General features: G+C 64.3%; 119 protein-coding genes, 1 tRNA gene, 1 pseudogene and 1 riboswitch (2 of these 122 cut by a window edge). Of the genes and pseudogenes, 51 read left to right on the top strand and 70 right to left on the bottom strand.

Annotated elements, in window-relative coordinates:
• The 3 genes from pdeM to A6F65_RS04930 all read left to right on the top strand — a co-directional run.
• Window positions 1-629: the 3' portion of a ligase-associated DNA damage response endonuclease PdeM gene (gene pdeM / locus A6F65_RS04940; RefSeq protein ID WP_067786471.1), read on the top strand. It extends 79 nt beyond the left edge of the window; only the last 629 of its 708 coding nucleotides appear in the window; its start codon lies beyond the left edge, outside the window; the stop codon is at window positions 627-629.
• A 452-nt stretch (window positions 630-1,081) separates the two neighbouring features.
• On the top strand, window positions 1,082-1,600 hold the full coding sequence (gene infC / locus A6F65_RS04935; protein WP_083989236.1) for a translation initiation factor IF-3: 519 nt from the start codon (window positions 1,082-1,084) through the stop codon (window positions 1,598-1,600).
• A gap of 387 nt (window positions 1,601-1,987) precedes the next feature.
• The gene (locus A6F65_RS04930; protein WP_067786469.1) at window positions 1,988-2,239 is read left to right on the top strand and encodes a hypothetical protein; all 252 of its coding nucleotides are present in this window, start codon (window positions 1,988-1,990) and stop codon (window positions 2,237-2,239) included.
• Window positions 2,240-2,243: 4 nt separating this feature from the next.
• Here A6F65_RS04930 and A6F65_RS04925 read toward each other — a convergent pair whose 3' ends face one another.
• Complete coding sequence (locus tag A6F65_RS04925; RefSeq protein ID WP_067786467.1) at window positions 2,244-2,516, bottom strand: hypothetical protein; 273 nt, start codon at window positions 2,514-2,516, stop codon at window positions 2,244-2,246.
• A gap of 57 nt (window positions 2,517-2,573) precedes the next feature.
• Between A6F65_RS04925 and A6F65_RS04920 the strand changes: the two genes are divergently transcribed.
• A complete protein-coding gene (locus A6F65_RS04920; RefSeq protein WP_067786465.1) occupies window positions 2,574-4,094 on the top strand; it encodes an SLC13 family permease in 1,521 nt (506 codons plus the stop codon).
• 38 nt (window positions 4,095-4,132) lie between these two features.
• On the opposite strand, the gene A6F65_RS04915 is transcribed toward A6F65_RS04920, so the two are convergent.
• Both A6F65_RS04915 and A6F65_RS04910 read right to left on the bottom strand, forming a co-directional pair.
• Complete coding sequence (locus A6F65_RS04915) at window positions 4,133-4,708, bottom strand: histidine phosphatase family protein (protein ID WP_067786463.1); 576 nt, start codon at window positions 4,706-4,708, stop codon at window positions 4,133-4,135.
• Entirely contained in the window at window positions 4,701-5,114 is a 414-nt protein-coding gene (locus A6F65_RS04910; protein WP_067790081.1) for a VOC family protein, read from the bottom strand. The genes A6F65_RS04915 and A6F65_RS04910 overlap by 8 nt, the downstream gene beginning before the upstream one ends.
• A gap of 347 nt (window positions 5,115-5,461) precedes the next feature.
• Between A6F65_RS04910 and A6F65_RS04905 the strand changes: the two genes are divergently transcribed.
• Window positions 5,462-6,790 carry a cystathionine gamma-synthase family protein gene (locus A6F65_RS04905; protein WP_067786461.1) on the top strand — a complete coding sequence of 443 codons (1,329 nt, stop codon included), beginning with the start codon at window positions 5,462-5,464 and terminating at the stop codon, window positions 6,788-6,790.
• A gap of 47 nt (window positions 6,791-6,837) precedes the next feature.
• Here A6F65_RS04905 and A6F65_RS04900 read toward each other — a convergent pair whose 3' ends face one another.
• Together A6F65_RS04900 and A6F65_RS04895 are read right to left on the bottom strand one after the other, a co-directional pair.
• Window positions 6,838-7,734, bottom strand: coding sequence for a TonB family protein (locus A6F65_RS04900; protein WP_067786459.1), 897 nt, complete (start codon window positions 7,732-7,734; stop codon window positions 6,838-6,840).
• A 76-nt stretch (window positions 7,735-7,810) separates the two neighbouring features.
• On the bottom strand, window positions 7,811-8,344 hold the full coding sequence (locus A6F65_RS04895; RefSeq protein WP_067786457.1) for a J domain-containing protein: 534 nt from the start codon (window positions 8,342-8,344) through the stop codon (window positions 7,811-7,813).
• A gap of 164 nt (window positions 8,345-8,508) precedes the next feature.
• Between A6F65_RS04895 and A6F65_RS04890 the strand changes: the two genes are divergently transcribed.
• Window positions 8,509-8,688 carry a hypothetical protein gene (locus tag A6F65_RS04890; protein WP_067786455.1) on the top strand — a complete coding sequence of 60 codons (180 nt, stop codon included), beginning with the start codon at window positions 8,509-8,511 and terminating at the stop codon, window positions 8,686-8,688.
• On the opposite strand, the gene pal is transcribed toward A6F65_RS04890, so the two are convergent.
• The 15 genes from pal to hisB form a co-directional block, all read right to left on the bottom strand.
• Window positions 8,689-9,201, bottom strand: coding sequence for a peptidoglycan-associated lipoprotein Pal (gene pal / locus A6F65_RS04885; protein ID WP_237164888.1), 513 nt, complete (start codon window positions 9,199-9,201; stop codon window positions 8,689-8,691).
• Between the two features lie 62 nt (window positions 9,202-9,263).
• Window positions 9,264-10,607, bottom strand: coding sequence for a Tol-Pal system beta propeller repeat protein TolB (gene tolB / locus A6F65_RS04880; RefSeq protein ID WP_067786451.1), 1,344 nt, complete (start codon window positions 10,605-10,607; stop codon window positions 9,264-9,266).
• A 3-nt stretch (window positions 10,608-10,610) separates the two neighbouring features.
• The gene (locus A6F65_RS04875) at window positions 10,611-11,423 is read right to left on the bottom strand and encodes a cell envelope integrity TolA family protein (RefSeq protein WP_067786449.1); all 813 of its coding nucleotides are present in this window, start codon (window positions 11,421-11,423) and stop codon (window positions 10,611-10,613) included.
• A gap of 10 nt (window positions 11,424-11,433) precedes the next feature.
• Window positions 11,434-11,883, bottom strand: a complete 450-nt coding sequence (locus A6F65_RS04870) for an ExbD/TolR family protein (protein WP_083989234.1) — start codon at window positions 11,881-11,883, stop codon at window positions 11,434-11,436.
• A 3-nt stretch (window positions 11,884-11,886) separates the two neighbouring features.
• Window positions 11,887-12,585: a protein TolQ gene (tolQ, locus tag A6F65_RS04865; RefSeq protein ID WP_067786445.1), complete on the bottom strand. Its 699-nt coding sequence runs from the start codon at window positions 12,583-12,585 to the stop codon at window positions 11,887-11,889.
• A complete protein-coding gene (locus A6F65_RS04860) occupies window positions 12,582-13,037 on the bottom strand; it encodes a YbgC/FadM family acyl-CoA thioesterase (protein ID WP_067786442.1) in 456 nt (151 codons plus the stop codon). The genes tolQ and A6F65_RS04860 overlap by 4 nt, the downstream gene beginning before the upstream one ends.
• Window positions 13,038-13,147: 110 nt before the next feature.
• Entirely contained in the window at window positions 13,148-13,525 is a 378-nt protein-coding gene (locus A6F65_RS04855) for a histidine triad nucleotide-binding protein (protein ID WP_067790078.1), read from the bottom strand.
• Window positions 13,526-13,527: 2 nt separating this feature from the next.
• Window positions 13,528-13,851 carry a cupin domain-containing protein gene (locus A6F65_RS04850; RefSeq protein ID WP_067786440.1) on the bottom strand — a complete coding sequence of 108 codons (324 nt, stop codon included), beginning with the start codon at window positions 13,849-13,851 and terminating at the stop codon, window positions 13,528-13,530.
• Window positions 13,848-14,162 (bottom strand): phosphoribosyl-ATP diphosphatase, encoded by a 315-nt coding sequence (locus tag A6F65_RS04845; RefSeq protein ID WP_067790075.1) that lies wholly within the window; start codon window positions 14,160-14,162, stop codon window positions 13,848-13,850. The genes A6F65_RS04850 and A6F65_RS04845 overlap by 4 nt, the downstream gene beginning before the upstream one ends.
• A gap of 32 nt (window positions 14,163-14,194) precedes the next feature.
• Window positions 14,195-14,368: a PEP-CTERM sorting domain-containing protein gene (locus tag A6F65_RS12860; RefSeq protein ID WP_157093058.1), complete on the bottom strand. Its 174-nt coding sequence runs from the start codon at window positions 14,366-14,368 to the stop codon at window positions 14,195-14,197.
• A gap of 69 nt (window positions 14,369-14,437) precedes the next feature.
• Complete coding sequence (hisF, locus tag A6F65_RS04840; RefSeq protein WP_067786438.1) at window positions 14,438-15,199, bottom strand: imidazole glycerol phosphate synthase subunit HisF; 762 nt, start codon at window positions 15,197-15,199, stop codon at window positions 14,438-14,440.
• Entirely contained in the window at window positions 15,196-15,402 is a 207-nt protein-coding gene (locus A6F65_RS13035) for a hypothetical protein (protein WP_169817004.1), read from the bottom strand. Before A6F65_RS13035 ends, hisF begins: the two co-directional genes overlap by 4 nt.
• The gene (gene hisA / locus A6F65_RS04835; protein ID WP_067790071.1) at window positions 15,399-16,124 is read right to left on the bottom strand and encodes a 1-(5-phosphoribosyl)-5-[(5-phosphoribosylamino)methylideneamino]imidazole-4-carboxamide isomerase; all 726 of its coding nucleotides are present in this window, start codon (window positions 16,122-16,124) and stop codon (window positions 15,399-15,401) included. Before hisA ends, A6F65_RS13035 begins: the two co-directional genes overlap by 4 nt.
• A gap of 115 nt (window positions 16,125-16,239) precedes the next feature.
• Window positions 16,240-16,869: an imidazole glycerol phosphate synthase subunit HisH gene (gene hisH, locus A6F65_RS04830; RefSeq protein WP_067786436.1), complete on the bottom strand. Its 630-nt coding sequence runs from the start codon at window positions 16,867-16,869 to the stop codon at window positions 16,240-16,242.
• Window positions 16,870-17,003: 134 nt separating this feature from the next.
• Window positions 17,004-17,597, bottom strand: a complete 594-nt coding sequence (hisB, locus tag A6F65_RS04825; RefSeq protein ID WP_067786434.1) for an imidazoleglycerol-phosphate dehydratase HisB — start codon at window positions 17,595-17,597, stop codon at window positions 17,004-17,006.
• Window positions 17,598-17,692: 95 nt separating this feature from the next.
• Between hisB and A6F65_RS04820 the strand changes: the two genes are divergently transcribed.
• The 3 genes from A6F65_RS04820 to gmk are packed head-to-tail and all read left to right on the top strand — an operon-like array spanning window position 17,693 to window position 19,365.
• Entirely contained in the window at window positions 17,693-18,214 is a 522-nt protein-coding gene (locus A6F65_RS04820) for an SspB family protein (protein WP_067790067.1), read from the top strand.
• Between the two features lie 35 nt (window positions 18,215-18,249).
• Entirely contained in the window at window positions 18,250-18,669 is a 420-nt protein-coding gene (locus A6F65_RS04815; protein ID WP_067786432.1) for a hypothetical protein, read from the top strand.
• A 42-nt stretch (window positions 18,670-18,711) separates the two neighbouring features.
• Entirely contained in the window at window positions 18,712-19,365 is a 654-nt protein-coding gene (gene gmk, locus A6F65_RS04810) for a guanylate kinase (protein WP_067786430.1), read from the top strand.
• A gap of 63 nt (window positions 19,366-19,428) precedes the next feature.
• Here the strand turns inward: gmk and A6F65_RS13030 are convergent, their stop codons facing one another.
• Both A6F65_RS13030 and A6F65_RS12855 read right to left on the bottom strand, forming a co-directional pair.
• Entirely contained in the window at window positions 19,429-21,564 is a 2,136-nt protein-coding gene (locus A6F65_RS13030) for a S8 family peptidase (protein WP_169817003.1), read from the bottom strand.
• Window positions 21,554-21,997, bottom strand: coding sequence for a hypothetical protein (locus tag A6F65_RS12855; protein ID WP_067786426.1), 444 nt, complete (start codon window positions 21,995-21,997; stop codon window positions 21,554-21,556). The genes A6F65_RS13030 and A6F65_RS12855 overlap by 11 nt, the downstream gene beginning before the upstream one ends.
• Before the next feature lie 269 nt (window positions 21,998-22,266).
• Between A6F65_RS12855 and dapD the strand changes: the two genes are divergently transcribed.
• The 5 genes from dapD (at window position 22,267) to A6F65_RS04775 (ending at window position 24,344) form a co-directional block, all read left to right on the top strand.
• Window positions 22,267-23,112 (top strand): 2,3,4,5-tetrahydropyridine-2,6-dicarboxylate N-succinyltransferase, encoded by an 846-nt coding sequence (gene dapD / locus A6F65_RS04795; RefSeq protein WP_067790063.1) that lies wholly within the window; start codon window positions 22,267-22,269, stop codon window positions 23,110-23,112.
• A 74-nt stretch (window positions 23,113-23,186) separates the two neighbouring features.
• Complete coding sequence (locus tag A6F65_RS04790) at window positions 23,187-23,489, top strand: hypothetical protein (RefSeq protein ID WP_067786425.1); 303 nt, start codon at window positions 23,187-23,189, stop codon at window positions 23,487-23,489.
• Between the two features lie 9 nt (window positions 23,490-23,498).
• The gene (locus A6F65_RS04785) at window positions 23,499-23,732 is read left to right on the top strand and encodes a hypervirulence associated TUDOR domain-containing protein (RefSeq protein ID WP_067786423.1); all 234 of its coding nucleotides are present in this window, start codon (window positions 23,499-23,501) and stop codon (window positions 23,730-23,732) included.
• Between the two features lie 11 nt (window positions 23,733-23,743).
• A complete protein-coding gene (locus tag A6F65_RS04780; RefSeq protein ID WP_067786421.1) occupies window positions 23,744-23,935 on the top strand; it encodes a DUF3008 family protein in 192 nt (63 codons plus the stop codon).
• Window positions 23,936-24,011: 76 nt separating this feature from the next.
• Window positions 24,012-24,344 (top strand): DUF3140 domain-containing protein, encoded by a 333-nt coding sequence (locus A6F65_RS04775; protein ID WP_067790060.1) that lies wholly within the window; start codon window positions 24,012-24,014, stop codon window positions 24,342-24,344.
• A 7-nt stretch (window positions 24,345-24,351) separates the two neighbouring features.
• Here the strand turns inward: A6F65_RS04775 and A6F65_RS04770 are convergent, their stop codons facing one another.
• Complete coding sequence (locus A6F65_RS04770; protein ID WP_067786419.1) at window positions 24,352-25,620, bottom strand: dipeptidase; 1,269 nt, start codon at window positions 25,618-25,620, stop codon at window positions 24,352-24,354.
• A gap of 132 nt (window positions 25,621-25,752) precedes the next feature.
• Between A6F65_RS04770 and A6F65_RS04765 the strand changes: the two genes are divergently transcribed.
• A complete protein-coding gene (locus A6F65_RS04765) occupies window positions 25,753-26,043 on the top strand; it encodes a DUF427 domain-containing protein (RefSeq protein ID WP_067786417.1) in 291 nt (96 codons plus the stop codon).
• A gap of 17 nt (window positions 26,044-26,060) precedes the next feature.
• Window positions 26,061-26,471 (top strand): DoxX family protein, encoded by a 411-nt coding sequence (locus A6F65_RS04760; RefSeq protein ID WP_237164887.1) that lies wholly within the window; start codon window positions 26,061-26,063, stop codon window positions 26,469-26,471.
• Window positions 26,472-26,545: 74 nt separating this feature from the next.
• Here the strand turns inward: A6F65_RS04760 and A6F65_RS04755 are convergent, their stop codons facing one another.
• The 3 genes from A6F65_RS04755 to A6F65_RS04745 all read right to left on the bottom strand — a co-directional run bounded on the left by A6F65_RS04755 (window position 26,546) and on the right by A6F65_RS04745 (window position 28,082).
• The gene (locus A6F65_RS04755; RefSeq protein WP_067786415.1) at window positions 26,546-26,797 is read right to left on the bottom strand and encodes an SWIB/MDM2 domain-containing protein; all 252 of its coding nucleotides are present in this window, start codon (window positions 26,795-26,797) and stop codon (window positions 26,546-26,548) included.
• A gap of 41 nt (window positions 26,798-26,838) precedes the next feature.
• Window positions 26,839-27,450 carry a YbhB/YbcL family Raf kinase inhibitor-like protein gene (locus A6F65_RS04750; protein ID WP_067786413.1) on the bottom strand — a complete coding sequence of 204 codons (612 nt, stop codon included), beginning with the start codon at window positions 27,448-27,450 and terminating at the stop codon, window positions 26,839-26,841.
• Window positions 27,451-27,647: 197 nt separating this feature from the next.
• Window positions 27,648-28,082: a COG3650 family protein gene (locus A6F65_RS04745; protein WP_067786411.1), complete on the bottom strand. Its 435-nt coding sequence runs from the start codon at window positions 28,080-28,082 to the stop codon at window positions 27,648-27,650.
• Window positions 28,083-28,164: 82 nt separating this feature from the next.
• Here A6F65_RS04745 and A6F65_RS04740 point away from each other — a divergent pair, with 82 nt between their 5' ends.
• On the top strand, window positions 28,165-28,647 hold the full coding sequence (locus tag A6F65_RS04740; protein WP_157093057.1) for a hypothetical protein: 483 nt from the start codon (window positions 28,165-28,167) through the stop codon (window positions 28,645-28,647).
• A gap of 12 nt (window positions 28,648-28,659) precedes the next feature.
• Here A6F65_RS04740 and A6F65_RS04735 read toward each other — a convergent pair whose 3' ends face one another.
• The 4 genes from A6F65_RS04735 to A6F65_RS04720 all read right to left on the bottom strand — a co-directional run bounded on the left by A6F65_RS04735 (window position 28,660) and on the right by A6F65_RS04720 (window position 30,415).
• On the bottom strand, window positions 28,660-29,109 hold the full coding sequence (locus A6F65_RS04735; protein ID WP_067786407.1) for a DUF3429 domain-containing protein: 450 nt from the start codon (window positions 29,107-29,109) through the stop codon (window positions 28,660-28,662).
• Between the two features lie 76 nt (window positions 29,110-29,185).
• On the bottom strand, window positions 29,186-29,764 hold the full coding sequence (locus A6F65_RS04730; protein ID WP_067786405.1) for a fasciclin domain-containing protein: 579 nt from the start codon (window positions 29,762-29,764) through the stop codon (window positions 29,186-29,188).
• A 128-nt stretch (window positions 29,765-29,892) separates the two neighbouring features.
• Window positions 29,893-30,123, bottom strand: a complete 231-nt coding sequence (locus A6F65_RS04725; protein ID WP_067786403.1) for a hypothetical protein — start codon at window positions 30,121-30,123, stop codon at window positions 29,893-29,895.
• Between the two features lie 79 nt (window positions 30,124-30,202).
• Entirely contained in the window at window positions 30,203-30,415 is a 213-nt protein-coding gene (locus tag A6F65_RS04720) for a cold-shock protein (RefSeq protein WP_067790055.1), read from the bottom strand.
• 237 nt (window positions 30,416-30,652) lie between these two features.
• Between A6F65_RS04720 and A6F65_RS04715 the strand changes: the two genes are divergently transcribed.
• Complete coding sequence (locus tag A6F65_RS04715; RefSeq protein WP_067786401.1) at window positions 30,653-31,009, top strand: Mpo1-like protein; 357 nt, start codon at window positions 30,653-30,655, stop codon at window positions 31,007-31,009.
• A 13-nt stretch (window positions 31,010-31,022) separates the two neighbouring features.
• On the opposite strand, the gene A6F65_RS04710 is transcribed toward A6F65_RS04715, so the two are convergent.
• The 3 genes from A6F65_RS04710 to A6F65_RS04700 all read right to left on the bottom strand — a co-directional run bounded on the left by A6F65_RS04710 (window position 31,023) and on the right by A6F65_RS04700 (window position 32,441).
• Window positions 31,023-31,367 carry an HPF/RaiA family ribosome-associated protein gene (locus A6F65_RS04710; RefSeq protein ID WP_067786399.1) on the bottom strand — a complete coding sequence of 115 codons (345 nt, stop codon included), beginning with the start codon at window positions 31,365-31,367 and terminating at the stop codon, window positions 31,023-31,025.
• Window positions 31,368-31,466: 99 nt separating this feature from the next.
• Window positions 31,467-32,027, bottom strand: coding sequence for a fasciclin domain-containing protein (locus A6F65_RS04705; protein WP_067786397.1), 561 nt, complete (start codon window positions 32,025-32,027; stop codon window positions 31,467-31,469).
• A gap of 120 nt (window positions 32,028-32,147) precedes the next feature.
• Window positions 32,148-32,441, bottom strand: coding sequence for a hypothetical protein (locus tag A6F65_RS04700; RefSeq protein ID WP_205631901.1), 294 nt, complete (start codon window positions 32,439-32,441; stop codon window positions 32,148-32,150).
• A 178-nt stretch (window positions 32,442-32,619) separates the two neighbouring features.
• Here A6F65_RS04700 and A6F65_RS13210 point away from each other — a divergent pair, with 178 nt between their 5' ends.
• Window positions 32,620-32,751 carry a hypothetical protein gene (locus A6F65_RS13210; RefSeq protein WP_257784265.1) on the top strand — a complete coding sequence of 44 codons (132 nt, stop codon included), beginning with the start codon at window positions 32,620-32,622 and terminating at the stop codon, window positions 32,749-32,751.
• 63 nt (window positions 32,752-32,814) lie between these two features.
• Window positions 32,815-33,297 carry a YaiI/YqxD family protein gene (locus A6F65_RS04695; RefSeq protein ID WP_067786395.1) on the top strand — a complete coding sequence of 161 codons (483 nt, stop codon included), beginning with the start codon at window positions 32,815-32,817 and terminating at the stop codon, window positions 33,295-33,297.
• A gap of 21 nt (window positions 33,298-33,318) precedes the next feature.
• On the opposite strand, the gene A6F65_RS13025 is transcribed toward A6F65_RS04695, so the two are convergent.
• Complete coding sequence (locus A6F65_RS13025) at window positions 33,319-33,480, bottom strand: hypothetical protein (RefSeq protein WP_169817002.1); 162 nt, start codon at window positions 33,478-33,480, stop codon at window positions 33,319-33,321.
• 57 nt (window positions 33,481-33,537) lie between these two features.
• Here A6F65_RS13025 and A6F65_RS04690 point away from each other — a divergent pair, with 57 nt between their 5' ends.
• A complete protein-coding gene (locus A6F65_RS04690; protein ID WP_067790048.1) occupies window positions 33,538-34,104 on the top strand; it encodes a lipocalin family protein in 567 nt (188 codons plus the stop codon).
• Window positions 34,104-34,250, top strand: a pseudogene (locus A6F65_RS12685) (DUF188 domain-containing protein); the annotation flags it as partial. The gene A6F65_RS04690 and the pseudogene A6F65_RS12685, both read left to right, overlap by 1 nt.
• Here the strand turns inward: A6F65_RS12685 and A6F65_RS04685 are convergent.
• From A6F65_RS04685 to A6F65_RS04665, 6 genes are all read right to left on the bottom strand, one after another.
• Complete coding sequence (locus A6F65_RS04685) at window positions 34,247-35,941, bottom strand: RNA-directed DNA polymerase (protein WP_067786393.1); 1,695 nt, start codon at window positions 35,939-35,941, stop codon at window positions 34,247-34,249. The pseudogene A6F65_RS12685 and the gene A6F65_RS04685 overlap by 4 nt on opposite strands.
• Window positions 35,942-36,010: 69 nt before the next feature.
• Window positions 36,011-36,160 carry a hypothetical protein gene (locus A6F65_RS12850; RefSeq protein ID WP_169817001.1) on the bottom strand — a complete coding sequence of 50 codons (150 nt, stop codon included), beginning with the start codon at window positions 36,158-36,160 and terminating at the stop codon, window positions 36,011-36,013.
• Between the two features lie 7 nt (window positions 36,161-36,167).
• Window positions 36,168-36,743 (bottom strand): DUF2199 domain-containing protein, encoded by a 576-nt coding sequence (locus A6F65_RS04680; RefSeq protein WP_067786391.1) that lies wholly within the window; start codon window positions 36,741-36,743, stop codon window positions 36,168-36,170.
• Window positions 36,743-38,626 (bottom strand): phosphomethylpyrimidine synthase ThiC, encoded by a 1,884-nt coding sequence (thiC, locus tag A6F65_RS04675; RefSeq protein WP_067786389.1) that lies wholly within the window; start codon window positions 38,624-38,626, stop codon window positions 36,743-36,745. The genes A6F65_RS04680 and thiC overlap by 1 nt, the downstream gene beginning before the upstream one ends.
• A 40-nt stretch (window positions 38,627-38,666) precedes the next feature.
• A riboswitch (TPP riboswitch) is annotated at window positions 38,667-38,774 on the bottom strand.
• Between the two features lie 113 nt (window positions 38,775-38,887).
• The gene (locus A6F65_RS04670; protein ID WP_067786387.1) at window positions 38,888-39,388 is read right to left on the bottom strand and encodes a DUF6404 family protein; all 501 of its coding nucleotides are present in this window, start codon (window positions 39,386-39,388) and stop codon (window positions 38,888-38,890) included.
• Between the two features lie 21 nt (window positions 39,389-39,409).
• Entirely contained in the window at window positions 39,410-39,763 is a 354-nt protein-coding gene (locus A6F65_RS04665) for an SHOCT domain-containing protein (RefSeq protein ID WP_067786385.1), read from the bottom strand.
• A 176-nt stretch (window positions 39,764-39,939) separates the two neighbouring features.
• Between A6F65_RS04665 and A6F65_RS04660 the strand changes: the two genes are divergently transcribed.
• Window positions 39,940-41,538 carry an AbgT family transporter gene (locus tag A6F65_RS04660; protein ID WP_067786383.1) on the top strand — a complete coding sequence of 533 codons (1,599 nt, stop codon included), beginning with the start codon at window positions 39,940-39,942 and terminating at the stop codon, window positions 41,536-41,538.
• Between the two features lie 13 nt (window positions 41,539-41,551).
• Here the strand turns inward: A6F65_RS04660 and A6F65_RS04655 are convergent, their stop codons facing one another.
• Window positions 41,552-42,274: a helix-turn-helix transcriptional regulator gene (locus A6F65_RS04655; protein ID WP_067786381.1), complete on the bottom strand. Its 723-nt coding sequence runs from the start codon at window positions 42,272-42,274 to the stop codon at window positions 41,552-41,554.
• Window positions 42,275-42,384: 110 nt separating this feature from the next.
• Between A6F65_RS04655 and A6F65_RS12680 the strand changes: the two genes are divergently transcribed.
• The 5 genes from A6F65_RS12680 to A6F65_RS04630 all read left to right on the top strand — a co-directional run bounded on the left by A6F65_RS12680 (window position 42,385) and on the right by A6F65_RS04630 (window position 49,771).
• Complete coding sequence (locus A6F65_RS12680; RefSeq protein WP_083989230.1) at window positions 42,385-45,633, top strand: hypothetical protein; 3,249 nt, start codon at window positions 42,385-42,387, stop codon at window positions 45,631-45,633.
• Window positions 45,634-45,702: 69 nt separating this feature from the next.
• Window positions 45,703-46,968 (top strand): hypothetical protein, encoded by a 1,266-nt coding sequence (locus A6F65_RS04645; protein ID WP_067786377.1) that lies wholly within the window; start codon window positions 45,703-45,705, stop codon window positions 46,966-46,968.
• A complete protein-coding gene (locus A6F65_RS04640; RefSeq protein ID WP_067786375.1) occupies window positions 46,965-47,648 on the top strand; it encodes a DUF6445 family protein in 684 nt (227 codons plus the stop codon). The genes A6F65_RS04645 and A6F65_RS04640 overlap by 4 nt, the downstream gene beginning before the upstream one ends.
• 105 nt (window positions 47,649-47,753) lie before the next feature.
• Entirely contained in the window at window positions 47,754-48,389 is a 636-nt protein-coding gene (locus tag A6F65_RS04635; RefSeq protein WP_067786374.1) for an ATP-binding cassette domain-containing protein, read from the top strand.
• Window positions 48,386-49,771 carry a hypothetical protein gene (locus tag A6F65_RS04630; protein WP_067786372.1) on the top strand — a complete coding sequence of 462 codons (1,386 nt, stop codon included), beginning with the start codon at window positions 48,386-48,388 and terminating at the stop codon, window positions 49,769-49,771. Before A6F65_RS04635 ends, A6F65_RS04630 begins: the two co-directional genes overlap by 4 nt.
• Here the strand turns inward: A6F65_RS04630 and A6F65_RS04625 are convergent.
• Window positions 49,768-50,181: a hypothetical protein gene (locus tag A6F65_RS04625; RefSeq protein WP_067790045.1), complete on the bottom strand. Its 414-nt coding sequence runs from the start codon at window positions 50,179-50,181 to the stop codon at window positions 49,768-49,770. The two genes, A6F65_RS04630 and A6F65_RS04625, sit on opposite strands and share 4 nt — an antisense overlap.
• 270 nt (window positions 50,182-50,451) lie before the next feature.
• On the opposite strand from A6F65_RS04625, the gene A6F65_RS04620 reads away from it, so the two are divergent.
• From A6F65_RS04620 to A6F65_RS04605, 4 genes are all read left to right on the top strand, one after another.
• Entirely contained in the window at window positions 50,452-52,419 is a 1,968-nt protein-coding gene (locus tag A6F65_RS04620; protein WP_237164885.1) for a S9 family peptidase, read from the top strand.
• A 14-nt stretch (window positions 52,420-52,433) separates the two neighbouring features.
• Window positions 52,434-53,033: a hypothetical protein gene (locus A6F65_RS04615; protein ID WP_157093055.1), complete on the top strand. Its 600-nt coding sequence runs from the start codon at window positions 52,434-52,436 to the stop codon at window positions 53,031-53,033.
• On the top strand, window positions 53,030-53,341 hold the full coding sequence (locus A6F65_RS04610) for a transcriptional regulator (RefSeq protein ID WP_067786367.1): 312 nt from the start codon (window positions 53,030-53,032) through the stop codon (window positions 53,339-53,341). The genes A6F65_RS04615 and A6F65_RS04610 overlap by 4 nt, the downstream gene beginning before the upstream one ends.
• 78 nt (window positions 53,342-53,419) lie before the next feature.
• Window positions 53,420-53,983 carry a hypothetical protein gene (locus A6F65_RS04605; protein ID WP_067786365.1) on the top strand — a complete coding sequence of 188 codons (564 nt, stop codon included), beginning with the start codon at window positions 53,420-53,422 and terminating at the stop codon, window positions 53,981-53,983.
• 4 nt (window positions 53,984-53,987) lie between these two features.
• Here the strand turns inward: A6F65_RS04605 and A6F65_RS04600 are convergent, their stop codons facing one another.
• On the bottom strand, window positions 53,988-54,860 hold the full coding sequence (locus A6F65_RS04600) for a MipA/OmpV family protein (protein WP_067786363.1): 873 nt from the start codon (window positions 54,858-54,860) through the stop codon (window positions 53,988-53,990).
• 114 nt (window positions 54,861-54,974) lie between these two features.
• Between A6F65_RS04600 and A6F65_RS04595 the strand changes: the two genes are divergently transcribed.
• The 7 genes from A6F65_RS04595 (at window position 54,975) to A6F65_RS04565 (ending at window position 63,314) form a co-directional block, all read left to right on the top strand.
• Window positions 54,975-55,736: a hypothetical protein gene (locus tag A6F65_RS04595; RefSeq protein ID WP_157093054.1), complete on the top strand. Its 762-nt coding sequence runs from the start codon at window positions 54,975-54,977 to the stop codon at window positions 55,734-55,736.
• Window positions 55,737-55,800: 64 nt separating this feature from the next.
• The gene (gene crtY, locus A6F65_RS04590; protein WP_067786359.1) at window positions 55,801-57,009 is read left to right on the top strand and encodes a lycopene beta-cyclase CrtY; all 1,209 of its coding nucleotides are present in this window, start codon (window positions 55,801-55,803) and stop codon (window positions 57,007-57,009) included.
• Window positions 57,006-58,532, top strand: coding sequence for a phytoene desaturase (locus A6F65_RS04585; RefSeq protein WP_067786357.1), 1,527 nt, complete (start codon window positions 57,006-57,008; stop codon window positions 58,530-58,532). The genes crtY and A6F65_RS04585 overlap by 4 nt, the downstream gene beginning before the upstream one ends.
• A complete protein-coding gene (locus tag A6F65_RS04580; protein WP_067786355.1) occupies window positions 58,532-59,137 on the top strand; it encodes an LOG family protein in 606 nt (201 codons plus the stop codon). The genes A6F65_RS04585 and A6F65_RS04580 overlap by 1 nt, the downstream gene beginning before the upstream one ends.
• A 44-nt stretch (window positions 59,138-59,181) precedes the next feature.
• Window positions 59,182-60,216, top strand: a complete 1,035-nt coding sequence (locus A6F65_RS04575) for a phytoene/squalene synthase family protein (protein ID WP_067790041.1) — start codon at window positions 59,182-59,184, stop codon at window positions 60,214-60,216.
• A 141-nt stretch (window positions 60,217-60,357) separates the two neighbouring features.
• The gene (locus tag A6F65_RS04570; RefSeq protein WP_067786353.1) at window positions 60,358-62,265 is read left to right on the top strand and encodes an acetyl/propionyl/methylcrotonyl-CoA carboxylase subunit alpha; all 1,908 of its coding nucleotides are present in this window, start codon (window positions 60,358-60,360) and stop codon (window positions 62,263-62,265) included.
• A 146-nt stretch (window positions 62,266-62,411) separates the two neighbouring features.
• Complete coding sequence (locus tag A6F65_RS04565) at window positions 62,412-63,314, top strand: aldo/keto reductase (protein WP_067786351.1); 903 nt, start codon at window positions 62,412-62,414, stop codon at window positions 63,312-63,314.
• Between the two features lie 9 nt (window positions 63,315-63,323).
• On the opposite strand, the gene A6F65_RS04560 is transcribed toward A6F65_RS04565, so the two are convergent.
• Window positions 63,324-64,610 carry a multidrug effflux MFS transporter gene (locus tag A6F65_RS04560; RefSeq protein ID WP_083989228.1) on the bottom strand — a complete coding sequence of 429 codons (1,287 nt, stop codon included), beginning with the start codon at window positions 64,608-64,610 and terminating at the stop codon, window positions 63,324-63,326.
• Window positions 64,611-64,697: 87 nt separating this feature from the next.
• Between A6F65_RS04560 and dinB the strand changes: the two genes are divergently transcribed.
• Window positions 64,698-65,834, top strand: a complete 1,137-nt coding sequence (gene dinB / locus A6F65_RS04555) for a DNA polymerase IV (RefSeq protein WP_067790031.1) — start codon at window positions 64,698-64,700, stop codon at window positions 65,832-65,834.
• Here dinB and A6F65_RS04550 read toward each other — a convergent pair.
• The 4 genes from A6F65_RS04550 to A6F65_RS04535 form a co-directional block, all read right to left on the bottom strand.
• A complete protein-coding gene (locus tag A6F65_RS04550; protein ID WP_067786349.1) occupies window positions 65,821-66,294 on the bottom strand; it encodes an NUDIX domain-containing protein in 474 nt (157 codons plus the stop codon). The genes dinB and A6F65_RS04550 overlap by 14 nt on opposite strands.
• 4 nt (window positions 66,295-66,298) lie before the next feature.
• Entirely contained in the window at window positions 66,299-66,919 is a 621-nt protein-coding gene (locus A6F65_RS04545; protein ID WP_067786347.1) for a 6-phosphogluconolactonase, read from the bottom strand.
• Window positions 66,920-66,995: 76 nt separating this feature from the next.
• Window positions 66,996-67,460 carry a Dps family protein gene (locus A6F65_RS04540; RefSeq protein WP_067786345.1) on the bottom strand — a complete coding sequence of 155 codons (465 nt, stop codon included), beginning with the start codon at window positions 67,458-67,460 and terminating at the stop codon, window positions 66,996-66,998.
• Between the two features lie 85 nt (window positions 67,461-67,545).
• Window positions 67,546-68,106, bottom strand: coding sequence for a TMEM165/GDT1 family protein (locus tag A6F65_RS04535; protein ID WP_067786343.1), 561 nt, complete (start codon window positions 68,104-68,106; stop codon window positions 67,546-67,548).
• 304 nt (window positions 68,107-68,410) lie between these two features.
• On the opposite strand from A6F65_RS04535, the gene A6F65_RS04530 reads away from it, so the two are divergent.
• Entirely contained in the window at window positions 68,411-69,091 is a 681-nt protein-coding gene (locus A6F65_RS04530; RefSeq protein ID WP_335645337.1) for a DUF5681 domain-containing protein, read from the top strand.
• A 99-nt stretch (window positions 69,092-69,190) separates the two neighbouring features.
• Here A6F65_RS04530 and A6F65_RS04525 read toward each other — a convergent pair whose 3' ends face one another.
• From A6F65_RS04525 to A6F65_RS04500, 6 genes are all read right to left on the bottom strand, one after another.
• Window positions 69,191-70,318 carry an endo-1,4-beta-xylanase gene (locus tag A6F65_RS04525; RefSeq protein ID WP_067786339.1) on the bottom strand — a complete coding sequence of 376 codons (1,128 nt, stop codon included), beginning with the start codon at window positions 70,316-70,318 and terminating at the stop codon, window positions 69,191-69,193.
• On the bottom strand, window positions 70,318-71,322 hold the full coding sequence (locus A6F65_RS04520; protein ID WP_083989226.1) for a formylglycine-generating enzyme family protein: 1,005 nt from the start codon (window positions 71,320-71,322) through the stop codon (window positions 70,318-70,320). The genes A6F65_RS04525 and A6F65_RS04520 overlap by 1 nt, the downstream gene beginning before the upstream one ends.
• A 64-nt stretch (window positions 71,323-71,386) precedes the next feature.
• Entirely contained in the window at window positions 71,387-72,787 is a 1,401-nt protein-coding gene (locus tag A6F65_RS04515; RefSeq protein WP_067786337.1) for a sulfatase family protein, read from the bottom strand.
• The gene (locus tag A6F65_RS04510) at window positions 72,787-76,350 is read right to left on the bottom strand and encodes an autotransporter domain-containing protein (protein ID WP_067786335.1); all 3,564 of its coding nucleotides are present in this window, start codon (window positions 76,348-76,350) and stop codon (window positions 72,787-72,789) included. The genes A6F65_RS04515 and A6F65_RS04510 overlap by 1 nt, the downstream gene beginning before the upstream one ends.
• A 171-nt stretch (window positions 76,351-76,521) precedes the next feature.
• A complete protein-coding gene (locus A6F65_RS04505) occupies window positions 76,522-76,830 on the bottom strand; it encodes an EF-hand domain-containing protein (RefSeq protein ID WP_157093052.1) in 309 nt (102 codons plus the stop codon).
• 76 nt (window positions 76,831-76,906) lie between these two features.
• Window positions 76,907-78,388: a sulfatase gene (locus A6F65_RS04500; RefSeq protein WP_067786331.1), complete on the bottom strand. Its 1,482-nt coding sequence runs from the start codon at window positions 78,386-78,388 to the stop codon at window positions 76,907-76,909.
• 303 nt (window positions 78,389-78,691) lie between these two features.
• Here A6F65_RS04500 and A6F65_RS04495 point away from each other — a divergent pair, with 303 nt between their 5' ends.
• The 3 genes from A6F65_RS04495 to A6F65_RS04485 all read left to right on the top strand — a co-directional run bounded on the left by A6F65_RS04495 (window position 78,692) and on the right by A6F65_RS04485 (window position 84,963).
• Complete coding sequence (locus tag A6F65_RS04495) at window positions 78,692-81,589, top strand: TonB-dependent receptor (RefSeq protein ID WP_067786329.1); 2,898 nt, start codon at window positions 78,692-78,694, stop codon at window positions 81,587-81,589.
• An 84-nt stretch (window positions 81,590-81,673) separates the two neighbouring features.
• On the top strand, window positions 81,674-83,263 hold the full coding sequence (locus A6F65_RS04490) for a sulfatase family protein (protein WP_067786327.1): 1,590 nt from the start codon (window positions 81,674-81,676) through the stop codon (window positions 83,261-83,263).
• A gap of 62 nt (window positions 83,264-83,325) precedes the next feature.
• Entirely contained in the window at window positions 83,326-84,963 is a 1,638-nt protein-coding gene (locus tag A6F65_RS04485; RefSeq protein ID WP_067786325.1) for a sulfatase family protein, read from the top strand.
• On the opposite strand, the gene A6F65_RS04480 is transcribed toward A6F65_RS04485, so the two are convergent.
• The 3 genes from A6F65_RS04480 to A6F65_RS04470 form a co-directional block, all read right to left on the bottom strand.
• Entirely contained in the window at window positions 84,941-86,146 is a 1,206-nt protein-coding gene (locus A6F65_RS04480) for an MFS transporter (RefSeq protein ID WP_067786323.1), read from the bottom strand. The genes A6F65_RS04485 and A6F65_RS04480 overlap by 23 nt on opposite strands.
• Window positions 86,146-87,144 carry a LacI family DNA-binding transcriptional regulator gene (locus A6F65_RS04475; protein WP_169816999.1) on the bottom strand — a complete coding sequence of 333 codons (999 nt, stop codon included), beginning with the start codon at window positions 87,142-87,144 and terminating at the stop codon, window positions 86,146-86,148. Before A6F65_RS04475 ends, A6F65_RS04480 begins: the two co-directional genes overlap by 1 nt.
• A gap of 79 nt (window positions 87,145-87,223) precedes the next feature.
• Window positions 87,224-89,800 carry a glycoside hydrolase family 3 protein gene (locus tag A6F65_RS04470; RefSeq protein WP_067786318.1) on the bottom strand — a complete coding sequence of 859 codons (2,577 nt, stop codon included), beginning with the start codon at window positions 89,798-89,800 and terminating at the stop codon, window positions 87,224-87,226.
• A 116-nt stretch (window positions 89,801-89,916) separates the two neighbouring features.
• On the opposite strand from A6F65_RS04470, the gene A6F65_RS04465 reads away from it, so the two are divergent.
• Window positions 89,917-91,425 (top strand): sulfatase, encoded by a 1,509-nt coding sequence (locus tag A6F65_RS04465; RefSeq protein ID WP_169816998.1) that lies wholly within the window; start codon window positions 89,917-89,919, stop codon window positions 91,423-91,425.
• Between the two features lie 184 nt (window positions 91,426-91,609).
• Here the strand turns inward: A6F65_RS04465 and A6F65_RS04460 are convergent.
• The 5 genes from A6F65_RS04460 to A6F65_RS04445 all read right to left on the bottom strand — a co-directional run bounded on the left by A6F65_RS04460 (window position 91,610) and on the right by A6F65_RS04445 (window position 94,414).
• Window positions 91,610-91,683 (bottom strand) — tRNA-Gly (locus A6F65_RS04460).
• A 55-nt stretch (window positions 91,684-91,738) separates the two neighbouring features.
• Window positions 91,739-92,113, bottom strand: a complete 375-nt coding sequence (locus A6F65_RS04455; RefSeq protein ID WP_157093051.1) for a hypothetical protein — start codon at window positions 92,111-92,113, stop codon at window positions 91,739-91,741.
• Window positions 92,114-92,125: 12 nt separating this feature from the next.
• Window positions 92,126-93,736 carry an AbgT family transporter gene (locus A6F65_RS04450; RefSeq protein WP_067786314.1) on the bottom strand — a complete coding sequence of 537 codons (1,611 nt, stop codon included), beginning with the start codon at window positions 93,734-93,736 and terminating at the stop codon, window positions 92,126-92,128.
• Between the two features lie 29 nt (window positions 93,737-93,765).
• Entirely contained in the window at window positions 93,766-93,897 is a 132-nt protein-coding gene (locus tag A6F65_RS12675) for an entericidin A/B family lipoprotein (protein WP_083989216.1), read from the bottom strand.
• Between the two features lie 58 nt (window positions 93,898-93,955).
• Window positions 93,956-94,414 (bottom strand): MaoC family dehydratase, encoded by a 459-nt coding sequence (locus A6F65_RS04445; RefSeq protein WP_067786312.1) that lies wholly within the window; start codon window positions 94,412-94,414, stop codon window positions 93,956-93,958.
• A gap of 75 nt (window positions 94,415-94,489) precedes the next feature.
• Here A6F65_RS04445 and A6F65_RS04440 point away from each other — a divergent pair, with 75 nt between their 5' ends.
• Complete coding sequence (locus A6F65_RS04440) at window positions 94,490-94,786, top strand: I78 family peptidase inhibitor (protein ID WP_067786311.1); 297 nt, start codon at window positions 94,490-94,492, stop codon at window positions 94,784-94,786.
• On the opposite strand, the gene A6F65_RS04435 is transcribed toward A6F65_RS04440, so the two are convergent.
• Window positions 94,773-95,144, bottom strand: a complete 372-nt coding sequence (locus A6F65_RS04435) for a hypothetical protein (protein WP_067786309.1) — start codon at window positions 95,142-95,144, stop codon at window positions 94,773-94,775. The two genes, A6F65_RS04440 and A6F65_RS04435, sit on opposite strands and share 14 nt — an antisense overlap.
• 47 nt (window positions 95,145-95,191) lie before the next feature.
• On the opposite strand from A6F65_RS04435, the gene A6F65_RS04430 reads away from it, so the two are divergent.
• Window positions 95,192-96,340: an acyl-CoA dehydrogenase family protein gene (locus A6F65_RS04430; RefSeq protein ID WP_067786307.1), complete on the top strand. Its 1,149-nt coding sequence runs from the start codon at window positions 95,192-95,194 to the stop codon at window positions 96,338-96,340.
• A 5-nt stretch (window positions 96,341-96,345) separates the two neighbouring features.
• Window positions 96,346-97,404, top strand: coding sequence for an enoyl-CoA hydratase/isomerase family protein (locus A6F65_RS04425; RefSeq protein ID WP_067786304.1), 1,059 nt, complete (start codon window positions 96,346-96,348; stop codon window positions 97,402-97,404).
• On the opposite strand, the gene A6F65_RS04420 is transcribed toward A6F65_RS04425, so the two are convergent.
• From A6F65_RS04420 to A6F65_RS04400, 5 genes are all read right to left on the bottom strand, one after another.
• Entirely contained in the window at window positions 97,401-98,240 is an 840-nt protein-coding gene (locus tag A6F65_RS04420; protein ID WP_237164884.1) for a fructosamine kinase family protein, read from the bottom strand. The genes A6F65_RS04425 and A6F65_RS04420 overlap by 4 nt on opposite strands.
• On the bottom strand, window positions 98,237-98,701 hold the full coding sequence (locus A6F65_RS04415) for a low molecular weight protein-tyrosine-phosphatase (RefSeq protein ID WP_067790018.1): 465 nt from the start codon (window positions 98,699-98,701) through the stop codon (window positions 98,237-98,239). The genes A6F65_RS04420 and A6F65_RS04415 overlap by 4 nt, the downstream gene beginning before the upstream one ends.
• Window positions 98,701-100,038, bottom strand: coding sequence for an alkaline phosphatase PhoX (locus tag A6F65_RS04410; protein WP_067786302.1), 1,338 nt, complete (start codon window positions 100,036-100,038; stop codon window positions 98,701-98,703). Before A6F65_RS04410 ends, A6F65_RS04415 begins: the two co-directional genes overlap by 1 nt.
• Before the next feature lie 84 nt (window positions 100,039-100,122).
• A complete protein-coding gene (locus A6F65_RS04405) occupies window positions 100,123-101,130 on the bottom strand; it encodes a LacI family DNA-binding transcriptional regulator (RefSeq protein ID WP_083989214.1) in 1,008 nt (335 codons plus the stop codon).
• 43 nt (window positions 101,131-101,173) lie between these two features.
• Window positions 101,174-102,220, bottom strand: coding sequence for a helix-turn-helix transcriptional regulator (locus A6F65_RS04400; RefSeq protein WP_067786300.1), 1,047 nt, complete (start codon window positions 102,218-102,220; stop codon window positions 101,174-101,176).
• A 38-nt stretch (window positions 102,221-102,258) separates the two neighbouring features.
• Between A6F65_RS04400 and cysD the strand changes: the two genes are divergently transcribed.
• From cysD to A6F65_RS04385, 3 genes are read left to right on the top strand one after another with little or no spacing between them, the layout of a single operon-like run.
• On the top strand, window positions 102,259-103,200 hold the full coding sequence (cysD, locus tag A6F65_RS04395) for a sulfate adenylyltransferase subunit CysD (RefSeq protein WP_257784268.1): 942 nt from the start codon (window positions 102,259-102,261) through the stop codon (window positions 103,198-103,200).
• The gene (gene cysN, locus A6F65_RS04390; RefSeq protein ID WP_067786296.1) at window positions 103,200-105,104 is read left to right on the top strand and encodes a sulfate adenylyltransferase subunit CysN; all 1,905 of its coding nucleotides are present in this window, start codon (window positions 103,200-103,202) and stop codon (window positions 105,102-105,104) included. Before cysD ends, cysN begins: the two co-directional genes overlap by 1 nt.
• Complete coding sequence (locus tag A6F65_RS04385; RefSeq protein WP_169816997.1) at window positions 105,101-105,847, top strand: 3'(2'),5'-bisphosphate nucleotidase CysQ; 747 nt, start codon at window positions 105,101-105,103, stop codon at window positions 105,845-105,847. The genes cysN and A6F65_RS04385 overlap by 4 nt, the downstream gene beginning before the upstream one ends.
• A 22-nt stretch (window positions 105,848-105,869) precedes the next feature.
• Here the strand turns inward: A6F65_RS04385 and A6F65_RS04380 are convergent, their stop codons facing one another.
• Together A6F65_RS04380 and A6F65_RS04375 are read right to left on the bottom strand one after the other, a co-directional pair.
• A complete protein-coding gene (locus A6F65_RS04380; RefSeq protein WP_067786294.1) occupies window positions 105,870-107,564 on the bottom strand; it encodes a BCCT family transporter in 1,695 nt (564 codons plus the stop codon).
• Window positions 107,565-107,731: 167 nt separating this feature from the next.
• Window positions 107,732-108,966: the 3' portion of a DEAD/DEAH box helicase gene (locus A6F65_RS04375; RefSeq protein WP_067786292.1), read on the bottom strand. 541 nt of this gene lie beyond the right edge of the window; only the last 1,235 of its 1,776 coding nucleotides appear in the window; its start codon lies off the right edge, out of view; it ends in the stop codon at window positions 107,732-107,734.

Raw genomic sequence — 108,966 nt, 5'->3', positions numbered from 1 at the left:
GCGAACGGGCATTGCTGGTGGCGGACCTTCACCTTGAAAAGGCGAGCTTCTTTGCGCGCCACGGGCAATTCGTGCCGCCCTACGACAGCCGCGAAACGCTGGAGCGGGTGGCAAATGCCATTCGCGAGACGGGCGCGCGGCGGGTCTATACGCTGGGCGACAATTTCCACGATTCCAGCGGCAGCACCCGGCTGGAACCGCACGCCGCGGGCATGCTGGCGGCGCTGACCCGCGCGGTGGACTGGGTGTGGATCACCGGCAACCACGATCCGCACATGGAAGCGGCCAATGGCGGCGAACTGGCGGAAGAGGTCGAGGTGAACGGCATGATCCTGCGGCACCGCGCGCAGAAGGGCGAAACGCGCCCCGAACTCTCCGGCCATTACCACCCGCGCGTCCAGCTGACGATCCACCGCCGCCACATCCGCCGCCCCTGCGCGGTGGTGAGCCACGGCGAGAACCAGACCTGCGGCCGCATGATTCTGCCCGCCTTCGGAGCATTGACTGGCGGAATGAACGCAGGCGACCCCGCGATCCTGAAAGCGCTGCAACCGGCGGACGAGATCGACGCGGTGGTGCCGACGAAGGAGCGGCTCGCGCGGTTTCCCTTGTGGCGGAGAGCTGCGTAATTTGTTTGCGCCCTCAAGCGCCGGGCGCAGGCCGTCCGGCCCGCTTGGCTACGGCCTAACCGGCCGGCGCGCGGTCGCGCTTGCGGTTCGTCCGTCGGCGAACCGGACTAGAGCTTGGAAATTAGCTTAGTCCTGACTCCGGATGAGATAACTTGCAAAGCTCCAGCCCGGTCCGCGACCAGCGGTCCGCAAGGGCGACCGCCCGCCCGCAGGTGCCCCGCAGCAAAGCGGAGGGAACAGCACCGAGGACGCGCCCACGGAGGTGGGCGCATGAGACAAACAATCATCCGAGCCACCACACATCCGAGCGACCGACAGGTCGCGCATGGACAACCACCGTCCCACACCGCAGGAAACTAGCTAGCAATTCCCCCTGTGCCGCCCTATATCGCACCCCGCACTTTTGGCAGAATCAAGGAGAATACCCCATAGCCCGTCCACCCCGGCGCAGCATGCAAATGCCCGTGAAAAGCGGCCCGCGCTACGATCAGATGATCCAATCGAACAAAGTCCGCGTAATCGACGACCAGGGTGAGAACCTTGGCGTCATGTACACGAAGGAAGCGACCGAGCAGGCCAACGAGCTGGGCCTCAACCTGGTCGAGGTGTCCCCCAATGCGGACCCGCCCGTGTGCAAGTTCCTCGATGTCGGCAAGTACCGCTACGAAGCGCAGAAGAAGGCCAACGCTGCCCGCAAGACGCAGAAGACCCAGGACATCAAAGAGGTCAAGATGCGCCCGAACATCGACACGCACGATTACGACGTGAAGATGCGCAACGTGAACAAGTTCATCGAAAACGGCGACAAGGTGAAGGTCACCCTGCGGTTCCGCGGGCGCGAAATGGCGCACCAGAACCTGGGTATGGACCTGCTGCGCCGCGTGCAGGACGACACAGAGGAAATCGCGAAGGTGGAAGCCTTCCCGCGCCTCGAAGGCCGCCAGATGCTGATGGTGCTGGCACCCAAATGAGCGGGCCGCGGCACTTCCGCAGGCCTCTATTCAACCTAGGCAGGAAACGCGAGACGGCGGAGTGGCTGACGCGCTTCGCCGGCTTTGCTTCACGCATCGGGGGGAAGCGACAGCGCCCATCGAAGCGCGGCGACGGTAAGGACACACCGCCGCCCGGCAGCGGCATGCCAGCCGATCCGCCAAAACCGCCCGCACCGCACCTGTCCGGCGGCGCCGCCGCGCCGCTCGATTTTCGGGACTGACCGTGCGCGAACAGCAGGGCGCTACAACAGGCCCGGCCATCCCTTCGCGGATCGGCCGGGCTTTTCGTATGCGCCACCTGTCCCCCGGCGGGATGGTCCGCGCAGCGCCCTTGCCTGCAGATACGCGGCAAAGCAGACCCGCCTTATGGCACAGCCGGATAACACCATTCCCGATCACGGCGCCTTGGTGGGCTGGGAAGCGCGTCCACTGGGCGAGACGCTGATGCTGACGCTGCAAACCCGCAGCAGCGGCTCCGATGACAGCGAGGCGGCGCATAGCCAGGCGCTGCTCCTGACGCAGCAACAGGCCGTGCAGCTGGCGCACAACCTGTTCCGCGCGACCGGCGAGACGCCGCCGCAAAAGCCATCGCCCCTACGCCGCCTGTTCGGCGGTTGAGAGGTCAGGAAAAGACCTCGGCGATCCGTTCGCTTCCCTGCTCCACCTTGTCACGGCGCGCTGAACTCCACCACGTCTGCGCAATAACGACCCCGGCGACCATGGCGAAGAAGCCGACGACGAGCGCTCCCCCGCCCGTGCTGGATGCAAGGCCTAGTAGCACCGTGTAGATCAGCGCGCCGATGAAGATCGTGATCATGAGCGGCAGCGCCGCCCCGGCCAGCGCACCGTAAAGCACCGCCTTTGCCGCCGCCTTCGCGCTTGCCTTCCAGTCCATGCGCCCGCCATATGGCGCGCGGGGAACGGCGGCAAGCGCCGCTTGCGAGGGGGCACGATGACGGCAAAGCGGATCGGTTTCTGGGCAGGCGTGCTGGCGCTGGCTGTCACGGCGATCCTGCCTGCGCCCGCGGGCATGCCCGATGCGGCGTGGCTGGTGGCGGGGCTGGTCCTCCTTATGGCGGCGTGGTGGATGACCGAGGCAATACCGCTGACGGCCACCGCGCTGATGCCCTTCCTGGTCCTGCCGCTGGCGGGCGTGATGGACGCCAAGGCCACGGCGAGCGCTTACTACTCGCCCATCCTGTTCCTGATCCTTGGCGGCGCATTCCTGGCGCTGGCCATCGAGCGGACAGGCCTGCACCGCCGCCTGTCGCTCGCCATCCTGAAGACCATCGGCAGCAGCGGCGGACAGGCGCGGCTGTTGCTGGCCTTCATGGTGAGCGCAGCGCTGCTCTCGATGATCATTTCCAACACCTCGACCAGCCTGATCATGATGCCCATGGCGCTGGCGGTTTTGGCGGGCGGCGAGACCTCCTCCCCGTCATTGCGAGGAGCCGCAGGCGCCGCGGCAATCCATCAACCGGCATCTCAAGCCGGAACCGCCGGAGATGGATCGCCGCGCGGCGATGCCGATCGCGATGACCGAGAAGGAAGCAGGGACGGTTTATCAGGCGCCCTCCCCATGGGCATCGCCTTTGCCGCCAGCATCGGCGGGCTCGGCACGCTGGTGGGCAGCCCGACCAACGCCATCGCCGTGGGCCTGATCGACGAGATCACCGGCACGCGCATCAGCTTCACCGAGTGGATGGCTTACGGCCTGCCAGTCGTGATTGTGGGCATCCCCCTCGCCGCCTTCATCATCGCCAAGGTGCAGCGCGTGGCGGCGCATCCGTTCGATGTGGCGGCAGCCCGCGCGGCGATCGACGATCACCGGCCATGGTCCAGTGCGGAGCGGCGTCTGCTACCCGTCATCGCGATCACCTTTGCGCTCTGGACCTTCCGCCCGCTGCTGCTGCCCTTCGTGCCCGAAGGCTCGCTGACGGACGGGACCATTGCGGTCGCGGCGGGCCTCGCGCTGTTCCTGCTGCCGGACGGGACGGGCCGCAAGCTGCTCACCTGGCCGGAGGCGGACCGTGCGCCATGGGGCGTCATCATGATGTTCGGCGGCGGGCTGGCGCTGGCCGCAGGCATGGGCGCGAGCGGCCTTGCCGACTGGCTGGGCCAGGCCCTCCTCCCGCTGGCGAGCGCACCGCTATGGCTGGTGGCGCTGGCACTGGTGGCGCTGGTGATCCTCGTCACCGAATTCGCCAGCAATGTTGCGACTGCGACGGGCATCATCCCCGTGGTCGGCGCGCTGGTGGTGGCGCTGGGCGCGGACCCGATCCTGCTCGCCATGCCCGCCGCGCTGGCCGCAAGCTGGGGCTTCATGCTCCCCGCCGGCACCGGCCCTAACGCCATCGCCTGGGCCACGGGACGCATCGCAATTGGCCGCATGGTCGGCGCAGGGTTCCTGCTGGACCTGGCGGGGGTGGGACTGATTGTGGGGGCAGTGTGGGGTGTGGCGGCGGTGATATAAGTCCACCAAGACGGTGGCTCCCAAGGCTGCACCCAATGTCAAACCACGGTCATCGCGCCGATTTCGCCATTGGACAGATGCCAGACGATGTCCTGAGGGACGGGAAGCGAGAGCGTCTCCACCTGCGTCAGTCCTAGATAGGCTCCCCGAATGAGTCGACCGACCAGGCCATGGGACACTGCGAGGACAGTACCCGACTGTTTATCAAGCCATTTCGAAGCACGTGCATATGCTGCTTCGTAGCTCTCGCCGTCGGGAGACCGAAAATACCAATCGAACGCCGACGTTCCTTCAAGCAGATCGGGTGACTGGTTAACGATATCGAAATTGGTCAGTCCGTCCCACGACCCAAGCGAAACTTCGGCCAAGCATTCATCCGGCTCCGGTTCCGGAAAAACTCCGCATTTCCGGATTTCGGAAACAGTCTGCTGGCAACGACCCAGCGGACTCACCAATACCCTGTCGAACTCGACATCGAGCCGAGATAAGTGGTAGCCAATCATTCTTGCCTGCAGGATCCCGAGTTCTGTCAACGATGAGTCGAGTTGACCCTGGAACCGACCAGAAGCATTCCACTCGGTCTGTCCATGACGAACAAGATAGATGTCAGTCATCGAACACCCGCACGCCTTTCGCAGGATTTTGCCGGTGATGCTGGAGCCTCGACGCCAGGGAGCCGACATGGATTTCAAGTTTGTGACCGTCGGGATCGAGAAAGTAGTGCGATGCACCTTCGCTGGAATTGTCTTGCCAGGCATTCGTACACGCTGCGAGCGTTTCGCTCATCGCAGCGAAATAGTCTTCCGGCACATCGAACGCGACGTGGCTGTAAGTCGCATCGCGGGTATCAGTCATTTTTTCGTCGAGCGACAGGCAAAGCCAGAGGCTACCCGCTTCAAAATAAGCGCTCTCATCCGAAACGGCTCTTTGGTGAAAGCCGAGAATGTCACGATAGAATGAAATGGACCGGTCCGAGTCAGACACGGCCAAAGTGAGATGATTCAATCCAGCAATTGCCATCGTCATATCAAGTGTTTCCTACTCGAATAGACCTAGCGCAAGCCACTGCACATGACCAACCCGCTCCCTCCTCACTTCCTGCACATACACCCCGATTCCGCCGCCACTTTTCTCCCCCTGAACACTGTAACACCTGTAACACCTTTCAGCTTCGCGCCCCGGAAGCTGAACGGCGCGCCCTCGCCCGCAGCCGCCGCTTGCCTTCGCCCCGTCCCCCAAGTACTTGCGCGTGAAACCAGTTTCGGCATCGGGAGATGCGCCCCTGAGGAGGTTAGGGGCGGGCCGCCCGCAGGCCGTCAGACCAGCTCCCGCCTTCCTGGGGGCGCCAAGTTCAGGAAGGACGCCCGATGACCGACGCACCTCACACTCCCGACAATGCCCAGGGCAAGCCCACCCCGCGCCGCAAGCCCAAGCCGGAGGCGACCACGATCGGCGGCCGCCAGCTGAAGCCTGCCACGCTGATGATGGGTCACGGCTATGATCCCGCCCTGTCCGAAGGCAGCCTGAAGGCACCCATCTTCCTCACCTCCACCTTCGCATTCGAGAATGCGGCGGCGGGCAAACGGCACTTCGAAGGCCTGACCGGCATCCGCGAAGGCGGGGCCGAGGGCCTCGTGTACTCGCGCTTCAACGGCCCGAACCAGGAGATCCTGGAAGACCGGCTCGCCATCTGGGACGGGGCGGAGGACGCGCTGTGCTTCTCCAGCGGCATGACCGCCATCTGCGTGCTGATGCTGGCCATGTGCAGCCAGGGCGACGTGATCGTCCATTCCGGCCCGCTCTACGCCGCCTCCGAAGGCTTCGTCGCCAAGGTGCTGAGCAAGTTCGGTGTGAACTACATCGCCTTCCCCGCAGGCGCGGACCGCGAGACCTTCGACGGCGTGCTGGAACAGGCCAAGGCCAAGGCGAGCGAGAACGGCGGCAAGGTCGCCATGATCTACCTCGAAAGCCCGGGCAACCCGACCAATGCGCTGGTCGATATCGAAATGGTAAAGGAAGCCCGCGACGCGGCACTCGACTGGTCCTGCCCCATCGCCATCGACAACACGTTCCTGGGGCCCCTGTGGCAGCGCCCGCTGGACCACGGCGCGGACATCGTCGTCTACTCGCTGACCAAGTATGTCGGCGGCCATTCGGACCTCGTCGCCGGCTCCATCGCGGGCGCCAAGAAGTGGATGGACCCGGTCCGTGCGCTGCGCAACACGATGGGCGGCATCGCGGACCCGAACACGGCGTGGATGCTGATGCGGTCGCTGGAAACCGTGGAACTGCGCATGCAGCGCGCGGGCGAGAACGCGGCGAAGGTCTGCGACTTCCTGAAGGACCACCCCAAGGTCAATGGCCTGGGCTATCTGGGCCACATCAAGGACGCGCGCCAGCAGGACATCTACGACCGGCACTGCCTGGGTGCAGGCAGCACCTTCTCCGTCTTCATCAAGGGCGGTGAGGAGGCCTGCTTCCGCTTCCTTGACGCGCTGAAGGTGGCGAAGCTGGCGGTGAGCCTGGGCGGCACCGAGACGCTCGCCAGTCACCCGGCCAGCATGACGCACCTCTCCGTGCCCGAAGGCCGCCGGACGGAACTGGGCATCTCGGACGAGCTGGTGCGCATCAGCATCGGCATCGAGGATGCCGACGACCTGATCGCCGACTTCGAGCAGGCGCTGAAAGCGGTCTAGACGCAGGCCGCGCGGCGCGGATGGTGAGCGAGGGCTGCGCGCCCTCGCTACATCTGCTCGTTACCGGGCAAGTCGGACGTCCAGGTCACCCGCGTGGTCCAGTACCACGGCACGGGATTGCCCTGGCTGTCGAGCGCCGGGCTGAACCGGCCGCGCCGCATGATGCCTTCACAGGTCGCGCGGTCGAAGGGTTCGGAACCGGTGCTGATCTGGACGAGGCAATCGGTCGCTGCGCCGGTCTCGTCCACCAGCACCCTGACGCGCACGATCGCCCCGCTCCGCCGGCTTGCCGCCATGACCGGGAAGTCGGCGCGGAACAGCATCTCGTTCCCGTCGCGCAGGGCCTTGGGATAGCGGGTGAGCTTCCCGATCAGCTCCGCATCGAGGCCCCAATACGCAACGAGGTTGGCCGTGCACTGCTGCAGCGCCTTCATCGCAGGCGCCAGGCTGCCGGTCTGCAGCGCCACCGGTTCACGCAGCAGGCCGCCGAGCGCGATGGACTCGGCCTTGCGCGCGGCCTCCATCGGCGCCGAACCGGGGCGCAGGATAGTCTCGCCCACCGGCGCAGCGGCGGCAAAACTGTACTCGTCCTTGAAGATCAGGATCGTCTCGCGGCCCGACCTCGCGAAGTAGAACTCGCTCTCCGGCACCTCCAGCGCGCCCATCGTCACATCGGCTTCGCCATGCTTGAAACGCAGCCCGGGTGCCTCCACGAACAGCACCATCGCGAAGCTGCCGCCCGGTTCATAGGAGCTGAGGCTGAGCGTGACGGTGTTCTCGCCATCCGAGAATTGCCGCGTCAGGTCGCAGTGGCTTTCCGCGTAATCCATCTTCCACTTGGTGGTGGAAGGCAGGGCGATAGCCTCCTGCGCCAGCGCCTGCGATGCCCCGAAACCGAACGCCGCCAGCGCGCACGCCGCCGCTGTGAATATCCTGCCAATCATGTCTGCGAACCCCAAGCCGTCTATCCCTTCCGCCAAGGTAATCCGAGAGCGGAGCGGCTTGCAAGTGGCTGGCTTGTCAGCCTTTCCACTCGCGCCGTTCTTCGGCGGCTTTCAGCACTTCGTAGGACACCTGCAGCTTCTGGAACTCGGCGGCAGCTTCCGCATCGCCTGGCTTCACGTCCGGGTGCACCAGCTTCGCGCGCTGGCGATAGGCTTTCTTGATGGCGTCGAAATCCGCGTCCGCTTCCAGCTCTAGGACATCCAGCGCGCGCATCTCGTCGGCGCTGCGGCTGCCATCGCCGCTGCCTGCCCAGCCGTAATGCGCGCTTTCGGCATAGCTGGCGTTCTCGGCCTTCTCTGCCTTGGCGCGCTTCTCGGCCTCTTCCTTGTCCAGGCCTTCGAAGTAGTCCCAGCCCTTGTTGTATTCCGCCGCGTGCTTCTGGCAGAAATACCACCGGTCAGGGTTGTTCGGGCTCTTGGGAGCAGGGCAGTCGCCGCGCTCTTCGCAGCCGTGGCGATCGCACAGGCGCACGGTCGCAGCCTCGCGTCCGGCCTCATAGCCGCGCCAGCGGGGAAAACCCCAATCGACCGAGCGCCCCGAACGCGCCATCAGGAACAGGAAACCTTAACCACCGCCTGCCTATAGCGAGGCACGGGCGTCATCGTAACCCCGTCAATCCCGCGAACATCCATCGCATTGCAATTGGTCGGAACCGGAAGTCGTTTCGGCCATTGTGCATTGCAAGGTAGCAAATCAGGACCGACATAGTCCCCATGAGCAAGCAACTCGCCATTTCTGCCGCATTCTCCGTGTTTGCCACGGCGGCGTTTGCGCTCGCCTATGGTCCTTCGCACCTTGGCGGCAGCGAAAAGGGCGCAGCGAATGGCCTCGCCGCGCCCCTTTACGAAGTGAACGCGCCGGACATGCCGGACGCGCCCTTCACCTTCGACTGATCAGTTGATCACCACCGATACGGCGCGGCGATTGCGCGCCCAGGCCTGCGCATCGGAGCCGGTCGCCACAGGGCGTTCCTTGCCATAGCTGATGGTGGTGATGCGGCCTGCATCGACGCCGAGCCCGACCAGGAAGTTCTTCGTAGCATTTGCGCGCCGTTCGCCCAACGCGAGGTTGTAATCGCGCGTGCCGCGCTCATCCGCATGGCCTTCCACCGTGACGCGCGACTGCGGATAGGCGAGGAAATACTGCGCCTGGCTGCGCAGCGCCGCCTGGTCCTGGCTGTCGATATTGTAGCGATCGGTGTCGAAATAGATCGTGTCCTGCCCCTGCATGGCGCGCTGGAAATGGCCCTGCGTGCCCGGTGCCGGGCCCGTGACCGTCGGCGTCGCGGTGGCAACAGCGGTGGGCGTGGGCGTGGGCTGCGGGGGAAGCTGCTCCGGCGCCTTCTTCGAACAGGCGGCCAGGGCGAGCGCGCCAGCGGCGCTGAGCATCAAAGCGTTACGGGTCATGTCGATGGTCACTCCTGAATTAAGCCCCCAAAACGGGCGGGGTCCCCATGCTACCAATGCATTTACGGCAGAACCGGTCCCCAACTAGGATCCGATGCGCCCACAGGGGTCTGCAGGCGGCGTTCGTTGCGGCCGGTGAGGTCCACCTGCCAGATGGATGTCGCACCGGAACCGCGCTCCGTGCGGAAGAACTGGACGATGCGGCCATTGGGGCTCCAGGTTGGTGCCTCGTCCTGCCAGCCATCGGTCAGGTGCTTCAGGCCGCGGCCATTGGGGCTCATCACCCCGACGCGGAAATTGCCGACGATATGCGTGAAGGCGATCTGGTCGCCGCGCGGGCTCCATTCCGGCGTGGCGCAGCGCCCGCCGAAGAAGGTGATCCGGCGCTGGTTGGAGCCATTCGCATCCATCACATAGCATTGCTGCTCGCCCGACCGGTCGCTCTCGAACACGATCTTGCTGCCATCGGGGGAATAAGAACCGCCCACATCGATGCCGGGCGCATCGGTCAGCCGCTCGCTCTGCCCGCCGGTGGCGCGCACGCGGTACACGTCCGTATTGCCTGCCACGGCCATGGAATAGAGGATCCAGCGGCCATCCGGGCTCCAGCGCGGGGCGAAGGTGGGATTGCTGCTCTGGGTCACCAGCGTCTGCTGCCCGCTGCCGACATCGTAGATGTAGATGCGCGGATTGCCGTTCAAATAGCTGAGATAGACGATCTTGGAATAGTCGGGCGAATACCGCGGCGTGAGCGCGGTGGACTGGCCATTGGTGATGAAGCGGTGGTTCGCCCCGTCACTGTCCATGATGGCCAGCCGCTTCACGCGGGCGTCCTTGGGACCGGTCTCGGCGATATAGGCGATCTTGGAATCGAAGAATGGATCTTCGCCCGACAGGCGCGAATAGACCATGTCGGCACATTTGTGCGCCGCGCGGCGCCACTGGGCCGGCTCCACGATCCAGCCGTCGCGCGCCAGCTCTTCGGAAAGCGCCACATCGTAAAGATAGCACCCGACCAGCAGCGTGCCGTCCGGATTTGCGCGAACATAGCCCTGCACCAGCATCTCGGCCGAGCGTCCGCGCCACGTCGCATAGGCCGGTGCGGTGATCTGCGGGAAGGACGGGCGCGGCAGGCTGTCAGGGCCCACCGGGCGGAACAGGCCGTTGCTGCGCAGATCGTTGAAGACGACGCGGCCCAGCTCCATGCCCAGCGCCGAAGTGCCGGAGGCGTTTGCGGGCGTCGGCTGGTCGCGGTCCGTGGCGAAGCCGGGGATGGCGATGCCAAGGTCCTGCCAGGCGTTCTCGTCGGTGACGGTGACGTTCAGGCCGCCTTCGTCATCCTCCTGCGCAAGCGCCGGGAGCGGCGCAAAGGCAAGGGCGAAGATAGCGAGTAAGCGGGCAATCATGGGTCAGAGCCTTCTGTCGAAACGGGAATTGATCAGCTTCCACTGGTCGTAAAATTCTTCGGGCAAGTCGAACGGGGCGGCGAGCCGGACTGCGCGGATGGCGCGCTCGCAATGCAGATCGGACTGGGCCGAATTGGACGGGGTCACGCCGCTTTGGTCGACGCAGCTGGGGTTGCCGGACAAGCGTCCGTTCTTGTCCAGCCGGAAGCGGACGATGGTGACCAGCTTCTCAGCATCCGGCCCCTGCGGCGCGGACCAGTGCGGCTTGATCTGGCGACCGATGGCCGCGTTCAGCGATGCGGCCTCTCGCGGACCGAAAGTGGCGGCCGGTGTGCCGCGCGAGGTGCTGCGATCCCCGTCGCTCTCGCCGGGAAGGAAGTCAGCGCCCAGCCGCGATCCGCCGCCAGTGCGGGCCGATGGGGTCGGGCGCGGCGCAGGAGTGGGCGCCGAACGAGCCGGCGTACTCCGCGGCTTCGGTGTGCTGCGGGTGTTGGGCCGTGTGGCGGTACGGGGAGGCTGCGGCTGCGGCCGCGGCACGGGCTCTGTCACCGGCTGCACCGCAGGTTCCGTCACGGGGGCCGAAACGGGCGCTAATACCGGCGCAATGGCTGCGGCGGGCGCTGCGGAAGGGTCCGGCGCGGTGCTTTCCAGCGCGACATCCTCTGCCAGGCTCACCACCATGCGATCGGGCACGGAGATGGCCGCGGGCTCTGTCTGCGCGGCGATATAGAGCGCGATACCGAGCGCCACATGCGCGCCGATGGCGACCGTCAGGCCGGCCCATTCGCTTGGTTGGAAGGTCGCGGTTTGCGCCATTTCTACCGGGCTATGGCTCGACCGATGAACCGCTGGTGACCAGCGATATGGAGTTGAACCCGGCGCGGTTAAGCTCGCCCATCACCGCCATCACGCGGCCATAGTCGAGCGCCTGGTCGGCGCGCAGCGTCACCACCGGCGGTTCGCCCGCCGCGCGGGACAAGCCCTCCAGCGCCTCGGGGAAGCCGCCCACTTCCACCACTTCGCTGTCGATATAAATGAAGCCTTCGCGGTCGATGCTGATCGTCACCTGTTCCGGCTCCGCATCCAGCGGGTTGGCGCGGCTTTCGGGCAGTTCCACCGGCACGCCGGCGGTCAGCAGCGGGGCGGTGACCATGAAGATGATCAGCAGCACCAGCATCACGTCCACGAATGGCGTGACGTTGATTTCGGCCATGGGCGCGCGGCGGCTGGCACGGCCGCGCCCGCGCCGGGCGGAGGAGGCAAGGCCCATTGCCACCGCTCAGCCCCCTTCCAGCTCGCGCCCGATCTGGCCGGACACGCGGTCCGCAAAGCGGTGCAGGCGCGCCTCAAACGCATTCACGCGGGCGCTGAAGCGGTTGTAGGCGATGACCGCCGGGATGGCTGCGAACAGGCCGATGGCGGTGGCGAACAGCGCCTCCGAAATACCGGGCGCGACGACGGCGAGCGAGGAGTTCTCTTGCGCGCCGATCTGGAAGAAGCTGTTCATGATGCCCCACACCGTGCCGAACAGGCCCACGAAGGGCGCGACGGAGCCGGTGGTGGCAAGGAAGTTGAGCCGCGCGGAAAGATTGTCCGCTTCTTCCGCGACCTGCCCCTCCATGGCCATGGACACGCGCTGTGCGGCCCCGGCCTTGTCCCTGACGCGCCCCTTGTCGCTGCTGGCGCGCAGTTCGGCGATGCCGGCGGCGGCCACACGGGCGGAGGCATTGGTGCGACGGTTCTTCTCGCCCAGCAGGCTGTGCGGGTCCTCCGCCTCCATGAAGTCCGCTTCGAAACTGTTGGCGCGGCGCTTCACCCCGGCCATCCGCAGCCAGAAGGATACGATGATCGCCCAGCTCCAGATGCTGGCGATCACCAGGCCCACGATCACCGCCTGCACCACGATATCGGCATCGAGGAACAGCTGCAGCGGATCGAGCCGCGTCGGAGCTGCGGCGAGGAAGGATTGGAATGTCATGCGGGGTCTTTCGCAGGAAGGAGCTTGCTGAATGCTGCACGCCATTCGTCCGGCTGGCGGATCGGGCGGCCTTCGGGGCTGATGAAACCGACGCGCAACGCGCCTTCCACCAGCAGTTCGTCTCCGCGCCAGGCCTGCTGGCGAACCAGCACGCTTGCCGCGCGTATTTCGTCGGCGGTGGAGCGGATGATGATGCTGTCATCCAGCCGCGCGGAACCGCGGTATTTGAGGTTTGCCTCGGTCACCGCATAGGCGCCGTCGCCACGCTCCTGGCTGCCGAGCAGGTCCACGCCCAGTGCGCGCAGCATTTCCCAGCGCGCACGCTCGAACCATTTGAGATAATTGGCGTAATAGACGATGCCCATCACGTCCGTATCCTCGAAATAGACACGCATCGGGAAGAGGAAAGCGGCGCCGTCGAAACGGCCTGTCGCAGGGGCGGGTTGGTCCATTGCCGCCGCAATAGCGGGTGCGCGACTCGCCGCGCAAGGGACATCGACCAAGCGAAGGCAGGAAGCGATGAAGTGCGCGAACGGCCTCCACTTCCGCGCCGATGCAGGACCTAACGCGCGATCATCGGCCCCAGCGGCTCGCCGCCGAACAGGTGGACATGCAAATGCGGCACTTCCTGCCCGCCGTGCTGGCCGATATTGGCGAGGAGGCGATAGCCCGGCTCCACAAGCCCCAGCTGGCGCGCGACATTGCCCACCGCGCGCACGAATGCCGCGATTTCCGCATCCTCCGCATTGAGGCTGAAATCGTCCCAGCTGACATAGCGGCCTTTCGGGATCACCAGCACATGCGTGTCCGCCTGCGGGGCGATGTCACGGAAGGCCAGGGCGTGCTCGTCTTCATACACCTTGTCGCAGTGTATCTCCCCGCGCAAGATCTTCGCGAAGATGTTCTCATCATCGTAAGGTGCGGTTGCGTCTATCGGCATCGTCATTCCCCGCCTTCCGGGCCCCAGAAAACGACCCAAGTGTCAAAATCGTCGCTGAAGTCCACGAAACGATGGTCCATGCCCGCGGGCACGAACAGGCTATCGCCTTCGCCGACCGATACGCGCTCGCCGCCGCGCAGGAATTCGCTGCGACCGCGCCGTATGATGTAGAGCTCATCCTGCGCATGTGGTTGCTGGGTGTCCTCGCCTTCGGGGCGGAACAGTTCGACCGTCATTGTGCCATGGGCTAGTCCGGCAAAGAACGGCTCCGGCGTAGCGGCGAGGCCGCCCTCGAAATCCGCGAGCGTCGCCAGCCAGTCGCTCACCGGGACCTCGCCGCCTTCTCGTCGAGGCCGGAGGTGCCTTCCCGCCGATCCAGCTCGGCCAGGACATCGGCCAGCGCAATGTCCTTTGCGCCGAGCAGCACCAGCAAGTGGAAGAGCAGGTCCGCCGCCTCGCCGACCAACTCCTGACGATCGCCCGCCAGCGCGGCGGTCACCGTCTCCACGGCTTCCTCACCCAGCTTGCGCGCCATCACGGGCAGGCCGCGCGCGTTCAGCTGCGCGACGTAGCTTTCGTCCGGTGCGGCCTTGCGGCGCTGATTTATGGTGTCTTCGAGGCGGTGCAGCGTGTCCATGCGCAGCGGCATGGAAGCGGCGGGGCGGCGCGTCAATCCTCGGGATCGTTCTCGCTGTCGTCCCGGCGCTTCATGGCGAGCCGGCGGCCAAGGATCACCCCGGCCAGACCCAGCGCCATCAGCGTCAGGTTCGAACCTTCGGGAATTTGCGTCGCTTCCGTCCCCGTGGAAGCGGCCGCGATGATCGAGATCAGGGTCGCATACATGCGCTTGTCTGGAGGCCCCGCGGCCCCATTTCGCAAGTGCGAAGAGATTAACGTCCCGCTGCGGGACCGTCAGGCGCGCGCGGGCAAACCGGCGGCGCGCAGGGCGGCATGCGCCTCGCCCACCGTATGCTGCCCGAAGTGGAAGATGCTCGCGGCCAGGACGGCGCTGGCATGCCCCTTGGTGACGCCTTCCACGAGGTGGTCGAGCGTGCCGACGCCCCCGCTGGCAATCACCGGAATGCCGACAGCATCGGCAATCGTCCGCGTCAGCTCCAGGTCGTAGCCGTTCTTCGTCCCGTCCCCGTCCATGCTGGTGACGAGCAGCTCGCCTGCGCCAAGCTCTGCCAGCCGCACGCCATGTTCCAGCGCATCGATCCCGGTTGCGCGGCGACCGCCATGGGTGAAGATTTCCCAGCGGCCCTCGTCCACGCGCTTGGCATCCACGCTGCCCACAACGCACTGGCTGCCCATCGTCTTGGCGATGTCGGCAACCACTTCGGGCCGCTTCACCGCCGCGGAGTTGACCGCCACCTTGTCCGCCCCTGCCAGCAGCAGGCGGCGCGCGTCCTCCACGCTCGCGACACCGCCGCCCACGGTCAGCGGCATGAAGCACACTTCTGCCGTGCGGCGAACCATGTCCACCAGCGTGCGGCGCCCTTCGTGGCTGGCGGAGATGTCGAGGAAGCACAGCTCGTCCGCCCCCGCCGCGTCATAGGCCTGGGCCTGCTCCACCGGATCGCCGGCGTCCTTCAGGTCAACGAAATTGACGCCCTTCACTACGCGCCCGTCGGCAACGTCGAGGCAGGGAATGACGCGGATGCGGACGGTCATAGAGCAAGAACCCGAGAAATGCAGATTGCAATCACGGCGAGCCAGAAAGCGATGGTCCCCCAAAAGAGGACGGGATTGCCTTCCCGCGTGCGGCGCGCTGAGCCGAAGAGGTAGCCGACTTTACCAGTTTTAACAGCAGCCCGAATCTGCAGAATAGAAAGCACGGTAATTGCACCAGCGACAAAGGCGCCCGGATTATTCACCGGTTCGCCATCGCAATCGCGGTCGCGAGGTCCAGTCGACCCTCGTACAGCGCGCGGCCTGTGATCACGCCCTCGATCCCCTGGTCCGCCTGCACGGCGAGCATGTGGATGTCATCGAGCCCCTTCACGCCGCCGCTGGCGATCACGGGGATGTCCACGCTGCGCGCCAGTTCCACAGTCGCCTGCACGTTGCAGCCCTTCAGCAGGCCGTCGCGGCCGATATCGGTGAACAGCAGGCTGGCCACGCCCGCATCCTCGAAGCGGCGGGCCATGTCCTCGACCGGCACGTCCGACACCTCGGCCCAGCCTTCGGTTGCCACCATCCCGCCCTTCGCATCCACGGCGACGACGATGCCGCCTTCCCATTCGCGGGCCATGTCCTTCACGAAATTGGGGTTCTTCAGCGCGGCGGAGCCCATCACGATGCGCGCCACGCCAAGGTTGAACCAGCCTTCCACCGCCGCCGCATCGCGGATGCCGCCGCCCAGCTGCACATATCCGGGAAACGCTTCCACAATGGCTTCGACAGCCTCGCGGTTCTCGGTCCGCCCGGCGAAGCTGCCATCGAGGTCGACGACGTGCAGGTGCTCCGCCCCCGCCTCGGCAAACAGCAGCGCCTGCGCGGCCGGATTGTCGCCATAAACGGTGGCGCGGTCCATATCGCCCTCGGCCAGGCGGACGACTTCGCCGCCCTTGAGGTCGATGGCCGGAAATACGATCATGGGTTTATCCTCTGTGGCCTGGCCGCCCGCGCCCTCCACCCTTCCACCCGGATGGTATCCCGGTAGGCTCCGGGTGGAAGGGTGGAGGGCGCGGGCGGCTTGGCTAGCACACGGTTCAAGGCATCCACTCCAGGAAGCGTTCAAGCAGGGCGATACCATATCGCTGGCTTTTTTCGGGATGGAATTGCACGCCCAGCATGTTGTCTCGCGCCACTGCCGCGACGAGGCCGCCGCCATGGTCCGTCATCGCGGCGATATCGCGGCCATTTTCGGCGGCGAAGTGATAGGAGTGGAGGAAATAGGCCTCCCCTTCCTCGATCAGCTCGCTGCCATCGCCGTGATGCGCATGGACCACATCGTTCCAGCCCATGTGCGGCACCTTGATAGCAGGATCGGTCCGCTCGATCGGCTTCACCTCGCCGGGAATCCAGCCAAGCCCCATGGTCTCGCCATGCTCCAGCCCGCGCGTGGCGAGCAATTGCATGCCCACGCAGATGCCAAGGAACGGCACGCCATCGTCGATCACGCGCTCTTCCAGTGCCTCCACGAGGTCAGGGATCGCATCGAGACCTTTCATGCAGGCCTTGAAGCTGCCGACACCGGGCAGCACGATGCGCTTCGCGCCGCGCACGATGTGCGGGTCGGAGGTAACGGCAACGTGGCCTGCCCCGGCTGCGTTCAGCGCGTTGTAGACAGAATGAAGGTTGCCCGCGCCGTAATCGATGAGAGCGATCGCCTCCGCCATGGCCCTAGCCGACGGATGCGCAGCGACCGCAAGGGCGCCAAAGAGTTCGGGCGCCCGCCCGCAGCGGGGCCGCAGCGAAGCGGAGGCCGTCTAGCGAGGACGCGCGCCCGGATGGGCGTGCGAAAAACAAACGATCAGCCACCAAGCTGCCCCTTCGTGCTGGGTACGGCGCCGCCCTTGCGCGGGTCCACTTCCACCGCAGCGCGCATGGCGCGGGCGAAGCCCTTGTAGAGCGCTTCGCAGATGTGGTGGTTGTTGGTGCCGTACAGCACCTCGCAATGCAGCGTGATGCCCGCGGTCTGGCTGATGGACTGGAACCAGTGCTCGATCAGCTCCGTGTCCCACTCGCCCAGCTTTTCCTGCGTGAACTTCGCGCGCCATTCGAAATGCGGGCGGCCGGAGATGTCCAGCGCCACGCGGGCCAGCGTCTCGTCCATCGGGCTGTAGGCGTGGCCGTACCGCTGGATGCCGCCCTTGTCGCCAAGCGCCTGCGTGATCGCCTGGCCCAGCGCCAGCGCGCTGTCCTCTGTCGTGTGGTGCTGGTCCACATGCAGGTCGCCATCGACCTTCATGGTCACATCGATCAGCGAATGCTTGGAGAATTGCTCCACCATGTGGTCGAGGAAGCCGATGCCCGTTTCGACATCGTATTGCCCCGTCCCGTCGAGGTTCACCTCTACCAAGATCTTGGTTTCGGTGGTGTCGCGGCTGATCCGTCCGGTACGCATGGGCGCCGCTATACGCCTGCGCGCGCGCATGGCAATGCCCCGATTTCAGATGTAAAGGCTTGACCGGTGCCGCAACCGACGCCACCAATCGCGCCATGAGCGACGATGCGCCTGACAGCCTGATCCCCTATGACGAAATCGTGCAAGAGGCACTCCGCGCCGTAGTGGGCCGCGTGCTCGGCCAGATTGAGCAGGGCGGCGGCGAATTGCCGGGCGGCCACCATTTCTACATCACCTTCAAGACGCACGCGAATGGCGTGGAAATCCCGCAGCACCTGCGCGAGCGTTTCCCCGACGAGATGACGATCGTGCTGCAGAACAAGTTCTGGGACCTGAACGTAGACGATGACGGCTTCACGGTCGGCCTCAGCTTCAACAACAGCCCGGCCAAGCTCGACATTCCCTTCGCGGCCATCACCGCCTTCGTAGATCCAGCAGTGGATTTCGGCCTGCAATTCCAGGCGGCCGGCGCGGACGACCAGCCCGAGCCGCATGAAGAAGCGGAGAACGACGGATCGGCCGATGCTGCCGCTGCGGAACTGGCACGCGAGGCATCCGTTGCCACTACCGAAGACGGATCGAATGTCGTCACGGTCGACTTCGGCCGCAAGAAATAGCGCAGGCGGCTCTGCCCCGCCGCAGGGGAAATCGAATGGCCAAACACATCACGGATCGCGCAGCACGCGGACTACGCCGAGTGGCTGACAAGGCCAGCGACAGCGGGCCGCAAGTCGCAGGCCCCAGCCCCAATCCCGCGACCAACGCCATCATCCATGACGTCATCCTGCGCAGCGCCGGCCGCCTGACCCGCATGACGGTGGAGAAAACGCTGCTGCGCGGCCGCTATGGCTCCAGCGCGGCGAAGCAGATGGTGGAGAACCGCTCCACCCTGCATGCGCTGGCCGCATACGGGGTCACGAAGCTCGCGACCCGCTCCGTTCCTGGTGCCCTGCTGGTGGGCGGGGGATTGCTGGCGAAGACGATTTTCGACCGCTCCATCCAGCGCCGCTCCGCGAAACGCCGGGGTGACGCGATGCTCGAAATGCAGGCGGACGAAGACGCGCCGATCTGACGCGCCCTTGATTTGGGCCCCTGACCTGCGGCAAGGGCGTGCATGGCCATTAGCGATCAACCCATCCAGACCAACGCGCTGAAGCGGCGCGGCCTCATGTTCGTGCTCTCCTCCCCATCGGGTGCAGGCAAGACGACGATTGCCCGCAAGCTGCTGGCGGAAGACGGCGAGATCGCCATGTCCGTATCGGTCACCACCCGCCCCATGCGGCCGGGCGAGGTCGACGGGCGCGATTACCATTTCGCCGACCGCGCCGACTTCGAGCGCAAGGTCGAGGATGGCGAGTTCCTGGAATGGGCCGAGGTCTTCGGACATCTTTATGGAACGCCCAAGGCCGCCATCAAGGCAGGGCTGAAAGACGGGCAGGACTTTCTGTTCGACATCGACTGGCAAGGCACGCAGCAGCTCTACCAGCGCATGGAGACGGACGTGGTTCGCGTCTTCCTGCTGCCGCCAAGCATCGCTGAACTGGAAGGCCGGCTGCGCAGCCGCAATACCGATAGCGAGGACGTGATCCTTGGCCGCATGGCCCGCGCCCGTGCCGAGATCAGCCACTGGGACGGCTATGACTACGTCGTGGTCAATGACGATATCGACGAATGCTTTGCCAAGGTCCGCATGGTCCTGGAGGCAGAACGCATGCGCCGCGCCCGCCAGACCGGCCTGGTCGACTTCACCCGCGAACTGATGCGCTGACCGAAAGGAAACGGCGGCAGGTTTCCCCGCCGCCGTCTCTTTTGTTTCTACTGGCCCTTCAGGTCAGAACTGGCGCGACCAGCGGAATGCGACGCCCTGGTCGGACGGCAGGCTCTGATAATGGCCCGGCTCGTTCCGGTAGAACATGCTGGCCGACCCGTAGCCGCCCAGCAGCGGACCACGCCATGCGATCTCGCCCATGATCTCGCGGCCCTGCGGCGTAAGCGTCAGGCGCTGGATGCCGTAAGTCGGCGTGAGCGTGGCGTAATCGTAGGACACCGGCAGGTTCAGCGACAGATTGCCGCTTTCCACCCGCAGCGGCTGCGACACGCGGAAAGCAAGGCTGTCACGCGAGCCGAACACGCCCGTGCGCTGGAGGTCGAAGGACCAGGCCTGGCTCAGCACATGCGAACCCTGCGATACGGCACCGACGCGCTGCGGCTTGGTATAGCCACCGCGCGCGGCGAGACCCATGTTCCAGCCGTCGGCGAACTTCCAGTTGGCTTCCGTGTTGACGAACAGCGTCTGTGCGCCGCCCGTGCCGAAGGCTTCATGGAAACGCGCACCGAGGATGGTCGCATCTTCGTTCATCACCGTCACGCCCAAGGCCGTACCCAGATTGCCGAAGCGGCGATCGAAGGCGAGGCCAAAGGTGCTGACATCGCCGGCTAGGCGCTGGCCGCGCTGCTGCGAGGCACGGCGGAAGGCCGAAGCGGTCATCACTTCGCCCGTTTCCGCGCTGGCGGTGATACCCCAGCCGCCGAGCTGCTGGCGCAGCGCGAGGGCGGTGTCGGCGCGGAAATACATGCCGGAATCGGCTGCCGCATTGTCAGCCACCATGAAGGCAGGCCGATCCGTGCCCTGCATCAGGGCGACAAGGCCGCTGGCGCTTTCACGGAAGGTGAAGCCAGCCTTCAGGTCGGGGTTCAGCTTGAACAGGGCGCGCGAGGCAAGCACGCGGGCCTGCTGTGCGTCTTCCCGGCTCAGGCGAAGCTGCTGGATGCGGGGAAGTTCGCCCGACTGGCCACGACTGTCGATGGTGAAACCGATCGAGAAGCTGTCATTGCCGGCAGCGCGATGGACGCTCTGCGTAGCGACCGCCCCGTGCAGCGGGTAATCGACCTGCGCGCCCGTTGCAGTGCCGGACAGATCGACTTGGAAAGCGCGGCCCCACTTGTCGAGGATCACCGTGTCGATGGTCGAACGCGCGGTTGCATCGCCCATGGCGGGCGAACCGATGGCCGACGTATCGGAAAGCGCGATCCGGTCACCGCCAGCGATGCTGGTCGTGCCCTGCGGGGCGAAAGCCTTCGCAATGTCGAGGATCCCGCGGCCATAGACCGCATCGGTCCCGGCTTCACCGGCATCGAAGGCGGAGGAAAGGAGGATCTCGATGATCTGGACGCCGGTCAGGTTCGGGAATGCCTGGGCCAGCAGGGCAGCCGCACCGGCCACCTGCGGCGCAGCGAAGCTGGTGCCGGAGAAGACATAGGCGAAGCCCTGCGCGTCGACGAAGATCTGGCCGTCTTCGTAAGTACAGCAGATCCGGCCACCACGGGCCGCGATGTAATTCGCGGGGAAGGTACCGGCGCGGTTGCTGAAGCTGGACATGGTGCCATCCGCATCGACCGAACCGACGACGATCACGCCGTCGCGCCCAAATGCATCGAGGCTGCCGGCAAAGGCATCCGGTTCCGCTTCGCCATCATTGCCGGAGGCAACGACCACGACCACGCCCGCAGCAACGGCGCGCTGCACCGCTTCACGCAGGATGGAGTCGGCACGCCCGCCGCCAAGCGACAGGTTGATGACCTTTGCGCCATTGGCCACGGCATGATCCACCGCTTCGGCGATCGATGAGTTGAAGAAGCTGCATTGCGTCGAAGGATCGGCCGGATTGTCGGCGCCGCAGCTTCCCGGGAAGTCCGCACGAAGCGCCATGATGGTGGCTTCGTAGGCAATCCCGACCACGCCGGAACCGGTCCGACCACCTGCCGCAACCAGTGAAACATTGGTGCCGTGATCGTCTGCGGCATTGAAACCGCGCGTGTCGCGGTCGTCAAAGACATCGCGCGAGGCGGGATGGATTCGACCGGCAAATTCCGGGCTGTCGATGTCGATGCCCGTATCCACGACGGCGATCGTTACGCCAGCGCCGGTCCAGCCCAGGTTCCAAGCGGTTGCTGCATTATGCTGCAACGGGCCATCGGAACGGCGGAATTCGGCCGTATTGAACGCAGACGGCACCGGCGACGGGCTCGGGCTCGCACCCGGAGCGGGTGTCGGCGTCGGCGTCGGCGTAGGCGTTGGCGTTGGCGTTGGCGTTGGCGTTGGCGTTGGCGTTGGCGTTGGCGTTGGCGTTGGCGTGGGCGTCGGCGTGGGCGTAGGCGTAGGCGTAGGCGTAGGCGTAGGCGTAGGCGTAGGCGTAGGCGTCGGCGTCGGCGTTGGTGTCGGCGTTGGTGTCGGCGTCGGAGTTGGCGTCGGCGTCGGCGTCGGCGTCGGCGTCGGAGTTGGCGTCGGTGTCGGAGTTGGCGTCGGCGTTGGAGAAGGGGCCGGCGTCGGCGACGGCGTCGGCTGCGGGCTCGGCGTGCTGATGGTGCCACCACCGCCGCCGCCGCTGCCACCGCCACATGCGGTCAGGGTAGCCAGTGCAACCACTGCCACACCGGTATTGAGACTACGAATAAAGCGACCGCGAACCATTATATTTTCCCCGAATCTGGTTGATCTGCAGAAATCCCGCCCCGCTATGAAAGCAGGAAGGCAATTTTGCAAATGTGACAGGTCTGTGTCTTCGCGCCCCGGTTTGCGACCCGTGTGCGCTTGCCCAAGCATGACCCCGTGGCTACCGAGTGCGCAAGCGAAATTGAACACAATATGAACCTGCCGGAGACTCGCCTCATGTCCGATACCCAAGACCTCGCCGCCGCCATCGACCAGGCGTGGGAAGACCGCGCGGAGATAACGCCCGGCAACCAGGACGTGCGCTCGCATGTAGACCGGGCGCTCACGATGCTGGACACGGGCGAGGCACGCGTGGCCGAGCCCGATGCGGCAGGCGGCTGGACGGTCAACCAGTGGCTGAAGAAGGCCGTGCTGCTGTCCTTCCGCCTGTATGACAACCGCGTGCAGGCGCACGGATCTGCCGGCACGCCGGCCTATGACAAGGTGAGCAGCAAGTTCGCCGGCTGGGGCGAGGAGCGATTCCGCGAGGCCGGCTTTCGCGTCGTGCCGGGCGCCATCGTACGGCGCGGCAGCCATATCGGGCGGAACACCGTGCTGATGCCCAGCTTCGTGAATATCGGCGCGTTCGTGGACGAGGGAACGATGGTCGACACCTGGGCGACCGTGGGCAGCTGCGCCCAGATCGGCAAGAACGTACACCTCTCGGGCGGCGCAGGCATCGGCGGCGTGCTGGAGCCCCTGCAGGCAGATCCGGTCATCATCGGTGACGGCGCCTTCATCGGTGCGCGCGCGGAAGTGGCAGAAGGCGTGCGCGTGGGCGAAGGCGCGGTGCTGTCCATGGGCGTATACCTTGGCGCATCAACCAAGATCGTCGACCGCGCTACCGGCGAAGTCCACATGGGCAATGTGCCGCCTTACTCCGTGGTCGTGCCGGGCACGATGCCTGGCAAGCCGCTTCCCGATGGCTCGCCCGGCCCCAACCTTTATTGCGCGGTGATCGTGAAGACGGTCGACGCCAAGACGCGGTCCAAGACCGGCATCAACGAATTGCTGCGCGACTGAGCGCGGCGCGCTGGAACCGGCGCGTCACTGCGCCGTTCCACCAGCAAGACCAAATACTCAGACGGGGAAAGAATATGCACCGCGAAGGCGACGAAGTTCATGTTGACGAGGCCGAGGCAAGCGGCGGTTCCAAGGAAGGCGTCGTACGCTGGATCCTTGGCGTAGGCTTGGTACTGGCCATCGGGTTACTGAGCGCGATCTGGATCTTCGGTGCCTTCACGCAGGGCGACGTGGAGGAAGAGGCCACGGCAACGGGCATCGCGGAAAGCCAGGACAGTTCCGGCACGGACGGCGTCCTGCTTGATGGCTCCGAAGCCACGGACGAAATCGGATCGGAAACGCAAGTAGAGGACGGGCTCGAAGTTATTGAAAACTAAGGACCCAATATGAGCAATTCGAACAGCTACCAGACCGACCAGTATGTGAAGTGGAACTGGGGCAATGGTGAAGGCCACGGCCAGGTCAAGGAACGCTTCGAGCGCGAAGTGACCCGTACCCTGCAGGGAACCGAAGTGACCAAGGATGGTGATGAGGACAACCCGGCTTACCTGATCAAGCAGGACGATGGCGACGAAGTGCTCAAGCGCGGCAGCGAATTGTCCGACTGGGACAAGGACTGAGGGCGCGCCTGATGCCTGACGCCAAGTCCAAGAAGCAGCAGCAGGCGGCCGGCGCTGCCCTTTCCGCCAAGCGCGGCGAGCAGGACAAGTCCGACCTGCAGGGCGCATCGAAACAGATGTACGAGAGCATGTCGGAAAGCGAGCTGGAGGACATGGCCTCTACCGATCGCAGCGATCTCCCGGAAACGGCCTCGGGCGACTGACTGCCCGTATCCCTACCAAAAAGCCCCGTCGGAACCTTCCGGCGGGGTTTTTCTTTGTCCTGTCAAGGAGATGACGATGGACAATAGCGAGAAGGACGAGACTTACGACGAGTTCTACGACTGCGTGAACATGCAGCCAAAGGAGCTGGAGGATTGGCTCGAGACCGAAGAGTCAAAATCCGTCGGGGACAGCGACGATGGCGAAAGCACCGGCCACAAGTCTGGCCGACGCATCGTGGAGATCAAGCGCACGAACAAGGATGAGCTGACCGATGATCAGTACGATCACATGAACAAGGTCGTCGGTTACATCCATCGCCACCTGTCGCAGCGTCCCGATGGTGACATCGAGGACAGCAACTGGCGCTATTCACTCAAGAACTGGGGTCACGACCCCTGCAAGGATTGAGCAGAACTCAGCGCGGCTCGCCGGCCCTGTATTCATACGGTGGGACATCCCCCTGGCTCGCCGCAAAGGCCTCTGCCTCGCGCATGACGCGCAGCATGTTGCCGCTGGCGATCTTCTCCAGGTCTTCCTGCGAGTAACCGCGCCGCGCCAGCTCCACGAACAGCGCGGGATAGCCCGACACGTCCTCCATCCCGACCGGGCCGGTCTGCATGCCGTCATAGTCTCCGCCCAGGCCAATGTGGTCGATCCCGGCGACATCGCGGATGTGATCGATATGGTCAGCCATGTCGCCGATGGTCGCCTTGGGTTCCGGGTTCGCCGCATCCCATGCCGCCAGCCCCGCCTCCACGGCGGCGGGCTGGCCCTGCCAGGCAGCCTGCAGGCGCGCTTCCTCTCCCTTGCGGGCGATGTACCATTGGCGCGCTGCCTCACTCAGATAGCCGGGCAGGCCCACGACCATCACGATACCGCCGTTTTCGGGCAGGCGCCGCAGCACGCTGTCGGGCACGTTGCGTGAATGGCCGTTGATAGCCCGCGCACCGGAGTGGCTGAAGATCACGGGCGCGCCCGTCACGTCGAGTGCATCGTGCATCACTTCCTCGCTGACATGGCTGAGGTCCACCAGCATGCCCATGCGCGCCATTTCGCGCACCAGGTCCTTGCCAAAATCCGTCAGCCCGCCATGAACCGGCGTGTCTGTGGCGCTATCGGCCCAGGGCGTGTTCTTCGAATGCGTCAGCGTCATGTACCGCACGCCCAGCTCATACATCTGGCGCAGCACGGCGAGGCTGGAGCCGACGGAATGGCCGCCCTCCATGCCCATCAGGCTGGCGATCTTCCCGTCGCGCCACGCCTGCTCGACATCGTCCGCCGTCAGGGCCAGAACCAGCCGGTCCGGATAGCGCGCGATCAGGCGCTTGGTCACATCCACCTGCTCCAGTGTGGCCTGCACGGCCTCGGCCTCGGGCAGGCTGGCGCTGACATAGACGGACCAGAACTGCGCGCCCACTTCGCCCTGGGCCAGCCGGACAAGATCCGTGTGCATCACGCGGCCGCTGGGATGGTCCGGGCCGGTGTCCAGCGTATCCTCGAAATCGAATTCGTTGATGACATTGCCATAACGCCCGCGCAGCTGGATCGGCACATCGTTGTGGCCATCGAAGACCGGCGCGTTCTCAAGGGCGGCCGCAGCCACTTCCTCCGGCGATTGCGCGGCGGCAGGCATGGCCAGCAAGACAAGGCTGACAGTGCTGGCGAAGAGTGCTGTGCGGATCATGGAATGGCCCCTTTCCCGTGTAGCCTGCGACTAATCCTGTTCCGCCCCGACTTTGCAAGCCGCAAGTCTGGAACCGGGCGACTGCACGGCCTGTTGCCCTTGCTGAACCCAGACAGGAAAGCAGGCCCCGAAATGGCAGTAGAAGCGATTTTGAATGACGTGGTCATAGCGCACAGCACCAGCACCAAGGTGGTGGAAGGCAATCACTATTTCCCCCGCGAGGATGTCGACATGTCGATGCTGGAGAAGAGTGACACGCGCACCTTTTGCAGCTGGAAGGGCGAGGCGCGTTATTATTCCCTCGATTGCGATGGCACGCTGGCCAAGGACGCGGCCTGGACCTATCCCGATCCAAAGCCCGATGCGGCGCATGTAAAGGATCACATCGCATTCTGGGGCGACGTCGAGATATCGGAGGACTGATCCGCGCCGCGCTGCGGGTGCTGCTGGCGGTGTTCTATGCGATTGCCGGTTACCTGCATATCGCCGCGCCGGAAAACTTCCTGCGCATCACGCCCGAATGGGTGCCTTACGCGCCGCTGGTGGTCACGCTGACAGGCTGGGCGGAGATTGCCGGCGCAATTGCCCTGCTGCAGCCTTTCAGCCTGCGGCTGCGGCAAGCCGGCGGGATCGGCCTGGCGGTCTATGCGCTGTGCGTGTGGCCCGCCAACATCAATCACATGCTTATGGACATGGCCGCCATGGCAGCGGGCGAGGCGCCCAGCGTTGCGGCAGGCATGGCCTATCACGTGCCGCGCATGTTCGCGCAGCCGATGGTCATCTGGCTGGCCTTGTGGAGCGCAAATGCCGTGGACTGGCCGTTCCGCCGCCGCGCAAGCGGCCAGGACTGAAACCTCAAAAGGAAGCGGGCGGAAAGCCGAAGCCCTCCGCCCGCCAATCCGCCTTGCGGCGGCATTTCAGCCGATCAGCTGAGGTGCTTGGAAACCGCAGCCGTCATCTTGAACATGGAGATCTGCGAATTGCCGATCACCGCGCCCAGCTTGGCATCGGGATTGATCATCCGCTTGTCCTTGGAATCCTGCAGATTGTTGGCCTTGATGTGATCCCACACCTTCTTGGTAACCTGTGCGCGCGTCATCGGGCCCTTGCCCACGACGTTCTCCAGTTCCGGCGAAACGGTAACCGGTTTTTGCAGCGCGTTGTTCTTCGCAGCCATAGTACTTTCCTTCCCTTGTTACGGAACGGGCCGGCGGCAGGTCAGTCTGCCGTCTCTTCCTCGTCCCAATCCTCAAAATCATCCTCGTCGCCTTCCGTGCGGGCATAAGTGCCCGTGAGCACGGCGACGGCCATTACGTGGCCCTCCATCGCTGCCACGATCTCCTCCCGACTCGCCCCCGGCATCTGCACCAGCGGCAGGTCGAGCGCGAAGAGCTGGAACACGTAATCATGCGCCTCATGCCCTGTCGGCGGATCGGGCAGCTGCCATTCGCTGTTCTTGTAGGAATTCTTGCCCACGCGCGGCGGTGTCTCGCCTTCCAGCAGCTGACCCTTCTGCGGCGCAAGGCCCCAGACCAGCCAGTGGCAGAAGGGTTCGGGGGCTGGCGCATCGGGATCTTCAACCACCAGCACCAGTTCCTGCGTGCCAGGAGGCGGCGCAGTCCACTCCAGCGGAGGGGCGACCGCGTCTTCCTCGTCAACGGTGAAGCAGGGGTCCAGCTCTTCGCCATTGGCGAAGGCAGCCGAGGACAGCGTGAAGCCATTCTTGCCGATCAGCCCATCCGCGCCCAGCTTTGCGACGACCAGCTTGCCATGCCCTGCACGGACACTCTTCAGGGCCGATCCCAACCAGGCAGGCACATGTTCAAGCATTATGGTCCAGCAATCCTTCGTTTTCGCGGGGCGCCAACAAACGGGGCATCACGCGATTTACGGATAGGAGCGTAGGCAGACCCGGGGCATGCCACAAGGCGGCAAAAGGGCATTTCGACCCAAAAACAGCCGAATTCGCGTCGTAACGGTGGATATTTACCGTTTGCGGAGCGCCGAACGGTCCTGTCAGCCGCGATCTAGAGGCTTTCTGATCCGGTTTTCGGATTGCTGTCGCTGGTTGCGCAGCCTTCCAGCAGGCGCTCGCCGATCTGCAGCGTGGCCGTGAACGGATAGTCGTAATCGCTCATATTGTCGCTGCACATGCCCTCAGTGACGGTCAGCACAACCTCTTCACCATCCATCGCACCGGTAAAGGCAAGGCCGCTGTTTCCCGCAAACCGGCTGACGGCAAATGCCGTGCCATCGATGTTCTCCGGGGTGGAGAACACCGCTTCGCTGCCTTCGATCTGCACGCTCCAGAACGGCTCTGTCCCTCCCGCAGACACGCTCTCGCCTTCGGCAATCCTGTCGAAGGTCTCCGCCGAACGCGTATCGTCCTCCGCACCGGATGTGCAGGCTGGCAGGTATGCGATGGCGAGCAGACAGGCGGCGGCTTTCAGGGTGATGTGCATGGCTTCCTCAATTGCGGGTCCGGTGCGGAACGCTTGCCGGTCGGTACCGTTGAATGGCCGTGAATACAAAGCGATCCTGGACATGAAGACGCGTTTCATTCTGGCGGCAGCAATCCCGCTGGGCCTAGTGGCGGGCGTGGCGGGCGGGAGGCTGGCGGACCCGGCCATGCAGGATCGCTCGGTCAATCCTTACAGCCAGACGCAGGCAGCCTCCATGCGCTTGCAGGAACGGCCGCGCCAGGCGCGCTTCGCCGTCCAGCCGCAGGACCTGGATCCGCGCGGCGGTTATCGGCCGGACCTGGATTACGACAGCGAGGTCTGGGACAGCGATGTCGCGCGCATGGAAGCGGAGCGCCGCGGCTTCCATATCGACGATTATTACGCATCCACCGCACCTCTTCCTGCTCGAGAACAAGTGGAAGTGGAGGACACGTCGACGCTGGCAGAGCCTGCGGCGAACACGCCAGCGCCGGCGAAGGAGCAGCCGCAGGTGACTGTCACCAGCGGCAACGATCCGTCACGCGGCGAGCCGGTGACGACCGATGGGATCCGGGCGATCTACTGACCGGGCTTTCGCTCAGATCAATCCGATGATCAGACTTGCGCCGCCCAGGCCCAGCGAAAGCGGGATCCGCAGCGCCATCCACCAATCCGGTGCAGAAGGCGCGATGCGGCGATCCACCCACAGGCTGGCAATGATGGCCAGGCCGAGAATGACGAGCTGAGGCTGGGGCCAGCTCCAGCCCAGCACCCAAGGCACATATGTCGCCAGCGCAACCAGGCTGGGCGCGACGCTGGCCACCCACAGCCATGCGGGCACGCGCTCGCCCTCGCGGATACGGCTGGCCGCGATCCCCCACCACATGCCGCCGAGGAAACTAAAGATCAGCGCGGCGTAGCCCCAGGCAATCGCCAGCGCCGTCCAGCGCCATTCCGCAGGACCGAACAAGATAGCCGCGAGGCAGGCGAGTTGCGGCAGCAGGCCGGACAGGCCGAGCCAGCGTGGCCAGGGCGGGATGGATCGCATTGCCGTCTCCGTAGCTGCAAAAGCGAAGGGCGCCCCGTTTCCGGGACGCCCTGCGTTTGGTCAATGGTGCGCGCGATTACTCGGGCATCAGCACGGCGTCGATCGCGTGGATCGTACCGTTGGACGCTGCGACATCGGTCTGCACGACGGTGGCGGTGTTGCCAGCAGCGTCGGTCAAGATGACGTTGCCATCGACGACCGTTGCGGTCAGCGTGCCGCCGTTGACGGTGTTGACCGTGTAGCCACCTTCGCCGGCATCGGTGATGGCCTGCGTCAGCGTGGCTGCATCGACGTTACCTTCCACGACGTGGTAGGTGAGGATGGTGCCGAGCTTTTCGGTGTTGTTCGTGGTCAGGTCCTCGACCGTGCCATCGGGCAGCGCATCGAAGGCTGCATTGGTCGGCGCGAACACGGTGAACGGGCCTTCACCCGACAGCGTTTCGCCGAGGTTCGCAGCAGTCACGGCTGCGACCAGCGTCGAGAAATCGGCATTACCCTGAGCGACTTCCACGATCGTGCCACCGGCCATCTCGTCATTGCTCATTTCGTCGGCGGCCATCGTCTCGTCGGTGGTCGTGGTTTCTTCTGCGGTCTCACCGCATGCTGCGAGGGTAAGACTTGCAGCGGAGGCGAGGGCGATTGTCAGCTTTTTCATGCGTCGTATTCCTTTCGGGGAGATCGTGATCGGGCGCGCGGCTCCTGGCCATGCGACCTTCAGCGACCCAACGGGCCGCGAATGCAATCGTTCCGGAAAGGGTGTGGACGGCACGCGCCCATCAAGGATCAGGCGGGCGAAGCCTGCGATGCCTGTGCATCGTCGATTTCGCGCAAGGCAGCCTTGTCGCGCGCGATCTTCTCGCGCTGTTCGGCCACAGCGCGGGCCTGGTCGGCAAGGCCGCGCCATGTCGCCTCGGAACGCAGCGCGCGTTCGCGCACATTGTCCAGCTTGGCTGCGGCGGCCTCGGTCGCGCATTCCTTGGCGCGGGCAGTGTAGAATTCGTAAGTCTGGCTCATCGTGTTTGCGTTCCCTTCGAACTCCCGGATAGGATGGCGCGCCGAGGCCGCAAGGCCCCGGCGCGCCCGTGTCCATTTATCAGTCAGCAGCCGACAGGTTGACGGCGCTTTCCTTGCCATTGCGGCCCTGCTCTACGTCGTAGTTCAGGCGCTGGTCCTTATCGAGCGACTGCATGCCAGCGGCCTGCACGGCCGTGATGTGCACGAAGCTGTCAGCGGAGCCATCGTCGGGCTGGATGAAACCATAGCCCTTGTCGGTGTTGAAGAATTTTACGGTGCCAGTCTTGGCCATGATGAGTTCCTTTCGGGAACGCGAGTTGCCGACGCGCGACATGCGCGGCGGTGATGCGTCAAATCGTGTGATGAAAGGAAGTCGTCGTCTGGTTTACGCCGCTGCCCTGGAGGCGTGCGGCGGTCGGCAAATCTCGAAGTCCGTCGCAAATCTCGACGTCAGCGCAGGCCGCTTAGCACGGGCCGGGCGATTCACCTAATCTTGCCTTGCCGTCCCGCATGGCGCAGCATGGCTGGTATGAGCCGGCAATACACCACATTCGCGCAGTTCTGGCCGCATTACCTGCGGGAACACTCGCTACCGCGCACCCGCGCGCTGCATTATTTCGGCACCACGCTGGTGGTGGCCATCGCAATCTTCGCCGTCCTGACGGGGCGCTGGTGGTGGCTGCTCGCCATGCCGCTGGCGGGCTATTTCTTCGCCTGGCTCGCCCACTTCACGGTCGAGCGCAACCGCCCGGCCACGTTCACCTATCCCCTGTGGAGCCTGGGCGCGGACTTCCGCATGTGGTGGCTGTGGCTGACGCGTCGGCTCGCCCCGGAGCTCGAACGGGCAGGCGTTTCAAATGCGGGCGGCGGCCCCGGCGCTGGCTGAGGCCGCCAACCGATTACATCACCTTGTCGATGCGCGGTTCGTGGCGGTTCTTGTCGCCCTTGCCGAAGTGGCGCTCAAGCCGCTGGGCCAGCGTGCTCGCCGCCTTGCGCGCGGCATCGTCCACCTGGGCTGCATGCGACGTGACGCCGATGGGCTTGCCGCCCTTGGGCCGCGCCTCGATGGTGCAGGACTTGTCGTCCGCGCCGTGCTTCGGTCCATTCTCATCGCGGACGTGCACTTCCAGCCGTGTCAGCCGGTCTTCGAAACGCGCAACCTTGTCGCGCACAGTCGCCTCGATACGCTCGGCGACGTTCTCGGTCCCCATGACGGAGCTGTCGGTGTTGAACTGGAACTGCATGTCTGATCTCTCTCAATTATAGGCTTCGCCGGCCCTCTTCCGGCCAGTAAATGAATTGCGGCGGCGCAGGACATTCCGGCCCCGCGCCGCCGCATGTGTTCAGGGAACCAATACGCCGTCGATTATGTGAACGACGCCGTTGGAGGCATCCACGTTCTTCTCGATGACGCGTGCCGAATTGCCGTTGGCGTCGGTCAGCACGAATTCACCGTCCACGACCGTTGCCGTCAGCGTGCCGCCATTGACCGTCTCGAAGGAATACCCCTCTTCGCCAGCTGCGCCCACGGCCGTGCCGAGATCAGGCGTGCGGACTTCGCCCGCCACGGTGTGATAGGTCAGGATCCGGGCCAGGTCATCCAGATCGTCCGTCGCCAGCTTCTTCATCTTGCCCTGCGGCAGGTCCTCGAAGGCGGCATTGGTCGGGGCAAAAACCGTGAAGGGCCCCTCGCCGGACAGCGTCTCTTCAAGCCCGGTCACCCGCACTGAGGTGGCGAGGTTGGACAGGTTCTCGTTGGCGCCGACAAGCTCGACGATCGAGCTGGTTGCCTCCGCTCCGTCAGCCATTGCGACGGTGTCGGAATCGGTGTCGGTGGCAGGCTCGCCGCAGGCTGCAAGCATGAGCGCAAGGGCACCGAGCGAAGAAAAAGCTACAGTCTTCATCGTTCTGATCCTTTAGAAATCGCGGGGCCGGTGCGCCGTGTGTCGGCATCCTTTCGCCCTCGATAATTCAACGCCCGGACGCCCGCCGCGTTCCGCAAAATCGGCGCGCAACGGCGGGTTTCAGCCGCTCCGCGAAAGGCGCCGCCGGTTGGCCCTCACCGGCTTGGCATAATGCGCCAGAGCCTGCGTGCCGAAGGCTGCCGGACTGAAGGGCGCGGCCATCATCATGGCGGGCCAGAAGGTCGCGGCGGCGGCCAGCTTCTCGTCCACCATGCGCTGCCCTTCCCGCTCTGCCAGAGCGCCGCCTGCCATCATGCGCCAGCTGCGCAGCCAGATGACCGAGGAAGCCTCCATCGCGAGCGACATGCTGTCGAACCAGAGGCGGGTGGCGGCTTCGGGGGAGGTCATGAACATTTTCCTGGCTTGTGCGGTGCAGCAACGGGTGGGAAGACCGAAAGGGTCCGGCCCTCGTCCTGAATTTCGCGGAGCCCTCACCGCCTGCCCCCACCCGGCCGCTGCGAATTGATGCAAGCAATCGGGCAATGGGGCGTAGGGTCTGCGGCGGGGCATGCCGCCCCGATTGGAAAAGACCATGGCCAAAGGCCAGCAGAAGAAGAGCCGCGAGAACCGCAAGCCCAAGAAGGAAAAGGTCAAGACCAACGCCTCCAACCCCAGCCTGAAGCCCGGCGCCATCAAGGGGCTGGAGAACATGAAGAACAGCTGAGCCCTGCGAATAACAGGCCCGCAATCGTAGGCGCGGCGCGGCGGGCACGCTACGGCATCAGCCATGGATAGCGCCCGCCCGCCCCAACCCGTCACCATCCTTGTTGATGCCGATGCCTGCCCGGTGAAGGACGAAATCTACCGCGTGGCGCAGCGCCATGGCGCGCATGTCCGCGTGGTCAGCAACAGTCCCTTCCGCGTGCCGGTGAGCGAGCGGGTGAAGCGCGTGGTGGTGTCGGACAGCTTCGACGCGGCGGATGACTGGATCGCCGACAATGCCGGGCCGCACACCGTGGTCATCACCGCGGACATCCTGCTGGCGGAACGCTGCCTGAAGGCCGGCGCGGCGGTGCTGGCGCATAATGGCAAGCCGTTCGACACCGCAGGCATCGGCGCGGCCATCGCGACGCGGGCCATCATGGCGGACCTGCGCAGCGGGATGGACGGAATCGGCGGCGGCCCGCCCGCCTTTTCCAAGGCCGACCGTTCGCGCTTCCTGCAGGCGCTGGACCGCGAGCTGGTGCGCCTGTCGCGAACCGCCCGCTAGCCGCCCGCTAACAGCCACGCCTCACTCCGCAGCCTTGGCCTTCGCCTTGTGCGCCGCGATCGCCGCGTCGATGGCCACGATGCGCTGCCGCTCCGGCGTGTCCTTGGGCAGGCCCTTCAGGCGGCACGTGGCCCACAGCTGGCGGCGTTCGGATTCGAGGTTCTTGAGATAGAGGTCGGCCATGCGTCCCCTATGGCCGCCTTCGGGGAACCTGGCCAGCGGCGATGGGGTTGGGACAACATGAAAGCCCTGCGCACCCTGCTCCTCGCCCCCGCCCTCCTCCTGACCGCCGCCGCCTGCGTCGGCACGCCCGGCCCGGTCGGCAATGCCAGCGTGCCCATGCCGGCCAAGCCCGTGGCGCTGCAATCCTACCTTGGCACGTGGTACGAATATGCGCGGTACGAGGCGCCCTTCCAGGAAGGCTGCGAAGGCGTGACGGCCGAGTACACCCTGCGCGATGACGGCAAGATCCGCGTGGTCAACTCCTGCTACGAAGGCGCGCTGGACGGCGAGTTCCGCCAGTCCACCGGCCGCGCCAAAGTGGTGGAGGGCAGCCAGGGCGCTCAGCTGAAGGTCAGCTTCTTCGGCCCCTTTTACGGCGATTACTGGGTGCTGGACCGCGGCGAGCCGGATGCGGACGGCCTCTACCCCTGGTCCATCGTAGGCGAGCCGAGCGGCCGCTACCTCTGGTTGCTGACCCGCGAAGCCCAGCCCGATGCGGCGACCCGCACCCTGCTGGAGCGGCGGGTGAAGGAGCTGGGATATGACTGGTCGCTGGTGCGGATGACGCAGCAGCCGGAGGGCTGAGCATCACCACCCGCGCCATCATGGAAGACCTGCGCGCCGTGATGGACGGAGTGGGCGGAGGCCCTCCGCCGTTCAGTAAGGCGGACCGGTCGAACTTCCTGCAGGCGCTGGACCGAGTGCTGGTGGGGATGGGGCGCGATCGTTAGTAGTGCTCGTCAAAGTCGACATCACGCACTGTGAACATGAAGCGCCTCACTTCGCTTCGCATACGCCTTTGCATGGCTTTTCGCAGTCTGAGCATTTCTCGGCGTTTTCGGACGTTGCGTCTCTCGTCGTAAAAAATCACGCCGCGACTGTGCATAGCTTCAAAAAAAGGCTGGGCCATCAAGCCATTCGGATCAGGCAACCAACCCCGCCTCATACCTTCATAGGCAAGTAGCCATGACCAATCCACTTTCACAGCGTCGTTACTTATTTGCGACTCCCAATAGCTGGTCGAGATCGGGCACCTTACAAGTCCGCGATCATTCATATCCAAGAGCATAAGGGCGAGCACGCTCGAGTTTGAACTTGAAATCAAATTAACCAATTGCTTATCGGCAATCACACACTTTAGACCGCGCAGAGTGTAAACTAGCCAAATAGCTTCATATGTGTTGCCATTCTCAAGAGCTCTGGATGATAGCTCGGTAAATCGGCCAGATATTCTTTGTTTGGAGACGGCCTTTGTGTCGTAGTCGAGATTCAAAATCATTTCAGCTATGCGCGACATGGATCCCGGTGAACTCACGGAGGCTTTCAAGAGAAACGATTCCAAAGCTTCAACGTCGGACTTTACGAAGGACTGATGCTCTAACACTGACAACGCATAATTGGTGACGGCTTGGTTCTCGTATTCGAGCTGAAGGCGGAGGGTGAGATTCAGAAACTCACGCAGTCGTGCCCCTCTGAGGTCGCCTGTTTTGTGCGAAAGGAACCCAGCTAGTTCAGTTTTCCAACCTTCTTCAACATGCTGTACAATCCGCGTGACCGAAGTCTTTCTGCCGTTGATGTCGAGACTATAGTCGCGGTAGGCAGCGCCAATCTGCGATAGAACCTTCTCCGACCGTTCGAGCGTCTTTACGCCCACAAACCAATCATCTTGCAGACGGTCCACAGAATCGACTTCGATATCTTCGAAGCCAGCCCTTAGGTCGTCATCAATGCGTGATGAAATTATTTCGGCCAATATTCTAGAGGTTTCTGGTCCAACTGGGATTCCAATTGTCTGATTGCGATTACAAGCTCTCACTAGAATATCTAGTCGATCCGCGAGACTACCCTCGAATGTCTTGAGCCGCGCCTTCACCTTTTCTTTGCCGTAGGCTGCCCACGTCAAAGAATGTGTGTAAATAGATGGATAGAAGCGCGTGATGTCCGTTTTGACAAGCCAATCTGACGTGGCCTCGATGTAGGACTTTTTCGCGCGATGGAGGGAGAAATTTATCCCCTTAATAGCTCGTACGTACTTCCGCGAAACGCGAATCTCATCAAGGGAATACGTTTGCCGAGTAAGCCACTTTTGAATAGTCGGATAATTTTTCGCAATTTCCTCACAAAGAAGAGCTTGTGGGATCGGATGAGTGATCCCCACTGTCCGGCGTTCAAATCCAATTTTCGGAATGGAGATGCTTTCCATTTCGGCCTTCGGGACTTCGTATCCATAGGCGTTGGATTTGTATTTTCTGCGGTTTCGTTTTTTTGGCTGCTTTTTGTAGAGTTCCGCCACTCCCCAATCAGACAAGATGGCCTCAATCTCCTGAGAGAAAGTCGCCGTTGTGAAAGTTGGCGGCAGTTCCTTGGGAAAGTATCCCTTCCCTAGCAAGGCCTGCAGAATATCTTTCGAAAGCAAAACCATCCCCCAAACCGCAATGGGGGGGGTGATGGCAACAGCTCACGAATTATACAACCGCAATTAGCTGCCGAATTACTCCTCCGGCAAATACAACTTCTCGCCCCTCTCCCGGTACACCTCGCTCATCTCCTCCATGCCCTTCTCCGCTTCTTCGGCCTCTTCGGCTGAGGTCTCGGCACGCAAGTTCTCGCTCGCGAGGTAGCTGTCCGAGTTCTGCTTCACCGTCCGGTCAGGCAGGTGCGTGCCCATAGTGAGCAAACACCTCCAACATTCGCTCGGCGGTGATGCCTTCGGATTGCGCGATGGCGAGGGGATGCCCTTCGTCCTGCACCCAGAGAAGAAGGCGCTGGCGTCCGGGTTGCGGCTGGACGATCACTCCTAGCGGCTCCGGTCCCGGCACGAAGTCGGCGATGCGGTTCATCAGCCAACCCGTCCAGTGTGGCGCATCCGCATATTCGCCCGCATCGAAGCCCTCGATATATTTGTCAAAATTCGTCTCGCTCAATGTGCTCCAGCACCCGAATGCGAAATCGCCGGAGACGCCTATCACTGGCACGGGCAAGATTGCGCGCACCATGAAGTGCTTGCCGCTAAGCACGCAGAAGTCTTCGGAAAGGAAATCGCCTTCGAGACGCAAGTCGCTGTTCTGCTCATAGGCTTTCTCATGCGGCCACGGATCGGGCGCGTATGCGGCGAGGTCGAAGGGCCAGCCATGCCACTCGTCACAGCTGGCGCACTTCCACTTTCCCGATGCCAGTTGATCGGCGGCGCTTGGGCCGCGCTTCTTACCGAACCCGAAGACCATCAGTCGTCGGAGGGCAAATACAACTTCTCCCCCTTCTCCCGGTACACCTCGCTCATGTCCTCCATGCCCTTCTCCGCTTCCTCGGCCTCTTGCGGAGAGGTCTCGCGCTTTATGTTCTCGCTCGCCAGATAGCTGTCCGAGTTCTGCTTCGCCGCGAAGTCGCGCACTTCCTGCGTGATCTTCATCGAGCAGAATTTCGGCCCGCACATGCTGCAGAAGTGGGCGGTCTTGGCGCCCTCCGCAGGCAACGTCTGGTCGTGGTATTGCTCGGCCGTATCGGGGTCGAGCGACAGGTTGAACTGGTCGCGCCAGCGGAATTCGAAGCGGGCCTTGCTCAGCGCGTCGTCGCGTACCTGGGCGGCGGGGTGGCCCTTGGCGAGGTCGGCGGCGTGGGCGGCGAGCTTGTAAGTCACGACGCCCACCTTCACATCGTCGCGGTCGGGCAGGCCGAGGTGTTCTTTCGGCGTGACGTAACAGAGCATCGCGGTGCCGTACCAGCCGATCTGTGCCGCGCCGATGCCGCTGGTGATGTGGTCGTAACCCGGCGCGATATCGGTGACGAGCGGTCCCAATGTGTAGAAGGGCGCTTCGCCGCACGCCTCCAGCTGCTTGTCCATGTTCTCCTTGATCTTGTGCATCGGCACGTGGCCGGGGCCTTCGATCATCACCTGCACGTCCTGTTCCCAGGCGCGCTTGGTCAGCTCGCCCAGCGTGTAGAGCTCGGCGAACTGGGCTTCGTCATTGGCGTCGGCGATAGAGCCAGGGCGCAGGCCGTCACCCAGCGAATAGGCGATGTCATAGGCCTTCATGATCTCGGTGATCTCGTCAAAGCGCTCGTAGAGGAAGCTCTCCTTGTGATGCGCGAGGCACCATTTCGCCATGATCGATCCGCCGCGGCTGACGATGCCGGTCACGCGCTTGGCGGTCATCGGCACGTAAGGCAGGCGCACGCCGGCGTGGATGGTGAAATAGTCGACGCCCTGTTCGGCCTGCTCGATCAGCGTGTCGCGGAACACTTCCCAGGTGAGGTCCTCGGCAATGCCGCCGACCTTCTCCAGCGCCTGGTAGATCGGCACGGTGCCCACCGGCACGGCGGAGTTGCGGATGATCCATTCGCGTGTGTCGTGGATGTTGCGGCCCGTGGAGAGGTCCATGATCGTGTCCGCGCCCCAGCGGGTGGCCCAGACCATCTTGTCGACCTCTGCCGCCACGTCCGATGCGACGGCGCTATTGCCGATATTGGCGTTGATCTTGACCAGGAAGTTGCGCCCGATGGCCATCGGTTCGCTTTCCGGGTGGTTGATGTTGTTGGGGATGATGGCGCGGCCGCGGGCGACCTCGTCGCGCACGAATTCCGGCGTGATTTCCTGCGGGATGGCGGCGCCCCAGCTGTTGCCGTCGGGCGCGGTTTCCAGCGCGGCGCGGCCGATATTCTCGCGCTCCGCCACATATTCCATTTCCGGCGTGATGATGCCCTGGCGAGCATAGTGCATCTGGCTGACATTCGCGCCGGGCTTGGCGCGCAGCACCTGCTTGTGGACATTGGGATAGGCGGGGACGCCGCCCGAACGGTCCGGGCCGAGCTGGCCGTTGTCTTCCGGCTTCACTTCGCGGGCGGTGTAGGATTCCACATCGCCGCGCGCCTCGATCCATTCGCGGCGCAGCTGCGGCAGGCCGGCATTGATGTCGATGACGGCATCGGGGTCGGTATAGGGGCCGGAGGTGTCGTAGACGCGCACCGGCTCCTCGCCCCCCTCAAGGTCGATCTCGCGCATGGCGACACGGATGCCGCTGCCGGTACGGGCGGGGACATGGACCTTGCGGCTGCCGCGAATGGGGCCGGTCGTCACGCCGATTTCGAACTGGGAATTGATGTCGGCCATGCGTTTCTCTCCGTCTGGCGGATGGAAAGCGGGCCCGTGGCATCAGCGACCGCCCACTCCCTCCGCCGATGCTAATCGGTTCAGGTTCGACGGGTCGTGGGGCGCTACGCCCACCTCTCAGCGCAAGCGCGCTCCCCGGGGATGGCAGGGGTGTAGGCGGGTTTGCGCGGCGGGTCCAGCCGGTCGCGCGGCGATGGCGGGTGAGAGAGGGGAGCGCGCGCCGGTGCGGGGTGAGCTTCCCCATGCGACCGGAGAGACGGATCAGCCGGGGATCTGGTCCCATTCGGGCAGCTTCTTCTTGCGCACGGTCGCCTGCAAATTGCCGGGCAGGATCAGGAAGAAGACCGCGAAGAAAACGAGGTAAAGACCAAGGCCGGTCCAGAAGGATATGCCGCCGCCGGTCATGATCGAGAAGACCATATAGGCGATAGTCCCGGCAAACAGCGCCATGCCTGCGCAAAGCAAGGCATACGGCCCCTTCTCCCGGGCAACATAGGGCCCCGGCGGAAGCGCAAAGCCGCGCTGCCAGAGCCAGCGGTGCCCCTTGGTGGCGATTTCGCGCTCCTCCAGACCGGTCGCGCGCAGCATGGCGACGGCATTTGCGATCTTCTGCGTGGGGTAGCCATCCATGTCGGCCTTGCCGCTGACCACCTTGTCCTTCGCCATCAGACGCGATTTCTGCTCCGCGAATTCCTCTTCGCTCAGGACGCCGCTCACGCGCAGCTCGTTCAACTTGCGAAGTTCTTCTGCCAAATTCGTCATGTAAACCTACCGTCCAGGCGATCAGCTGCGGGCGAGCAGTTCGGCCTTCTTGGCGCGGAATTCGTCCTCGTCGATCGCGCCATCGTCCAGCAGGCGCTTCCACTGGGCAAGCTCGTCTGCCGTGCTGGCTGCAGGCGGCGCACTGGCCATGGCGGCGGGGGTAGAAGAGCCGGGCGAAGCCTGCCCACCGGCTGCGCCCTGATACGTCATCGCGCCTTCCACCGGCCGCTTTTCCAGCACCGCCAGGATGATCACGGCGAATATGCCGAAGAAAAATCCGAGAACGCCCCACAATCCCGTTTCACGGTTCTTCGACCGCGCCATCGACACGCAGACGAAAGCGCAGATCACGCCCATGAGAATATAGAAAACCATAATGAAAATGCCCCCCGTGAAATATGAACGCTCTTCCGGACCACTGCCTGGTACGCCGGGGTCAATCTTGCGGGAAATTGCGAAATGTCAAGTTGACGGCGTGCTGTCGTTTGCCCTTCGCATAAGTACGGTCTCGGGCTACTCGCCTGGGCCATACATCGAGCTGAGGACTGCGAATGAGCGAATTTCCCACCACGACCGCGCAGCATGCGCGGGCCAAGCGCAATGCCTTCACCCGCTTCCTGGACGGGGTCGAATGGCTCGGTAATCTGCTGCCGCATCCGGTCACGCTGTTCGCGCTGCTGGCCATCGGCATCGTGCTGCTGTCCGGCGTGCTGGGTTATTTCGGCATCGCGGTGGAGGACCCGCGGCCCGCAGGCGCGAAGGGCGTGGCGGAGGACGGGATGATCCGCGCGGTCAGCCTGATGGACGGCGACGGGCTGCGCCGCATCTTCACCGGCCTGGTCGACAATTTCACCGGCTTTGCGCCGCTGGGCGTGGTGCTGGTGGCGATGCTGGGCGTGGGCGTGGCGGAGAAATCCGGCCTGCTCTCCGCGGCCGTGCGCAGCATGGTGATGGGCGCCCCGCCCAAGCTGGTGACGGTGGCCATCGTGTTCGCCGGAATCATCTCCAACACCGCCAGCGAGGTGGGCTATGTCGTGCTGATCCCGCTGGGCGGCGCAATCTACTACGCGCTGGGCCGCCACCCGCTGGCGGGCATGGCAGCCGCCTTTGCCGGGGTGTCCGGCGGATACAGCGCGAACCTGCTGATCGGCACGATCGACCCGCTGCTGGCGGGTATCACGCAGGAGGCCGCCCAGCTGATCGATCCCGATTACACCGTACTGGCCACGGCGAACTGGTATTTCATGTTCGCTTCCACCTTCCTGATCGCGGCCATCGGTTCTGCCGTCAGCATCTATATTGTGGAGCCCAAATTGGGCGAATACGATGCCTCCAAGGCAGACCCGACCATCCTTGACGAAGGGATGATGCAGCAGCTGACCGACAAGGAGCGCAAGGGCCTGCGCTGGGCGGGCCTGGCGCTGCTGGGCGTGCTCGCCCTGATGGCACTGACGCTGTGGCCGGAATGGGGCGTGCTGCGCAATGCAGAGTCGGGCGACCGGATGGACAGCCCCTTCTTCGATGGCTTCGTGGTGTGGATACTGATCTTCTTTGTTTCCATCGGTTACGCCTATGGCCGCGCGACCGGCACGATGAAGACGGACCGCGACGTGATCGACGCCATGGCCGCCGCGCTCAGCTCGCTGGGCCTGTACATCGTGCTGGTGTTCTTTGCCGCGCAGTTCGTGGCCTTCTTCGGTTGGACGAATCTGGGCGCGATCACCGCCGTATCGGGCGCCAATTTCTTGGTCAGCACCGGGCTGACCGGGCCGATGGTGTTCTTCCTTTTCATCCTGCTGTGCGCGCTGATCAACCTGTCGCTGGGCAGCGCATCGGCGCAATGGGCGGTGACCGCGCCCATCTTCGTGCCCATGCTGATGCTGATCGGCTACGCGCCGGAAGCCATCCAGGCGGCTTACCGGATCGGCGATAGCACAACCAATATCATCACCCCGATGATGAGCTATTTCGGGCTGATCCTGGCATGGGCGACGCGGTATCAGAAGGATCTGGGCGTGGGCACGCTGATAGCGATGATGCTGCCTTACACCATCTTCTTCATCACAGCGTGGAGCCTGTTCTTCTACCTATGGACCTTCATCATCGGCCTGCCGGTGGGTCCGGGCTCGCCGACTTACTACACGCCCTGAGCGGAACCGCGCCCTATTGCATGCGCAGCGTCATCGCCTCCGCGCGGGAGCGTACGCCCAGCTTGCGATAGATGCGCTTGATATGGGTGGAGGCGGTGTGCGGCGATATGCCCGCCCGGTCCGCCATGTCCGCGCGCGGCAGGCCGATGGCGAGCAGGTCGAAGATCTCGCGCTCCCGCGGGGTGAGCGAGCCCATGGCCAGCGCGTGCTGTTGGTCCGGCGCCTCTGCCACCACGCCCAGCTCTTCGATCCGCTGCTGGGCGGCGAGGCATAGGGTACGCAGCGTCTCCAGCTGTTTCAGCGGCCCGGCCTCGAATTCGGCGCGCGGCAGGTGCGTGCCGAAATTGAAGCCGCCATATTCCGGGTTGCTGCGCGTGCGCACGGGTATGCCGATGCCGCTGCGCATCCCGCTGCCGCGCGCCTGCTGGATGAAGGCCTGCTCCCCTTCCGAAAGGTATCGGTAATCGGGCAGGAACTCCGCCCCGGTCAGCGTGTGGCCAAGGTTGTTGCAGCAATAGACCAGGAAGGGATCATGCTCCGGCCCGGCATAATAGCGCGCGGGGATGTTCGTGTGGTGGAAGCGGGTGCCGTCGCGCCGCACGAAGACATAGATATACAGCGGGAAGCCAAGGTCCGCCGCCGCCTGTTCGATCCTGCGCCACAGCGTCGCCGCCGTGGGAGAGGACACGACCCAGTCCAGGTCCGAACGGCTACGCGCCTTGCGTATTGATGTCATCTGTTGCGGCCCCAACCCCTTGAAACCTGAAAGATACCCATAATCGGGTATTGGGCAAGACCGCGTATCGGCAGAGGATCGCGCGTGGCGTACGCAGGCGCACGGTCCCCATGGAAAGCGGACGCTCCCCTGCACCGCGCATCATAGCAATCCAGGGGAAGACCATGAGCAGCTTGAACCGAATCCTCCTTTCCACCGCCGCGGGCTGCGTGGCGCTGGGTTTCCACCAGCCGGCCGCCGCAGAAGACTGCCTGCTGGACCGGGACAATGACGGTGTGGTCGATGCCGGCACGGACAACGACGGGGGGGCTGATTCGAGTGGGGTGGACGATCGCTTGGCCTGCGGGAGTAACGCCACCGCCAGTGGCATGCAGGCCGTGGCCATCGGGCCGCAATCGAAGGCCACCGGGACATCGAGCGTCGCATTAGGCTTTCTTGCTCGGGCGCTGTCAGACGGAGCCACTGCCGTGGGGTCATATACCTTTACGGCTGGATACAGTGCCACCGCCGTAGGCTTGTCCGCAGCTGCAGGTGGCGAGGGAGCGACGGCAGTCGGCGGCACCGTCGTTTTGGCTGATGGCACTGCGACAAATGCACATGCGAACGGCGACGGCGCATCGGTATTTGGCTCAGGTACGGCAGCCACTGGAACGGAGTCTACCGCGATCGGGCACCTCGCAATTGCTGGCATCAGCTCTGGCACCGGGAATAATTTCGCCACCGCGGTAGGTGCGCGCTCTCAGGCTATTGCGGAAAGCGCCAGTGCCTTTGGGTTCGGCGCGTCTGCCGAACGGGCGCGTTCTACGGCGCTGGGGGGCGCTGCTAGGGCGGACGGCGCCGAAGCGATCGCGGTGGGCTGGGCAGCTTTTGCCGATAACATTAACGCCGTTGCCTTGGGAAGTTCCAGCTTTGCAGATGGCCTGAATGCCGTTGCCTTGGGAAGCTCCAGCGAAGCTGGCGGAATTGGATCAACGGCGCTCGGGGCTTTGTCCAATGCTGCGGGCAGATACTCGGTTGCTCTTGGCGGCGGCGATGCATTCGCCAATGGCGCCTCGGCTTCCGGCGAACGTGCCATCGCAATTGGTGTCGCGTCGATCTCGTCCAATAGTTCGACAATCGCCATTGGCGATGGTGCCTCCGCAACAAGCCTTGGCGCGACTGCGCTTGGGGAAGATGCCACCGCAAGCGGCGCGGTTTCGATAGCAATTGGTCAGCGCGCGAGCGCCGCCTTTTCCCGTTCGATCGCCGTGGGACAGGATGCCACCGTCGTCGCAGATTTCGGAGTGGCCATTGGCAACTCGAGCCGGGCCGGCTCCCAGGCTTCCGCTTATGGATCCAACGCTTTCGCTACCGGCGTCGGCAGCGTCGCAGTTGGCACTATCGCGCGTGCGATACAAAGTGGCAGCGTTGCAGTCGGAAGAGCCAGTGACGCGACTGGGCGAAGCTCGATCGCCATCGGCGACGATGCAAACGCAACCAGAGAGAATTCTATCGCCATAGGCCGCGGTGCTTCGACGAATAGCGGAGCTGATGGCGGAATCGCTCTTGGCAGTAATGCCAATGTGTTCGCAGGTGACGGCGTAGCCATTGGCTCGTCTGCATCCGCCGGCTTCCGGGCTACAGCGCTAGGGGCCGGTGCGTCGGCAACGGGAAGCAGTTCGGTTGCAGTGGGAAGCAACTCCGTCGCAGACCAGGAAAACACCGTCTCCTTCGGCCGCGCCTTCAGCGACAATGGCACGCCGGGCGATCCAAGTGACGACGTTACGGCGATCACGCGCCGCCTCACAAATATCAGCGACGGGATCGACGATACCGATGCCGTTACCGTGGGCCAGCTGAACGCGGCACTCGCCAGCGCCGGCAACCCCTTCCTGGATACGGTAATGGGTTTCGATCCCAGCCCCGCCAGCGCGACCGGCGTGGGCGCGGTTGCGCTTGGCTCTGGCAGCGAGGCGACGGCCTTCAATTCCGTTGCACTGGGTACCGGCTCCGTTGCCGATGCGGACGATACGGTGTCGGTCGGCAGCGCATCGCTGCGCCGCCGCATCACCAATCTCGATGCCGGGATCGATGCCAATGACGCAGTAACCGTGGCGCAGCTCAATGCTGCCATTGCGGGTGTTTCGGGTGGTGGCGGCACGGCATCGCCTTACCTCGCCGCCAATTCCACCGGCACGGCGGCCAGCGCTACGGGGGACGATGCCATCGCATTGGGCGAAGCGGCCAAGGCCGACACCGCAGGCTCCGTCGCCATCGGTGCGCGGGCATGGGTCCGGGCGGACGAAGGCACAGCCATCGGCACGGACAGCTACGTCACGGGCGCGGGCGGCACGGCCATCGGTTTCGGCGCGCAGGCGCTGGGGATCGGTGCGGTCGCCATCGGGCGGAATGTCGCGGCAACCAACGGTTCGACCGTGGTGATCGGAGACGGCGCGAGCGCAGGCGGCTTTGCCTCCACGGCGCTGGGCGCGGGCAGCAATGCCTCCGGCTTCAAGGCGGTCGCCATCGGCAATGGCGCGCAGGCCACGCAGGGCGGCAATGCCGCCATCGGCGAGGATGCCTCGGCCACCGGCACCTTTGCCACGGCCATGGGCCAGGGCTCCACCGCCAGCGGCAACAGCTCCATCGCATTTGGCGCGCAGTCGACCGCATCGGGGCAAAACTCGGTCTCCATCGGTGTCGGCAGTTCCTCCATCGGCGCCAACGCCACGGCGATTGGCCAGTCCGCTGCGGCCAGCGCGCCGGGTGCCACCGCCATCGGCCAGGATGCGACTGCCAACTTCTCCAACTCCACCGCCGTCGGCTCCGGCGCTGCCACAACGGCGGCCAACCAGGTAATGCTGGGCAGCGACGGGACCAGCGTGGTCGTCGCCGATATCGACTCCAGCACCGCCGCGCAGGTGGGGCCGGTGGACGTTGTGACGGTGGACGCGAATGGCACGCTGGGCCGCCAGAGCGTGGCTACCACCTCCTCCGTGCGCCAGATCGCCATGGGCATGCTGCACATCCAGGCGGTGACGGACCAGCAGTTCCTGGCGCTGGGCAACCGCGTCACGGCTGTCGAGGACCGGGTGAATGTGCTCGATGCCAAGGTCGCCGGGATCGAGTTCCGGCTGGACAGCATGGAGAAACGCAACAACGCCGGTATCGCCGCCTCCATGGCGTTCGGCGGGACGATGATCGTGCCGGACAGCACCGTGTCCTTCAACCTCAACGCCGCCACCTATCGCGGGGAGCAGGGCTATTCCGCCAGCGTCGTTGTGCGGGTGACACCGCGCCTCTACGTCAGCGGCGGCTATGCCGGCTCCACCGCCAAGGACAGCGATGGCGGGCGCGTGGGGGTTGCCTTCGGTTTCTGAGTGGCTTGGGGGGCCCAAATCCCGGGGCGGGCGTAGACTTGCGCCCGTCCCGGCGATAGCGTGCGGGGCATGGGCTCCCTCCTCCGTCCGCTTTGCCTGATACTGGCCGTATTCGTGTCCGCCTGCGGCCTGCCGCGGCATGTGGAATATGCCAAGCCCGCCTTCCTGGAAGGCTATGCCAACACCACCCGCCTGTTCGTCGACGCGCGCGGCGACCTGTATCCCGCCAGCGGCATACCGAAGGGCGGCTTCAAGCTGGGCGATTATGATGGCAGCCTGCAGGCCGCTTTCGCCGATACCGCCAAGGGTCCATGCCCGTCCGAACCGGACGCTTCACTCGCCGGCCGCCTTTGCCGCGCCGCGCCCGACGATGCGCTCTGGCGCGAAGAGCAGGCCGCGCAGTGGCAGGCGGCCGCAAAGGGCATCGCCGCGCAATATGCCGCGCAGGGGCGCAAGATGCCCTCCACCATCTTCGTCATCGTGCACGGCTTCAACAATGTGGAGCCGGAGATTTCGCCCAGCTACGACCGGGTGAAGCTGGCCGTGATGGACCGGATGGCCGACCCGCGCGACGTGCATTTCGTGGAGGTGTACTGGGACGGCTGCGCCAGCAATGCGGTGGGCCTTGGTTGCTGGGGCCGCGCGCAGGCGACCGGCCCGCTAGTGGGCTTTGCCATGCGCCCCTTTTTCAACGCCCTGCCCCTGGCGGACAAGACGAAGGTCCGCATCCTGGCGCACAGTTCCGGCGCCTTCGTGCTGGGCGCGACCTTCGGGGATCCTGTGGCGGTGCTGGACCTTCTCCAGAACCCGGAAAAGAACGCCGATTACGCCCGCTTCGAACAGCAGCGGCAGGCGACCACGGGCGATTACCGCATCCCGCAGCTCAAGGACCTTCGCGTCGGCATCATGGCTGCCGCCACGGCCCCTGCAACCTTCACCGGCATCATCGACCGGGGCAAGGGTGAGATCGTGTTCCCCGGCGCCGGCTGGCTGGAGAAAGGATCGCAGATCTTGCTGTCCATTCAGCCCGACGATGCCGCGCTGAACAAGGGTTTCGTCGGCTGCCAGCGCACCGGCTATTCCTGTCTCGGCGCCAGGTGGACAGATGCCTGCCGCGTGGCTTCCGACAAGGGCCTGAAGGACCGCGAGGTCGAGGTCCGCACCTATGATTTCACGCGCGGGCAATATCCCTGGAGCGAGGACAAGCGCTCGCACAATTTCGGCATCTACGTGCTGCAGGCAGCGCGCGGATCGACCTTCCTGCAGGATCTCCTGGCAGACAAGCTTCCCGCTCCCGGCGAGCTGGTCAAAGACCCCTGCAAGATGGCCGCGTGACCCTCCCCGAACCCGACGTCACCGTCCACCAGTGGGGCCATGACCGGGAGCCGGTGGTGGTGATCGATAATTTCTCCGGAATGGCGGACACGTTGCTGGAGCGTGCACGCAGCGCGCAATACCGCGATCCCGGCGCCAGCTATCCCGGCATCCGCGCCTGGGCGGAGCCGGATTACCTCGACCGGCGGCGCGACCTGATGTTCCAGCTGCTGGGCCAGGTCTTCGGCTTCCGGCAGCGCGTGGCGATGGAGGTCTCGACCTTCTCGCTCGTCACCATGGACCCCGCCAGCCTCGCCCCGCGCCAGCGCCTGCCGCATTACGACAGCAGCGATCCCGAGGTCATCGGCGTGATGCATTACCTGCTGGGGCCGGAAACCGGCGGCACGGCCTTCTACCGCCACAAGCGCACGGGTTTCGAGGCCATCACCCCTCCCCGCGAAGCTGCGTACAATGCGGCGCTGGAAGAGGACGCGCGCGACTATGGAGAGCCGCCCGCTGCCTATTACCACGGCGACAGCGACCGCTATGAACTGATCGGCGAGGTCGAGGCACGGCCCGACCGGATGGCGATCTACCGCGGGCGACTGCTGCATTCCGGTGTCATCCCGGATCCCGCAGCGCTCTCCAGCGATCCCGCGAAGGGCCGGCTGACGGTTAACATGTTCCTGCGCGGCGCCTGAGCAGCGCGGCGCTTATCGACCAGCGACGTCCATGGCCCGACGACCGGCTGCCAACCGGCCATTAGCGGACTTGAAGCACGTGTATTATCCGGGCAAGACAGTGGCATGACCCTGACCTGCGAAAACCTCGGTAAATCCTTCGGGCGCAAGAAAGTGCTCGATGGCCTCGATGCGACCTTTGGCCCCGGCCTCAATCTGCTGACGGGCCCCAGCGGCGCGGGAAAGTCCACGCTGCTGCGCATCCTGGCCACGGCAGACAAGCCAAGCCGGGGCACGGTCATGTGGAAGGGCGAAAAACTGCCGGGCGCGAAACGCAAGCTGCGCCGTGTGCTGGGCTACAGCCCACAGGCTATCGACTGGCCGGAAGAGCTCACCGCGCGCGAATTCGGCCTGCACATGGCCGCGCTGAAAGGGTTGGAGCTGAAGGCGGCAGATGCCCAGCTTGCCGGCATCCTTGAGCGGCTGGGCCTACTGCCCGATATCGACAACCCCATCGCGACCTTCTCCGGCGGGATGCGCCGCCGCCTCGTGGTTGCGCAATCGCTGCTGGGGCAGCCGGAGATGATCGCGCTGGACGAACCCACGGCGGAACTGGACGCCGAAAGCATCGCGCGCGTGCACGACCTGCTGTTCGAGCGGGCAGGCGACACCGTGATCGTGATGACCACCCACCTGGCAATGGAACTGGAGCCGCGCGCGGCGCAGAACCTGCGCATCGACGGCGCGGCCACCCCGGCATGAGCTATGCCGTCGCCCGGTCGGCCTTTGGCGCAGACATGTCGCGCTACGCCCGCAGCAAGTCCCTGTGGCTGATGTTGCTGGCAGCGCCGGTGGCGGCGCGCTTCATGATCTCGCCCGAGGAAGGCGAGGGTTTCGCGATTGCCATCGACAACCAGCTGCCGGTGCTCAATTCCGGCGTGATGGGCATCTGGCTGGGCATTGTCGTGTCGGTCATCGTGATGCCGATCGCCTATATCTACCTGCGCGCCAGCCCCACGCGGCGCAGGCCCTGGCAGGTGGTGGAAACCTCGCCCGCCAGCATGGTCTCCGTTTCGCTCGGCCGGTTCGCGGCGGACAGTGCCGTCCTGCTGGCAATGCTGGCGGCGCTGTCACTCGCCGGGATCTACCTTGGCTGGATGATGGTGAGCGGCGCGTTCGAGCCTTTGCGCATCTTTGCGCTGACATGGCTGGTGGCGGGCCCGACTTTCCTGGCGGTGGCGGCTATCCGCACGCTGTTCGATGCGCGGCCCTGGCTGCGCGGCGCGGCGGGCGATGTCGCCTTCTTCTTCATATGGATGGCGTCGCTGGTCTACGGGTCGGTCAACGCTCAGCTCGATTCCGGCTTCCTGAACAATCTGGGCGACATCGGCGGCGCGGTGCGTCCATTGGTCGAGGGCGGCCCTCCCGGCGCGCAAGGCTTTGCCATCGGCACCACGCAGGTCGATCCAGGCCGGGTGGAGCTGGACGTGGCGCGCGGTATCGGGGCGGAAGGCTATCTGGCTTCTCGCGCCGCATGGGTCGGCCTTGCCGTACTTATCGCGGGCTTTGCCGGCCTGGTTTACCGCCCGCATACGGACAAGCCGCGCAAGCAGCGCTTCGCTTTCCTCGCCAAACTCTCTCCCGGCAACCTGCAGCCGGGCGCGAAGCCTTCGGCCACGCCCGCACCCCATGCCGCGGCGCCGTGGATCGGCCTGCTGCTGGCGGAGATGCGTCTGATCGCCTCGGGTCCGCTCTTCCCGATCCTGGCCGTCGCCGCCGCCCTTTCCGGCCTCGCGCCGGACTTCCGCCACGTCGGCAGCGCGGCCATCCTGCTCCTGCTCGCTTTCGGGCTATCCTCCCACGCCGGGCGGGCGGAGGCGAAAGGCCTGCTGGCCCTGACCGCCACGGCGGCTGTGCAGCCCATGGCGCGGCGCATTGCATTCGTCATCGCGGGCACGGGCATTGCGGCGATCCTGGCCATACCTGCCGTGATTGCGAGCGCCTCGGCAGCGCCCATGCTGCTGATCCTTGCGACAGGCGCCAGCGCATCGCTGATAGCAGCCGCGCTATCGGCGCTGACCGGATCGGCCTTCGTCGCCCGGCTTGTGCTCCTGATCGTGTGGTACGGTTACTTCGCCAGCTAGGACGCCGCCACGCCGATCCGCGAAAGCGCGGCAAACAGCAGTCCTGCGCCCACCAGCGCTGCAGCGCCGGCCCAGACACCGCCGGCCTTGCTCATCAGGGCCTTCGCAAAACTGACGAACCTGTCGCCTGCGGCCAGGATCAGCATGCCTTCCAGCGCGCAGATGCCGCCGATGACGGATACGGCAATCGCCAGCAAGTCATCCGGCCGCCACGGCGTGACGAGGTAAATCGCCGCGCCCAGCGCAATGCAGAAAACGCCGGTCAGATATCTCAGCCCGGCACTCTTCGCAAAATCCTCCACCATCGCGGCCCAGCCGCCCGGCTTGCGCAGCTCTCCAACGCTCGCCGAAAGCATGTACAGCGCGAGGAACAGGGCGATCCATGCGGGTATGTCTTGTGATTGTGCCATCGTCTTTCTCCTGACCAGGCGCGGCCCGGCCGGCGGCAGGATGCGCCCGCTGCCAGCCTTGCGCAAGGCCGCACCAGCTTGCGCGGGCACGATGGGCCGCTATGAACGTATCCATGGCAGGCAGGAGCGGCGATCAACGCAGCCCGGCCATGCGATCACTTTGCTAGAAAACCGCTAGAACACTGGGGGATACCTGACACCATGAAGCCTTTCTTTGCACTCCTTGCTGCCAGCGCGCTTGTTGCGCCCGGGGCGGCGCTTGCCCGTGATATGACGCCGGAGGACGTCGCCAAGCTGGAAACCGTGGGCGCGGTTGCCGTCTCTCCCGACGGCACGAGCGTGGCCTACACCGTGGGCGGACGCCCGGATGTTTCCGCCGGCGAGAAGGACGGCGGCTATCGCAGCACGCTGTATGTCACGAACGGCCCCAATGGCGGCCGTGCTTACCTGCCCGAAGGCGCCACGCCGGGTTCCGTCACCTTCAGCCCGGACGGGTCCATGGTCACATATGCCTGGTCCGCCGAGGACGATGACCGCTCCGTCTGGGGTATCCCCGTGGACGGCGGCGCGCCGCGCAAGCTGGCAGGCGTCGAGGACACGGCCGTGCGCACCTATGCATGGGCGCCGGATGGCCAGCGCGTCTACATGCTGGTGGGCGGCCAAAAGGACGAGCAGCGCGCCAAGGAGCGCAAGGCCGGCTTCAACGCCATCGTTTACGAGGAAGAAAACACCTTCAACCGCGTGTTCGTGGCCAATGTCGGCGCTGACATGGATGCGGAGCCGACCGAGATCGGCGTCCCGGGTTACGTGACGGCCATGGAAGTGAGCCCGGATGGCCGCTTCGCCACCATCGCCAGTGCCCCCACCCCGCAGATCGATGACGATTACACGTCCAAGCGCATCAGCGTGCTGGACCTTTCCACGGGCGCAGTCGTGCGCACGATCGAGACACCGGGCAAGCTGGGCGACAACGAAATCTCGCCCGATGGCACGACCATGTCGCTGATTGCCGCCGTGGATGAGAACGATCCGGCAGCGACCGTGTTGCACATGGTCGATATCGGCACGGGCAACATCACGGCGGTGAACGCCGATGCCGCCGAAGCCGCGACCGACACCGAATGGCTGGCCGACGGCCGCCTTGCGGTGATCGTGGATGTCGGCGCGGAAAGCGAGCTGCGCCTGTACGACAAGGGCGGCAACCTGCTGCAGACCGTGGAGCCCGGCGCGATCCAGCTCTCCAGCCTGCAGTCGGGCGGCAACCGCCTGATGGTAACGGCCGACAGCCCGATGCACCCGACCGAACTGTTCATGTGGGATGGCCAGAACGGCTTCATGCGCTGGACGGACAGCAACCCATGGCTGGCGGAGATCGACTTCGGCACACAGCGCACGATGACATACACCGCGCGTGACGGGCAGGAAGTGGAAGGCATCCTGATCGAGCCGGTCGACGGCGTCCCCGCTGGCGGCGCGCCCACGATCATGATGGTGCATGGCGGCCCCGAAGCGCATTACAAGAATGGCTGGCTGACTGCCTATTCCATGCCCGGCCAGGTCGGCGCGGGTGAAGGCTATGCCGTGTTCCACCCGAATTATCGCGGCTCCACCGGCTACGGCGTTTCCTTCGCCAAGCAGCACCAGGGCGATTACGCGGGCAAGGAATTCAACGACATCGTCGATGCCAAGCGTGCGTTGGTGGCCGAAGGGATCACCGATGGCGACCGGACCGGCATCACGGGCGGTTCCTATGGCGGCTATGCCAGCGCATGGGGCGCCACGGCGCTGAGCGAGGAATATGTCGCAGCCGTCATGTTCGTGGGCATCTCCAACCAGATCAGCAAGTTCGGCACCACGGACATCCCGAACGAGATGTTCCTGGTCCACAGCCGCAAATGGCCGTGGGAAGACTGGCAGGGCATGCTGGAAGTCAGCCCGATCTACCACGTCGACAAGGCCGAGACGCCGATCCTGATCATGCACGGTGCAGAGGATACGCGCGTCGCGCCCAGCCAGAGCTACGAGCTTTATCGGACGATCAAGGTGCGCAAGCCCGACACGCCCGTGCGGCTGGTGCTGTATCCGGGCGAAGGCCACGGCAACCAGCGGGCTGGCAGCCGGTACGATTACAACCTGCGCATGATGCGCTGGTTCGACACCTATCTGAAGACCGGCAACCGCAGCGCGCCGCTGCCCGGCCCGCGCCCCGATGTGGGCATGGGTGACAGCGAGGACTGAGCGCCGCTCAATCCTTGGAGAAAATCAGGGCGGGAAGCTTCGGTTTCCCGCCCTTTTTCATGCGTCTTTCCCAGTTACTTTCCAGGTCGGAAAGTTTTCACTTGCCAAATCGGAAAGTGACACCTACCCATTTTCCAGATTGGAAAGTGAAGGAATTCAGGATGGACCGGGATGAAGCAAGAAGCGCGCTTGATGTGGCGCGGGACACGGACAGGAAGATGGCGCAGCGCCTGACCTGGCCCCTGTGGCGGCACGCGCTTGCCGGCGGCCTGCAGGCTCTGTTCGTGATTACCTTTGCCACGCCCATGCCATTTGCCGCCCTGCTGATGGCGGTCGCCCTGCTGGGAATTTTCTGGATCGGCGCAAATGACCGCAAGAGGTTCGGCATGTTCGTCAGCGGCTGGGCGTCTGAGGCGGCGCGGCCATCCATTTTAGCGGCCATTGCCATTACTCTGGCAGGCTTTGGCGCGATCATGGCGGTGGGCGAAGGGATCAACCGGTGGACGCCCTGGGCAATCCCCATCGCCCTTGCAGTGTTCGTGGGCGTGACGCTGGCCAGCCTGTGGTGGCAGAAGCTTTACACACAAGAACTGACCGAAGGCCCCGCACGGTGAGCGCGCCTGCCATCGACCCCGTGCTGCATCCGCCCGCACGGCTGCAAATTGCCGCCGCCCTGTCGCGCGTCGACGACATCGAATTCGCCACCCTGCGGGATATCCTCGATGTCAGCGACAGCGTGCTCTCGAAGCACCTCTCCGCCATGTCGGATGCCGGATACGTGAGGACCACCAAGGCCAAGATGGACGGGCGGCAGCGCACATGGGCCGCCTTTACGACTTCCGGTAAGAAGGCCTTTGCCGCCCACATGGCGGCGCTGCGCGAGCTCGCGAACGCGGCGGAACAGGCGGCCGCGGCGGAGTAGACCCTCCCTTGCACCCTGCCGGACTGCCGGTTAGCCTGCCTGCCGGGTCGCGCCACTGATATACGGAGCCATTCCGCCATGCGCCTGCGCCCGACGATGCTTAAGTCCGCTCTCCTCGCCCCTGTCCTTCTTGCGCTTTCGGCTTGTGGCTCCGACGCAGAAACGGCGGATGGCGATACTGCGGCTGCGGACGCATCGGCCGTCGATGCCGAGGGCGCCGTAGCTGCCGAGGCACCCGAAACGGAAACGGCCGCCGCGCCTGATACGCCTGCGCAATCCGACATGATCAGCTTCGACACGGCGCGCGATCTGACCGTAACCGAGTTCGCGGAAGAGGCGGCCAAGCGGCTGAAAGACCAGGAGAGCTGGCAACCGGGTGCGCCGGTGACGATCACAGGCCCGGTCGCAGGAATCATCCTGGATGAGCCGCCCGAAACCTACCTCACCTTCGGGCCCGACCAGGCGCGCCCGATCATGTTTGCCATCATGCGCCAGCCTTTTGCCGCAGAGATGCAATACCAGAAGGAGGGCTTTTATTCCTCCGACCGGCGGGCTGCCATTACCTGCCGCGGTCCGGTAACGCGCGTGCAAGGGGACGGACCGCTCGTCATCGACGCCTGCGACCCGCTTTACCGCTTCTGAGCGGTCAGAAAGTGTAGGCGAGGCCGACCGCGCCCAGCCACTGGTCCGCGCTGCCGCGCACGGATGTAAAGGGCGTGTCCTTCGCATCGCCCAGCATACGCGAATATCCGACGATGAAGACCAGCGCGAGCCCGCCATTGGTTACATCGCCGTCCAGGTCCACGCCCACCAGCAGGTTCACGCCTGCCTTGTGCAGGCCGCCATCGGCGTCGAACACCGGCAGGCCGCTGGTGATCGCATCGGCCGGCGTCACGTCGTAATAATAGCTGGCGTAATCGTCATCCACGAAGCTGGCTGACAGCGACAGCGACGCGGCGATCCCGCGGCTGAGCGGTGTGAAATAGCTGATCGAGGGGTCGATCACGCGGCCCTTGTGCGCGCCCGCCACGTCCCAGCGCACGTCCACGGAGGCGGACAGGCTGTCGAACGGATTGAGCAGGGCTGGGAAGCTCACACCCACGGTGGGGCCAACTTCGATAGCCGTATCAAGCTCGCCCAGGCTGGCGACGACCGGGTCGTCGAGATCACCGGTCCGATTGCCGCGCACGCGAGCCGTGACGCCGGCATCGAAGCTGGTCTGGCCGCGCGTGTCCTGAACGAAGTCCACCGCAAGCCCACCGGGCCGCGGATTGATGTCGATCCCGCCGATGGAACCCTGGATCACCGGCAGCGGGAAGATCACATATTCGTCTGCCCCGTCGTAATCGGGGACATAGCCCACACCCACGCCCACGGTCAGGTAATCGCCGTTGAAGACGCTTTCGGCCATGGGATCGTTCGGCTCCAGCCGCGTCGTCTCTTCCTGCGCCATGGCGGGAGAGGCCGCCGCGAGGATGGAACTGGCGGCCAGCGCCGCGAGGTATTTTGGAAATTTCATGGTCTGCGGCCCCCTGGGATGGCGTCCTGTATCGCGTCGCACGGGTAACGGTTCACCGCATGGGCGGTTCCATTTGGCTTGCAGTGTCCGCCTGCTGCGATATTCGCAGGGGGTATGACAAAGACATCCATCACCCGCTGTGCCCTTCGCCTCGTTGCTACCCCGGCCCTCGCCCTTGCCCTCGGCATGCCCGCCACTGCCGCTGCGCAGGAATCTGCCGCCGCGATGGTCAACCAGGACGAGGCCTATGCCGAGCTGGTGGACGTTTTCCAGCAGCCGGAGCTCGCCGATGCGATCTTCGAAGGCTCCATCAAGGACCTGCGCAAGGTGTGGAAGGCCGACCCCTTCATGGCGGAAATGGAAGCGGAATGCCCCGGCATCCTCGACGCCATGATCGAGGGCTCGACCCCGCTCATGCGCAAAATAGACCAGCGCGCGAACCGCGAATACCGCAACGCCCTGCTCGGCATATTGAAGGCCAACCTAACGCCGGAAGAGGCCATGGCCGCGACCGTATGGTTCCGCAGCGAGGACGGCCAAGCCATGCTGGCCAGCGCCGCCCGCAATGTCACGACCGAGGCGTCGCTGGGCGAAATCGTCGCCACCGAAGAAGGCTCGGCCAGCCGCGAGGCCTTCGCCCGCGACAAGGAAGCCAGCGTCCAACGCGTGATGGGCGAGATGGATGCCCCCATGCAGCGCCGCGTCGCAATGGCCTTCATGGACAGCAGCTGGGGACCCAAGCTTGTCGCCCTGCGGCCGCAAATGGACGAGGCGCGTTACACCATCTTCAACGCCCCGCTCTCCGCCGAGGAGGAGGCCGAGATGGAGGCCGTGATGACCCAGACCATCGACGATCACTACGCCACCTGCAGCTGAGCCTGCGCGGTGACATTACCGGCGCCTGCTTGCACCCGTCCGCGCGTGCGCTAAGGCTGCGGGCATGGGGCGCGACTTCGATATTGCAATCGTCGGCGGCGGGCTGGCCGGTGGGCTGATAGCCCTCGCCCTGCGCCGCCATGCGCCGGACGTGTCCGTGGGCCTGTTCGAAGCGGGCGAAGTGCTGGGCGGCAATCACCGCTGGAGCTGGTTCGACGCGGACCTGGACGAGGACGGCCGCGCCCTGCTCGCCCCGTTCCGCAAGACCGTATGGGACGGCGGATACGACGTGCGCTTCCCCGGTTACGAGCGGCATTTGCCTTCCGCCTACAATTCGCTCGCCAGCACGGAATTCGACGCGGCACTGCTGCGGGAGCTTGGCCAGCAGACGGTGCATTGCAGCCGCCGGGTCGAGGCGCTCTCCGCCACCGGCATTCGCCTTGCCAATGGAGGGGACGTCACCGCGCGCACGGTCATCGACTGCCGCGACGGGGCGGACTGGAGCGCGCTGAACGGCGGCTGGCAGGTCTTCATGGGCCGCCATGTCCGCACGCCCGGGCCGCATGGCATCCCCCACCCCATCGTGATGGACGCGGCCGTCCCGCAGCTTGCGCCATGCGCAAACGGGCCGGACAATCCGGGCGCTTACCGCTTCGTCTACGTCCTGCCGCTGGGCGTGGACGAGGTGTTCGTGGAGGACACCTATTACGCCGACGATCCCGTGCTGGACCGCAGCGCGCTGTCCGGCCGGATCGACGAATATTGCAACGCCCATGGCCTGCAGGGGGAGATACTGGGCCACGAGACGGGCGTGCTGCCGGTAATCACGGGCGGGGATTTCGTCGCCTTCCGCGCGGCCAATGCCGTGCCCGGCGTAGTGATGGCCGGCGCACGGGGAGGCTTTGTCCACCCCCTCACCAGCTACACCCTGCCCTTCGCGGCGCAGACCGCGCTGGCCATCGCGCGCGAGGCGGAATTGCCGGGCGAGCAGTTGGCCGCATTGGTGGAGGCGCAGGCGCGGCGGCACTGGTCCGCAACCGGCTTTTACCGGATGCTGGGCCAGATGTTGTTCGGCGCGGCCGATCCGGCGGAACGATATCGCATCTTCGCGCGCTTCTATCGGCTGAAGCCCGGCCTAGTCGAACGGTTCTATGCCGGACAGTCCAGCGCAGGTGAAAAACTACGCATCCTTTCGGGCAAGCCGCCCGTATCTGTAAGCAGCGCCGTCCGCGCGCTGATGACCCAAAGACCGCCCCTGAAAGGCCCCTCATGAGCTCTGCCCCGATTGCACAGAACGCCGCCGCCGATACGGCCAACACCCGCACAGCCTGCGTGGTGGGCAGCGGCTTTGGCGGCATGGCGCTGGCCATGCGCCTGCAAAGCGCCGGCATCGCCACCACCGTGGTGGAAGCCCGCGACAAGCCCGGCGGCCGCGCCTATCACTGGCAGAAGGACGGCTTCACCTTCGATGCCGGCCCCACCGTCATCACCGATCCCGACTGCCTGCGCGAATTGTGGTCCATCTCCGGCCACGAGATGGAAGAGGACGTGGAGCTGATGAAGGTCATGCCCTTCTACCGGCTCAACTGGCCCGACGGCACGAATTTCGATTACTCGAATGACGAGGAGAACCTGTTCAAGGAAATCGCCAAGCTCGATCCCGCCGATGTGGCCGGGTACGAGGCGTTCCTGGAATACAGCGCCAAGGTGTACGAGGAAGGCTACGTCAAGCTTGGCAGCGTACCGTTCCTCGATTTCAAGAGCATGGTGAAGGCGGCCCCTGCCCTTGCCAAGCACGGTGCATGGCGCAGCGTCTATTCCGTTGTCAGCAAGTATGTCCGCAACGAGAAGCTGCGCGAGGCGCTGAGCTTCCACACGCTGCTGGTGGGCGGCAACCCGATGAAGACCAGCAGCATCTACGCCCTGATCCACAAGCTGGAGAAGGACGGCGGCGTCTGGTGGGCACGCGGTGGCACGAACCGCCTGATCGCCGGCATGGTGCGGCAATTCGAGCGGCTGGGCGGCACGATGCGCGTGGGCGATCCGGTGGTGCAGGTCCACTGCACGGGCGACCGCGCAACCAGCGTGGAAACGAGGAGCGGCTGGCATGAAAACTTCGACGCCGTGGCCAGCAATGCGGACATCATGCATTCCTACAAGGACCTGCTGTCCGGCACGCAGCGCGGCAAGAAGAACGCAAAGTCGCTCAGCCGGAAGACTTACAGCCCCAGCCTGTTCGTGGTGCATTTCGGGATCGAGGGGAACTGGCCCGGCATCCCGCACCACATGATCCTGTTCGGCCCGCGCTACAAAGGCCTGCTGGACGATATCTATGACAAGGGCGTGCTGCCGGAAGATTTCAGCATTTACCTGCATCACCCCACCGTGACCGATCCCGGCATGGCGCCGGAGGGCAAGAGCACCTTCTACGCCCTCGTCCCCGTGGCACACATGGGCAAGCTGGCGGTGGACTGGGACCAGGTCGGCCCGATGCTGGAGAAGCGGATCCTGGACGAGATCGGCCGCCGCCTGATCCCCGACATCCACGACCGGATCGTGACCAAGTTCAGCTACTCCCCGGCAGATTTCTCGCAAGATCTGAATGCCCACCTCGGCAGCGCCTTCAGCCTCGAACCGGTCCTGACCCAGAGCGCCTTCTTCCGCGGCCACAACCGCGACGACAAGATCGGCAATTTCTACCTCGTGGGCGCAGGCACGCACCCCGGGGCCGGCATCCCCGGTGTCGTCGGCAGCGCCAAGGCAACTGCGGGGCTGATGCTGGAAGACATGCTCTGATGAAGCGGCTGGCGGTTTACTGCGGCTCCGCCTCGCCGGAGGATGGGCGCTATGTGGAGCTGGCGCGCGATGTCGGCGCGGCGCTGGCCGAGCGCGGCATCGGGGTCGTTTATGGCGGCGGGAGGCTGGGCATGATGGGTGCGCTTGCGTCCGGTGCGCTGGAGGCGGGCGGCGAGGTGATCGGCGTGATCCCTGAAGCGCTGACCGGCGGCGCGGCTGGCGATGCAAAGGGCGGCGAAGTTGCCAATCATGACTGCACCGAGCTGCACGTGGTCGCCAACATGCATGCTCGCAAGCAGGCCTTCACCGACCTTAGCGACGGTTTCATCACACTGCCCGGCGGCGTTGGGACAATGGACGAGCTGTGGGAAGCGGTCAGCTGGGCGCAGCTCGGCTACCATTCCAAGCCCGTAGGCCTTCTCAATGCCTTCGGCTTCTACGACGGCCTGCTGGCATTTCGCGACCAGATGGCGGGCGTCGGCTTCGTGCGGCCGATGCATGCCGGGATAATTATCGACGCGGCAAACCTCGACAGCCTGCTCGAAAAGATGGAAAGCTATGTTCCGCATCGCACCATCTTCGAGATGAAGGCCGAGGATCTTTGAAGCCCATCGTTCCCAAGAAACGTCCGCTGGTATCCAGCGCCATCATGCGCAGCACGCAGAGCCGTGCCGGCGGTGGGCGCGGGCGTGCGGCGCTGGTGCGCCGGGCGCGCGAGAGCATCGAGAAGGGGTCCTACAGCTTTTCCGCCGCCAGCCGCCTGTTCGACAAGGACACGCGGGAGCGCAGCTGGCTCCTCTACGCCTGGTGCCGCCGATGTGACGATATCGCGGACGGGCAGGATCACGGGGGCGACCTTAACCTCGCCAAGTCCGGCGCGGTGGACCGGGTGGAGGCGCTGCGCGTGCTGACCGGCCGGGCGCTTGAAGGCCAGCCCACCGCCGACATCGCCTTCGATGCGCTGGGCCAGGTGGCCGCCGAATGCGGCATCCGAGAGGAGCTGACGGACGACGTAATCGACGGCTTCGCGCTGGACGCGAACGGCTGGATCCCGCGCACCGAGGAAGACCTGATGCGCTATTGCTACCATGTCGCGGGGGCAGTGGGCGTGATGATGGCGCGCGTGATGGGCGTCCCGGCGGACGACACCGACACGCTGGACCGCGCCTGCGACCTCGGCTTTGCCTTCCAGCTCGCCAATATCGCGCGCGACATCAGCGAGGATGACGCCGTGGGCCGCTGCTACGTCCCGCAGCAATGGCTCGCACGCGCGGATATCGAACCCGGCCAGCACATGAAGCCGCACAACCGCTTCAAGCTGTCCGCCCTGTCGGCCCGCATGATCGACATGATGGACGAATATCTCGACGCCGCGCGGCTGGGTGCGGCGCGGCTTCGTTTCCGGCAGCGCTGGGCCGTACTGTCCGCCGCGCGCATTTACGGCGCCATCGGCCACAAGGTCCGCGACCGCGGGCAGAACGCCTGGAACAGCCGCACGCGCACCAATGCGCTGGAGAAAGGCTGGCACATGCTCGCCGCGCTGGGCGAGGCCATTGTCAACCGCCCCTACCGGCCGGAAAAGATGCCCGAGTGGAGCCGTGGGCGCGTCCTCATCAAAATCCGCATGGACGGGCGCGTGGCCCCCATGCCGATGACGCCGCTGCGCGAGGACGAGGCGGAGTAAGCAAGGCGTCCGCTCATCCTGAGCCTGTCGAAGGATGCATACGCTGCGCCTGCCACCCTGGTTCGACGGGCTCACCATGAGCGGGTTTGCCTCAATCCACTCACGCTTGCCCCGCGCCCTTACCCCGCCTAATCGTTTCGCATGATACAAAGCCTGCTTATCGCCAATCGCGGCGAGATCGCCTGTCGCATTAACCGCACCGCCCGCGAGATGGGCATTCGCACCGTCGCGGTCTATTCCGATGCGGACGCGAAGGCGCTGCATGTCCGCATGGCGGACGAGGCTGTGCATATCGGCCCCTCGCCCGCCGCCGAAAGCTACCTCGTCGGGGAGAAGATCATCGCCGCGGCCAAGGATACGGGCGCAGAGGCGATCCATCCCGGCTACGGCTTCCTGTCCGAGAATGCCGGCTTCGCGCGCGCGGTGAAGGAAGCGGGGCTGGTCTGGGTCGGCCCGCCGCCCGAGGCGATCGAGGCGATGGGCCTGAAGGATTCCGCCAAGCAGCTGATGATGGATGCGGGCGTGCCCGTGACGCCGGGCTATCTGGGCGAGGACCAGTCGGTGGAGCGCCTGAAGGAAGAGGCCGACAAGATCGGCTACCCGGTCCTGATCAAGGCGGTCGCTGGCGGCGGCGGCAAGGGCATGCGCAAGGTCGAGAAGGCGGCCAACTTCGAAGCCGACCTCGAAAGCTGTCGGCGCGAGGCAAAGGCCAGCTTCTCCAATGACGAAGTTCTGCTGGAAAAATGGATCACGTCGCCCCGCCATATCGAGGTGCAGGTGTTCGGCGACAGCCACGGCAATGTCGTCCACCTGTTCGAACGCGACTGCTCGCTGCAACGCCGCCACCAGAAGGTGATCGAGGAAGCCCCTGCCCCCGGGATGGACGAGGCGACGCGCGAGGAAATCTGCGCCGCCGCCGTGCGCGCCGCCAAGGCGGTCGATTACGAGGGCGCGGGCACGATAGAATTCATCGCCGACGCCAGCGAAGGCCTGCGCGCCGACCGCATCTTCTTCATGGAAATGAACACCCGCCTGCAGGTGGAGCATCCGGTGACCGAGGAGATCACCGGCGTGGACCTGGTGGAATGGCAGCTACGCGTGGCAAGCGGGGAACCGATTCCGCTGAAGCAGGAAGAGCTGAGCATCAATGGCTGGGCTATCGAAGCGCGGCTTTATGCGGAGGATCCGGCGAAAGGGTTTTTGCCATCCCCGGGGAGGATTGATAATCTGTATCTCTACGATCGCGCCCGGATAGAGACCGGAGTGGAAGAGGGTGACTCGGTCAGCCCGTTCTACGACCCGATGATTGCCAAGATCGTCGTCCACGGCGACAACCGCGAAGGCGCGCGCCATGCCCTGCTATCCGCGCTCAACAACAGTTACGTCTCGCCATTACAGACCAACCAAGGCTTTCTGTATGAGTGCGCCGCACTCGACGAATTCGCAGGCGAAGCCCTGGACACCGGTTTGATCGAGCGGAAGGGTGAGGCACTGATGCCGACTATCCAGCCAGCTCAAGACGTTATCGATGCCGCAGTGTGGCGATACCGGATCGACATGGCCGATTGGGAAGCCTGCGAGGATTTTCCTCGCTCTATGATTAACGCGCTTTTCGGCTTCAGGTTAAACGCGGACGCTCGAAATCAAATCGTTCTTCACACACCATATGGTCCAGTCACCGGTGATGCTTCGAGGCATAAAACGGGTGTTGGCTTTCGTTGCTCCATGCCGGAAGATGGTCAAATCTTCGTCACGAAACGAGGGCAAACCTATCCGTTCTTTGTTCGCGGAAACGAGACTGCCGGAGCAGCCTCCGCCGCCGATGGCGCGATCCTCGCGCCGATGCCGGGCAAGGTCATCGCGGTCGATGTGGCCGAGGGCGACAGCGTCACCGCGGGCCAGCGGCTGATGGTGCTCGAGGCGATGAAGATGGAACACGCGCTCACCGCGCCCTTCGACGGGACCGTGACCGAGCTTTCTGCCGCGACAGGCGGGCAGGTGCAGGTCGACGCGGTGCTGGCGGTGGTGGAGCCTGCGGGCGAAGACTAAGCCCAACCCCGCTGCGCTAGGCAGCAGGCTGCCAAGCTCCACTGCCCCTCCCGCGAGCGGGAGGGGTTTGCGAGACTTGCCGAGCCTAAGGCGAGGTTAGTCGCAGCGGGGTGGGCAATCGCAACGCACGGCAGTAATCGAGGTTCATGACCACCCTCCCCGCGCCCACCCGCCGCATGCTCGGCACGACCGATATCGAGGTCAGCTCCATGGCCTGGGGCATGTGGCGCAGCGATGGCTCGGTGGCGGACCTATCGCGCCTGCTGGCGACCGCGCTCGATGCCGGTATCGACCTTATCGACACGGCGGACATCTACGGCTTCGATGGCAAATCCGGCTTCGGCGATGTCGAGAACAAGCTGGGCGAGGTGCTGCGCGAGGATGCCTCATTGCGCCAGCGCATGGTGCTGGTGACCAAGGGCGGGATCATGCCGCCCGTCCCCTATGACCAGTCGCGCGAATATATGGCCGGCGCGCTCGAGGCCTCGCTGCGGCGGCTCGGCACGAATGTGATCGACCTTTACCTGATCCATCGACCCGACATCCTGACGCACCCGCAGGAGCTGGCGCGCTTCCTCGATGATGCGGTGGCGAGCGGCAAGCTGCGCAGCATCGGGATTTCGAACTTCACACCGGCGCAGATCGAGGCGCTCGCGCATTTCCTCGATACACCGCTCGTCGCAACGCAACCGGAAATCAGTCCGTTGCGGATCGAGCCGCTCGATAATGGCGAGATGGACCAAGCCATGCGCCTCTCCCTCACCCCGATGGCGTGGAGCCCGCTGGGCGGCGGCCGCCTGATGGACCCGCAGACCGAGCGCGAGCGCGCAGTGGTGCAGGCGCTGGACGCCGTCGCCGCGGAGGCGGGCGTGGACCGCGCCGTCGCCGCCTATGGCTGGCTGATGGCGCACCCGGCGGGCATCGTGCCCATAGTCGGTTCGCAGAGGCCGGAGCGGATCGTGGAGGCTGCGCAGACCACGCAGATGCGCTGGACGCGCCAGCAATGGTATAGCGTCTTCACCGCCGCGCGCGGGGCGCCGCTGCCCTGACCTTTCGGCTCAGCCCTTCATCACATCGTGCACGGCAAGGTACCGCCGCGCCTCGCCCGGGCGGCGGAACAGCTTGCCCCGCTCGCTGAACAAAACCAGCAACAGCGCGGCCAGGCTGCACAGCAACAGGGCAAGGGCCAGCGGCATCGCGCTGCCATCGTAAAACTGGCCGATGGCAATGCCCACGCCCGCGCCCAGCGTCATGCGGATGAAGCTCTGCACGCTGCTCGCCGCGCCCGCCACATGGCCGAAGGGCTGCATGGCGATGCTTCCGAAATTGCTGCCGGTGAAGCCCAGCAGGCACAAATTCCCCGCTATCAGCGGCACGAATAGCCAGAGGTTATCCGGCGCGAAATGGGCGGCGGTTGTTTGCGCGATGGAGAAGCCCACGAACAGCACCAGCGCCGTGTGGCTCACCCGCCGTGCGCCGAAGCGTTCGACGATGCGCGAATTGGTGAAGCTGGAGAAGAACAGCGTGCTGGCCGTCAGTCCGAAGATTAGCGGGAATGCGTCGCCCGCGCCGAAATGCTCGCCGATCAGCTGCTGCGCGGAATTGATGTAGCCGAAGACCGCGCCGAAGGTCAGCCCGCCCCCGAAGACATAGCCCACGGCCACGCGCGTGCGCAGCGTCAGCGGCAGATTGTGCAGCACGGTGCGCGCGTCGATTGGCTGGCGCTCTGCCGGGTCGAGCGTTTCGGGAAGGCGGATGAAGGCCCATGCCAGCACCGCACAGGACAGCGTCGTCAGCAGGCCGAAGATCGCCTGCCAGGGCGCGAATTGCAGCACCAGCTGGCCGAGACTTGGCGCGAGGACTGGCACGATCATGAAGACCAGGAAGATCAGCGAGAGCAGCCGCGCCATCGCATCCCCTTCGAACCGGTCGCGGATGATCGCGGCGGGCAAGACCATCAGCCCGGCCGTGCAGAACCCCTGCATGAAGCGCATCACCAGCAGCACGTCATAAGACGTCGCCAGCGCGCAGGCGGCGGAGAATATCGCATACAGGGTGAGGCAGCCGAACAGCACCGGCCGTCGCCCGAAGCGATCTGCCAGCGACCCCGGGATCAGCGCGCCAACGCCGCTGGCCAACAAATATATCCCCACGATCAGCTGCCGCCGGTTGGGATCGGTCATCGCGAAGGTCTCGGCAATCTCGTCCAGCGCGGGCAGCATGGCGTCGATTGCCAGGGCATTCAGGCTCATCAACGCAGCCATCAGCACCACGAATTCGCGCATGCGGATGCTGCGCGCCGTGCCGTCCGCGGCGTGGATACGATCGTTGGAAGCGCGCTGCATGCCAGCCCCTTGCCCGCTTGGCGGGCGCGATGAAAGCCTTTCCTGCGAACGGTTGGAGCGGGGCGGATGGATCGCTAGATGGGCTGCATGGCCGACGATGTCGCAGACGATGAAATGGAAGATGGTGCCGAGGCCGCCGGCCTGCGCAAGATCATTCATGTCGACATGGACGCCTTCTTCGCCAGCGTGGAGCAGCGCGACAATCCGGAATTGCGCGGCAAGCCGGTCGCCGTCGGTGGCTCTTCGGGGCGCGGCGTGGTCGCGGCGGCGAGTTACGAGGCGCGCAAGTTCGGCGTGCGCAGCGCCATGCCCAGCGTCACTGCCAAGCGCAAATGCCCCGACCTGATCTTCGTGAAGAGCCGCTTCGACGCTTACCGCGAGGCGAGCCAGCAGATCCGCGCCATCTTCAACCACTTCACGCCGCTGGTGGAACCGCTGAGCCTGGACGAGGCCTATCTCGATGTCACCGAGGACATCCATGGCCTGGGCAGTGCCACGCTGATTGCGCAGGAAATCCGCCGCCGCATCCGCGAGGAGACGCAGCTGACGGCCAGCGCGGGGGTGAGCTACAACAAGTTCCTGGCCAAGTTGGCGAGCGACCAGAACAAGCCCGATGGCATCTGCGTGATCCGCCCCGGCCAGGGCGCGGCCTTCGTCCAGTCCTTGCCCATCCGCCGCTTCCACGGCGTGGGGCCGAAGGCGGAGGAGAAGATGAAGCGGCTGGGCATCGAGACAGGCGCGGACCTGGCGGCCAAGGACCGCGACTGGCTGCGCGCCAATTTCGGCAGCTTTTCCGATTACCTTTACCGCGCGGCCCGCGGCATCGACCTGCGGCCCGTCCGATCGAACCGCACTCGCAAGAGCGTGGGCGGGGAGCGAACCTTCCACGAGGACCAGTCCGCGCCGGAGGAACTGCATGAGACGATGGACCGCATCGTGGACATCGTGTGGGAGCGGATCGAGCGCAACAAGGCGCGCGGGCGGACCGTGACGATGAAGCTGAAATACAACGATTTCACCATCAACACCCGCGCGAAGTCGCTGGACCGGGTGGTGGCAGACAAGGCGGAGTTCGCCCGCATCGGGCATGAATTGCTGGAGGCGGAATTGCCCCTGCCGCGCCCCATCCGCCTGATGGGGCTGACGCTGGGATCGCTGGAAGGCGTGACGAAGAAGACCCGCCGCGAGCGGGAGGCGGACAAGGCTCAGCTCAACCTGCTTTAGACGCAGCCCATAATTCAAGCTGGCGACGGGTGCGCGGGGTGACCGGGTCCGGCAGGGCATCCGGCGCGAAGAAGCGCGCCTCCAGCACCTCCCGTCCGTCCGGCTGCGGCGTGGCGTCGAGCCGCGCTGCAACCAGGTGCTGCGTGTGCTTCGCTCCGTGCAGGCTGTTGCGATGCGTCACCAGCACCCGGGCATCCAGCAATTCGCAGCCCAGTTCCTCGCGCATCTCGCGGCGCGCGGTCTCCAGCGCATCCTCGCCCCGCTTCATGCCGCCGGTGGGCAGCAGAAAGTTTCCGCTGCCATAGGAATGCCGGGCAAACAGGACCGCGCCCGCATCATTCGTGGCAATCACGCACACGCCCTGGATATGTGGGCGAAATATCGCCCAATATGCCTTGCGGCCCGCATGCGCAGCGCGCAGCGCCAGCCGGTGGAGCGGCGCGGGAAGCAGGCTCAGCATGGTGTCAGGTGAAGCACGTCACCTGCTGACCCGCAGCGCCGAGCAGGCGCGCGACCGGCAGGTCATGCTCGCCGCGCGCGCCCGCATCGAAGACCTCGCGCTTGTCCTCGCCGCGGATCACGAACATCAGCCCGTCGCTGTCCAGCAGGGCGGGAATGGTCAGGGTCACACGGTCGAAGGGCGCCTCGGGAGGCAGGGGATCCGGGGTTAGGCGGATGATGCGCCGCTCCTCGTCGGCCTGCGGATCGGTGTTGGGAAAGAGGCTGGCGATATGCCCGTCCCCGCCCATGCCCAACCAGACCAGCGCGAAATGCGGGACCTGCTCCATCACCGTCAGCTTCACCACATTGGCGCCGACAGGCTCGAACAGCGCCCGGATCTTGCCCGTGTTGCTGGCGGGGTGGTCTTCCTGCACCTGCCGGTCGTCTCCCGGCCAAACGGTCACTCGGTTCCAGTCCAGCGGCATCTGCACGAGCAGCTCGAAGATCGGGAACGGGGTGGAGCCGCCCGGCACGCTGATCGCGATGGGCTGGTCGTTTGCCTTCAGGGCGCCTTCCAGCTGCGCGTGGATCCACCGGGCGATGTCGGCGTCGGATGCGCCTTCGACGATGTCTATCTCTGCCATGCCTTACTCTTAAAGCAAAACGGCCACGGCGCGAGGGGCCATGGCGGTCGTTGCATTGCTATTCGTGAGTGTCGGGTCAGGCCTTCAGTGTCTGGCGCAGGAACCAGACGCGTTCCTCCGCCATGTCGGTCCAGTCGTCCAACAGGCCGTCCGTGGCGTTGTCGCCCGCCTGCTCCGCCAGCGGTTTCATGCGCTTCAGGCGCTCGACCAGCTTCACATTGTCGTCATGCAGTTCCTTGACCATGGCGTCCGCCGTCAGCGTGACATCGTCCTGATCCTTGATCTGCGTGTGCTTGGCGATGCTGCCGGTGGAGGTGAGCGTATAGGCATCGTTCTTGCGCACGCGCTCGCCGATCACGTCGATCTGGTCGCGGATCTCGATGGCCTGCTCGTCGAACAGCAGGTGCAGGTCGCGGAAGCGCGGGCCGGCTACATGCCAGTGGAAGTTCTTGGTCTTGGTGAACAGCGCGAAATGATCGGCCAGCAGGCCGTTCAGTTCCGCCATCAGTTCACTTTTCGAATTGTCGCCGCGATCGGCCATGGTGTTCCCCTGTCGTTATGAGTTTCCCCATCAACGCGCAGGTCCATCATCGGTTTCGTTAGTATCGCAGGTGTCAGTAATCGGCTCAGCCGATTATGCCGCGCGCCGTGGCGGCGCAGGCCAGCGCGGCCAGCACCAGCAGGCCCGCTATCGCAAAGCGCAATGTGCGCAGCGGCATCTTCTGTTCCCAGTCCTCACCCGCCAGCCATGCGAGCGTGAATGCCGCGCCGCAGCCCGCCATGCCGCCCAGCGTCACATTCAGCGGGGCCGCGGTGAAGGCGGCCAGCGCGAAGACCAGGAAGCGCGACGCATCACCCACCTGCCCTGCCAAGAGCACCAGCGTGACTGCGCCCAGCGAGCGTGTCGGCTCCTTCGGTGCGCTTCGATGGCGGCGCAGCGCCAGTTCCAGCCCTGCCGCCGCCAGCGCGAAGGCCACCAGCATCAGGCGGGCATTGCCGTTCATGAACGGCGCAACCAGCCCCGCCAGCCACGCGGACAGCAGCGCCGTCAGCCCCGCCGTGATCCAGCCGATCGCCAGCACACCTCCGCTTGCCCCGGCATCCGCCAGCCGCGCATGCAGCAGTGCCTCACGCCCCGGGAGCGTCGCCAGCAGGCAGGTCAGGAAGGCGAGGAAGAAGGCGGACATGAAATGCCGATAGCGCTTGGAGCGGGTGGTGTCACAGGCCGGAGGCAAGTGACGGCCAAAGCCTGCGCGGCGGGCGGAACCAAACCTGCGAAACGAAGTGGAGCGGGTGAAGGGAATCGAGCCCTCATTCCCGGCCTCCCAAATACCGCAGAAAACCTAGGGTTTTCCGATAAGGTGAGAATCTGTGTATCCCAGTGTGTGAGAAGGTCAAGAGTTCGCCGGAGAGCCGCCGCCGCCGAACGCGTTCGACCTGTGCTACATTCCACTTTCATCCACGCCTGGTCGTTGACGCAGCAGCCTTTCGCTGATTTTTCTCCGCTCCGCTTCTTGTTCGTCACGGAGCTATCGGCCGGTGACGGTCCGCGAGGAGGACAGGACCATCGAGATGCCAGCCATACAGGCCGTGTTCCGGGCGATTGGCAAGTCGGCCATGAAGGGCAACCGGTTCGCGCAGAAGACGCTAGCCGAGCTTGTCACTTCTGTAGAGGCCGTGGACCACGAGAGCAGCGTTGCGCTGTTTGGAACGGCCGTGGAATATAAGCTCGCCTGGTCGCAGGAGATCGAACGCTGCGAGAAAGACGGTATCGAGCCGCCCCGCCCCGTCCCCCATCCCGCCAACATCATCCTCGATCCGGCGAGCGGCAAGGTGCGGTTCGAAGGACCTCAGACGAAGGAGCAGCGCGAGCAGCTGGAAGCGTGCCTCGCGCGGCGGGACGAGGCGCAGGAAGAGGTCAGCTATATTGCAGAAAAGTACCGTCCTTCGCGGAGCGAAAAGATGCGCGCTCTCTATCTCGACGGCTGGCATTGGGAGCAACGAATGTTCGACATCATCAACAATGCCGTACCCAGGCGCTACAAGGCGAACCTGGAAAATCGATCATACCGGGATGGCGCTTCAAGGTCTGGCCATGCACTGGTTGAGCTTGCGAAGGACAAGAGGATGCGCGGAGAGTATCTCGGAGAATCACACTCGGAGGAGCCGTAGGATACGCGCGCGCTTGCAGATGTCCCGACGGACTATTTACGCCCGTGTCGAACTTCCAAAAGACGGCAGGGTTTCCGTAAGCGGCCCGGTTCGGCTGGGTCAGGCCCGTTTTGGAGCAGAGCGGAGGGCCGCGGCAATTGCATCATACATCGGGCGCTTTCGAAGCTCTGCATCGAAGGGATGCGCGCGAAAAGGCAAGCCATCGGGCCTCCGCTTTCCTTCCGGATATTGCGGACGGTTAAGATAGGTGTCGCGGTCGCTGATGGACCAGAGCACGATCCGTTCGACGTTCTCGAAGCTCAGCGTGAGGTCGAGATAGCCCTTTGTGAAAGCGGCAATCTCGGCGTCGCGCTTGGCCGGATCCGTTTCCTCAAGGTATCGGTCGCCGGTATCCAATTCGGTTATGAGAACCTTTAGCCCCATGTCCTGCACGCTCTGCATGAAGTCGCGCCAGCCGCGCTCGTCGATTGGCTGGGCGAGCGTATTGATGAGGTGGCTCTGAATACCCAATGCGTCGATCGGCACCCCTCGGCTCAGCGCGCCTTCCAGCAATTTTAGCACGCCGTTGCGGTGGTTCGGACGCTTTTGCCAGCTCATGTAATCGTTGTAGACCAGCTGCGCCTCCGGGGCGACTTCGCGCATCATCGCAAAGCCTACATCCATTAACCGATCGCCCAAGATCCGCGACAGCAAGGCGTCACGGACTTCGCCCTCCCAGGGGGTGATCACTTCGTTGACCGCGTCCCAGGAGGCGACCGTGGGGAACGCGTCGGCCAACTGGCGCGCGTGTTCCCACATCTGCCGGATCAGACCTTCGCCACCGTTTTTCGCGAGTTCGTCTTCACGCTCCAGCAGCCAGCCAGGGATACGGTCGTCCTGGTTCCAGACGAAGCAATGTCCGCGCAATTCCATGTCGTGGATTGCGGCAAAGGCGGCGATGGCCTGCGCGTTCTCATCGCGGAAGACGCCTTCGCGCGGCTCCAGCTTCTTCCACTTCTGCGCATTCTCGCCAACCACCACCGAGCATTCGCGCGCGATGAGCGCGGCAAGATCGGGCTGGACCAGTTCCGACTGGTCCGTGGCTGTGCCGAAGCGCATGCCCTTTGCGCGGGCAAGGCTATCCAGCGTGACGGCATCTCCGCCCGCTGCCCGAGCAAGGCCGGATGGCAGCGACAAGGCCGCAGCGCCCAGCGAGCCGTATTTCATCACATCGCGGCGGCTGATCATCAGGCGGGTTCCTCGTCGTAGGCCAGCCGGAAGCCGACATTGCTTGTGCCCATGGTCGGGTCACGCCCCTGGCGCGAGGCCGGGCGGTAGCGCTGGCAGTAATTGGGCGCGCACAGATAGCTGCCGCCTTTGACCGTACGCGAGACTTCCAAGCCGCCCGCGTTGAGCGGATCGTATGCTTCGGAAGGGGCCGGGCCGCGCGGATTGTCGCGCTGCGCCGGATCATGACCAGGCCGGAAGTAGTCGCTGGTCACTTCCCAGACATTGCCGACCATGTCGTAAAGACCATTGGCGTTGGGAGCATAGCAGCCGACCGGCGCGATGCCCTTAAATCCGTCGGTTTCGCGGTTCTCCATCGGGAAGGCACCTTGCCAGCTATTGGCCTGCTCGGGCTGGTCCTTGCTGGGCTCCTGCCCCGCACTTGCAGCGAATTCCCATTCCGCTTCCGTCGGCATGCGTCCGCCTTTCCATTCTGCGTAAGCAACCATGTCCTCCCATGCGAGATGCACCACCGGCTCGTCAGGCGCGGCCTCCGCGCCATCGGGGCCGTAGGGTTTTTTCCAGCTGGCACCGGGCATGTATTCCCACCAGTCGGCATAATTCATGCTGGGCTGCGCGGGCGGCGTGAACACGGCCGAACCAGGCTGCAGCATGTCCGGTGGTATTTGGTCTTCCGGCACGCCGAACAGCGCAGGATCCACCGGCTTTTCGGCCAGTGTCACATAGCCAGTCTCTTCCACGAATTCGGCGAATTGGCGATTGGTTACTTCGTGCGGATCGATCCAGAAGCCGTCGACGGTCGTTTCGCGGACAGGTCCTTCCTCCGCGTAGACATCGGCCTGGCCCATCCGGAAAGTGCCGCCGCCAATCCGGACCGGCTCGTCCGACAGGGCGGCGCAATCACGAGCCGCAGCGGCGGCAATATCCTGCGTCTCGGTCTCGCCGGAGCATGCCACCAACACGGCAAGCCCGCATCCGGCGGTCAGTAGGAGCGATCTCTTCATACAGCGAACATCCTACACACCCGCCCTTGCACCAGTTTGAACGGCATTGTCGCGAACGAAAGGCTCACTTCTTTGCCTTGTCGCCATTTGGCTCGGGCAGGGCCGCCTTCCACTCTGCGTAACGCCCTGTCATGTTGCGGAACCGGTTCGCATACTGGGCGCTCACGTCCGCGCTCTCGCCCGGATCGGCCGCCAGGTCGAAGAATTGCGGCTCTCCGCCATCTTCGTACAGCAGCTTGAAGTTGCCATGCCGGACTGCGGCGGAATCGACGCATTTGCCATTCTTCCGGCAGATACGCTTCTGCCAGTAGATATCGCGCGAAGGCAATTCGTTGGCTTGTCCGGTGAGAAGGGGCAGCAGGCTGTTGCCATCGGCCAGCTCGCCATAGGGCTCTGAAAGTCCGAACATGTCTTCGAAGGTGCGGTAGAGGTCCACCGTCGTCACCGGGAATGCATTGACCTGACCCGCCGGGATGCGCGCGGGCCAGCTTGCGACGAAGGGCACACGGATGCCGCCTTCCCGCAATTCACCCTTGTGACCGCTCAGCGAGCCGGTCACGCCCAGCTGCGTTTCCGGCCAGTCTTCCGGCCAACCGCGAAAACCGTCCGTCGCCGGGCCGTTGTCGCTGATGAAAAAGACCAGCGTGTTCTCGGTCATGCCGCGCCGTTCCAGCGCCGCGCGCACCTCTCCCACGCCATCGTCCACGGCCAGCAACATGGCGGCGTAGAATTGCATCGGCTGCGTCGGCAGGTGGGACACCTGCTCGCGATACCGTGCCGACGCCTCAATCGGGCTGTGCGGTGCGTTGTACGCGAGGTACATGAAGAACGGTTTCTCGCCGCGATGGCCGTCGATATAGCTTACCGCGCCGCGCGTCAGCCAGTCGGTCAGGTACTCGCCGTCTTCATCCTCGGCGATCCAGTGCCCGGATGCGTGGCCACCCGCGCCCCAGCCGTAGCCGACGCCTTCGTAGGAGCCGTCTTCGCCGGGATGGTACACGCCGCCCCAGATCATGGGCCCGATTACGGTATCGGCAACGGAGCGCGCCTCGTTCGCAAGGTTCCACTTGCCGATCACTGCCGTGTCATAGCCATTCGCCCGCATCAGCTGCGGCATGAGCGGCTGGCTCTCGGGCATCTCCGCCTTGGTCGTATCCGGGTTCCACCACACGCCAAGCCGCGCGGGATAGACGCCGGTCAGCAAGCCGACACGGCTCGGCCCGCAAACGGCCGAGGCTGCATAACCGTCGGTGAAGCGGATGCCCGAAGCCGCGAGAGCATCGAGATGCGGCGTTTCGATCCAAGCCCCGGCGCCATTGGCCGACATGTCACCCCATGCCATGTCATCCACGAAGATGACGACGATGTTTGGCTTTTCCGCGTCCTGTGCGGCAGCGGGCTGCGCAACCGCGAAGGCAATCAGGCCCAGCAATGCCGTGCGCAGCGCTTTTCCGATAGCAATCATCAGAACCCCCAAATCATGGAAATCTTGGCACCATAGCTATCGTAGCCATCGCCGAAAGTCCCCAGGCCCGCAGCGCTGAATTCGCCACCCATGGCGGGTAAGGTCACGCCTAACTTCAGGTCGACCAAGGTGTCGCCGGGCTGCGCACCACCAATCGTGAACGGCCCGCCGCCAGTGGAGAAGCTGGCCGTGCGTACCGCGCGGGTATTGTCATCCAGCAGTTTCTGCCCGGTCAATTCGAAATCGAGATTCAGCTGGGTATCGCGGGCAAGCTGCACCAGCGGCCCGCCCACGCGGACGCCGCCGAGAAGGCTATCCGTCTGATAGCTGGCTTCGTCCACGGTCAGGCTCGCGATGCCGCCATTTTCGGCAAGCCCGTCGAGATTGGTTTCGACATGGGCATACCCGATGAAGGGCTCGATGGAGAAATTGCCGATGGAAAGAGGCAGCGCCGCTTCGGCGTAGACCTGCCAGCCATCGCCATCCTCCTGGCCCGCGAGATCGTCCGACAGGCCGGTCACGAGAAAGCGACGTTCGTAATTTGCTTCGTACCAGGTATACCCGCCCGTGGTGCGCAGCGCGACCGTGCCGACATTGGCCCCGGCATAACCGAACAGGCCATAAGTCTTCACGTTCGCCTGCGAGTCCGGTCCGAAAAATACGAAGTCGTTATTGCCGTAAAACCCGCCCACGCCAATCTTGCCGAAGTCGCCGATCCCGAATTCGAAACCGGTCGAGAAGGCAGCACGCAGGGAATCTCCGGCAGCGTAGCCATCGGTCGCGTCGACGGAGCTGTCCATGATGGAAGCATCCGCCCAGATGCCCGCACCCTCCACGATCGGGCCGGACAGGCGGTCCACGAATGGACGGCGATCCTCGTAGGCATTGGCATTCAGCAGCGCGAGCGTGCCGGCAAAGCCTTCGCCCGAGAGCAGTTCGAACGCCTGGGAAGCGGACGCCGCATCGAAATTGACCAGCGTGTCGAAGAGCGGGGTGAACGGCGCGGCATCCAGTGCGGTGGCGACTGCAACCTGGTTGGGATCGGTCGCGACCGAAGCGAAGCTGACATCGTTGCGCACGAGGCGCAGCAGCACGGCATCATCCATGTAAAACAGCGAGGAATCGAGAAAGGCCAGGTTGTCGCTGACGCCGTCGAATTCACCCGTAACGCTGTCCGCCCCGATGATCTGGTACTGCGTGGCCCGCGCGTAATCGGTGCCGTCGGCCAGCACCTGGACCTCGCCCCCATTGATGTTGACGGTGCCGCTGGCGAGCAGCAGGTCGGAATTGCCCTGCGGATCGACCTCAACCTCGAAAATGCTGCCGGAATTGAGCGTCACGTCCCCGTCTACCATCAGCGTGCCGATGGAATTGCCGGGCGCAAGCGTGCCCGAAATGTCGAGGCCTCCAGTCATGCCGGTGCCGGAAAGCAGGGCTCCGTCGGCGACGAATACCGTGGAGGCAGTCGAGCCGTCGATCCGCAACTCCCCGGCATTCACCAGCGTGTCGCCCGTGTGATCGCTCTGGCCGGTCAACGTGAAGACACCGCTGCCTTCCTTCACCAGTGCCCCATCGCCGGTAATCATGCCCCCGAAGACGAAGTCGGCGCCCGCCCCGCCGACCGACAGGTCAGACAGGAGGCTTGCAGTGCCCGTGCCTTCCAGCGTTTCGAATGTCTCGTCATCCGTAACCGTAAGCAGGGCTTGGCCGCCGAGCGTCACGGTGCCGGAATCGACAATGGCGGAGCCGCCTTGCAGGCGAAGCTCGCCATCGGCGACGTTGGTTTCGCCGGTGTAGGTGTTGTTGCCGGAAAGGATCAGCGTGCCGGTATCCTGTTTGAACAATCCGCCTTCGCCGCCGATATCGGCAGAGATTTCCGCTGTAACGTCGGGATCGACACGAATGGAGGTCGCCTCTTCGGTGATGGTCAGCGCACCGGTGCCATCGGCGATGACATAGCCATCGACCATAAATTGCATGCCGGAGAATGTGATGTCGTCATCTACGGTTACGGTACCGCCGACGGTGGTGAAGACTGCAAACCCGCTATCCCAAGAACCGTTGCGGGTGCCGGTGGCATTGGCCCATGAATTGTCGTCGTTGACCCAACTGCCGCTTCCGCCGGAGATAATTCCATCGCCCGGCGCGCCGGAGCCGTCCCAGAACTGGATGTCCGTGGCAGGCAGCGAAATGATCAGGTTGACCTGGCCATCGGCCGTGACCTGGATCGTCCCGTCCTCGACATTATATCCGTCGGGCAGCGAGATGATGTCGAGGCCGTTATCGGTAACGGCGCCGGTGAAATCGATCAGACGATAGACGCCCTCCCCGAATCCACCGATGTCGGATGCGAACAGGTCGCCGTCCAGCGTCAAATCGCCATTGACTTGGATACGGTCGCTGGCGCTGGCATCGTCGGGCGAGCCGAGGTCGAAATAGAGCTGTGAGCCGTCCTGCAAAATCAGCCCGCCGACAGTGATCGTGCCCACGGTGCCGTCCATGCCCGGATAGAGCGCGCCGCCATTTTCCACTGTCACGACGCCATCGACCGTGCCGGAGCCACCGAGGATGGCGTTTGACTGGACACTAGTATCTGCCGTCAGGGTCTGATCGACAACGAGCATGCCGCCCTCCAGCGTGGCGCCGCCGGTAAACGTGAAATCGTTCGCTACGGTCCACGTGCCGGAGCGGACCGACAGTCGCTCGAACTCGGCGATATCGGCGTAGATGTCATCGCTCCCGTCACCGAGAAGCGCGAGCGTGTCTACGGCGTCGCCATCGGCGCTGCCGAGCAGGGATCCGGTAATATTGGCATCGGTGTACAGACCCAGCGTAAAGGCATCTTTGCCATAATGCGCCACCGCCACGCCAGCGCCGCCGATCGTCGTGCTGCCGGAATGCAAGTTAACCACCTTTTCGCCGCGCGTTCCGAGGGAGATTGCCTCCCCGCTGAGCCCGGTGATGGTGCCGAAATTGTCGATCGTGGTGGGCAGGATGTTGTTACCACCGGCGCTGGTGTTGGCGTTGGTCTGGATGCCCACGCCCCCGCTTATTGCACCGCCTTCACGGTTGGTGACGATCAACTGAGTGCCATCCGCCATCGAACGCACTTCGATGGCCTGGTTGTCGCTTGAAATGGTACCGGCGTTGTCGATGGTGATGACCGAGTCCGCATCGCCACCATTCTGGAAGCGGATGGCGTCGTTATCGCCTTGGATCAGGGCACCTGCGCGATTGAAGATCGTCACGATCTGCCGCCCATTGCCGAAGCCGTTGATGGCGCGGTTGTTCGTGCTGACGATGCGCCCGGAATTGTCGATCACGACACCTTCGCCGGTCGTATCCTTCACGTTGACGGCAATATCGTCTGGCACGATGGAACCGGTCTCGGTTACGATCAGAACATCGTCATCCCCAATCGTCACGCGGCTTGTCTCCGCACCGTCGATCGTCGTCTGCGCGGCCGCTAGGCCCGGCATCATTGCGACCAGGCCGGAGCCGAGCAGGAGCGAGCAACGGAGATTACGGTTAATGGAATGGCGGCCTTTGCGACGGATGAACATCGATTTCTCCCAAGTAGTTCGGCGGCCCGCATCTCGATGCGCGAGTATCGCATGTGACAATAATGTCATTTGGTCGCACATGACTGACAACTTTGTCAACCAGACGACCCGTGCATATGAAAGCGGCGGCCCCGAAGGACCGCCGCATTGCGAACTTACTAGGAATGTTTGTTATTCTTCGCCGTCGTCCAGCACTTCGTCGGCGGTAATGAACCCGTCGCCATTCGCATCCTTCTTCTTAAAGCTGCGCTCGACGCGCTTGGGCTCGGCCATTTTGGCATCCTTGCCCTTCTCTTCGACCATCATCGTGCGATATGCGGCCCATTCTTCCATGTCGACGCGGGAATCCTCGTTGGTGTCGATTCGCTTGATCCAGCGTTCGGCCTTCTTCATCGTGTCCGGCGCGGCCTGCACTGGCGTGGCGACACCCATGGCAAGGGCGGCGGCTGTCGAGGCGGCGATTGCGAGACGAATTTTCATAGTAGCTCTCCGTGATTATTGTTCTCTATCGATGTCATAAAGAGCACCGACTTAAGCCATACTGAACCCGCGGCGCCTACCTCTTCTTTCGCCCCAAGCGCGGTTTAGTCGCATCGATGGATTTCAGCCAACCGTTCAGGCTTTGCTCCATGCGCGCGGCACGCTCGGGATTTTGCGCTGCCACGTTCCTGGTTTCACCGGGATCGGTGACGACGTTGAACAGGCCACCTTCGGCGCTCTCGTCGTAACTGATGACGAATTTCCAATCGCCATCCATGATCGCGCTGGCTGCGGTGTCACCGGTGGATTGCGGACGCGGACGCGGATCGTACCAATGCAGGGTGCGCGGCCATTCCATCGCCGGGTTGGCAAAGAGCGGGGTGATGTCTCGGCCATCGACATGAGCTTCTGGCATCAGCGGCGCACCGGCGGCGTCGAGGAACGTCGGAAACAGATCCATCACGCTCACCAGCGCGTCCGTTTTCTGGCCCGGCGCGATGCGGGCTGGCCAGCGTATCAGGAAAGGCACGCGCACGCCCCCTTCCCACAAGTGACCTTTGCCGGCGCGCAGCGGCAAATTGCTTGTCGCTAGCTCGCGACCACGACCTTCACCGCGATTACTCAGACCACCGTGATCTGAAGTGAAAACCACGATTGTGTTGTCGGCGATTCCCAGCCGGTCCAGCGTGGCGAGCACGCTGGCGACGCTTTCGTCCATGCTCTTGACCATCGCCGCATATTCATCGTTGTCCTGGTGCAGCTTGGTCTGGCCGTCGATCTGCGCGACTTCCGGCTGACGAACACCGCCATTGGCCTCGATCTTGCGGGCGTAATAAGCCGTGTCGTCCTTCTTGCCCTGGATGGGCGTGTGGACAGCATAATGTGAAAGAACCGCAAAAAACGGACGGCCGTTGCCGGTCGCTTGCTGTTCCTCGATGAACTCCACTGTCTCCTGAGTCAGGCGATCGGCGATATATTCGCCTTTGACACCGTCCTCCAGGCCGGGGCCGAGCGTCAGTTTCTTCTCCGCACCCCACGGGTAAAAGTGTGATCCCACGGCTCCGGCCGAACCGCCGCCGATATTGATATCGAACCCCTGGTCTTCGGGCATGGCGCCCTTCTTCTTGCCGAGATGCCATTTGCCGGCGAAAAAGGTGTCATATCCCGCCTGCTTCATACCTTCGGCGATCGTCACCTCTTCGGGCCGCAACTGGTCGCCGCGGCGTTCGCCCGGCATCGAAGCACGGGCAGGATTACGGCCAGTCATCAGTGCATAGCGAGACGGCACGCAGCGCGGGAACGCGACGTAACCACGATTGAACTGCAAGCCATCGGCAGCCAATCCGTCGATAGCAGGGGTCTCATAAAGCTTGCTGCCGTTATAGCCGACATCCATCCAGCCCATATCGTCAACCAGCACCACCACAATGTTGGGCATGGACGATGCGTTCGCGGCTTTTGAAGATGTGAAATCGTTCGCCGACCCGGCCGCGCATGCGGCCAGTGCGACCGTTACCGCTGCGGCGAGCGCGCTGAATTTGAAGTTTGGCAAGCGCATATATCGTTTGTCCTGTCCCACAGTGCCAGAGTCAGCACGATCTACAGCTGGTGGTCGACCCTAGGCTGAACGATGTGCCTGCCCGTTTGCACCGGAGGACGGTCTCACCGCCTGGACATCGTGCAGGGCCTGCCCCGCTTTCTCCCGAAACTGACGTTCGGGCAACCATCGTTATGTCAATGTTGTCAAATCATGTCAATATTGTCATAAGGTGATTCGAAAGCCTCTGCTTGTTCGTAGAATGCGGTAGCAGCATGGGCCTGGAAGAAGTTCCGAACGGCGATTCGGGCGAGGGAGAGGAAAATGAAGAATTCTACGGGTATCCGCCTGACCACTGCGCTTCTGCTTAGCGGAAGCATGTTTGCCATTTCTGCACCGGCTGCGGCTCAGTCGCCTGAGCAGCAAGCTGAGGACGATGCACCCGAAACCACCGGTAACACGATCATCGTCACCGGCATTCGCGCATCTATCCAGGGTGCGACAAATGCGAAGCGCAATTCCGACCAGATCAAGGACGTGATCGACGCCGAGGACATCGGCGAATTGCCCGATACCAACGTGGCAGAGGCGCTGCAGCGCGTCACCGGCGTTCAGATCAACCGCGACCAAGGCGAAGGCTCCGAAATCGCCGTGCGCGGTTTCTCGCAGAACCGCGTCGAGGTGAACGGGCAGACGCAGGTCGGCTCGACCGCGGATGGCAACGTGTCTTTCAACGCGATCCCGTCCGAGGCCTTCAAGAGCATCGAGGTGATCAAGACACCGGCTGCGGACGAGATCGAAGGCGCACTTGGTGCCATCGTCCGCTTCAACACGCGCCAGCCGCTCGACCGCAAAGGCTTCACATTTAGCGCCCGCGCCGAAGCGCAATATGCCGAACGGGCTGATGCATGGACCCCAAACTTCAACGTGCTGGTTGCCGACAATTTCGAAGTTGGCAACGGTGCTGGCGAGGCCGGTTTCCTGGTCAGCTACACCCGCAAGCATCGCAAGCTGCGGCAGGATTTCTTCCGCGTGCGCGGTTACGAGGCGCTGGACGGCCTCGGGCTTGACCTTGATGGAGACGGTGTTGCGGGCGAACTGATCGAACGCAACAGCGACGGGATCATTACGGATCTGCAAGATGGCGCCTATCTGCCGACCCAGACGCTGTTCCGTGTTACGGAGCAGGATCGCAAACTCGACAGCTGGACAGCAGCTTTTCAGTACCAGCCTGCGCCCGGGTTCGAATTGTACGTCAACGGCACATACAGCCGGAATCGCGCGGACGACCGGCAATATCAGGCGACGGCTCGCCTTAACAACGCCTACAGCCCGGATGGCATGGGCGGGTTTGCCATCAACAATCGTTTTTCCGATATTCCGGGTCTGGTGATTTCGCCGAACCAGACGATCCGCCAGGCATTCCTGGGCGGTTTCAACAATCGCGGCCGAGCGCAGGGGATCGGATTTGGCATTTCCGGTGCGTCGAACCCGCCGGAGCAGGACATCCTGACCGTGCAGGCCGGCGCGAAGTTCAAGATCGGATCGAGCCTGGACGGCCAGGTCCAGCTGTCATTCGGTAAGGGCAAGCGCTTCCAGCGTTACATTAATACGACGAGCGGCATCGGCGGGACGGACAGCCCGTTCTTCTTCATCAATTTCGATGGTGACGGCGATGTTCCGGATTACATCCCGCTGCAGTCCGAAGTCGGCGGCGTTCCGGTGACCGGGTTTTCGGAAGACGCGCGGTTCGATTTCAACGATCCTTCGATCTACACCTTCAACAACATCGCCATCAACGAAGATACTGATCGGACCCAGGAACAGGCTCTCAGGCTCGATTTCGATTACGACACCGGAAACGATACGTTTCACACAATCGAATTCGGGGCGCGTTACGCTAGGGTAACCGGCGTACGCGGTCGTTTGCGCGCACGCGATGCGCGAGGCGCGGCCGACGGCACGCTTGGCGATACGGATTATGACGACCTGCTGCAGAGCGAGCCGGGCCTGATTGTCCAGCTGCCGTTCGATGATTATCTGGACGGTGCCACGGGCGACCAGCCGGATAGCTTCCTGCTTCCTGACCCGCAGTTCCTGGTCGACAACCGTTTGCGCCTCTTGGACACATACGGCATCATCCTCCAGCCTGACGAGTCCTTCGGCTACGATGCCGAACGCAAGACCGCTGCGGCTTATGTAAAGCTCAATTTCGATTTCGACGTCGGTAGCATCCCGGTATTCGGCAATGTCGGCGTTCGTTATGTCCACACCAGCCGCAATTCTTCCGGCCCGGCACCTGATCCGAATGCCGTCCAGTTCGACGAGGATGTCCTGATCTTCCAGAGCGAGTCGTTGAAATACCATAATTGGCTGCCCAGCCTGAACCTGGTCGCCACGCCGTTCGACAATTTCTACGTCCGCTTCGGCGCGGCCAAGGCGATGGCACGGCCTGATCTGCAGGACGCCTCGCCATTGCTGATCGTATCCGACAGCTTCGACCGGGCGCGTGGCGGCAATCCCTTCCTGCTGCCCGAGGAAGTGACGCAATTCGACCTGTCGCTCGAGAAATATTACGGCGATTCCAACTTGATTGCGGTCGCGCTGTTCTACAAGCGGTACGATGAGCGCATCGAGGACGGCGTAACTAGCGTCTGTCTGCCCATTGCCGACGACCAGTCAGAATTCACGCCCGGTACGGACGGCTGCCTTGTCGGGCAGGATCTGATCCGCGCGGAAACGCCGGTGAACGTCGGTGGCGCCGAAGTGAAGGGCGTCGAAGTATCCTGGCAGCAGAGCCTGGACTTCCTGCCCTCCCCGCTCGACGGCTTCGGCTTCATCGCCAACTACACTTATGTCGATGCCGGTTTCGGTTCGCTGAGCGCGACCGGCCTGCAGCTCCCGGTGCAGGATCTTTCCGAGCATAGCTATAACCTGATCGGCTATTACGAGAAGGGTCCGATCTCCGCCCGTGTCGCGTACAACTGGCGCAGCGAGTTTTACGACGAGCGGACCGACACGAACCAGGCGAGCTTCGCCAGGCCCTACGGCCAGCTCGATGCGTCCATCGGTTTCGATGTGACGAACAAGATCAAGCTGTCCTTCGAAGCGGTGAACATCCTGAACGAGCCGGAAGAGCGTTATCAGGAACTGCTGGAACGGCCGCTGGAATACACCGTGAACGATCGCCGGTTCGTGATCGGCGTGACATTCAGGAACTGACGAGTCCTTCGTCGCATCGGCGGGGTCAGACCGGATAACCGGCGGCCCCGCCATCACATTGAATTGGAAGTCTGGAGAACACCCATGCCCATCGTCCGGATCGTGACAGCCATTGCGCTGCTCTGGACGGCGATCGCGCCGCAACTGGCCCTCGCCGCACCCCACAAGGCCAAGCGCCCGAACATCATCTTCATCCTGAATGATGACCAGCGATACGATGCAATGGGTTTCCTGGATCCGGCGCTGGAAACGCCCAACATGGACCGCATGGCACGCGAAGGGGTCTACTTCCCCAATGCCTTCGTCACGACCGCGCTGTGCAGCCCAAGCCGCGCTTCGATCCTTACGGGTCAGTACATGCACAATCACGGCGTGGCGGACAACAACATCAAGTTCCGCCCGGGCACATTCTTCTTCCCGCAGGCGCTGCAGGAAGCAGGCTATTCCACCGCCTTCATCGGCAAATGGCACATGGGCGGGCATGGAGACGACCCGCAGCCCGGCTTCGATCACTGGATCAGCTTCAAAGGCCAGGGCAATTACCTGCCGGTCAATGACCAAGGCGTGCGGCACAAGCTCAACATCAATGGCGAGCATGTGGAACAGCCCGGCTACATCACCGACAATCTCAACAGCTATGCGATGGACTGGCTGAAGGGCCGCAAGGCGGACGAACCGTTCTTCCTCTATCTCAGCCACAAGGCCGTGCATGCGGATTTCATCCCGGCCGAGCGACACAAGGACCTGTACAGCCGCGAAAGCATCAAATTGCCCGGAAGCATGGCCGATACGCCCGAGAATTACGAGGGCAAGCCCATGTGGGTGAAGAACCAGCGCAATAGCTGGCACGGGGTGGATTTCCCCTATCACTCCACGCTGGACGTGGTCGATTACAAGCTGCGCTACAACCAGACGTTGGCTGCAGTGGACGAAGGGATTGGGGACATCCTCGATTACCTCGATGCGACCGGCCAGATGGACAACACCATCGTCGTCATGATGGGCGACAACGGCTTCATGTTCGGCGAACACGGCCTGATCGACAAGCGCAATGCCTACGAGGAATCGATGAAGGTGCCCTTCATTGCAATGGGCGGCGGAATGGCCAAGGGCCGGGTCAATACGGACCTGATCGCCAATATCGATATCGCCCCGACTTTCCTGGAGCTTGCCGGCGCATCGCAGGGCGAAGCAAAGTTCGACGGGATCAGCTTCATGGCCCAGTTGATGGGCATGGAGCGGCAGGGTCCCTGGCGCGAAGGCCTGAATTACGAGTATTTCTGGGAGTATAATTACCCCCACACCCCGACGACGCTGGCCCTGCGCGGAGACCGCTACAAGTACATCCAGTATCACGGCGTGTGGGACACGGAGGAATTATACGATCTCCAAAACGACCCCTTCGAAATGAACAACCTTATCGCTTCGCCCGACCACCAGGATGTGGTCTCGCGCATGCGGGAAGGCCTGTTCGCCAACTTCGGATCGGAAGATGGCCGCGCCTACGTAACCTTCACCGAACGCAACGGACAAGGTGCCGTGCTGCGCAACAGCAACGGATCCGAGGCTGCGGACTTCCCCGACCGCTGGATGCGCGATGGGACGGAGGACGATTTGCGCGACAATCTGAAGACCGAAGGCGGCAAGAAGGCAAACGACCAGAGCGACCATTGATGCTTCGTCTCCCTGCCCTTTTGCTGACGTTGTGCGCGATTCTGACCCTCCCGGCGTGCGGCATGACAGAAGGGCGCGCTTCGGCCGGTCCGGGAGAGCAGTTCCCGGACCGGCCGAACATCATCCTGATAACGGCCGAAGACCTGAGCCCGCGCATGGGCTTCATGGGGGACGAGGTGGCGGTGACGCCGAACCTCGATGCGCTGGCGGCCGAGAGCGTTGTCTTCACCAAGACCTTCACGACCGCAGGGGTCTGCGCACCCGCCCGCTCCGCACTCATTACCGGCGTCCACCAGACGACGCTGGGCACCATGCACATGCGAACATCCAGCTACGGCATGAATATGCCTGAAGGCGAACCGTACGAAGCTGTCCCGCCTGCCAGCATAAAAGCGTTTCCCGAATTGCTGCGGTCAGCGGGATATCACACCGTCAACCGTCAGAAGACCGATTACCAGTTCGGCGAGCCCTTCACGATCTGGGACGATAACGATCACTCGCAGCAATGGCCGCACGGCCTGGACGCCGAGCAGCCCTTCTTCGCGATGATCAATTTCCCGACCACGCATGAAGGCCGCACCTGGCCGCCGGATCTCAACACGTCCGAGCGTCCCAACGTGAAAAACGCGCTCGAACGCAACGCCACGATGGATGCGCGCAAGAACTTTCCGCCGACCGTTCCCGATGCGGTTCGTGTGCCGGCCTATTACCCCGACACCCCGGTCGTGCGGCAGAATCTCGCGCGCCATTACGACAATATCCGCCTGATGGACCAGGAAGTCGGCGCGCTGCTGCGCAAACTGGAGGCGGAGGGACGGTTCGACGATTCCATCATCATCTTCACCACCGACCACGGTGACGGCCTGCCGCGCGCGAAGCGCACGATCTTCGACAGCGGGACGCATGTGCCCCTCATCGTGCGCTTTCCGAATGGCTATGGCGCGGGCGAGCGGCGCAGCGAACTCGTCAGCTTCGTGGACCTCGCGCCCACTATCCTTGCTTTCGCAGGGGTGGGATTGCCTGACTGGATACAGGGCCGCGACATCTTCCGCGCCGCGCCGCCCCAATACATATACATGGCGGGCGACCGGTTCGACGAAGTCCCCCAGCGCTTTCGCGGCATTCGCAGCGACGGTTACCTGTATATCCGCTATTTCTCCGACAAGCCGGTGATCCCCTCGCTCGGATACCAGAACACGAACCCGATCATGCACGAATGGCGCAGGCTTCACGCGGAAGGTGCGCTGACGCCGTTGCAGGCAATGTATCTGGAAGCACCGGCACCGCGCCGGATGCTATTCGATGTGTCGGCGGACCCGGATAATGTTCGCAATTTGGCGGACGATCCGGCCTATGCCGTTATCGCCACGCGAATGGATAGCGATTTGATGGACTGGATTGCGAGAAGTGGCGATCTGGGCCGCGTGCCCGAAGCGCAGATGCGCGCGCGTATGTGGCCCGGCGGCACGCAACCGCGCACCGCCGCCCCGCAAGGCTGCCGCGCCTCCGATGGCGCGGTCGTTCTCACCTCGGCCACAGTAGGTGCCTCAGTCGACTATGGTGGTGAGCAGGGAGAGGCGGAACTCTACGCCCGTCCCATCAGTGCGACGCAGCCTTTCGCGGCGCGCGCGATCCGTTACGGCTACGCACCGAGCGCTCCAAGCCCGATCGATCCGGCTAGCCTGCAGCCCTGCGGCTAAGGCCTTCGCGCCCGTAGGAAAACGCGAACCAGGCGATCGCAAGAAAGCAGGCCGCCGGCACCAGCAAGGCGGTACCCAGCCCTGCCGCATCCGCTACGCTACCGTAGAGTAGCGGGACAAGGCCGCCCCCCACGATGCCGGTGCACAGCCATCCAGCAGCCCGGCTCTGCTGTTCAACCGGCAGGTCCGCGCTCGCAATCGCGAAAATGGTGGGGAATTGCAGTCCGGCGAACAGGCCGGAAACCAGGATGGCCAACGCGGCGAGATAACCGCCTGCAAAGCCCGCGACGATGCAGAGGCATCCCGAGGCGATGGCTGCCGAGCCCAGGACGATATGCCGTCCGACATTGGCGAGCAAGGGCAAGGCACCGAAGCGGCCGACCAGCATGCCCATCCAGAAGATCGACACCAGCACGGCACCGAACGTGCGGCTTGCATCGATCACACCTTCATCTTCCAGCAGGTTCAGCATGGTCGTGGAGATCGCTACTTCCGCACCGACATAAAGGAACAGCGCGCCCACGCCTGCCGCCAGGCGGCGGCGTTCGAACGCGCTCCAGGGGGCGCGGACCGACGCGGCGACCGGCGCCGTCACGCTTTCGACCCGCAGGTAGCGCCAAGCCAACATCGCCAGCAGGCCGAGGGCGATCGCAATCCCGGCAAACAGCGTGCGCACGGGCATCAGCGGATTGGTCACGGTGTCGAGGAAGGCCGCCGCCGCCAGCAAGGGGGCGATGACCGTGCCCAGCGAATTGAAGGCTTGCGCGAATGTGAGATTGGTCGATGGGTTGGCGAACCCGCCTTGCGAAGCGGCCAGCGGATTGGCGGCGACCTGCAGGAAGGTAATTCCGCTGGCGATAACGAAGATGGACGGCAACAGGGCGTAGAAATTCCCGCCGAGCGTGGTGGCGGCAAGCCCGATACTCCCCACCGCCATCAGGCCGATGCCGAGCGCCACCCCGGCCCGCAGGCCGATCCGCGCGGTGATCCCGCCGCTGGCACGGGCAAACAGCAGATAGGTCAGGAAGAATGCCGATTGCACCAGCAAGGCATCGCGATAGCCGAGATCGAAGGCTTCCTTGAAGTGCGGCACGACCATGCGGACGGTCACGGCCACCAGTCCCCAGCTGAAGAACAGGACGACGAGCGTGATGCGTCCGGCCGGTGTCAGCCGCGCGCCCATCAGACCTCCGGCACGGGCCCCGTCGATTCCCTCACGATGAGCTCGTAATCGAGCTGCACGTTATCGAGACCGTTCTCGCGGTTGCCGCGCTGGTGATCGATAATGCCTTCGGCGGCCGCTGCAGCCATATCCGCCACGGGCTGGCGGATCGTCGTAAGCGGAGGCCACATGGCAGAGGCTGTTTCCGCATCGTCGAACCCGGCGACGGAGAGGTCGCGCGGCACTTCCAGCCCCACCCGGTGGGCCGCCATCAGAACGCCTGCGGCCATGTCGTCATTTGACGCGAAAATGGCGGTCGGTCGATCGTCTAGCGATAGCAGGTGTTCGCCGCATTCAACGCCGGAACGGATCGTGAAGGCCCCTTGGCAGGTCAGTTCCTCGTCAAACGCTATCCCGGCACCCTGCAAGCCATCCTTGTATCCGTGGAGGCGTGCTTGCGTCGTCGCGGTCCCTTCTCGCCCCATGATGAACCCGATACGGGTATGGCCATGGTCGACAAGGTGCCGCGTCATGGCTTCCGCCGCGCCGCGATCGTCCATCGACACGCAGAAGCCAAGGCTCGGCTCCCGTCCCGGTGCGATGCGGGCGAAGGGGCGATTAAGCTTGGACATCGCGGAGAGAACGTCTGGATCGTCGCACAGGGGCGGCGGCACGATCATGCCTTCCAGATTGCCCTGAACGATCAGCTGGGTCATGGACTCCGCCGGGGTGGCACGCGACCGGTCGAGCGGTTCGAAAACAAGCTGATACCCGTTCTCCTTGGCCGCACGCTGGGCACCGCGCAGCAGTTCGAAGCTGTAGCTCGGATTCGGGTTGTCGAAGACGAGGCCGAGCAGAAAGGACCGCGCGCTGGTGGTGCTGCGGGCGGAAATGGTCGGGCGGTAATTCAGCTCGTCGATGGCGGCCTGAACCGCAACCCGCGTTCTCTCACTGACATTTGGCTCGCGCCGGACTACGCGCGAGACTGTCTTAATCGACACTTCGGCGAGCTTCGCCACGTCCGTAATCGTCGACCGTCTGACCGTTCTCATGCGCAAGCCCCGCTGCGGTTGCAGTACGCTAGCCATCGTTTGGAACTCAGCACTCCACCGTGATGCCGCGCGGGGGCGCGATGGAGATCCCGGCCAGTTGCACGGCAAGTTTGCCGTTCGTAGCAATACGCAGCGGCATGTCCACCGTTGTCAGGTCACTATCGTCCGCAAAGCAGGCCAGCGGAATGCTGACTTCGGTGTATTTGCCGGGCGCCATGCGGCGCAATGCAGGTGTCAGGTCTACAGTGCCGCTCTTGCGCGTTGTGCCGAAACTGGCCGTGACATTCGCGGTCGGTCTCTCCAGCAGGGCCATAGAAACAACTACCGCCTCGCCATTTTCAGCACGTTTGCCGAAATCGACCGTGTCGTAACCCAGCACGAATACGGATCCTTCACCAGTGCCGGACCAGCGGCCGATCTTCGTATCTTCCTGCCGGTTGCGATCCGCACTGTCGAAGGACACCGCGCCGGTGGGACTGGTCACGAAGCGATCGCCTTCCGTTTTCAGGCGCGAATTCTGCGCATCGCCCAGATAGACGCGCCAAGGCGCAATGGCCCGGCCGTCGGAGAAAAACACCGAATTGCTCGCCGCCGCCAGTTTCTCCGCGCTCAGGCCTGGGTCAACCGAAAGCATACCGACATCGCGGCGAGAATTCAGGCTGAGGCCGTAACCGACCGGAAAGAGCGGATCGTAATTCGCATTGCCTTGGTTCAGAGCTGTCTGACTGGCGAGCTTGGGCCAGCTGAAAGACAGGCGACCGGTGAAATCATGGCGCGCTTTGCCCGCCCCGTCACTCACCAGGAGGTCGGCCAGACCTGCGCCGCCCTGCGTGCCGGGCAGCCATGCGGCGACGAATGCATCGGAAGCGTTGAGGTGCGGATTGACCCACAGCGGTCGCCCACTGAGGAAGACGGCGATCACGGGGATCCCATCCGCTTTGAGTCTCTCCAGCAATGCAAGGTCCGAATCACTGTCCGGCGCGGCATAGATCACGCTCTCGCGATCGCCTTGGTATTCTGCATAGGGCGTCTCGCCAAACACGACGACGGCATAGTCCGGTTTCGTTTCATATTGCCCGTCTACGCTCAATTCCGCCGTGCCGCCATGCGGAGCCATGGCCTGGCGCAGTCCGGAATAGACAGTGGTCGAACCGGGGAAATCCTTGTTTGTAAGGCCCGTACCCTGCCAGTTCATTGACCAGCCGCCGACCAGCATCGGGACGTTATCGGCGCCCTGCCCGGCTACGAGAACGCGCGAATTGGCAGGGAAAGGCAGGATCGAAGGGTCATCTTTCAGCAATACGGCGCTCTTGCGGGCAGCCTCGCGGGCCAGCGCCTTGTGCTCGTCCGTGCCGATATGCTCGGCCCCGGCGTAAGGCCGCGCCGAGGGTTTCGGCATGTCGAACAGTCCAGCCCGGAACTTAACTCGCAGGACGCGGCGCACCGCATCGTCCAGCCGGCTCATCGGGATCGTCCCGTCTTTCACCTGCACAACCAGATTGTTGTACAATTCCTTCCAGTCTGCCGGAATCATGTACATGTCGACGCCTGCCAACAGCGCTTCGGGGCAATCGCCCGCGGTGCATCCCGGGATCAGGGCGTGGCCGTTGAAGTCGCCGATCACGAAGCCGTCGAACCCTGCATGGTCCTTCATCATCGTAGTCAGCAGCGGGCCGTGGCCGTGCATGCGCACGCCGTTCCACTTGGAATAGGATGCCATGACGGTCTGCGCGCCAGCCTCCAGCGTGGGCGCGTAGGGCGCCCAGTGGATGTCGCGCAGAACATCCTCGGACACCTGCGCATCGCCCTGGTCGCGGCCGCCGGCCGTACCGCCATCGGCCACCATGTGCTTGGCGGTCGCGATGATGGAGCCTGACGGGAAGAAATCTCCGGCAGGGTCGCCCTGCAAACCCAGCGTCAGCGATGCTCCCATTCGGCCCGCAATTTCCGGCCCTTCGGAATACCCTTCATAGGTCCGGCCCCAACGATCGTCGCGCGGGATCGAAAGGGCTGGCGCGAAGGTCCAGTCCGTACCGATGGCGGCCGTTTCGATTGCCGTCACACGCCCGATGCGACGCATGAGGTCCGGGTCGTTGGCCGCGCCGAGCCCGATATTGTGCGGGAAGATGGTGCCGCCGAAATAGGAATTGTTACCGTGGACGGAATCGATGCCCCAGATGATCGGGATGCCCACACCGCCATCGCTCTTGTCCGTCGACGCGGTCCAGTAAGCGTCGGCCAGCTTCAGCCATTCGCTGGCCGGCGCGTACATATCCTTGTTCGGCCTGCCGTTCCCGCCGTTCAGGACGGAACCGATATTGTATTCACGCACCTCGTCCGGCGTGATGTTGGTAATTTCGGGTTGGAGAATCTGCCCCACCTTCTCTTCCACCGTCATCCGGGAGAGAACCGCATCGATCCGCGCTTCGGTTGCGGCATCGGCTGCGGCGGGAATGGCGCTGTCGATCACCGGCCATTTGTCCAGGTCGAGAGCGACATCCGCGGCGGGCAAGGCGTAGCTGCGCTCGGCCATCGGACCGTCCATCGCCGCATTCGTCGCGCAGGCAGCGAGCAGAGTCGCTGCAGTGGTGGAAAGGGCGAAGCGAATGGCGCGCCTGGTCATGATAATCCTCCGAATTCCCGTGCCGGAATGGATGCATGCCCACTCCTGTTGACAATGTTGTCTATTTGCCGGACAAGGCTTTCGTCAAGGGCAAAAGCTCTTTCGGAGAGGAAAACATGAAAACCGCCATACGACTCGCGATGTCCGCCAGCGCCATCGGACTGGCCGCATTCGGCATTGCTGCCTGCACGCAGGACGCCGGAAACGCCGTCGCTTCGGCCCCGCCCCCGGCAGAGGGCTCGCAGTGGCTGGTCGGCCTGCCCGATGCCGCGCCGGAGCGCCCGAATGTCCTTTTCATCCAGATCGACGATCTGCGCCCGGATCTCGGCATTTACGGCCATCCGACCGCGCAGACGCCGAACATGGACGCGCTCGGTCGGTCCGGCATGGTGTTCGACAACGGCATCGTCAGCCAGGCGGTTTGCGGCCCGTCGCGTGCTGCCCTGATGACCGGGCTGCGTCCCGACACTACCGGCATCACCGATTTGAAAACGCCCGTCGACGAGGCGGTGCCGAACGCGGTGACCATGCTCGATATGTTCAAGGGCGCGGGTTACGAGACGCTGGGCATCGGCAAGATATACCACCACGCCGACGACGATGCCGATGGCTGGACGGTGCGCGAGGAGGATTACGAACACATCCTGCGCCGGGCGGACCGCAAGGCAGGCATTCCCCGCAAGGCTTACGACCGCGCCGAGAATCGTGCAGAATTGCCGGACACGCTGAACGTGGACATGGCCCTCGATCACATGGAGCGGCTGGGCGATAGCGGCGAGCCTTTCTTCATGGCCGTGGGCATCCACCGCCCGCACTTGCCCTTCATTTCGCCCGAATCAGACTGGGCGCGCTATTCGCCCTCCACCGTCCCCGAACCGGTAAACCGCAACGGGCAAGAGGGCGCACCGCCCTGGGCGCTGGTGGCCTACGAGGTCTGGAATTATCCGGAGACCGAGGACGAGAAACCGAACATGCCGGAGCCCGTCGCCGACGAGCTGCGCTGGGGCTACCTCGCCGCCGTCAGCTTCGCCGACAGCCTCGTGGGGGACCTCCTGCGCAAGCTGGAAGCGGAGGGCCTGGCCGACAACACGATCATCGTCCTGTGGGGCGACCACGGCTGGAAGCTGGGCGACCATGCTGCCTGGGCGAAGCATTCGACGGCCGATCTCGACATTCGCGTGCCGATCATAATCAATGCGCCGGGTGTGACGCGCCAGGGCACGCGGACCAACACGGTAGTCGAGACGGTCGATATCTATCCTACGCTCGCGCAGCTTGCTGGCTTCACGCCGCCGTCGAACCTGGAAGGTGACAGCCTCGTCCCGCTACTTCTCAATCCGGATCGCAATTGGAAAGAAGCCGGTTTCAGCCAGTATGGTCGCAATGCCGGCCTTACAGAGGGCAACGGTAAGCTGATGGGCCGCACTGTCCGCACCAAGCGCTTCCGCTACACTGCTTGGGTCGACAAGAGCGGCAAGGTCGCCGCCCAGGAGCTTTACGACCTTTCTGTCGACAGCGACGAAAGCGTCAACCGCGCCGGCGATCCGAAATACGGCTCGGACATTGCCCGCCTTGAGCGCGTGCGCCTCGGCGGCTGGAAGGCGCAGCGCGCAAACCTGCGCTGATGCTATCGGCGACAATGAGGGCGCCGACGTGCGAATTAAAGATCCGTCCACCGCGCGGAAATTCGCCGTAAGCAAGGGTTCAGACGGCCAAGGCATCCGCCTTAAAGTCGTTCACGTCGTGGCTTCGCGCAGGCGAAGGCACTAAGTCATGACCCAAGTTGTTGCATTGATCTTCCGGCGGAGCTGGAGCGGGTGAAGGGAATCGAACCCTCGTCGTCAGCTTGGGAAGCTGCTGCTCTACCATTGAGCTACACCCGCGGTGCGCCGCGCCAGATGCCGTGCGGGCGGCGCGCGGTCAATGGGCTTTGCGCCCTCAGATATTCGGCACGATCAGGTTTGCCGCATATGCGAAGCCGCGCCGATGGGCGAGGCAGGATACGGCAGATGTGGTGTCATAGCGCGTGTCGACACGGCAGCTGCCCTTCACTTCCACGCGCCTGCCTGTCCTGAGCACGACCTCGTCCACCTGGAACAGTCCGTCCTCCCACACGCCGGAGAAGCGCATCTGGTTCTCGCCATTGCGGCTGAAGACCACCTTGTCCGGGCGCACCTCTGCCCTGTCGCACAGCGCAAGAAGCGCTGTCTCCCGCACGGACTCGAAGGCTTCAGGATAAAAGCAGCGGCCCTCCACGTCCTGCGGGGCAGGCGCCGTGGAGGCCGCAGCCAGCGCGAGGAGGGATGCCAACATCGCCATGGCCCTTTACTGCGCCGCTGCCGGAGCGACGGGGTTCACGGTGCCGGGGATCTCCTGGAACACCGATGCGCCCGGACCCAGCGGCAGATCCAATGCGACCCAGCCGATGGTGAGCGCGAGGCCCACCAGCATAAGGCCGATTGAATAAGGCAACATGGTCGCCGCCAGCGAGCCGAGGCCGAAATCCTTCTGCCAGCGCTGGCAGAAGATCAGGATCAGCGGGAAATACACCATCAGCGGGGTGATGATGTTGGTGGCGCTATCGCCCACGCGGTAAGCGGCCGTCGCCATTTCCGGAGAGATGCCCAGCAGCATCAGCATCGGCACCAGCACCGGGGCAAGCAGCGCCCACTTGGCGCTGGCCGAGCCCACAAACAGGTTGAGCAGGCCGGATACAAGGATGATCGCCGCAAGCAGCGCCCATGCGGGCAGTCCGCTGCTGGACAGGAAGTCCGCCCCGTTTACCGCCAGCACCAGCCCCAGGTTCGACCATGCGAACATCGCCACGAAATGCGCCGCGGCAAAGGCCAGCACGAGGTAATAGGCGAGATCTTCCATCGCGCCCGCCATCATCTTCACCAGGTCGCGGTGATCGTTGATGACGCCCGCGGCCTTGCCGTAAGCCCAGCCGGCCAGCAGGAAGAGCAGGAAGAAGCCTGCCACAAGGCTGCGGTAGAACGGCGTCAGGCGCGCTTCGGGCGTCGCCTCCTCGTCGATCAGCGGCGTGCCGGGGCCAAAGGTGAACAGCAGCCACAGGCCGATCACGAACAGGACGGCAAGGCCAGCCCAGCGCAGGCCCATGCGCTCACCATCGGTCAGCGGACGGTCGCCCTGCTCTTCGGCCATGGCATTGCCCGCAGCTTCCGCATTCCACTTGCCAAGGCGCGGTTCGATCATGCGGTCGGTCACGAACCAGATCACCGGCAGGAAGACGAAGGTCATGGCGGCGATGAAGTACCAGTTGCCCGCAATATTCGCGGTCCAGTCACCGAACACCGTCTCGACGCTCGCCTCGGTAATGCCGAACAGCAGCGCGTCCAGCTGGCCCGGCAGGAGGTTGGCGGAAAAGCCGCCGGAAACACCCGCGAAGCTCGCGGCAATACCGGCGATGGGATGACGTCCTGCTGCATGGAAGATGATGCCCGCCAGCGGGATCAGCACCACGTAAGCGGCATCGGCAGCAAGGTTGCCCAACATGCCCACCAGCACCACGATGGGGGTCAGCAGCGCCGTGGGAGCATTGCGCACACCGGCCCGCATGGCCGTGCCAAACAGCCCGGCGCGTTCAGCAACGCCCGCGCCCAGCATCACCACCAGCACATATCCCAGCGGGTGGAAGTGCGTGAAGGTGGTGGGCATGTCGACCCACAGGCGCTGGATGTTCTCCGCCGCCAGCAGGCTGGTGGCCGCGATCACCACAGGCTCGCCCGCCTCGGTCAGTTCGGTGGGGTGCTGCACGGCCCATCCGGCCAAGCTTGCGATCACCGAGATCACGATCAGGATGCCGATCAGCCAGAAGAAGAGGAACACCGGATCGGGCAGCTTGTTGCCCGAGCGTTCGATCCATCCGAGGATCCCGGTATTGGTGCTGCCTGTTGCTGCTGCTTCGCTAGCCAAGATAATTCCCCCTCAGAGTATGCGTGACGTCAGTCCAGTGCGCGTTCGCCGGCGCGGCCGACCGATTTGATGTCTTCGCCCACGCCCTTCACGGTGTTGCAGGCAGCCAGCCCGGCAACAAGGCCGAGGCTAGCGAAAATGATGGATATCTTGCGGATCATCTGGACTCGTCCCGGTTTGAAACCACGAGGTCTGGCGCAACCTGCCTGAACGGCGGATTTAGGCGTCTGCCGGCTTGCTGCGCTGCAAACCGCTGCGCTTGCATTCGCCAACCAGCGTCCCGTCCTGGTTATAGGCGCGGTGGGCATATGTCACGATGCCCTGCCCGGGGCGCGACTTGCTCTCGCGCAGGGCCACCACCTCGGTCTCGATCCGCAGCGTATCGCCAATGAAGACGGGAGCGGGAAAGCGCACCTCGTCCCACCCGAGATTGGCCACCGCCGTGCCTAGCGTGGTGTCGCCAACGGACACGCCCACCATCAGCGACAGGGTGAAGCAGGAATTGACCAGGATGCGGCCATATTCGCTGTCCTTCATTGCCTCTGCATCAAGGTGCAGTGCTGCGGGATTGTGCGTGAGGGTGGAGAACAGAAGGTTGTCCGTCTCCGTCACCGTGCGCCGGATGGCGTGGTCGAACACCTGCCCCACTTCCAGCTCGTCGAACCACAGGCCTGCCATTTCACCGAATCTCCCTTTGCGGCCCGCTTAGCATCTGCCTAGGATGGCGGGAAAGTTTCTATGGGAGTACGATTGATGCGCATGATCCTTGGCCTTGCAGCGGCAACCACACTGGCCGCCTGCGCCACAATGGACGGAGATGGCGACATGAAGATCAAGGAACCGCAGGGCGAATGCGATGCCAGCGGCGTGCAGGACCATGTCGGCCACAAGGCCAGCGCCGAAAGCGGCACGATGCTGCTGAAGATGACCGGCGCGAAGACGCTGCGCTGGGTCCCGCCGCGGACCGCCGTGACGATGGATTACCGGCCCGACCGGCTGACCGTCTCCTACGATGACGATTATACGATCACGAAGATCAGCTGCGGCTGAGGCGTTCGTCCACCAGTGCCATGAGCGGGTCCAGCCCCGTGCAGGCATCCAGCTCGTCCGCGCCGACCAGCACCGAAGGCTGCGAGCCTTCCTGCGTCACGAAGATTGCCGGCAGGGGCGCGTCCACCGCAGGGTAATCGCGCGCCCAGTCATCCTTGTGATGGAAGCTGACCGTCTCGCCGCGGCCCTTCAGGAATCTGCGCCAGCGCCCATGCATGGAAACAGGGCCATAGGTTATGGCGCATAGCGAGCACGGATAGGTCTGCGGCGAGACCACCTTGTGGACCGCATCGGACAGCATGGAGAACAGTCCGCCATTGGCGTTGTAGACCAGCATGATGCGGCGATCGTCTGTCATGCTGGCAAGCCTTTCACATCCGCGCCGCCAAGGCTAGAGACTGCGACATGACAGGACAATTTTCCCTCACAGACGACCAGCTGGCCATCCAGGAGATGGCGCAGCGTTTCACCGCCGACAACATCACGCCGCATGCCGGCGAATGGGACGAGGCGCACCATTTCCCGAAAGACGTGATCAAGCAGACCGGCGAGCTGGGCTTCGGCGCGATCTATGTCTCGGAGGAGATGGGCGGCATCAATCTGGGCCGACTGGAAGCGGCACTAATCATGGAGGCGATGGCTTATGGCTGCCCCACCACCAGCGCCTTTATCTCCATCCACAACATGGCCGCATGGATGATCGACCGTTTCGGCGGGCAGGAACTGAAAGACCGCTTCCTGCCGGACCTCGTCACCATGGAAAAGCTCGCCAGCTATGCCCTGACCGAACCGGGCAGCGGCTCCGACGCGGCAGGGCTGAAGACCAGCGCGGTGCGTGACGGCGATCATTACGTGATCAACGGCACGAAGCAGTTCATCTCCGGCAGCGGCGTGAACGACCTTTACGTGGTCATGGTCCGCACGGACGATCACAAGACGCGCGGCATTTCCTGCATCGTGGTGGAAGCGGGGACCGAAGGCCTGAGCCACGGCGCGCCGGAGAAGAAGCTGGGCTGGAATGCCAGCCCCACCGCGCAGCTGATCTTCGAGGATTGCCGCGTGCCGCTCGAAAACCTCGTCGGGCAGGAAGGCGAAGGCTTCCGCTTCGCCATGGCGGGCCTCGATGGCGGACGCCTGAACATCGGTGCCTGTTCGCTGGGCGGCGCACAGCGCTGCCTGGACGAGGCGGTGAATTACACCAAGGAACGCCAGCAGTTCGGCCAGCCCATTGCGGATTTCCAGAACACGCAGTTCATGCTGGCCGACATGGCGACCGAGCTGGAGGCGGCGCGCGCGCTCCTTTACCTCGCAGCCGCCAAGGTCACCGAAAATGCGCCCGACAAGACGCGCTTTTCAGCCATGGCCAAGCGGCTGGCGACCGACAGCGGCAGCAATGTCGTCAACAATGCGCTGCAGCTGTTCGGCGGATATGGATACCTCAAGGATTACCCCATCGAACGCTTCTGGCGCGACCTGCGCGTGCATTCGATCCTGGAAGGCACCAACCAGGTGATGCGCATGATCGTGGGCCGCGACATGCTGCGGCAGGGGTGAGCGCGATGACTGAACACCTGCACATCCACACTCACGGCGCCGCGGCGCATATTTCGCTCAATCGTCCCAAGGCGCTGCATGCGCTGACGCTCGACATGTGCCGGGGCATGTCGGACGCGCTGCTTGGCTGGCGCAGCGATGACGCGGTGGACGTGGTGCTGCTGGACCATGCCGAGGGCCGCGGTTTCTGTGCGGGCGGCGATGTCACGCTGCTGCGCAATTCCTCGCAGGAGGATGCAGGGCGGCGCGGGCGCGAATTTTTCCACACGGAATATCGCCTCAACCACCTGATGTTCACATACCCCAAGCCGATTATCGCCTTCATGGACGGCGTGACGATGGGCGGCGGCGTGGGCATCTCGCAGCCCTGCAAGTACCGCGTGGCGACGGAGAACACGATGTTTGCCATGCCGGAAGGCTCTATCGGCCTGTTCCCCGATGTCGGCGCGGGCTGGTACCTGCCCCGCCTGCCGGGCCGCACGGGCCAGTTCCTGGCGCTGACCGGCGCGCGGCTGGACGGGGCGGAATGCCTCTGGGCGGGCCTTGCCACGCACTACATCGAGAGCGAGAAACTGGCCCAAGTGAAGGCGCGCATCGTGGCGCAGCCGGGCGACGTGGAGGCGATCCTGCTGGAGGTTTCCAGCACGCCGCCCGAAGCACGCCTTGCCGGCAATGCCGAAACCATAGACCGGCTGTTCGCCTCGGACACGCTGGAAGAAATCATTGCCGCGCTGGAGGCCGATGCCAGCGAATGGGCGGGCAAGGAACTCAAGGCCGTGCGCGCCAAGTGCCCGGCGACTTCCAAGGTCGCGCTTCGCCAGTTTGTGCACGGCGCGGCCATGCAGGATTTCGCCGACAACATGGCGATGGAGTACCGCATCGCCAGCCGGATGATCATGCGGCCCGACTTTACCGAAGGCGTGCGCGCCGTGCTGGTGGACAAGGACCATGATCCCAAATGGCAGCCCGCCACGCCCGAAGGCGTGACCGATGCCATGCTAAATGCGATCTTCGCGCCGGGTCCCGAAGGCGGCGAGTGGACGCCGCTGCCCGAGGCTTCCTAACAGCCGAAGGCGGACAATTCGCGGTCGATGGCGGCGCGGTAGGACGTGCCGAACAGCCGCAAATGCACCAGCAGCGGCCAGAGCCGGTAGATGCGCAGCCGTTCGCGCCAGCCGGCCTCGAGCTCCAGCGCCTCGAAAAACGCGTCCGTCGGATGGTCGAATAGCGTGAGCATGGCGACGTCCACCTCGCGGTGACCGCGATAGGCTGCGGGGTCGATCAGCGCATTCAGGCGGCCCTGCCCGAACAGGACATTGCCGCCCCACAGATCGCCGTGCAGAAGGCTGGATGGCGGCGTGGCCGGCAGCAGGTCCGGCAGCTTCTCCGCCAGTTTCGCGAGCCGCCCGGTCAGGTGCTCCGAGATTTTCTCTCCGTGGCACAGCAGGCGGCGCTCCGCCCAGAATGCAGGCCAATCCTCGGCAGCTTCATTAAGGATTGCGACGGGTCCGAAGACGTAATCCGCCTGCCAGCCGAAGGGCTCGCCCGTATCGGCGTGAAGTGTACCCAGCACCTCGGCAAGGTCGCGCCATCCGGCCTCATCCGGCCGCCCGGTGCTCTCGACGAAGTCCATCACCAGCAGGTCGCCTTCGCAGAAGAGGATGTCCGGCGCGCGGCCGCAAGCCTGGCGAATGGCGCGCAGCATGTCCGCTTCGACAGAGACGAGCGGTCCCTGCTTGGCGACCGCCTTGCGGCCATCCGCCAGGTCGACCAGCATCGCCCCGCCCAGGTCCCCGCCTGCCAGCTGGCGGCCTGAGACGACCTTGCTGCCCAGCGCGGCGCCAATCCGCGCCAGGGGGCTTTCGGACGAGCTTTCGGACGTGCTTTCGGGCGCGCTCACCGGGTGAAACGAGCGACCAGCGCCTCGGCCGCCATGCGCACTTCGCGCCAGGTCTGCTGGAAACCTTCAGGGCCCCCATAGTAGGGGTCGGCGACGGCTTCGCCCTCCTGCCCCGGCACCGCGTCCATCAGCAGCGCAATCTCCGCCGTCGCATCCTTGGGAGCGCGGGCGCGGATGTCTGCCAGATTGTCCTCGTCCAGCGCAAAAATGTGCGTGAAGCGGGTGTAGTCAGCGGCGGCTAGCTGGCGCGCACGCTGGGCGGTGATGTCCACGCCATGCTCGCGCGCGGCGGCGATGCTGCGCTCGTCCGGCAGCTTGCCGACATGGTAATTCGCCGTGCCCGCGCTGTCGGCCCCTGCCTCCAGCCCCGCGTCGCTCGCGGCCTGCCGGAACGCGCCCTCCGCCAGCGGGGAGCGGCAGATATTGCCGAGGCAGACGAACAGAACGCGCGGTTTTGGCATCACACCGATGGCCATGGCCCGGAGATCGCGAGCGTCATGGCAGGTCGATAGACATTTACGAACAGTGTGCGGCCATCCGGCGAGAAGCAGGCTCCAGCCGGTTCAGTCGGCAAGCGGAGCCGCGCGAAGGCGTAAGCCTCTCCCGCCGGTGTAATTCCGCGCAGGTGATTATCCTTCGTGTCGGTGTACTTATCTTCGCAAACCACCAAGTCTCCGAAAGGTGCAATACACAGATTGTCACCGAAACTGTATTCAGACACGGCAGGGCTTTCGTAAAAGAGTTCCAGCAAATCCGGCGCGCCAGTGCGCGGCGTAAAGCGGAAAATCTGCCCTTGTTCTGCCGCGCCGCCGTTGGTCGCGGTAAAGTACATTTCTCCTTCGCCCATCCAGATACCTTCACCGCGGGCAATGATGGCGGCGCCTAGCGCTGCGCCGCGCTTTCGCAAATCGTCCTTCGGTGCTTCGACATTATCCAGCGTGACCCACGAACCGGCTACGGGCGACCCGACCGAAAGACGACCGCCGCCAGCTTCCCAGTTCCTTGTGTCCTGCATTTCGTCAAGCACCAGCGCCTGCAACGTGCCCCCAGCTGCAAGGTCGCCAGGAACATTCGGGATGAATCGGTAAAACAGCGAATCCTTCCTGTCTTCCGTCATGTAAACGATGCCGCTCGCCGGGTCGACGCAGGCTGCTTCGTGATTGAAGCGGCCCATGGCCTTCAGCGGGACTGGGTCGACCAGGCCACCGCTATCGGCAGGCACTTCGAAGACGTAGCCATGATCTTGGTTCAGGCTTCCGCCTGCCCGGTCAGTGTTTTCCTCGCAACTGAGCCAGCTATTCCAAGGCGTAACGCCCCCCGCGCAATTCCGGATCGTCCCGGCTAAACTGCGGTATTGACGTTCTACTTCCAGGGTCCCGGCATCGAGGATAATCGTCGTCGTGCCGCCGGGCAGGGCCAGCTGGCTGCGCGCCGCCGTATCGTAAGCTGGCGCCACGGCAACAGGATCGGCGCGATCGGGGCGCAGTTCATGGTTTCGAACAAGGGAAATCTTGCCATTGCCAAGGTCGAAGCAGCCCATCCCGTCAGCATTGTTCGGCACGGTTCCGCCATCGCTCATGACATCGTCAAGCCGCGAGATCACGCGATAGGCAAACCCCTGAGGCAGATCCAAAATGCCGGCGGGATCGGGCACAAGCGAGCCATATCCGTTCGTGCCCAAGCGCGGCATCGGTGTGCCGATCAGCGCCGCCCGCCCGCTCGGGCTGCAATTGCTGGCGGCGAGCCCGGCAAAGGCGATGCCGGTCGAACGAAGGAAGTGTCGGCGGTGAAACGTCATGTCATTATCCCGTCTAATATACGGTTTCAGCTTTAGCGCGTCTGTGATCGAAGGACCAAGCTACCGATGCGTCGTGGATCCGAATCATGTACTGCCCCCGGTGCGCAGCGACACCGGCACACGCAGCGCGCGGGCCCCGTCACCGCCCATGGCGCGCGCCACCAGCATCTCGCCCGCCATGCCGACATCGGTGGCAACGGTGGTCAACTGCGGCACGATCTGCTCGGCAATGCCCAGCCCGTCGAAACCCGCCACGGCCAGGTCATCCGGCACGCTGACATTCTGTGCCTGCAATTCTCCGATCGCGCCGATGGCTATGGCATCGCAGGATGCAAACACCGCGTCGCAACCGCCGCGCTCGGCCAGCAGGCTGCGGATGGCGGCGACACCCTGCGCGTGGCGATCCTGAGAGATTTCCACCGGGATAACGCGGGGCTCCAGCCCGGCGGCGCTGATGGCGGCCTCATACCCGGCCTGCCGTTCGCAGAACTGCCGGTGCCCCTCCTGCGCGCCGATAAAAGCGATCCGGCGGCGGCCGCGTGCCAACATGTGTTCGACCACCAGCCGTGCGCCTTCCGCATTGTCGGGCAGCACGTCCTCGCCCCAGAAGGCGTGCGGATCGGAAGCCGCGCCGCTTTCCTCAAGGTTTATCCAGGCCGCCTCGTTCTCGCGCGTGCCGATGGCAATCATCGCGTCGGCCTCGCCCTGGCGGACATATTGGCCGAAGAAGTGGCCGGGTTCGGACTGGAAGGAAACCAGCGTTTCCATGCCCCGCGCAGCCGCCGCCGCGCAGGTCGCGCCCAGCAGGGCATATGTCATGGGATTGGTGCTGCGAAAGCCTGCACCCTGGCGGCTGAACACGACCACGGCGATGATGCCCGTATCCCCTCGGCGCAGGCGCGACGCGCGCTTGTCGACCAGGTAACCCAGCGACCGGGCCGCCTCTTCCACCCGCGCCCGCGTGGCATCGGTGATGAGCGGAGAACCGGACAATGCGCGCGAGACAGTGGGCTGGCTGACGCCCGCCATTTCGGCCACATCGGCCGCTGTAACGCGCCGCTTGATGGTGGGCTTGTCCCCGCCTTCGGCCATCCTGTTCCTCTCCCTTGCCAGCGCGGTATCGCGGCGGGCGAAATCAGGCAAGCGCCAGCACGCCGGTGAGGATGTTACGCACCAGTTCCACCTGCCCGCGCGCGCCGGTCTTGGCGTAGATTTTCTTGGAGTAATAGCGCGCCGTCTCCAGCGTCAGGCCGTGCTCTTTGGCCGTCTCCGCAATCGACAGGCCCTGCGCCAGCGACCAGGCGATGCGCGCCTCCGCCGCTGTCAGGTCGAAGAGGTCGGCCAGCTGTTCGTGCCGGTCCGCGCTGCTGGAGCGGTCGCCCCGAATGTAAAGCGCCGCTACCGCCTTGCCCCCGCCCGCCAGCGTCTCCAGCCGGACAGGCGCTGCCAGCACATCGATCCACGGGTCATGGCTGAGGTTGATCGCGCGCGGGCGGGCGCGAGGATCGGCGGCATAGTCACGCACCAGTGCGGTCAGCTGGCGGTCCAGCGCCGGGGACCGTGGCACCAGGCGATCGTACGGTCCGCGCGCCAGCTCCCCCGACAGATCCAGCAGCCGCGCTGCCTGCGGATCGCAATCGACGATCCGCGCCTGCGCATCCAGCGTGATCCAGCCGAAATTCATGCGCGCCAGCGTGGCCGCGCTCATACCCGATCGCGCACGCTCCGCCTCCATCCCGGCAAAGGTCTTCAGCGCCACGGCCATATGCGGCTGCAGCGCCACCATAAGATTCGCGATATCGGGGCCCACAGCTGTGCTGTCCGCAATCGCGAACAGCATGCCGAAGCCGCTGTCATCGCGCAGCAGCAGGGCGCGCCACGCCGTTCCGGCCCCGCCTGCCCCGCCTGACCCGCCTGCATCGCCTTCGAAGTCGGCCTGCGAATAGGCACGCCCCGCACGCATTTTCGACAGGTCCAGCGCGCCAAGCCCGGCCAGCGCTGCATCGCCAGACACCAGCCGCACCGACTGCCCCCCGCGCGGCCCCACGATGCGGATCGCGGCGCATTCTGCCGCAGCCAGCCGCCGTATCCGCGATAGGAAGGTCTGCCACATGGGCTGTTCGAACAGGCCATCGTGCAACGGGACCAGCAGGTCCGTCTCTCCAAGATTGGGCACGCGCATGGCACTCAGTAACACCTCCCATATGGGAGGTCCAGCGGATAGTCCATCACGCTAGGCAGCGCCGCATGACCAAGCCCCTCACCCATCTCCAGCGCCTAGAGGCCGAGAGCATCCACATCATGCGCGAGGTCGTCGCAGAGGCTGACAATCCGGTGATGCTGTATTCGGTGGGGAAGGACAGTGCGGTCATGCTGCACCTGGCGAAGAAGGCGTTCCACCCCGCGCCGCCGCCCTTCCCCCTGCTGCATGTCGATACGACCTGGAAATTCCGCGCCATGTACGAGCTGCGCGAGAAAAGCGCGCGCGAGGCCGGGATGGAACTGCTGGTCCACCGCAATCCAGAAGCCGAGGAGCGCGGGATCAATCCCTTCGACCACGGCCCGCTGCACACGGATATGTGGAAGACCGAAGGCCTGAAGCAGGCACTCGACCAGCATGGCTTCGATGCGGCCTTTGGCGGCGCGCGGCGCGACGAGGAGAAAAGCCGCGCGAAGGAGCGCGTGTTCTCCTTCCGCACGGCCAGCCATGGCTGGGACCCGAAGAACCAGCGCCCCGAGCTGTGGAACCTCTACAATGCCCGCAAGCGCAAGGGCGAGAGCATCCGCGTCTTCCCTCTGTCGAACTGGACCGAGCTGGATATCTGGCAATACATCATGGACCAGCAGATCGAGATCGTGCCGCTGTATTACAGCGCCGTGCGCCCTACCTTCGAGCATGATGGCGGCCTGTTCATGGCCGACGATATCGATCGGCTGGAGCGCGTGCTGGGCCACCGCCCTGAGATCACCGAACGCACCATCCGTTTCCGCACGCTCGGCTGCTTCCCGCTGACGGGCGCGGTGGAAAGCACCGCCGCCACCTTGCCGGAAATCGTGCAGGAGATGTTGCTGACCACCACCAGCGAACGGCAGGGCCGCGTCATCGACAAGGATGCGGGCGATGCCAGCATGGAGAAGAAGAAGAAGGAGGGGTATTTCTGATGTCGTCCGGCTACAAGACAGACGCGCTTATCGCCGAGGACATCGAGGCATACCTGCAGGCGCACCAGAACAAGACCATGCTGCGCTTCATCACCTGCGGCAGCGTGGACGATGGCAAGAGCACACTGATCGGCCGGCTGCTGTTCGACAGCAAGATGATCTTCGAGGATCAGCTGGCCGCGCTGGAATCCGACAGCAAGCGCGTGGGCACGCAGGGGCAGGAGATCGACTTCGCCCTGCTGGTAGATGGCCTTGCGGCGGAGCGCGAGCAGGGCATCACCATCGATGTCGCTTACCGCTTCTTCGCGACGGAAAGCCGCAAGTTCATCGTGGCGGATTGCCCGGGGCATGAGCAGTACACGCGCAACATGGTCACCGGCGCGAGCACCGCGGATTGCGCCGTCATCCTGATCGACGCGCGCAAGGGCGTGCTCACGCAGACGCGCCGCCATTCCTTCCTGTGCCACCAGCTGGGCATCCGCCAGATCGTACTGGCGGTGAACAAGATGGACCTCGTCGAGTACGCGCAGGAGACCTTCGACGCGATCGTCTCTGACTACCGCGCTTTTGCGGGCGAGATCGGTATCGAGGACTTCACCGCAATTCCAATCAGCGGCCTGCGCGGGGACAATATAACCGCGCCGTCCGATGCGATGGACTGGTATGACGGGCCCGTGCTGATCGATCACCTGGAGACCCTGCCAGTCCCCAGCGAGACCGAAGCGGAAAAGCCGTTCCGCATGGCGGTGCAATGGGTCAACCGGCCCAACCTCGATTTTCGCGGGTTTGCGGGACAAATCGCAAGCGGACGCATCCGTCCGGGTGACGCCATCCGCGTGTTGCCCTCCGGCAAGACCAGCACCGTAAAGGCGATCAGCACCTTCGACGGCGAGCTCGACGAAGCGCAGGCCTGCCAGTCCGTAACCCTGACGCTGGAGCATGAGATCGATTGCTCGCGCGGCGACGTCATCGCCGCGGCCGATGATCCGCCGCAGGTGGCCGACCAGTTCGAAGCGACGCTGGTCTGGCTGGCGGATGACGACCTGACAGTGGGGCGCGGATATTGGCTGAAGCTGGGCACGCAGACCGTGACCGCCACCGTGCAGCAGCCGAAATACGAGGTGGACGTCAATACGATGGAGCATCTCGCCGCCAAGACATTGTCGCTGAACGAGATCGGCGTGGCGGAGGTCCATGCGGACAGACCGCTGGTGTTCGAGCCCTATGCCGACAATCGCACGCTCGGCGGCTTCATCCTGGTGGACAAGCTGACCGATCGCACGGTCGCTGCCGGCATGCTGCATTTCAGTCTCCGCCGCAGCCAGAATGTCCATTGGCAGGCAACCGACATCGGGCGCGAGCACCATGCGGGCATGAAGAACCAGACCCCGCGCGTACTTTGGTTCACCGGCCTGTCCGGCAGCGGCAAATCCACCATCGCCAACGAGGTGGAGAAGAAGCTGGCGCTGATGAACCGCCACACCTTCCTGTTGGACGGCGACAATGTGCGGCACGGCCTGAACAGGGACCTTGGCTTTACCGAGGCCGACCGGATCGAGAACATCCGCCGCATCGGCGAGGTGGCGAAGCTGATGACCGATGCCGGGCTGATCGTCCTCACCGCCTTCATCAGTCCGTTCCGCGCGGACCGGCAGCTGGTGCGCGACATGCTGGAGCCGCATGAGTTCATCGAGATCTTCGTCGATACGCCGCTCGAAGTGGCGGAAGAGCGCGACGTGAAGGGTCTTTACAAGAAGGCGCGCGCGGGCGAGCTGAAGAACTTCACCGGGATCGACAGCCCCTATGAGGCGCCGGAGGATCCGGAAATTCGCGTCAACACGGTGGAGATGACGCCCGAAGACGCCGCCGATTTCATCATCAAGCAGGTGCTGCCGCTGAAATGACCGACCCCCGCGACTTGACCGACGCGCAGCTGGCCGCGCACCTGGCTTACAGCGCCGGGCGCATCCTGCTGGAACTGCGCGCCACCGGCACGCTGGAAGGCCGCGCGCTTGGCGACGCAGGCGACCGGGCGGCCAACGAATATCTCGTCGCCGCACTGGCGGAGCTGAGGCCCGATGACGGCATCCTGTCGGAAGAGAGCAAGGACACCATCGCCCGCCTTTCCAAGGACCGCGTCTGGATCGTGGACCCGGTGGACGGCACCCGCGAATATGGCGAGGGCCGCGAAGACTGGGCCGTGCATGTGGGGCTGGCCGTGGAAGGTGCGCCTGCGATCGGCGCAGTCGCGCTGCCCGGCCGGGACATGGTGCTGCGGACTGATGAGCCTGTGAGTTTGCCCGCTGCGCCGCAGCGCCTGCGCATGGTCGTCAGCCGCTCCCGCCCGGCGGCAGAGGCGCTTGCCGTGGCAGAAGCGCTGGATGCGCAGCTGGTCCCGATGGGCAGCGCAGGCGCAAAGGCCATGGCCGTGATCCGCGGGGACGCGGACATCTACCTGCATACCGGCGGACAATATGAATGGGACAATTGCGCGCCCGCCGCCGTCGCGCTGGCCCATGGCCTGCACGCGAGCCGCGTCGATGGCAGTCCGCTTGCCTACAATCGCGAGGACACCTGGCTGCCCGACCTGCTGGTCTGCCGCCGCGAACACGCTGACCGCATCCTGTCGCTGATCGCGAACGCCTGACAGGCGCGCGCCGCCTGCGGGTTCAGCCCGCCTGGCGTCCTTCTTCCCATTCGGCACATCCCACCGCGGTGGTCGGCACGCCCTGACGCTTGCGCACAATGTCGAATGCGATGGCCTTAAGGATGGCCACGGCCATCAGCGCCACCACGAAGGAAAACGGCAAGGCGCCGATGATCATGGTGATGCGGATCGCGTCGATCCCGCCAAGGATCAGCATGCTGCCGACCACGAAAGCCAGCGCCGCGCCCCAGAACAGGATGTGGCGACTGCGCGTTCCATCGGTCTCACCCGCGCCATTGATTGTGTTCACGATCAGGATCGCGCTGTCGGCCGATGTCACAAGATACGTCATCAGCAGCACCACCACGAGGGCGGAGACCACCAGCGCCATAGCCGGGCTGAGCAGTACGGAAATAGCGGCGTAAAGCTGGTCGGAAATCCCGGTGTCCAGGATTGCTCCGCCGGCCGTGCCGTTCAGTTCTAGGTCGATCGCCGTACCGCCAATGATCGCCATCCACACAAAGCACATGAGCGAGGGGACCAGCACCACGCCGGCAATATACTCGCGCACCGTGCGGCCGCGCGAAATGCGGGCGATGAACATGCCCACGAAAGGCGCGAAGGCGATCCACCAGGCCCAGTAGAACACGCTCCAGTCCAGCTGCCACTGCACCAGCGCCGCGGCCGTCTCGCTGCCATCGCGCGCGAACAGGGTCAGCGAGGATGGCACCAGCGTGACGAGGTAATCCCACGTTCCCGCAGCGAGCAATTGCAAGCCGAACAGCCCGGACCCAAGGATCGCAAACAGCGCGAGCAGCAGGAAAGAAAGCGCCATATTGAGATTGGACAGCCATTTGATGCCCTTGCCCACACCCGACAGCGCGCTGAGCGTCGATGCGCCCACCAGCACTGCCAGGGCAGTGATGATCGCCAGCGTGGAGGACGTGCCCGCATCGTTCAGCAGCCAGTCGCCCAGGCCAAGGCGCGCGAGGCCGGCAACGAATTGCTCGACGCCCAGACCCATCGTCACCGAAACGCCCAGGATCGTGGCGACGACTGCCACCACATCGACCACATGCCCGGCAACGCCTGACATCGCCTTGCCGAACAGGGGCGTAAGGGCAGAGCGGATGGTGAGCGGCAGGGCGCGGCGATAGGCGACATAACCGATGGCCAGGCCCACCAGGGCATAGGTCCCCCAGGCTGCAAGGCCCCAGTGCAGGAAGGTATAGCGATAGGCAGGCGCAATCGCCGCTTCGCTCAGCGGCTCCACCTCGCCGCGAATGATGTCGGGATTGTTGGCGAAATGGGCCATCGGTTCCCCGATGGAATAGGTCAGCATCCCGATCCCGATGCCCGCGCCAAAGAGCATGGCGAACCAGGAGAAGCGGGAAAACTCCGCCTTTTCATCCGGCGCGCCGATCAGCAGGCGGCCAGATTGCGGAACCAGGGCAACCACCGCGCAGGTGAGCATCAGGAAGGCAACGAGATAGACATACCAGCCAGAAAATGACGCGATGATGCTGACATTGGCAGCCGACAAGGTCTCACTGGCGCTGACCGGGAAGAAGATCGCCCACATGATGATTAACGAGACGACGATCTTCGCCGGGATCGTCACTTCGCGGCTGAAGCCGTCATAGAAGCCGCGATCATGGGTTTCGATGGGAAGGTCCACCAGAGGCGGCGAAATCGTATTGTCGGTGTTGTCGGCCATCGGGCGAAGATATCTTCCGGTATGGCGGCCCGCCGCGCGGGATGCGCAAGATATCGGCCGCTGGTGAGGATTCACCGGCAGCATAAGGATTGCGACACGCGTTGCAAACCGCCATCCATTCTGCGCGATGGCAGGCAGCGGCGCCATCGGAGCGCCGCCACGTCAGGTCAGTCCGGGCGCTTGCCCGGCTTGCCCTTGGACGGCTTGCCCTTGCCCTTGAAAGGCGGCCTTCCGGCGCCCTTGCCGCCGCCATGTCGCGGGGACACGCGCGGCTTGCCCGAAGCTCCGCCATGCCCGGCCCCGCCCTTGCGATGGCGCTTTGCCGCGTCGCGGGGCGGCTCTTCGGACCGGACGATAGCAATATCGCTGCCGTCCTCGCCGCTCTGCGCGGTGCGCTCGGCAGCTTCGGCAAACTTGTCCGCAATGGCACGGGGGATCTGGAAATGGGTTTCCTGCGGTCCGATACGGATCGCTCCGACCTCGTTGCGGGTGATATGCCCGCGGCGACACAGCAGCGGCAGGATCCAGCGCGCGTCCGCATTCTGCCGGCGGCCGACATCCATGCGAAACCAGATGGTATCCTCGAAGCCGGGGCGATGCCGTTCCTTCTGTGCCGCGCGATGCGCTTCCGGCGTGTTGACCAGCAGTTCCTCGGGCGCGGGCATCGTTGCGCGGTGAGCCTTCACGAGGCGCAGCGCGATATCTTCCAGCGACAATTCGTCCATCACGCGCTTGGCCAGCGCCTTGTCCGCCTTGCCGGTCTCGATCGGCTCGAGCAGGCGCTCCAGCAGCCGGTCGTGGTCGCGTGCCAGGATGGCCTCGCGGTCGGGCGCGGAGATCCACTCGGCTTCGATCCGGGCCTTGCGCAGCATGCTTTCGACACGCTTGCGGCGCGGGAACGGCACAACGATGACGGCGGTCCCCTTGCGCCCGGCGCGGCCTGTCCGGCCAGAGCGGTGCTGCAACGTCTCGGCATCACGCGGAATTTCGACATGCACGACCAGGCTCAGGCTGGGCAGGTCGATGCCGCGCGCCGCGACGTCGGTCGCCACGCAGACGCGCGCACGCTTGTCGCGCAGCGCCTGCAGGGCCTGGTTGCGTTCCTGCTGGGAATGCTCGCCCGACAGGGCAACCACTCCGAACCCACGTTCCTGCAAGGTGGCATGGAGGTGCCGGACATTGTCGCGCGTGGCACAGAACAGAATGGCCGTTTCGGCCTCGTGGAAGCGCAGCAGGTTCACGACCGCGTTCTCGACCTCGGAAGGCGAGACGGTGACGGCCTGGTAGGCAATATCGTTATGGCCGCGCGCATCCTCGCGCGTCGCGATGCGCAAGGCATCGCGTTGGTAGCGGCGTGCCATGTTCTCGATCGGGCGCGGCATGGTCGCGGAGAACAGCAGGG

It is taken from the genome of Paraurantiacibacter namhicola (assembly GCF_001687545.1).
GTDB lineage: Bacteria > Pseudomonadota > Alphaproteobacteria > Sphingomonadales > Sphingomonadaceae > Paraurantiacibacter > Paraurantiacibacter namhicola.
Note: the sequence above shows the minus strand (reverse complement) of the source record. Positions and strands in the feature narration are given on the sequence as shown.

What these genes read in the sequence shown, in the direction of transcription:
- A6F65_RS04665 (WP_067786385.1), bottom strand. Translation starts at nt 39,763, where the DNA reads ATGGTTTTCTATATTCTCATGGGCGTGATCTGCGCTTTCGTCTGCGTG.
- A6F65_RS04700 (WP_205631901.1), bottom strand. Translation starts at nt 32,441, where the DNA reads ATGTTCATGACCTCCCCCGAAGCCGCCACCCGCCTCTGGTTCGACAGC.
- pal (WP_237164888.1), bottom strand. Translation starts at nt 9,201, where the DNA reads ATGACCCGTAACGCTTTGATGCTCAGCGCCGCTGGCGCGCTCGCCCTG.
- A6F65_RS04910 (WP_067790081.1), bottom strand. Translation starts at nt 5,114, where the DNA reads ATGGCAATTGCTGGATTGAATCATCTCACTTTGGCCGTGTCTGACTCG.
- A6F65_RS12855 (WP_067786426.1), bottom strand. Translation starts at nt 21,997, where the DNA reads ATGTGGCGGTGGCAGCGGCGGCGGCGGTGGTGGCACCATCAGCACGCC.
- A6F65_RS04845 (WP_067790075.1), bottom strand. Translation starts at nt 14,162, where the DNA reads ATGGACACGCTGCACCGCCTCGAAGACACCATAAATCAGCGCCGCAAG.
- A6F65_RS04900 (WP_067786459.1), bottom strand. Translation starts at nt 7,734, where the DNA reads ATGATTGGCAGGATATTCACAGCGGCGGCGTGCGCGCTGGCGGCGTTC.
- A6F65_RS04860 (WP_067786442.1), bottom strand. Translation starts at nt 13,037, where the DNA reads ATGGACCAACCCGCCCCTGCGACAGGCCGTTTCGACGGCGCCGCTTTC.
- A6F65_RS04765 (WP_067786417.1), top strand. Translation starts at nt 25,753, where the DNA reads ATGGCAGTAGAAGCGATTTTGAATGACGTGGTCATAGCGCACAGCACC.
- hisB (WP_067786434.1), bottom strand. Translation starts at nt 17,597, where the DNA reads ATGCGTACCGGACGGATCAGCCGCGACACCACCGAAACCAAGATCTTG.
- A6F65_RS12860 (WP_157093058.1), bottom strand. Translation starts at nt 14,368, where the DNA reads ATGTATGCGACCCTGATCTCGATCATCGCGGCCGCTTCCACGGGGACG.
- gmk (WP_067786430.1), top strand. Translation starts at nt 18,712, where the DNA reads ATGGCCATTAGCGATCAACCCATCCAGACCAACGCGCTGAAGCGGCGC.
- A6F65_RS04895 (WP_067786457.1), bottom strand. Translation starts at nt 8,344, where the DNA reads ATGGCGCGTTCGGGGCGCTCGGTCGATTGGGGTTTTCCCCGCTGGCGC.
- A6F65_RS04435 (WP_067786309.1), bottom strand. Translation starts at nt 95,144, where the DNA reads ATGACAGACGATCGCCGCATCATGCTGGTCTACAACGCCAATGGCGGA.
- A6F65_RS04465 (WP_169816998.1), top strand. Translation starts at nt 89,917, where the DNA reads ATGAAAACCGCCATACGACTCGCGATGTCCGCCAGCGCCATCGGACTG.
- A6F65_RS04380 (WP_067786294.1), bottom strand. Translation starts at nt 107,564, where the DNA reads ATGGCCGACAACACCGACAATACGATTTCGCCGCCTCTGGTGGACCTT.
- A6F65_RS04630 (WP_067786372.1), top strand. Translation starts at nt 48,386, where the DNA reads ATGAGCTATGCCGTCGCCCGGTCGGCCTTTGGCGCAGACATGTCGCGC.
- A6F65_RS04920 (WP_067786465.1), top strand. Translation starts at nt 2,574, where the DNA reads ATGACGGCAAAGCGGATCGGTTTCTGGGCAGGCGTGCTGGCGCTGGCT.
- hisF (WP_067786438.1), bottom strand. Translation starts at nt 15,199, where the DNA reads ATGACCGTCCGCATCCGCGTCATTCCCTGCCTCGACGTTGCCGACGGG.
- A6F65_RS04620 (WP_237164885.1), top strand. Translation starts at nt 50,452, where the DNA reads ATGACGCCGGAGGACGTCGCCAAGCTGGAAACCGTGGGCGCGGTTGCC.
- A6F65_RS04560 (WP_083989228.1), bottom strand. Translation starts at nt 64,610, where the DNA reads ATGCAGCGCGCTTCCAACGATCGTATCCACGCCGCGGACGGCACGGCG.
- A6F65_RS04595 (WP_157093054.1), top strand. Translation starts at nt 54,975, where the DNA reads ATGACAAAGACATCCATCACCCGCTGTGCCCTTCGCCTCGTTGCTACC.
- A6F65_RS04480 (WP_067786323.1), bottom strand. Translation starts at nt 86,146, where the DNA reads ATGGGCGCGCGGCTGACACCGGCCGGACGCATCACGCTCGTCGTCCTG.
- A6F65_RS04890 (WP_067786455.1), top strand. Translation starts at nt 8,509, where the DNA reads ATGAGCAAGCAACTCGCCATTTCTGCCGCATTCTCCGTGTTTGCCACG.
- A6F65_RS04550 (WP_067786349.1), bottom strand. Translation starts at nt 66,294, where the DNA reads ATGCTGAGCCTGCTTCCCGCGCCGCTCCACCGGCTGGCGCTGCGCGCT.
- dinB (WP_067790031.1), top strand. Translation starts at nt 64,698, where the DNA reads ATGGCCGACGATGTCGCAGACGATGAAATGGAAGATGGTGCCGAGGCC.
- A6F65_RS04745 (WP_067786411.1), bottom strand. Translation starts at nt 28,082, where the DNA reads ATGCACATCACCCTGAAAGCCGCCGCCTGTCTGCTCGCCATCGCATAC.
- A6F65_RS04655 (WP_067786381.1), bottom strand. Translation starts at nt 42,274, where the DNA reads ATGACATCAATACGCAAGGCGCGTAGCCGTTCGGACCTGGACTGGGTC.
- A6F65_RS04510 (WP_067786335.1), bottom strand. Translation starts at nt 76,350, where the DNA reads ATGTTCATCCGTCGCAAAGGCCGCCATTCCATTAACCGTAATCTCCGT.
- A6F65_RS04600 (WP_067786363.1), bottom strand. Translation starts at nt 54,860, where the DNA reads ATGAAATTTCCAAAATACCTCGCGGCGCTGGCCGCCAGTTCCATCCTC.
- hisH (WP_067786436.1), bottom strand. Translation starts at nt 16,869, where the DNA reads ATGGCGGAGGCGATCGCTCTCATCGATTACGGCGCGGGCAACCTTCAT.
- A6F65_RS04815 (WP_067786432.1), top strand. Translation starts at nt 18,250, where the DNA reads ATGGCCAAACACATCACGGATCGCGCAGCACGCGGACTACGCCGAGTG.
- A6F65_RS04735 (WP_067786407.1), bottom strand. Translation starts at nt 29,109, where the DNA reads ATGCGATCCATCCCGCCCTGGCCACGCTGGCTCGGCCTGTCCGGCCTG.
- A6F65_RS04635 (WP_067786374.1), top strand. Translation starts at nt 47,754, where the DNA reads ATGACCCTGACCTGCGAAAACCTCGGTAAATCCTTCGGGCGCAAGAAA.
- A6F65_RS04660 (WP_067786383.1), top strand. Translation starts at nt 39,940, where the DNA reads ATGAGCGAATTTCCCACCACGACCGCGCAGCATGCGCGGGCCAAGCGC.
- A6F65_RS04430 (WP_067786307.1), top strand. Translation starts at nt 95,192, where the DNA reads ATGACAGGACAATTTTCCCTCACAGACGACCAGCTGGCCATCCAGGAG.
- A6F65_RS04585 (WP_067786357.1), top strand. Translation starts at nt 57,006, where the DNA reads ATGAGCTCTGCCCCGATTGCACAGAACGCCGCCGCCGATACGGCCAAC.
- A6F65_RS04625 (WP_067790045.1), bottom strand. Translation starts at nt 50,181, where the DNA reads ATGGCACAATCACAAGACATACCCGCATGGATCGCCCTGTTCCTCGCG.
- A6F65_RS04915 (WP_067786463.1), bottom strand. Translation starts at nt 4,708, where the DNA reads ATGACTGACATCTATCTTGTTCGTCATGGACAGACCGAGTGGAATGCT.
- infC (WP_083989236.1), top strand. Translation starts at nt 1,082, where the DNA reads ATGCAAATGCCCGTGAAAAGCGGCCCGCGCTACGATCAGATGATCCAA.
- A6F65_RS04715 (WP_067786401.1), top strand. Translation starts at nt 30,653, where the DNA reads ATGAGCCGGCAATACACCACATTCGCGCAGTTCTGGCCGCATTACCTG.
- A6F65_RS04405 (WP_083989214.1), bottom strand. Translation starts at nt 101,130, where the DNA reads ATGGCCGAAGGCGGGGACAAGCCCACCATCAAGCGGCGCGTTACAGCG.
- A6F65_RS12680 (WP_083989230.1), top strand. Translation starts at nt 42,385, where the DNA reads ATGGAAAGCGGACGCTCCCCTGCACCGCGCATCATAGCAATCCAGGGG.
- A6F65_RS04855 (WP_067790078.1), bottom strand. Translation starts at nt 13,525, where the DNA reads ATGCCGATAGACGCAACCGCACCTTACGATGATGAGAACATCTTCGCG.
- A6F65_RS04385 (WP_169816997.1), top strand. Translation starts at nt 105,101, where the DNA reads ATGACCGACCCCCGCGACTTGACCGACGCGCAGCTGGCCGCGCACCTG.
- A6F65_RS04505 (WP_157093052.1), bottom strand. Translation starts at nt 76,830, where the DNA reads ATGAAAATTCGTCTCGCAATCGCCGCCTCGACAGCCGCCGCCCTTGCC.
- A6F65_RS04515 (WP_067786337.1), bottom strand. Translation starts at nt 72,787, where the DNA reads ATGATTGCTATCGGAAAAGCGCTGCGCACGGCATTGCTGGGCCTGATT.
- A6F65_RS04470 (WP_067786318.1), bottom strand. Translation starts at nt 89,800, where the DNA reads ATGACCAGGCGCGCCATTCGCTTCGCCCTTTCCACCACTGCAGCGACT.
- A6F65_RS04520 (WP_083989226.1), bottom strand. Translation starts at nt 71,322, where the DNA reads ATGAAGAGATCGCTCCTACTGACCGCCGGATGCGGGCTTGCCGTGTTG.
- A6F65_RS04445 (WP_067786312.1), bottom strand. Translation starts at nt 94,414, where the DNA reads ATGGCAGGCCTGTGGTTCGACGAGCTGGAAGTGGGGCAGGTGTTCGAC.
- A6F65_RS04685 (WP_067786393.1), bottom strand. Translation starts at nt 35,941, where the DNA reads ATGGTTTTGCTTTCGAAAGATATTCTGCAGGCCTTGCTAGGGAAGGGA.
- A6F65_RS04690 (WP_067790048.1), top strand. Translation starts at nt 33,538, where the DNA reads ATGAAAGCCCTGCGCACCCTGCTCCTCGCCCCCGCCCTCCTCCTGACC.
- A6F65_RS04565 (WP_067786351.1), top strand. Translation starts at nt 62,412, where the DNA reads ATGACCACCCTCCCCGCGCCCACCCGCCGCATGCTCGGCACGACCGAT.
- A6F65_RS04540 (WP_067786345.1), bottom strand. Translation starts at nt 67,460, where the DNA reads ATGGCCGATCGCGGCGACAATTCGAAAAGTGAACTGATGGCGGAACTG.
- A6F65_RS04740 (WP_157093057.1), top strand. Translation starts at nt 28,165, where the DNA reads ATGAAGACGCGTTTCATTCTGGCGGCAGCAATCCCGCTGGGCCTAGTG.
- A6F65_RS04930 (WP_067786469.1), top strand. Translation starts at nt 1,988, where the DNA reads ATGGCACAGCCGGATAACACCATTCCCGATCACGGCGCCTTGGTGGGC.
- A6F65_RS04440 (WP_067786311.1), top strand. Translation starts at nt 94,490, where the DNA reads ATGCGCATGATCCTTGGCCTTGCAGCGGCAACCACACTGGCCGCCTGC.
- A6F65_RS04485 (WP_067786325.1), top strand. Translation starts at nt 83,326, where the DNA reads ATGACAGAAGGGCGCGCTTCGGCCGGTCCGGGAGAGCAGTTCCCGGAC.
- A6F65_RS04790 (WP_067786425.1), top strand. Translation starts at nt 23,187, where the DNA reads ATGCACCGCGAAGGCGACGAAGTTCATGTTGACGAGGCCGAGGCAAGC.
- A6F65_RS04455 (WP_157093051.1), bottom strand. Translation starts at nt 92,113, where the DNA reads ATGTTGGCATCCCTCCTCGCGCTGGCTGCGGCCTCCACGGCGCCTGCC.
- A6F65_RS04710 (WP_067786399.1), bottom strand. Translation starts at nt 31,367, where the DNA reads ATGCAGTTCCAGTTCAACACCGACAGCTCCGTCATGGGGACCGAGAAC.
- A6F65_RS04750 (WP_067786413.1), bottom strand. Translation starts at nt 27,450, where the DNA reads ATGCTTGAACATGTGCCTGCCTGGTTGGGATCGGCCCTGAAGAGTGTC.
- thiC (WP_067786389.1), bottom strand. Translation starts at nt 38,626, where the DNA reads ATGGCCGACATCAATTCCCAGTTCGAAATCGGCGTGACGACCGGCCCC.
- A6F65_RS04725 (WP_067786403.1), bottom strand. Translation starts at nt 30,123, where the DNA reads ATGAGCCAGACTTACGAATTCTACACTGCCCGCGCCAAGGAATGCGCG.
- A6F65_RS04425 (WP_067786304.1), top strand. Translation starts at nt 96,346, where the DNA reads ATGACTGAACACCTGCACATCCACACTCACGGCGCCGCGGCGCATATT.
- hisA (WP_067790071.1), bottom strand. Translation starts at nt 16,124, where the DNA reads ATGATCGTATTTCCGGCCATCGACCTCAAGGGCGGCGAAGTCGTCCGC.
- A6F65_RS04875 (WP_067786449.1), bottom strand. Translation starts at nt 11,423, where the DNA reads ATGGCGCAAACCGCGACCTTCCAACCAAGCGAATGGGCCGGCCTGACG.
- A6F65_RS04695 (WP_067786395.1), top strand. Translation starts at nt 32,815, where the DNA reads ATGGATAGCGCCCGCCCGCCCCAACCCGTCACCATCCTTGTTGATGCC.
- crtY (WP_067786359.1), top strand. Translation starts at nt 55,801, where the DNA reads ATGGGGCGCGACTTCGATATTGCAATCGTCGGCGGCGGGCTGGCCGGT.
- A6F65_RS04415 (WP_067790018.1), bottom strand. Translation starts at nt 98,701, where the DNA reads ATGCCAAAACCGCGCGTTCTGTTCGTCTGCCTCGGCAATATCTGCCGC.
- A6F65_RS13210 (WP_257784265.1), top strand. Translation starts at nt 32,620, where the DNA reads ATGGCCAAAGGCCAGCAGAAGAAGAGCCGCGAGAACCGCAAGCCCAAG.
- A6F65_RS04720 (WP_067790055.1), bottom strand. Translation starts at nt 30,415, where the DNA reads ATGGCCAAGACTGGCACCGTAAAATTCTTCAACACCGACAAGGGCTAT.
- A6F65_RS04730 (WP_067786405.1), bottom strand. Translation starts at nt 29,764, where the DNA reads ATGAAAAAGCTGACAATCGCCCTCGCCTCCGCTGCAAGTCTTACCCTC.
- A6F65_RS04535 (WP_067786343.1), bottom strand. Translation starts at nt 68,106, where the DNA reads ATGTCCGCCTTCTTCCTCGCCTTCCTGACCTGCCTGCTGGCGACGCTC.
- A6F65_RS04820 (WP_067790067.1), top strand. Translation starts at nt 17,693, where the DNA reads ATGAGCGACGATGCGCCTGACAGCCTGATCCCCTATGACGAAATCGTG.
- A6F65_RS13025 (WP_169817002.1), bottom strand. Translation starts at nt 33,480, where the DNA reads ATGGCCGACCTCTATCTCAAGAACCTCGAATCCGAACGCCGCCAGCTG.
- A6F65_RS12675 (WP_083989216.1), bottom strand. Translation starts at nt 93,897, where the DNA reads ATGATCCGCAAGATATCCATCATTTTCGCTAGCCTCGGCCTTGTTGCC.
- A6F65_RS04575 (WP_067790041.1), top strand. Translation starts at nt 59,182, where the DNA reads ATGCGCAGCACGCAGAGCCGTGCCGGCGGTGGGCGCGGGCGTGCGGCG.
- A6F65_RS04490 (WP_067786327.1), top strand. Translation starts at nt 81,674, where the DNA reads ATGCCCATCGTCCGGATCGTGACAGCCATTGCGCTGCTCTGGACGGCG.
- A6F65_RS04500 (WP_067786331.1), bottom strand. Translation starts at nt 78,388, where the DNA reads ATGCGCTTGCCAAACTTCAAATTCAGCGCGCTCGCCGCAGCGGTAACG.
- A6F65_RS04605 (WP_067786365.1), top strand. Translation starts at nt 53,420, where the DNA reads ATGCGCCTGCGCCCGACGATGCTTAAGTCCGCTCTCCTCGCCCCTGTC.
- A6F65_RS04670 (WP_067786387.1), bottom strand. Translation starts at nt 39,388, where the DNA reads ATGACGAATTTGGCAGAAGAACTTCGCAAGTTGAACGAGCTGCGCGTG.
- A6F65_RS04525 (WP_067786339.1), bottom strand. Translation starts at nt 70,318, where the DNA reads ATGATCAGCCGCCGCGATGTGATGAAATACGGCTCGCTGGGCGCTGCG.
- A6F65_RS04680 (WP_067786391.1), bottom strand. Translation starts at nt 36,743, where the DNA reads ATGGTCTTCGGGTTCGGTAAGAAGCGCGGCCCAAGCGCCGCCGATCAA.
- A6F65_RS04925 (WP_067786467.1), bottom strand. Translation starts at nt 2,516, where the DNA reads ATGGACTGGAAGGCAAGCGCGAAGGCGGCGGCAAAGGCGGTGCTTTAC.
- A6F65_RS04570 (WP_067786353.1), top strand. Translation starts at nt 60,358, where the DNA reads ATGATACAAAGCCTGCTTATCGCCAATCGCGGCGAGATCGCCTGTCGC.
- A6F65_RS04905 (WP_067786461.1), top strand. Translation starts at nt 5,462, where the DNA reads ATGACCGACGCACCTCACACTCCCGACAATGCCCAGGGCAAGCCCACC.
- A6F65_RS04580 (WP_067786355.1), top strand. Translation starts at nt 58,532, where the DNA reads ATGAAGCGGCTGGCGGTTTACTGCGGCTCCGCCTCGCCGGAGGATGGG.
- A6F65_RS04755 (WP_067786415.1), bottom strand. Translation starts at nt 26,797, where the DNA reads ATGGCTGCGAAGAACAACGCGCTGCAAAAACCGGTTACCGTTTCGCCG.
- A6F65_RS04400 (WP_067786300.1), bottom strand. Translation starts at nt 102,220, where the DNA reads ATGCGCGTGCCCAATCTTGGAGAGACGGACCTGCTGGTCCCGTTGCAC.
- A6F65_RS04785 (WP_067786423.1), top strand. Translation starts at nt 23,499, where the DNA reads ATGAGCAATTCGAACAGCTACCAGACCGACCAGTATGTGAAGTGGAAC.
- dapD (WP_067790063.1), top strand. Translation starts at nt 22,267, where the DNA reads ATGTCCGATACCCAAGACCTCGCCGCCGCCATCGACCAGGCGTGGGAA.
- A6F65_RS04780 (WP_067786421.1), top strand. Translation starts at nt 23,744, where the DNA reads ATGCCTGACGCCAAGTCCAAGAAGCAGCAGCAGGCGGCCGGCGCTGCC.
- A6F65_RS04705 (WP_067786397.1), bottom strand. Translation starts at nt 32,027, where the DNA reads ATGAAGACTGTAGCTTTTTCTTCGCTCGGTGCCCTTGCGCTCATGCTT.
- tolQ (WP_067786445.1), bottom strand. Translation starts at nt 12,585, where the DNA reads ATGACATTCCAATCCTTCCTCGCCGCAGCTCCGACGCGGCTCGATCCG.
- A6F65_RS04545 (WP_067786347.1), bottom strand. Translation starts at nt 66,919, where the DNA reads ATGGCAGAGATAGACATCGTCGAAGGCGCATCCGACGCCGACATCGCC.
- A6F65_RS04410 (WP_067786302.1), bottom strand. Translation starts at nt 100,038, where the DNA reads ATGACGTTTCACCGCCGACACTTCCTTCGTTCGACCGGCATCGCCTTT.
- A6F65_RS04495 (WP_067786329.1), top strand. Translation starts at nt 78,692, where the DNA reads ATGAAGAATTCTACGGGTATCCGCCTGACCACTGCGCTTCTGCTTAGC.
- A6F65_RS04775 (WP_067790060.1), top strand. Translation starts at nt 24,012, where the DNA reads ATGGACAATAGCGAGAAGGACGAGACTTACGACGAGTTCTACGACTGC.
- tolB (WP_067786451.1), bottom strand. Translation starts at nt 10,607, where the DNA reads ATGATTGCCCGCTTACTCGCTATCTTCGCCCTTGCCTTTGCGCCGCTC.
- A6F65_RS04770 (WP_067786419.1), bottom strand. Translation starts at nt 25,620, where the DNA reads ATGATCCGCACAGCACTCTTCGCCAGCACTGTCAGCCTTGTCTTGCTG.
- cysN (WP_067786296.1), top strand. Translation starts at nt 103,200, where the DNA reads ATGTCGTCCGGCTACAAGACAGACGCGCTTATCGCCGAGGACATCGAG.
- A6F65_RS04645 (WP_067786377.1), top strand. Translation starts at nt 45,703, where the DNA reads ATGGGCTCCCTCCTCCGTCCGCTTTGCCTGATACTGGCCGTATTCGTG.